The sequence below is a fragment of the Sphingomonas mucosissima genome, assembly GCF_002197665.1.
Classification (GTDB): domain Bacteria; phylum Pseudomonadota; class Alphaproteobacteria; order Sphingomonadales; family Sphingomonadaceae; genus Sphingomonas; species Sphingomonas mucosissima.
In genome coordinates this window covers 1-115343 of the sequence record NZ_NBBJ01000002.1, presented here as the reverse complement: position 1 = coordinate 115343, position 115343 = coordinate 1, and the positions used below count along the sequence as shown (strand labels likewise).

Sequence of the window (115343 nt, the reverse complement as noted above, 5' to 3'; positions counted from 1 at the left end):
ATCGCGAGTGCCAAAAAACAGTCACACCGCTCAAAAGAGGGTACAGCCATGAACTTCCGTCCGCTGCACGACCGCGTGCTCGTGCGCCGCGTCGAGGCCGAGGAAAAGACTGCCGGCGGGATCATCATTCCCGACACCGCCAAGGAAAAGCCGCAGGAGGGCGAGGTTGTCGCCGCTGGCTCCGGCACCAAGGCAGAAGACGGCAAGATCACGCCGCTCGACGTCAAGGCCGGTGACCGCATCCTGTTCGGCAAGTGGTCGGGCACCGAGGTCAAGGTGAACGGCGAAGACCTGCTCATCATGAAGGAATCGGACATTCTCGGCGTTCTCGCCTGAGATTGTCGTTCGATCGCCTCAACTTTCTCAACATTCGTTCATCTGAAAGGGTAGCCACATGGCAGCCAAGGACGTGAAATTCGGCCGTGACGCACGCGAGCGCATTCTGCGCGGCGTCGACATCCTCGCCGACGCAGTAAAGGTCACGCTGGGGCCGAAGGGCCGCAACGTCGTCATCGACAAGAGCTTCGGTGCACCGCGCATCACCAAGGACGGCGTCACCGTCGCCAAGGAAATCGAGCTCAAGGACAAGTTCGAGAACATGGGCGCCCAGATGGTGCGCGAAGTGGCCTCGAAGACCAACGACATCGCCGGTGACGGCACCACCACCGCAACCGTTCTCGCCCAGGCGATCGTTCGCGAGGGCATGAAGTCGGTTGCTGCCGGCATGAACCCGATGGATCTGAAGCGCGGCATCGGTATCGCCGTGACCAAGGTCGTCGAGGACGTGAAGGCCCGTTCGAAGCCAGTTGCCGGTTCGAGCGAGATCGCACAGGTCGGCATCATCTCCGCGAACGGCGACAAGGAAGTCGGCGAGAAGATCGCGGAAGCGATGGAGAAGGTCGGCAAGGAAGGCGTGATCACCGTCGAAGAGGCGAAGGGTCTCGAGTTCGAGCTCGACGTCGTCGAGGGCATGCAGTTCGACCGCGGCTATCTGTCGCCGTACTTCATCACCAACCCGGAAAAGATGTCGGTCGAGCTCAACGATCCGTACATCCTGATCCATGAGAAGAAGCTGTCGAACCTGCAGGCGATGCTCCCGATCCTGGAAGCCGTCGTTCAGTCGGGCCGTCCGCTCCTGATCATCGCCGAGGACATCGAAGGCGAGGCTCTGGCCACGCTCGTCGTGAACAAGCTGCGCGGCGGCCTGAAGGTCGCAGCGGTCAAGGCACCGGGCTTCGGCGATCGTCGCAAGGCGATGCTCGAGGACATCGCGATCCTCACCAAGGGCGAAGTCATCAGCGAGGATCTCGGCATCAAGCTCGAGACCGTCACGCTGGGCATGCTCGGCACCGCCAAGCGCGTGTCGATCGACAAGGACAACACCACCATCGTCGACGGTGCTGGTGAAGCCGATGCGATCAAGGGCCGCACCGAAGCGATCCGTCAGCAGATCGAGGTCACGACCTCGGACTATGACCGTGAGAAGCTGCAGGAGCGTCTCGCCAAGCTTGCTGGCGGCGTTGCCGTGATCAAGGTCGGCGGTGCGACCGAGGTCGAGGTGAAGGAGCGCAAGGATCGCGTCGACGACGCGCTGCACGCGACCCGCGCTGCGGTCGAAGAGGGCATCGTCCCGGGTGGCGGCACGGCTCTGCTGTATGCGACGAAGTCGCTGCAGGGCATGACCGGCGCTAACGAGGACCAGACGCGCGGCATCGACATCGTTCGCAAGTCGTTGACGGCACTCGTCCGCCAGATCGCCCAGAACGCCGGCCATGACGGCGCGGTCGTTTCGGGCAAGCTGCTCGACCAGGACGATACGTCGTTCGGCTTCAACGCTTCGACCGACGTGTACGAGAACCTGGTTGCGGCCGGCGTGATCGACCCGACCAAGGTCGTGCGCACCGCGCTTCAGAACGCCGCATCGGTGGCGGGTCTCCTCATCACCACCGAGGCGACCGTTTCCGAGCTGCCGGAAGACAAGCCTTCGATGCCGGCGATGCCGGGCGGCGGCATGGGCGGCATGGACTTCTGATTTCGGACCGGGGCAGCGAAAGCTGCCCCGGACACGAAATCGGATCGGCCAGCAGCGGCGTTGCCGCTACGCTTCACAGGAAGGGACCGGATGCGCCGTGCATCCGGTCCTTTTCTGCGTCAGGTCGGCTGAACTGACGCGCGCGGAGTAACGGCGCTTGGCGCATCGCCCCCGCGCCCCTATCTGCCGCCTCCATGGCTGCCCCAATCCTAGCATACGAAGACCTCGGCCTCATTCAGGGCGCCGGCTGGCTGTTCCGCCACTTGAACTTCTATGTCGGTCCGCGCGATCGATTGGCGCTGATCGGCCGGAACGGTGCGGGCAAGACAACGCTGCTGAAGCTGATCGCCGGCACGATCGATGCCGACGAAGGCCGGCGCACCATCGTGCCTGGGACGCGCGTGATCCTGCTGGAGCAGGACCCCAACCTCGCCGGCTTCGCCACCCTTGGCGATTACGTGATGTCAGGCAGCGATGCGCCGGAGCATTTCGAAGCCGACGCGATTGCCGATCAGCTTGGCATCGATCTTTCCCGTGATGCGGCCACTGCCTCCGGTGGCGAGCGGCGCCGTGCGGCGATCGTGCGCGCGCTCGCGCAGGATCCCGACGTGCTGCTGCTCGACGAGCCGACCAACCACCTCGACATTGGCGCGATTGAATGGCTCGAAGAATGGCTGGGACGCTTTCGCGGCGCGTTCGTGGTCATCAGCCACGATCGCACCTTCCTGACCCGCCTCACCAAGCAGACACTGTGGCTCGACCGCGGCAACATGCGTCGCGCCGAAGTTGGCTTCGGCGGGTTCGATTCGTGGACGGAACAGGTCTATGCGGAGGAGCAGCGCGCGGCCGAAAAGCTGGATGCCAAGCTGAAGATCGAGGAGCATTGGCTCCACCGCGGCGTCACCGGCCGCCGGCGCCGCAACCAGGGGCGACTCTCGAAGCTCAAGGAAATGCGCGCGGTACGTGCCGCCATGATCGGCCCGCAGGGCGCCGCAGCGCTGGCGATGGGCAGTGACGACAACAAGACAAAGGTCGTCATCGACATGGAGCACGTCACCAAAAGCTATGGTGACCGCACCATCATCCGCGATCTGACGTTCCGCGTTACGCGGGGCGACCGGATCGGGATCGTCGGGCGCAATGGCGCGGGCAAGACCACGTTGCTGCGCCTGCTGACCGGGGAACTTGCGCCCGACAGCGGCACGGTGAAGCTGGCCAAGACGCTGGATGGTATCGTGATCGACCAGCAGCGCAAGCTGATGGCGCCCGACAAGACCGTGCGCGACGTGCTGGCCGATGGCGGCGACTGGATCGATGTGCTGGGCGCGAAGAAGCACATCCACGGCTATCTCAAGGAGTTCCTGTTCGACCCGAGCCTTGCCGAGGCGAAGGTTGGCTCTCTTTCGGGCGGCGAGCGCTCGCGCCTGTTGCTGGCGCGTGAATTTGCTCGACATTCTAATCTCTTGGTCCTGGACGAGCCGACCAACGACCTTGATCTCGAGACCCTCGACCTCCTGCAGGAGGTCATAGCAGATTATGAGGGCACGGTCCTGATCGTCAGCCACGATCGCGATTTCCTCGACCGGACGGTGACCGTTACCTTGGGCCTGGACGGCTCCGGCAAGGTGGATGTCGTGGCCGGCGGATATGAGGATTGGGAGCGCAAGCGGGCGCCGGTTGTGGAACGGAAGGTAGCGAAGGCTGCCGCCGTGGCCCCTGCCCCGCCCGCGCAGGCGCGCACCAAGCTGACCTACAAGGACCAGCGCGACTTTGATCAATTGCCCAAGCGGATCGAAGAACTCGACGCCGCGATCGCGCGCGATGAGGCGCTGCTGGCGGATCCGGCGCTTTATGTCCGCGACCCCGCCCAGTTCGACCGGCTGATGAAAGCGATTGCCGCGGCGCGCGATGAGAAGGATTCGGCGGAGCTGCGCTGGCTCGAATTGGCCGAGATGGTTGAGACTTTGGGGTAGAGCCGGCCTGCGCGCGGCGCAGATCGGCCGCCTTACAAGCTTTTGCCGCCCCGGCCCGCCAGATCGACCACATATTGCCACGCGACCCGGCCCGAGCGGCTGCCGCGCTTGGCCGCCCAAAGCAGGGCATCCGACGGGTCGAACGCCAGACCGTAGCGATCGGCGTAGCCGCGGACGATGTCGAGATAGAGCGGCTGGTCGACGACGTGGAAGCCGAGACTGAGGCCGAAGCGATCGGCGAGCGCTAGGTGATCGTCGACGGCATCGCGCGGGTTGATCGCATTCTCCTGTTCATGGACATCGCGCGGGATCAGGTGGCGGCGGTTGGACGTGACCACCAGCCGTGCGTTGGCGGGCCGCGCCTCCGCACCGCCTTCCAGCAGCGATCGCAAGGTTCGCGCATCCGCCGCAGCGTCGAAGCCGAGATCGTCAAGGAACAGGACGAACGATCGCGCCACGCCGGCGATGGTGTCGAACAGCGCGGGGAGGCTGTCGAGGCGATCGGCCGTGACCTCGATCAGCGCCAGCCGGCCACCCGCCGCCTGGATCGCGCCGACACATGATTTGACGAGCGCCGACTTGCCCGTGCCGCGCGCGCCCCACAGCAACACGTCCTGCGCGGCATGGCCCGCCGACAGGCGCTCCAGGTCGGCCAGCAACGACGCCCGCTGCACCTCCACACCGCGCAGCAGGTCAAGCGGCAGCGGCGTGAAAGCCCGGGCAGCCACAAGCACGCCATCGCGCCAGACATAAGCGGGATGCGCCATCGCATCGGCCGATGGCGGCGGTGGCGGGGCCAAGCGCTCAAGCGCGGCGGCGATGCGGGCGAGATCGTCCATGGGCTGCTGCTAGGATCGTCGCGACGACGCTGCAACCGACCGGGTGCCGGTCCGAGCGGTGCACGTGTCGCCCCAACGGGCCGGTCAGGCGCCGATGAGCTTCAGCAATGCGGTGGCCGGCGCACGATCGGGGAAGGCCGGGTAGCGCAGCGCCTGTGCGATCTCCCGCCGTGCCTCAGCCGTGCGGCCGGCGTCGGCGAGCGCCTGCCCCAAATGCCAGCGGATGCCGGCGTGATCGGGGGCGAGCTTCGCCGCCTTTTCCAACAGCTGTAGCGCCGCGTCCGTCTTCCCCTGCTCGTATAGCGCCCAGCCATAAGCATCGCAGGCGGCCGGGTTCATCGGCGCGAGTTGATACGCGGCCCGGCCGTAGCCGAGGCCCGTCTCGGCATCGCCGGCGGCAGTATATGCATAAGCGAGCTGTGCCTGGATCAGGGCGTCGCGGTTGCCAGTACCCTCGTGCAGGCGCTCCAGCGTATCGACCGCGGCGGGCCAATCGCGCGCGCCGAGCTGAAGGTTGGCAAGCACGCGATGGGCGACGAGGCTTTGCGGGTTCTGGGAAAGATACAGCGACAGGGCTGCCGTCGCTTCTCGCGTGGCGCCCGTGCGGTTCGCCGCTTCGGCAAGCCGCAGCATGACTGGCGCATCGAAGCGCAGGTTCGCGGCCTGGCGATAGCGCGCCAGCGCTGCGCCGAAGCGGCGCTGCGTCGCCAGAACGTCGCCGGCGAGCAATTGCGCCTCGGGCGCGCCCGGTGATGCGGTGGCGATCGCCTCCGCGCGCTGTTCCGCCAAGTCGATCCGACCGCCATCAACAAGGCTGCGCGCATAAGCGACCGCAAGCGCCGGATCGCCGGGGGCACCGGCGACCGCCGCGGCGAGCGCACCGGGGCTGCCGTCTCCGGCGAATGGCTGAGGATCCGCAAGTGCCGGCCGGGCGGCGCGATCAAGGAAGCGGGCGGCCCAATCGCGCTCACCCGTCGCTTCAAAGGCGCGGCCGGCCAGCGCCAACGTATAGCTGTCCGCATCGGGGCGGACGGCAATCGGCCGAAGTATTTCGAGCGCCCCGCGCGCGTCGCCGGAGCGGAGGAGCGAGGCGCCGAGCAGCCGCCGCGCCACCAGGTTCATCGGCTGACGCCCGACCACCTCCCGGAAGCTGACCACCGCCTGCTCATAGCCGCCGTCAGCATAAGCGAGCATGCCGGCGAGCATGACGACGCCCGGCATGGTGAGCCCGGCGTCACCCGTACGGCCGAGCAACGTACGGGCAAGATCGCGATTGCCCGCGCGCGCGGCCATAACCGCGTGGAGATACAGCGCCTGTGGGCTGCTCGGCCGTGCCGCCAGCGCCCGGCGCGTCGCACTTAGCATCGCGGTATAGCGGCCGGCCTCCCCCGCCGTCGCGGCATATTGGATCAGGGCGGGAAGGTAATACGCGTCCTGTGACAGCGCTCGCTCGAACCAAGGCAGGGCGGCGACCAGACCGTAGCGGCTGCGCACCACCTCCCCCGCCAGCACGATGGCGTCGAGGTTCGCCGGGTCAAGCGCCATGGCACGGCGGGACGCGAGATCGGCCCCCAGCACGTCCCCCGCCGCCATGCGGATGCGGCCAAGAGCGCCAAAAGCGGCGGCATCGTTCGGCTGACGCGCGAGCACCTCCTCGAGCAAGGCCGTGGCGGAGGGAACCTCGCCCCTAGCCGCGAGGGCGCGGGCACGAACCCGGGCGGCATAAACGCCGTAGCGCGGGGCAGCGCGGGCGGCTTCCGCCAGCGCGCGCTCCGGGTCGCCCTGTGCGAGATAGGCGTCTGCGAACAGCTGATGAAGGCGCACGCGGGGCATTCCGGCGGCTACCGCACGGTTCAGCGCCCCTTCGGCGGCAGCGCCATCGCCGATTAGCAGATAAGTGCGGCCAAGCACCGCGTTGGCGGGTGCCGGATCCGGCCCCTCGCTCGCGGCAATGGCATGGTTGCGGGCGGCGCTGTAATTGCCGCGCTTCATGGCGGCGAGGCTGGCGACCAGCTCCTCCCGGGGACTAGGCCGAGCGGCGCGGCGTGCGACCAGCGCGATCCCCGCCAGCACCGTGGCGGTCAGCACCAGCATCGCGATGACGCGCGCCATGCGCCACGATCGCTTTCCCGCCCCGGTGTTCATGCGTCGCCTGCGCGCCCCCCGCCGCCGTCCGCGCAGCAGCGGATATCGCCTGCCCTCGTCAATCATGCAGTTCGTAGCTTTTCAGCAGATCGTACAACGTGGGACGGCTAACGCCGAGCAGCCGCGCGGTTTGCGAAATATTGCCATCCGCGCGGGCGAGCGCCTGGCGGATCGCTCGCCGATCGGCCGCTTCGCGGGCAGCGCGCAGGTTGACGGCGCTGTCCTGCAGGGCGGCGAGATCGAGATCCGCTGCCGTCACCGATTTGCCATCGGCCATGATGACGGCGCGCTTTACGCGGTTTTCCAGCTCGCGCACGTTGCCGGGCCAGTCATGCGCATCGATCGCAGCGCGCGCGTCGGAGGACAGGCCGGAAACCGCCGGGTTCATCGTTGCAGCGTATCGCGTGACGAAATGCTTCGCCAGCAGCGCCGCATCGCCCGGCCGCTCGGCCAGCGACGGGATGCGCACGACGATTTCGGCGAGACGATAGTAGAGATCCTCACGGAATGAGCCATCGGCGACCATCGCATCGATATCGCGGTGGGTGGCGCAGACGATGCGCGTGTCGACCGGGATCGGTCGCCGGCCGCCGATCCGCTCGATCACCCGCTCCTGAAGGAAGCGGAGCAGCTTCACCTGCAGGGGAAGCGGCACGTCGCCGATCTCGTCCAGGAACAGCGTGCCGCCGGCAGCCTGTTCGATCTTGCCCTCGGTGGTCTTCACCGCGCCGGTGAAGGCGCCCTTTTCATGCCCGAACAGCTCGCTTTCGAGCAACGTCTCGGGGATCGCCGCGCAGTTGATGGCGACGAAGGCGCCTTTCGCGCGGCGCGACGCCTCGTGCAGCCCGCGCGCCAGCAGCTCCTTGCCCGTGCCGCTCGCGCCCAGCAGCATCACCGAAACATCGGCCGGCGCCACCCGCTCGACCGTGCGCATGACCTTGATCATCTCGGGCGCGCCGGTGATCAACCCACCAAGCGCCGGCCCGCCGCCGCGCGCCGCAAGGCGACGATTTTCCGTCTCGAGATCGTGGACGTGAAAGGCGCGCGCGACGATATGGCCGAGCGCGTCGATGTCGATCGGCTTCTGATAGAAATCCCAGGCGCCGTCCGCGATCGCCTGCAGCGCGCTTTCGCGTGCACCATGGCCGGATGCGACGATTACCTTGGTTTCGGGCTTCAGCGAGAGGATGTCGGCAAGCGCGGCAAAGCCCTCGGTGGTGCCGTCGGGATCAGGGGGTAGGCCAAGATCCAGCGTGACCACGGCCGGCTCCTCCGCACGGATCACGTCGATCGCCCCCGCCCGATCGGCGGCGACCAGCACTTCATACCCATCATACGCCCAGCGCAACTGCCGCTGGAGCCCCAGATCGTCCTCGACGATCAGCAGCTTGCGCGTGCCCGTCATGCCGCCAATTCCGTTCTCCCCGAAGCAGCCGGCGCGACGGCAGGCGCCGCGGGCAGCGCCACGCGAAAGCTGGTCCCCACGCCTTCTCGGCTCGATACGCCGATCGCGCCGCACATCTCCTCGGCAAGCTGACGCGCCTCGAAGGCGCCAAGGCCGAAGCCGCCTGGCTTTCCCGACACGAATGGGCGGAACAGCTGGTCGCGGATAAAGGCGGGGCTCATGCCGCAACCGTGATCAACGACCGTGATGCTCGCCTCGCCATCAGCCGCCGCCACGGTCAGTTGCACCTCGGCCCCGGGCGCGCTGGCCTCGACCGCGTTCTGGACGAGATGCGAGAGCAGCGTCTCCAGGGCTACCGGATCGGCGAGCGCGATCGCCGCCGGATCGCCCGACGCACTGACCGGATGCTGCGCGCGGCGCCCGGCGGCGATCCGCTCGGCCAGTGCGAGCAGCGGCACGGGGCGGGCCTTTTCCGCGCGGCTGGCGTGATGCTGCGACAGCCGCGCGAGCAGGGCATTCATCCGGTTCGACGAATCGGCCAGGGTCGCCACCATGTCAGCGCGGAAGGCGGGGTTGTCAGCGTGGCGCTCGGCATTGCGGGCGACCAGCGTCAACTGGCTGACCAGGTTCTTCAGATCGTGCATGATGAAAGCGAAGCGGCGGTTGAACTCGTCGAAGCGCTGCACATCGGCGAGCGCGGCATGCGCGCGTGCCTCGGCGAGATAGCTCGCAGCCTGGCGGCCAGCCACGCCGAACAGGTCGAAATCCTCCCAATCGAGCGCACGGTTCATGATCGGCCGGGCAAGGACGATCGCGCCGGCAAGCTGGCCCAGATGGAGCAGCGGAACGACGACCCAGGCATGATCATCATCGCGCAGCCATGCCGAAACGCCGCGCTGGTCCCCCGGATCGGCGGTGCCGGCGCGAACGGCGTCTAGCTCAATGATCCGTGCCGTAGCAGCAAGATGAGCAAAGAGCCGCTCGTCCGGCCGATCAGCGGCGGGTGCGTCCGGCCAGTTCCACGCCGCGCCGATGCCGAGCCCTGCGCCCTCGGGCAGCAGCAGCAACCCGCCCGGCGCATCGGCCAGATCGGCCACTGCCTTGACCACGCGCACGTCGAGCGGCGCCGCCTCCGCACCGGGCGCGCCCAGCGTTTCGGTGAAGCGCAGCCATTCGGTGCGATAATCATAGCGGTGGCTGAACAGATGCTTGGAGACCAGCACCCGCGCCCAGGCCCGTACCCAGGGTGTCGACACCAGCGTCAGCAACGCGGCCGTGGTGCCGAAGATGAGCGCCGTCTGGACCAGCCGCGCGTAGCTGCCGCCGACGGAGCCGACGATCGCGGTCGCGAGCGCCGTGACTGCGATATACAGCGCCACCGCGACCATCGCGAGCGAGAGCAGCGCCAGCGTGCGCGAGGCCTGCATGGTGCGCTCCTCGCCGCGCTGCGCAGCAAGGCTGAACAGCGGCGTCAGCGCCACCATTACGCCGCCGCGCAGATCAATGAGGCCCACTGGCCAATCGCCCGTGAACCAAGCGCTGCCAAAGACCAGGAGATCGACGGCCCACATCACCCCCAGCGCGACAATCGCGAGGCGCGCGCCGCCCGGCTGCCGCCAGAAGCTGCCCTGCCGCAACCGATTGACCAGGATAAGCGCGCCGGTTGCGGCGAGCATCTGAAGCAGCAGGCGCGTACCGAGCAGGGTGGCGGCAGCTTGCCGGTCGCTCAGCGCCGACACGCCCACTGCCAGAACGCCGCAGGCCAGCATGACCAGCCCGACCACGACGTAAACCGCGCGCAGCGATTGCCACGCTGAGTCCTGCGAATCGCGGCGCGTAAGCGAATACATCAGCCACAGCCAAGCCAGATTCCGCACGCCCTCGGCGAGCCGCGTTGCGACATCGCCCGCGTCGAGCCCTGCCACGGCCAAGGCCCAGAGCGCCGTCGCGAACAACCCGGCCAGGAACGGCGTACGCGGTAACGCGCCGCCCTCGCGACGCTGGGTCAGCGCCAGCGTGCCGAACAGCAACGCCGCCAGCGCATGAGTCCACAAGGTGATCGTTGCCGCGCTCACCGCGCGCCCGAGGGCCAGAGCACGACGCGCAGCGTCTGCAGCAGGATCAGCAGATCGAGGAAGGGCGAATAATTCTTCGTGTAATAAAGATCATATTCAAGCTTGTGCCGCGCGTCTTCGATCGACGCGCCATACGGATAGTTGATCTGCGCCCAGCCGGTGATGCCCGGCTTCACCATGTGCCGTTCGGCGTAATACGGCAGCTGCTGTTCCAACTCCTCGACGAATTGCGGCCGCTCGGGCCGTGGGCCGACGAAGCTCATCTCCCCCTTCAGCACGCTCCAGCATTGCGGCAGTTCGTCGATCCGGACCTTGCGGATGAAGCGGCCGATGCGGGTAATGCGCGGATCGCGCTCCTGCGCCCAGACCGCTTCACCGCCGACCTCCGCATCCTGGCGCATTGAGCGCAACTTCAGGATGTCGAACGGCTCATTGTAAAGCCCGACGCGGCGCTGACGGTAAAAGGCCGGACCACGGCTTTCCAGCTTAATGGCCATGGCGGTGAGCATGATCACCGGCAGGACAAGCGCCAGAAGCAGGCCGCTGGCGGCGATGTCAAAGGCGCGCTTCACCATGCCCGACAACATTCGCCCCGACGCAAACCCATCCGAGAAGATCAGCCAGGACGGATTGACGCTCGCCAGATCGATGCGCCCCGTTTCGCGCTCCAGGAATGTCGAGAATTCGTTGACGTGAACGCCCGTCGTTTTGACGCGCAGGAGATCCTTCAGCGGCAGGGCATTGCGACGTTCCTCAATCGCCAGCACCACTTCGGTAGCGCCTAGCTCCACCACAAAAGCGGCAAGGTTCGGAATGTCAGCGCGCGGCACCGCCGCCGGCACCATCACGGCCGGTTCGCCCATCGCCACATAGCCAGCCACCACGAAGCTGGCGCCATTCGCCTGTTCCAACGCGCCGAGCCGCGCCGCGCGCGAACCCGCGCCCAAGACAACGACGCGGCGCCGAAAGCGCTCGCCCCCGAGCATCTTCCCGAACAGCAAACGTGCCGTCACCAGCCCGCCCATCGCGAACAGCATCGCGTAGAACAGGCTCGACCGCCACAAGGTGACCGTGGGCATGAAGAAGTAGAGCAGGCTGAGGAAGATCACGCCGAGGGAAACGGCGACCATCAGGCGCATCACCGCTTGGCGGACGGAAACCAGGACGTCCGCCTGATACGCGCCAACGGCGACCATGGCGACCGACAGCGGGAGAGCAAAGGCGGCGAGCTGCGGCAGCCGCGTGGCGATCGACTTCGGGATCATGTCCAGCTGCGCGGCCCGGACCAGCCAGCCACATTCCGCGGCCACCAGCAGGATGGCGAAGTCAATCACCCCCAGGAGGACGACCGCATTCGGCACGTAATGTTTGAAAACCCTGATCATCGCCCGCGCTCGTCCCTATGGTGTAAGGGAAACCGACACGAGCGCTGTTACAGGAATTGGCAAAGAAAGTTTGAACGAGCCGTTGGATCAAACGCTTTTGCAGTGCATTCAGCGACGGGGCATCTTCCACTTTCCTAGACGCGGGCCGCACCCTATGCGGGCGGTGCACATTACCTCAAGGAGCTTTCGCGCATGACGTCGATCGTCCCCGTGATCCTGTCCGGCGGATCAGGCACACGGCTATGGCCCATGTCGACGCCCGAGCGACCCAAGCAGATGCTGGCGCTGACCGCCGAGCAGACGATGCTTCAACTGACGGCGGCGCGCGCAGCAGGCGATCGGTTCGACGCGCCGATCGTGGTGGCGAATGCGCGGCACGCCGACATGATCGAGGAACAGCTGGCCGCGATCGGCTGTCGCCCGCAGGCGCTGATCCTGGAGCCGATCGGGCGGAATACGGCGCCGGCGATTGCGCTCGCCGCACTGTGCGCGCTGGAGCAGGATGCGCCGCTACTGGTCATGCCGTCGGATCACGTGATCGAAGACGTGGACGCGTTTCGTGCGGCGGTGCACACGGCCTTGCCGATGGTGGAACAGGGATGGCTGGTGACGTTTGGCATAACGCCGGACGCCCCTGAGACCGGCTATGGCTATATCAAGGTGGGTGAGGCGATCGAGCCGGGCGTGCACCGCGTCGATCGGTTTGTGGAAAAGCCCCCACGCGCGGTGGCCGAGGCGATGCTGGCCAGCGGCGACCACGCATGGAACGGCGGCATCTTCCTGTTCCGCGCCGACGCGTTCCTCCGCGCACTGGCGCAGCACGAGCCCGCAATGCTGGACGCAGTTCGCCGTTCGATCGCCGAGGGCGAACGCATGGGCACGCATATCCGGCCCTCCACCCTCGCCTTTTCCGAAGCACCGAACCAGTCGGTCGATTATGCGGTGATGGAGAAATCGGACAAGGTGGCGGTGGTGCCCGTTGCCATGGGATGGAACGATGTCGGCAGCTGGGATGCCCTTCATGCCATCAGCGTCTCCGACTCAGCGGGCAATGCGATCCGCGGCGAGGTGATTGCACTTGACACCAACAATTGCCTGGCGCGCAGCGATGGGGTCCGCATTGCCATGGTGGGCGTGAGTGACCTGATCGTGGTGGCTTCGGGCAAGGACGTGCTCGTATTGCCACGCGGGCGCAGCCAGGAAGTTAAAGCGCTGCTGGACGCAATGAAGAGCGCCGGCTCGTAGGGCCGCGATCCGAGAAGCTGGACGGCGTCGTCAGAGCCTGAGCGTCAGCGCCCCGTTGATCGCCACATCAGCCCATTGCTGCGACAGCGCGTCCAGCCGGGCACGGATCGCCGCAACATCGGATGGCAACACGGGGAGAGTCTCATGCCCGCGCGCGGCGCAAGCGTGTTCATAGGTGGCGATGAAATCGGACGCGGTGACGCGACCGCCCCACATTTCCGCCTGACATGTTTCCACCAGCCGCTCGATCGATTCCTCTTCTCCCGCGCCGCCAGTCCCATAGGTTGCGGATTGCCCTTCCGATACCAACGACAGGAATCCCCGCCCGGCAAGCACGCTTTCAACCGCATAATGAACCATGTCGTGCGGGATAATGCCTTGCTTCGGGCATTGGATCATCTCGCTGGTGCCATCGGCGCGCGCAATGGTGAGGTCGTCGAACTTGCCGCTGTGTAGCACAAAGGTGAGGTTCACCGGAGGATCCTTGCTCAAGCCTGCGGGGGCAGCGGCGAGCAAGCTTTACGCTGACTCGCGATCCAGCAACGCTGCTGTGTCGAGCCCAAGAAGATCGATATAGGCGCGGATGCGCGGCCATTGATGGCTGACGAAGGCGTCGCGCTCGGCGATACGAAGGCGCTCGGCGGCGCCGGCCAGCACGAACATGCCGACCCCCCGCCGCACCTCGACATAGCCTTCGTCCTGAAACGACTGATAGGCCTTTGCCACCGTGAGCGGGTTGGCGCCATGCTCTGCCGCAAGCGCGCGGACCGACGGCAACTGATCGCCCGCCCGGAAATCGCCACGCAGGATTCCGGCCGCGATTGTTCCGCGAAGCCTAATGTAGACCGGGCTGTCTTCGTTGCTCAGCGCTGTCATGCTGCTTTAATACAGCAAATAACAGCGGAGGCCAGCCCCGACGTACCAAGCGGGCCGCGGGGAAGCGGCCAAGCACCGAAGCGATCAGTCCAGAATGTGCATCCAGAGCGGCTCGCCCGCGAGGCTCTGTGAGCCGCGCAAGCGCTCCAGCGCGGCTCCGATATGCGACTCGGGCGCCTCGTGCGTGACGATGACGACGAGCGCGGTGCCATCTTCCGGTGCGGCGCGCTGGATCAGGCTTTCGATCGACACGCCTGCATCGCGCATCGCGGCCGCGATCTCTGCCAGCACGCCGACGCGATCGGCCACGGTGAAGCGCAGATAGGCGCGCCCGCGGCGATCACCGGCCGGCGCCGCGGACGCCTCGGCCAGCGCGGCCACCGGCATGGCATAAGCCGGACCATATTCGCCGCGGGCGATATCAATGAGGTCGGCAACGACAGCGCTGGCGGTCGGCCCGTCGCCGGCGCCGGCGCCCTGGAAGAGCAGGCGTCCGACGTAATTCCCCTCTGCCACCACAGCGTTGGTGGAGCCGGTGACATGCGCCAGCGGGTGATCGGCCGGCACAAGATGCGCGTGAACGCGCTGGAACAGGCCGTTTGCGCCAGCCTCGGCCACACCGACCAGCCGCACGCGATAGCCGAGCGCTGCCGCCTCCGCGATGTCCGCCGCGATCACGTGGCGGATCCCGCTGATCGCCACGCCGCCGAACGCCGGGCGAGTGCCGAAGGCGACGGAAGAGAGGATCGACAGCTTGTGCGCGGCGTCGACGCCGTCGATATCGAAGGACGGATCCGCTTCGGCATAACCGAGCGCCTGCGCCTCGGCGAGGACGTCGACGAAGTCGCGGCCCTCGCTCTCCATCTTGCTCAGGATGAAATTGCAGGTGCCGTTGAGGATGCCGTAGACCCGCCCGATCGCGTTGGCGGCAGCGCCTTCACGCAGGCCCTTGATCACGGGGATGCCGCCGGCAACCGCTGCCTCGAACTTCAGCGGCACCTTGGCGGTTTCGGCTGCCTCGGCCAGCTCCAGGCCATGGTGCGCGAGCATGGCCTTGTTGGCGGTGACGAAACCCTTGCCAGCCGCAAGCGTCGCGCGGGCGAGCGCCAGCGCTGGACCATCCGCGCCGCCGACGAGCTCGACCACCACGTCGGCGTCGCAGCGCGCCAAGGCGCTGGTGTCGTCCACCCACTGAAAGCCGCTGATGTCGACACCGCGATCCTTGGAGCGATCACGCGCAGAAACCGCGACGATGTCGATCGGCCGACCAGCGCGCCGCGTGATCAGCTCGCGGTTCGCCTCCAGCACGCGGATCACGCCCCCACCGACCGTTCCGAGCCCCGCCAGTGCCACCCGCAATGCTGTCGTCATCGTCACCCCCTGATCACCAGGGAGCGAGTAAGCGCTCGGCGCGGCGCTGTCGACACACGGATGAAACCGCGACGATCAGGTCCAAACAGGTTCCAGTTTTCGCCTCTCCCCCTTTCGGGGGATGGGCACGCCCGATCAAACCTGCCAACCATCAGGCGCGACCCAAGCCTGTGACTTCACAGGCTACCTGCCCGGCGCTTTCTCAACAAAGGCGCCGGGCGCATTGTTTCGGGGTTAGGCCGCCTGTGCGAGCACCTGCTGTTCGGGCTCATTGGCGACATTGGCCGCAGATCCCTCAGGCTGGCGCGCGATAGAGACAGTCGGCGTGGCACGGTTGCCGGGGAAGGCGAGCCGTGAAACCAGAACGACAATCCCGAGCGCCAGATAGCCGATCACAACACCAACGGGTTGAACAACAAAGGCGGCACCGAGCGCGAGGCGCAGCCACAGCGGGTTGAATCCGAAATCCTCGCCCACGGCGTGGCAAATACCGAGAAGATTGTCCTTCGACGAAGAGCGCGGCTTTACATTGGTCATGATTAGCTCCGGTCAACAACGGCAGCGGGCCGTTCGAATGACAAACGTTTTGCAGCTTCCGTGCCAAACCGAGCTGCACAATATTTCAATGGCTTAAGCGATTTTTGATCGGGTGCCGTCCCCCGGGGATCAGCACCTATCACTAGATAGTAGCGGATTTCGCCACGGCAACCATGCGCCGCCCGCACGGGTTCGCACGCGCGGCGAGGCACAAGGCCGATCGATGCGCCACCGCTCCGGCTAGCCGTGACCGACTGCGCGGCGCCTCATGCATATGGCGGCGGCCTCCCCGCCTCGCTTGTCACTGTGCCTCATCGGTGACGATCGTCGGCGAGAGTTCGGGGCGGTGGCCCTAGCTAGGCACGCGCCCGCACGGTCACATCAGCGCCAGCAGCTTGCTGATCTCCACGAACGCGAACCCGACCGAGCTATCGGCGATGCCATAGGGCATGAACAGCTTGTCACCCTGCCGCATCGCGCCGCAGGTATAGACCACGTTCGGAACATAGCCTTCCCGGTCCTGATCCGCCGCAGCGAGGATCGGTTCACGCGTGCGGCCAAGAACCTTTGACGGATCATTCTTGTCGAGCAGCGCCGCGCCGATCGAATATTTGCGCATCGGGCCGACGCCGTGCGTCAGCAGCAGCCAGCCCTCGTCCACTTCGATCGGCGGGCCGCAATTGCCGATCTGAACCAACTCCCATGGGAAGATCGGCGTCAGGATCAGTTCGCCATCGTCCCAGTGGTCAAGCCGATCCGAGCGCAGCAGGTAAAGGTTCTCGCCGTCCTGCCGGCCGATGGAGAGATATTCGCCGTTCACCGTGCGCGGAAACAGGGCGATGCCCTTGTTGCGGGCGGCAGAGCCGGTCATCGGCACCAGGTCGAAGGCGCGGAAGTCCCGGGTGCGCAACAGCTCTGATTGAATGCTGGCGCCGTTATACGCGGTATAGGTCCCGAGCCACTCCACAGACCCATCGTCGTGCATGAAGTGAACGAGGCGCAGGTCTTCAAGCCCCTTCGACTGGGCTTCGGTGATCGGGAAGATGACCGTGCCCGACAAGGTGGAGTCGCGGTGACGGTGTACGGTGACCGGCCCACGCGGCGTTTCCTTACCGTCGATGCCGTGCGCGTCCGCCGCAGTCGCAAAGGGGGGTTCGGGCGCCAGCGTCAGCTCGTCATCGTCGGTGATGATGCCTTCGCGGAAAGCGACGGAGGAGATATGGCCCTCCCCCACCGCGCGGAGGCTCATCAGAATGCGTTGCGCGCCCTCCGGCATGCCGGATTGGTCGGGATGCGGCACGGCGCTCGGGTTCATCAGCGCAGCGGCGGCATAGCTATATTCGTGACAGAAGTAGGCGCCGATCAACTGCCGCTTCTCGTCATCGATCGACGGGGTATCGAGGCCGTGGACCTCGGCGATCTCCGCGTAGCGAGTCATGAACACGCGACGAGTCTGCCAATGGCGCGCCTCGAAGTCCTTGAGCACCGTGGCAAGCTGGTCGCTTGCCTGTTGCGGTGTCATGGCGAGCACTTCGTCGATCATGCGCTGCGAACGGCTTTGCCCCTGTCCGTTGATCGCCGACTGGGCGATATGGAAGGGGCGCACCACGACACGGGACGGATCGGCATGAAGCCGGAGCCGGTGATTGAACAGGTCCAAGAAAAAGGCCTCGTATGATCTTCCGGAAATCGGCGCGCCGAGGCAAGCGGGGCTTACGCCACGGCGCGCCCTGTTCCTGCCACGCCCTGCGCGCCCTTTGAAAGCCTAGAAATCGCGCAATTCGACAATTGCAGCGCCAGAATGGACTCGGCGCCCTGATTCCGGTTCAGGCCGGTGGGCATCAAGCCATCGAAACAGCCGCCGTCCTGGACAGTGGCCAGCGGCAGATCGAGATCGTTCTGGCCGTAATACCAGCCATAGGCACGCTCTGCCTCCACCCGCCAACGCTCGTCGCGGGTAGCGGCGTAAGCGGCGCAGCAGGCCTCGACCGTCGCTTGCGCTTCGAGCGGCTGCTGATCGAACGGCAGCGGATCGGCATAGGGCCGACCAAAACTTTCGGTGCCGACCGCGCGGAACCGGCCCTCGGGGCTCTTCTGCTGTTCGATGATCCAGGCAAGCGTTTCGAGGCCGACGTCCACCACGTCGCGGCGGCCGATCGCCTGGCCGGCGCGGATCAGCGCCTCCGGCAGACGGGCATTGTCATAGGCCAGCACGATCTCGAACCACACCCAATTCGGCCGGCGCGCCTCGTCGAGCAGCGCCATATGCTCTTCGGGGAAGCGCGTGAGGATCGAATGTGCCAGCTGATGGCCGGGCGACGCCTCGAGCATGGCGGCCGCGCCGAGCATCGCAAAGGATTGCGCCCGCGGGCTGCCAAGCTCGAAGGCGAGGCTTGCCGTCATGTCGAACATCATGGTCGCCCAGTCGCGGTGCTTGCGGCTACGCGCGTCACGGGCCGTAACGCCCAGCGCCCACAAGGCGCGACCGTTTGAGTCCTCCGACCCTGCGTCCTCGCACCACGTCCGGTCGAAGTTCATGAAATTGCGGAAGCGGCGCTGCTCCGGGTTCCACGCATATTGAACAAAGGACGCGTAAACGGTGGTCCATTTGTCACGCACGGTCTCATCGAGATCATCCATCGCGCTCATCAGGATCAGCGCGCGGGCGTTGTCATCGATGCAATAGCCGTGGCGTCGGTCCGGCACCGAATAGATCGAGTGCTGGAGCATGCCAGTGGAATCGCTCATCCGCTCAACCGCGGAGAGATCCGGTGCGTGCGGCTTGATCGGGCCTGAAGAGGCGATGCGCTGGGGGCGCCCGTCGATCATGGTGGCAATCTCGTTCATCGCTCGCTCCGCCACCCGTGGCCATGTCATCGTCCGTCCGCGCTCATAGGCACGCGCTGACAGACGCGAACGATTACGCTCGCTGCCGAGAAGATTGTTGATCTCGCGGGCGAATGCCGCGGCGTCGCGGAAATCAACCAATACGCCATGCCCATCCGCCAGTATTTCGGTCGCGTGGACATAAGGCGTCGAGATCACCGCCTTGCCGACACCAACGGCATAGGAAAGCGTGCCGCTCGTGATCTGCGCGGGGTTCAGATACGGCGTGACGTAAATGTCCGCGGCCTGGAGATAGTCGATCAGCTCGTCTTGCTCGACGAACGAATCAACAAAGGCGACGTTGTTCTCGACGCCCAGCGTGCCCGCGAGCGCCTTTAGGCCATCGCGATATCTCTCGCCTTCATGCGCGACAAGATTGGGGTGCGTGGCGCCGAGCACGATGTACATCGCGTCAGGATGCTGCTCCACGACATCGGGCATCGCCTCGATCACCGTTCCGATGCCCTTGCCGGGTGCAAGCAAGCCAAAGGTGAGGATCACCTTGCGCCCGGACCAGCCGAAGCGCGGCTTCAACACGTCCGGATCGGCGAACAAGCGATCGGGAACACCGTGCGGAATGGTGACGATCTGGCGCGGATTGACACCATGCACGCGGGTCAGGATCTCGCGCCCGCGCTCGGCCATCACAATGATCTTCGCGGCCCGGCGAAGCAGGCCTTCCATCACTGCCCGTTCCTGCGCGCTCGGCTTTTCCAGAACGGTGTGCAGGGTGACGATCAGCGGGAGGTTGGTACGATCGAGCAGCGCCAGGATATGCTCGCCCGCGGCCCCACCAAAGATGCCATATTCGTGCTGCAGCCAGATCGCCTGCGCGCCCGATGCCTCGATGGTTCTGGCGGTGGCGACATAAGCGGCGCGATCATCCTGCGGGATCGTGCCGGTCACCGCCTCGGGATAATCATAGCGCCCGGGGTGATCGTCCATCGCATAAACATCGACGGCAAGATCAGGGTAGCGGGTCTTCAAGGCATTGTAGGTGTCGGTCGTAAAGGTGGCCAGGCCGCATTTGCGTGGCAGGAAGTTGCCGATCAGGGCAATGTGCTTGACGCTGTCGTTCGCGACCGCTTGGTTCATCCTCTTGTGCCTCTGCTACGGAAAACGCCGGTTCACCGGGCGTTCATCGTTACAACGAGATTGCCTCAGGTTAGTTTCTTATTCTGCTGCGATGCAGCGAATAAATCTCGAGTGGGGGCGATCAGCCGCGCCCGCGATACGATGGGACGCCCTGGTCAGGTACCCAAACGTCCGCCGGCGCAGGGCCCGTCTGCCAGAACACGTCGATCGGGATGCCGCCGCGCGGATACCAATAGCCCCCGATGCGAAGCCACACCGGCTGCATCTCATGAGCCAGCCGCTCGCCGATGCCGACCGTGCAATCCTCGTGAAAGGCGGCATGGTTGCGGAAGCTGCCGAGAAATAGCTTCAGCGATTTGGATTCCACGATCGTCTCTCCCGGCACGTAATCGATCACCAGATGCGCGAAATCTGGCTGACCGGTCACCGGGCAAAGCGAGGTGAATTCCGGCGACACGAAGCGTACCAGATACTGACGGCCCGGCCGCGGATTGGGAACGTAATCGAGCACCGCTTCGTCCGGGCTGACTGGGAGCGGGCTGTTCTTGCCGAGATGGAGTGTCATGCAGCGCCAGATAGGAGCGCCGCCGCGCGGATGCCAGTTCGCCCGTGGCATGACGCAGTTTCGACAAGCAGGGATTGGGCGCTAAGAGGGGCGAATGGATGCACTTGTCTCCGCCCAATGGCTCGCCGGCGAAATCGGCGCCCGTGATCTCCGCATCGCCGATTGCACCTGGTTCCTGCCTGGCGACGGGCGCGATGCACACGCCGAGTATCTGGCGGGGCATATACCAGGCGCGGTCTTCCTCGATCTTGCCGAAATCGCCGACGCCGCCACCAGCCTGCCGATGATGCTGCCGGCGCCGGAAAAGTTCGCCAGCCGGATGGGTCGGCTGGGCCTGGGCGATGGCACGCGGATCGTGCTGTACGACCAGTCACCGCATCACACCGCGGCGCGCGGCTGGGCGATGCTGCGCAGCTTCGGAATCAGCGACGTTGCCATTTTGGACGGGGGCCTTGAGGCGTGGCGAGCGTCGGGCGGCACGCTGGCGAGCGGCGAGGAGACGCCCAGGCCTCGCCACATCACCCCGCGCGCGCGCGGCCTCGGAACCCGCGATCTGGCGCAGATGAAGGCTGTACAGGCCAGCGGCGCAGAGCAGATCCTCGACGCCCGCTCACCTAGCCGCTTCGCCGGTGCGGAGCCGGAACCGCGCGCCGGCGTGATACCCGGGCACATGCCGGGATCGACCAACCTGCATTATGCCCGCTTCTTCCATCCGGACGGCACGTGGAAGCAGGTGGATGAACTGCGGGCGGTGTTCGCGGATGCGGGGGTCGATCTGGACCAGCCGATCGTGGCGACCTGCGGCTCGGGCGTGACGGCGGCCGTGATCGCCTTTGCTGCGCACCTGCTGGGCCGCGAGGTGCCGATCTATGACGGTAGCTGGGCGGAATGGGGCGGCGATCCCGCCACGCCAAAGGAGACCGGCGCATGAGCAAGGATCGGCCAATCGCCGATGCCACCCGCGTCGTTTCCGCCGGGCGCAGGGCGGAATGGACGCAGGGCATCGTCAACCCGCCGGTGTGGCGCGCGTCCACCCACCTATACGGCTCCGTCGCCGAACTGCGTGCCAATGGCGCGCGCGATACGCACCACCGCCTGTTCTACGGCCGACGCGGCAGCCCGACGCAGTGGAGCCTTGCCGAGGCGCTGACCGAGTTGGAGCCGGGCGCGGAAGCGACCTTCCTTTACCCCTCCGGGGTGGCGGCAATCGCCGCGGCGCTGCTCAGCGTGCTTTCGCCGGGCGACGAGCTGCTGGTGCCGGACACCGCGTATGATCCGACACGCGCGCTGGCGACGGGGCTGTTGAAGCGCTTCGGCATTGCCACGCGCTTCTATGATCCGCTGATCGGCGCCGGCATCGCAGATCTGATCGGCGAGCAGACGCGCGCCATCTTCATGGAAAGCCCGGGGAGCCTGACCTTCGAGGTGCAGGACGTGCCCGCCATCGTCGCGGCGGCCAAGGCACGCGGCGTCACGACGTTGCTCGACAATACCTGGGCGACGCCGCTGCGGTTTCGCGCGATCGAGAAGGGCGTGGACCTGACGATCCTCGCGTGCACCAAATATGTCGTCGGCCATTCGGACGTGATGCTGGGCAGTGTCACCGCGGCCCCGTCGCACTGGCGCAAGCTGCGCGAGGTCAGCTTTCAGCTGGGGCAAGTCGCCAGCCCGGACGATGCGTGGCTCGGTTCTCGCGGACTGCGCACCATGGCCGTACGGCTGGCGCAGCATGAGGCAAGCGCGCTCAAGATCGCGCGCTGGCTGGAGACGCGACCGGAGGTGGACCGGGTGCTTCATCCGGCCCTACCCTCCTGCCCGGGGCACGAGCATTTCGTGCGTGACTTCACTGGCGGGAGCGGGCTTTTCTCCTTTGTGCTGAAGGGCGGAGATGAAGCGGCGCGTGCTGCGCTGATCGACGGGCTCGATCATTTCGGCATTGGCTATTCCTGGGGCGGGTTCGAGAGCCTGGCGATCCCCGCCGACCCGCAACACCACCGCAGCGCCACCAAGCCGGCGTTCGCCGGGCCGCTGGTGCGATTGCAGATCGGGCTGGAAGACGCGGATGACCTGATTGCCGATCTTGCCCAGGGCCTCGGTCGCTTTAGCGACGCGCTGGAATGACATCGCTCGAGCAATGGCTGGCGTTGAACGGGCTGGCGCTGCCGTCCCGGCTCGACGCGCTCGAAATCGCGATCGCCGGGACGCTGATGGTGTTCGCGCTCGCGCTAGGCGTTCTGGCCGAGCGCAAAATAGGCGCGCAGGCCAGCCAATGGTGGAAGAGCCATGTCGCCCATCACGGCGAAGGGCTGTGGGAGCGGATGCCGGCCATCCTGCGCCACGGGGCCGCCGCGCTGGGGGCCGCCATCGTGATGGCCGCCTATCAATGGTCCGCTTGGGGTGGGCTGCCGATCGGGCTGGCGCTGGGCAGTGCCGCCGCGCTCGCCTCGCACCAGATCCTGCGCGGGCTCGGCATCCCGCGCTGGGCATCGTGGCTGGTATCGGCGATCCTGTGCGTGGCGCTTTTCAGCCGCGCCGTGGGCGGGCTGGACGCGATCACCACCACGCTGGACGGGGTGGGCGTGGACCTTGGCCGGCGGCGTTTGTCACTGCTGGCGATCACCAGCGCGCTGCTGGCGATCGTCATCATCGTCGCGGTGGTACGCCTTGCCAACCGGATCGTCGGCCACACCATTGCGCAGACGAAGACGCTTGATGCGACGCAGAAACTGCTCGGCCAGAAGCTCGCCACCATCGCCATCGTCATCGCGGCGTTTCTGTTTTCGATCGACCTGCTGGGCATCGATCTCACCGCCTTTGCGGTTTTTTCGGGCGCATTCGGCCTGGCGGTCGGCTTTGGCCTTCAGAAAACGGTCGGCAATTTGATCGCGGGGATCATCCTGCTCATGGATCGATCGATTAAGCCGGGCGACGTCATCGTGGTGGGCGACAGCTTTGGCTGGGTGAACAAGATCGGGGTGCGCGCCGTCAGCGTGATTACGCGTGACGGCAAGGAGCATCTGATCCCCAACGAGAACCTGATGACGCAGGAGGTGGAGAATTGGTCATTCTCGGACCGCAATGTGCGCGTCCGGATCCCTGTCAGCGTTTCCTATGACTGCGACTTGAAGCAGGCGCAGGATCTCATGCTCGCCGCGGCCAAGGAATCGCCGCGGGTGCTCAGCAGCCCGGCGCCCAACGTCTGGCTCACCAATTTCGGCAACGACGGCGTCGAACATGAGATCCTGGCGTGGATCAGCGACCCGGAAAGCGGGGTAGGCAACGTGAAGTCGGACGTGCTCAACCGGCTGTGGCGCAAGTTCAAGGACGCGGGTGTCTCGATCCCGTTTGCGCAGCGCGACATCTATGTGAAGAGCTGGCCGTCGCCGCCACCGGTGGCCTCACCAAGCACTCCAGCGGGCGAGAAGCGGAACGATTCGGCCGCGGCGTGAAGCTCAGCGGCCGCCCTGCGACCCCAATCGGCCTTGAAAAAAGCAGCGGTACGTTTCGGGGTCCGGCGCGCGGCAGCGCGGGCCGGATAACCCCGAAAAATCGCGTCAGCGCGGCGCGTTGGCGCGGGCTTCCTGGCCGTCGCCTTCGGGCGCGGCAATGATGTCGCGGGTGGTCTGGCCCTTGTCGATCACGTTGGTCTGCGGATCGCCGGCGGAAGAGCGGATGCCCCGATCGGCGGACTGATCGCCCGCGGCCTGCACCACGGCGGCTTCGCCTGCGCTACGCTGCGCGCTGCCGAACAGCGCCTCCAGCGTCTGCGCCTGCGAAGCGGTGGCCGACTGGACGCGCGCCGCGCCCGGCGTTGGCGGCACCAGCGCGAAATCGGGCGGGATGATCAGCGAGGGCTGGCGCGCCACCGCGAATTCGTCGGGACGATCGCGATTGAGGCCATTGCTCGCACACCCGGCCAGCAACACCGCAAGGCCTGCGCCCATGACGATCGACTTACGCATTCACATTCTCCGAAGCCATCTTGTCCGGCTTTGCCGCCGGCTTATCGCGGATCAGCAGCGCGCGCACCAGCAGAATGAGCACGCCAATGGTGATCGCCGCATCCGCGACGTTGAAGACGAGGAACGGCCGCCATTCGCCGAAGTGCAGATCGGCGAAATCGACGACATAGCCGAAGCGCACGCGGTCGACGATGTTGCCGATCGCGCCGCCCAGCACGAGGCCGAGCGCAAGCTTGTCCGTCGCCTTCTCCTCGCGCCACATCCAAAAGGTGACCGCCGCGGAGATCGCCGCCGTCATCGCCACCAATGCCCAGCGCGCCACGTCGCTCTCCGCGCGCAGCAGCCCGAGGCTGACACCCATGTTCTGCACGAAGCGAAGATCGAAGAAGGACACGATCTCACGCGACGCGCCGAGGAAGTTGATGCCGAGCGGTCCGGTGACCAGCCACTTCGTCAGCTGGTCGACGATGAACACGACCGCTGCCGCAGCGAGGCCGGCAACGGGAGCGGCACGCTTCACGCTGCCACCTCGCCGCCCACGACATCGGCGCAGCGGCCGCACAGCGCACTGTCTTCCGCCACTTCGGGCAGCAGGCGCCAGCAGCGCCCGCATTTGTGATAATCCGTCCGGCTCACCGTCACCTCATCGCCCGGCGATACCTTCGCCACGATGAACGCCTCTGCCAGCTGATCGACCGGCAGCGGCGTGTCGGTGACGGTCACGTCCGCTTCCAGGCTGGAGCGCACGATCTTTTCGCGGCGCAGCGGCTCGATTGCCTCGGTCACGCGCTCGCGAAGGCGGCGTACCTCGAGCCAGCGCGCGCTGACGTCCTCGCCCGCTTCCGCCGGCAGTTCCGGCCAGTCGAGGAAGTGCACCGAGCCGTCCTCATCGGGGAAGCGTGATTGCCACACCTCCTCGGCGGTGAAGACCAGTACCGGCGCGGCCCAGCGCACCATGGCGTGGAACAGCACGTCGAGCATCGTGCGATACGCCCGGCGCTTCACGTCGTCGGCCGCGTCGCAATAGAGCGAATCCTTGCGGATATCGAAGAAGAAGGCCGACAGGTCTTCGTTGGCAAAATCGCTCAGCAGGCGGACGTAGCCGTTGAAGTCGAAGTCCGCGATGGCCCGCTTCAACTGCTGGTCGAGCGCATGGACCAGATGGAGCATGTAGCGCTCCAGCTCGGGCCATTCGGCAACCGGCAGCTTCTCCCCCTCGTCGAACCCGTCGAGCGCGCCGAGCAGGTAGCGGAAGGTGTTGCGGAGCTTGCGATACTGGTCCGCCACGCCGGCCAGGATCTCCTTGCCGATGCGGTGATCCTCGGTGAAATCGACCGACAGCGCCCAGAGCCGCAGGATGTCCGCGCCATAATCGCGCATCAGATCAAGCGGGTTGATCGTGTTGCCGAGCGACTTGGACATCTTCATGCCCTTGGCGTCCATCGTGAAGCCGTGCGTCAGCACCGCATCATAGGGTGCCCGCCCGCGCGTGCCGCAGCTTTCCAGGAGCGACGATTGGAACCAGCCGCGATGCTGATCCGATCCTTCGAGGTACAGGTCCGCCGGCCAGCTAAGCTCCGGCCAGCGCCCGCTATCGAGCACAAAGGCGTGTGTGCAGCCCGAATCGAACCACACGTCGAGAATGTCGGTGACGCGCTCGTAATCCGCCGGATCGCGGCCGGCGCCGAGGAAGCCGGCGGTGGCCTCGTCGGTCCAGGCGTCCACCCCCTTGTCGCGGAAGGCGGCGACGATACGCGCGTTCACCTCCGGGTCGCCCAGCAGTTCGCCGGTCGCGCGGTGGACGAACAGCGCGATCGGCACGCCCCAGGCGCGCTGGCGGCTGATCACCCAATCCGGCCGCCCTTCGACCATCGCGCCAATACGGTTGCGGCCCTTCTCGGGCACGAAACGCGTCGCGGCGATGGCGGAGACTGCCTTCTGGCGCAGCGTGTCGCCACCCTCGATCGGCTTGTCGACGGCGATGAACCATTGCGGGGTGCAGCGGAAGATCACCTTGGCCTTGGAGCGCCAGGAGTGCGGATAGCTGTGCTTGAAATCGTCGCTTGCGGCGACAAGTGCGCCCGCCTCGCGCAGGTCGGCGCAGATCGGGCCGTCCGACGCAACGAACTTCTTGTTGATGACGCTGCCCTGCCCGCCGAGCCACGCCCAATCCGCGCGGTACATGCCGGCGGCATCGACCGCGAAGACCGGATCGATGCCATGCGCCTTGCACAGCTCGAAATCATCCTCGCCATGGTCGGGCGACATGTGGACGAGGCCGGTGCCGGCATCGGTGGTGACGAAATCGCCCGGCAGGAACGGGCGCGGTTTCGCGAAGAAACCGCCAAGCTCGTGCATTGGGTGGCGCGCGACGGCGCCCGCCAGCTTTTCACCGGTGAACATCGCCAGCGCGGTGACGGTGCCCGCCCCATCGCCCACCTTCATGATGACAGGGTGGCCGATGCGCGCGCCGAAGCTCTCAATGAGGTCACGCGCCACCAGCAAGGTGCGCGGCCCCTCCACCATGTCGTCAAAGCGAGCGAGGACGTATTCGACCTCCGGCCCATAAGCGAGCGCCTGGTTGACCGGGATGGTCCAAGGCGTCGTCGTCCAGATGACGGCGTGCGCGCCGACCAGCTCGGGCGCGTTCGGCGCCTCGGTGATCTCGAACGCGACGTCGATCTGCGTCGACACCACGTCCTCATATTCGACTTCGGCCTCGGCCAGCGCGGTCTTCTCGACCGGGCTCCACATCACCGGCTTGGCGCCGCGATACAGCTGGCCCGTCTCGGCGAACTTCATCAGCTCGGCGACGATCGTCGCTTCGGCCGCGAAGTCCATGGTGAGGTACGGCTTGTCCCAATCACCGTTGATGCCCAGCCGCTTCAGCTGCTCGCGCTGCGTATTCACCCACTTCTGGGCATAGGCGCGGCATTCGGCGCGGAACTCAGCCGGGGGCACCTCGTCCTTGTTCAGCTTCTTCTTGCGATACTCTTCCTCGACCTTCCATTCGATCGGCAGGCCGTGGCAATCCCAGCCGGGGACATAAGGCGCGTTCTTGCCCAGCAATGTCTGGGTGCGCACCACCATGTCCTTCAGGATATGGTTCAGCGCATGGCCGATGTGCATGTCCCCATTGGCGTAGGGCGGGCCATCGTGGAGGATGAATTTCTCGCGCGTCTCGCGCGCCTCACGCAGCCGCTGGTACAGGCCAAGGCGCTGCCACCGCTCCAGAATCGCGGGCTCCTTCTGCGGCAGGCCTGCCTTCATCGGGAAGTCGGTCTTCGGCAGGAAGACAGTGTCGCGCCAATCCTTCTGATCGGTCTCGCGGGCGGTGGTGTTTTCGTCGGCCATAGAGGCTCGCGCCCTTAGCGCGGCTGGTCGAGCAAAACAAACCGCCGTGGTGTCAGGCCCGGCGGCGGCTTCAGGAGGTCAGTCGGCGGCGAGGATTTGCCGCGCGCGGTCGCAATCGGCCGCCATTTGCGCCGTCAGCGCGTCCAACGTGTCGAACTTCGCCTCGGGACGCAGGAATTCCACCAGCGCGACGTCGATCACCTGTCCATAAAGGTCGCCGGAGAAATCGAACATATAGGGTTCGAGCAGCTCCTTGGGCGGATCGAAGCTCGGGCGGATGCCGAGATTCCCAGCGCCGCTGAACACCTGCCCGTCCTCCAGCGTGACCCGCACGGCATAGATGCCGTACGCGGGGCGCAGATAGTTGCCGAGATCGACATTGGCGGTGGGATAGCCGATCTCGCGGCCCAGCTTGTCACCGTGGCGCACGTCGCCGCGGATGGTGAAAGGGCGGGTCAGCAGGCGCGCCGCATCGCGCGGGCGCCCTTCGCGCAAGGCGGCGCGGATCCGGGTGGAGGATACGGTGTCGCCGTCCAGCGTCACCGCGCCCACCGTTTCGGCGGAGAAGCCATGCGCCTGCCCGAGCCCGGCGAGCATCGCCACATTGCCCGATCGCGCCTTGCCAAAGGTGAAGTCCGCGCCGGTGACCACGCCGGCGGCGCCGATCTGCTCCACCAGTTGCGACGTGACGAACGCCTCGGCGGACAGCGCCGCAAGCGCTGCGTCGAAGGTGAAGACCAGCATCGCGTCGACGCCCGCGGCCCGCATCAGCTCGGCGCGCTGCTCCAGCGTGGTGAGACGGAACCAGGGGCTGTCGGGCTTGAAGAACCGCATCGGATGCGGATCAAAGGTCGCGACCAGCGCGGGGCGCCCTTCCGCGCGCGCGCGCGCGACGGCGCGGCCGACCACCGCCTGATGCCCCAGGTGAAATCCGTCGAAATTGCCCAGCGCGACGATCCCGCCACGCAGCGCCTCCGGCAGCGCCTCGCCCTTGCCCAGCCGGATGATCCCATGCCGCTCCATCGCACGGGCGCATAGCGGCGCGCGCGTCAACGCACCAGTGTTACGAAACTATAGGCCGGGCGGTCTCCAGCGGCGGGATGATCCTCGCGCGCGATCTCGCGCCAATCGGTGAAGGGCGGCACGATCGTGTCGCCCTCCGGCGTGGCATGAACCTCCGTCAGCTCGACCCGGTCGGCAAGGTCCAAGAAGAGCGCGAATATGTCTGCGCCGCCGATCACCGCGCTGTTGTCGCCCGCAAGCGCCAGCGCCGCCGCGCGATCATGCGCGACCTCGGCCCCGGCGGCGGACCAATCGCGATCGCGGGTCAGCACGATGTGGCGACGGCCGGGCAGCGGCGCGGGGAAGCTTTGAAAGGTCTTGCGCCCCATGATCATCGGGCGGCCCATCGTCTGCGCCTGGAAGCGCTTCAGGTCCGCCGGCAGATGCCACGGCAAGCCGCCGTCGCGGCCGATCACGCCATTGCTGGCGCGCGCCAGATGGAGCGATACCGTCACTTGCCCTCAGCGGCAGAAAGCGGCGCGACCGTCACCGCGCAGGCCGGCGGACTGCCGATCTGCAGCAGCATCGCGGCTAGCGTGGCCGTTGCGATGGTGATCAGATAATCCCGCATGCCAGCCTCCCGTCCAACGACTACATCTGTAGTCAAAACAGCTGAACGGCGAGTGAACGGCAGGGTCATACGGCGACCGGCGCCTTGATGTGCGGCTGCGCGACGTAATCGTGGAGCACGAAATCCTCGAGCTCATAGGCGTCGATCGACGGCGGCTTGCGCAGGATCTCCAGCCGCGGGAGCGCGGTGGGCGTGCGGCCGAGCTGCTCGCGGGCCTGATCGAGGTGATTGGAATACAGGTGGCAATCGCCGCCGGTCCAGATGAACTCGCCCGGCTCCAGGCCGCATTGCTGCGCGAGCATATGGGTGAGCAGGGCATAGCTCGCGATGTTGAACGGCACGCCGAGGAAGATGTCGGCCGAGCGCTGGTACAATTGCAGCGAGAGCCGCCCGTTCGCGACATAGGTCTGGAACAGGCAATGGCAGGGCGCAAGCGCCATGGCGTGAAGGTCGCCGGGGTTCCAGGCTGTCACGATCTGGCGGCGCGACGCAGGGTTGGTGCGGATGTCCTCCACCAGCCCCTTAATCTGATCGATATGCCGGCCGTCCGCCGCCACCCAGTCACGCCACTGCTTTCCATACACCGGGCCCAGATCGCCCGCTTCGTCGGCCCATTCGTCCCATATGCTGACCTTGCGCTCCTGCAACCAGCGCACATTGGTGTCGCCGCGCAGAAACCAGAGCAATTCCACGATGATCGAGCGCAAATGCAGCTTCTTGGTGGTGAGCGCCGGAAAGCCGTCCGCCAGGTCGAACCGCATCTGGTGGCCGAACACGCTGAGCGTGCCGGTGCCGGTGCGATCCATCTGCTGCGCGCCCGAATCGAGCACCCGTGCCATGAGATCGAGATATTGCCGCATCGCGCGGACGCTACAGCCCACCCGCGCCGTCGCCAAGCCGTGGTGACCGGTCCGATACGGCGCAGATGCCTTGCGCGGTTGCTCAGAGGCCCTGAATCCGGACACCATGTATGGTTTCGATCCGGCAATCAGCGGGCACCTGGCCGCCATGGCGCGCGCCCTTACCGAATCGCTCGCCTTTGTCTTCCTGGACGAACGGGGAAGCACCGTGGGGCTGCACCATATCCTGTCGGCCAGCGCGTCCTCCGTGGATGTGCCGCTGCGCACCATCGTCGCGGTTGCGATGGCGCATGATTCGCGCGCCATCGTGATGGCGCACAATCATCCATCAGGGGATGCGGAGCCCTCGGCGGATGATCTGCGCACCACCCGGCGGGTGGCGCAGGCGCTCGACAGCCTAGGGATTCGGCTGGTCGACCATCTCGTGCTGGCGGGCGACACCATTGTCAGCTTTCGGGCGCGCGGGCTCTTGTGACTGATTGACGCGGCACGGACGGATCTTGGCCGGGTCCGGGCGCTCCCCGGCTGCACGGAAGGTCGCGAAATAGCCGCCGGCGGACGGCATCGGCGCCATGGTCACCAATTGATAGCCGACCGCCGCGAATTCGCAGCGCAGCAGGCCGGGCGGCGTGCCGTGATTGGCGGTGGTGCGATCCGCATCGACGACCACCACGAGGCCGTCGGGCCGTAGCGCGGGGCGCATCCGCCACAGGAACTCATAGGGTTGCTCGATCTCATGGTACATGTGGACCATGAAGATCCGGTCGAAACTCGCCTCGGGCAGCTTCGGATCGGCAGTCGCGCCCAGTTTCACGCTGACATTGTCCAACCGTCCGCGGGCGACCCGCTCGGCCAGCGCATCGCGCACCGCCGGGATCACGTCCTGCGCCAGCACCCGGCCGTCCTCGCCCACCTTCTGCGCCAGGCGCATGGTGTAATAGCCCTCGCCCGCGCCGATATCCGCAACCGTCATGCCGGGCGTGATCGCCGCGCGCTCCATTACCGCCGCCGCTTCGTTCAGACGATCACGCGCTTCCTCGTTGGACCAGCGCGAGGACACGATATGCGCGACCGGCCGGTCCGCGGCCGGGAACGGGCCCGGTTCCTTGGGCTCGTTGTTGAGCAACGGATCACCGCCTTCGCAGGCAGCGACCAGCAACAAAAGAGCCGCCGCCACGACCCGCCCGGTCGACCCGCGCCCGATCAGCGCCGCGCCGCCGCCGCCGCTATGCCAGCGCGCGCGCCGCTGGCGGCCACCACAGAAATCCAGTGAGCGGCGGCCCATCGTCAGTCGACGTCCTCCACCTCGACCGCTTCACCCGTCACGCGCTGCGCCAAGGCCGCTGCCATGAACTCGTCCAGGTCGCCGTCGAGCACGTCGCCCGGCGAAGTGGACGTGGCGCCGGTGCGCAGATCCTTCACCAGCTGATACGGCTGAAGCACATAGGAGCGGATCTGGTGGCCCCATCCAATGTCGGTCTTCGCCGCATTGATGGTATTCGCCTCTTCCTCGCGCTTGCGCAGTTCATGCTCGTACAGGCGGGCGCGCAGCTGGTTGTAGGCTTCCGCCTTGTTCTTGTGCTGCGAGCGCTGGTTCTGACAGGCAACGACGATGCCGGTCGGCAAGTGGGTGATACGTACCGCCGAATCGGTCGTGTTGATGTGCTGACCACCGGCGCCCGATGCGCGGTACGTGTCGATGCGCAGCTCGCTGTCGTTCACCTCGATGTCGATCGAGTCGTCGATCACCGGATAGACCCAGACGCTGGAGAAGCTCGTGTGGCGCCGCGCCGAGCTGTCATACGGGCTGATGCGGACCAGGCGATGCACGCCGCTTTCGACCTTGGCGTAGCCGTAGGCGTTCTCGCCCTTTACCAGCAAGGTCGCCGACTTGATGCCCGCCTGTTCGCCGGCGTGATAGTCGATCAGCTCTACCTTGTAGCCCTGCCGCTCGGCCCAGCGCGTGTACATGCGCTGGAGCATCTCGGCCCAGTCCTGGCTCTCGGTGCCGCCCGCGCCGGCGTTGATCTCGACATACGTGTCGTTGGCGTCGGCCTCGCCGGACAGCAGCGCCTTCACCTTGTCCTTCTGCGCGCGCTCGGCGAGCTCGGCCAAGGCCTTGGTACCGTCCGAGGCCATTTCCTCGTCGCCCTCGGCCTCTGCCATCTCGATCAGCTCGGCGGTGTCGCTCAGCTCGCGCTCGATCGTCCGGGTTGCGGTGATCGCCTCGTCCAGCCGGCGGCGTTCGCGCATCACGTCCTGCGCAGCCTTGGGATCATTCCACAGCGACGGATCCTCGACCCGCGCGTTGAGTTCGTCGAGCCGCCGCAGCGCACGATCCCAGTCGAGGCTGCGGCGCAGGAGCGCGAGCGCCTCGTTGATCGTGTCGGCATGGGCCTGCGCTTCGGCGCGCATCATCTTTCTCCACTTCTCACGGCATTCCAGCAATCGGGGCGCTTGTCCGGCCCGGGGATCATCGCCCGGCCGGATAAGCCAGCCTTGCGCTGGAACGACGGTATTTGGCTGGCGGACTTAGGACCAGAACGGCGGCAGGACAATGCCGCCGGCTGCGGCTTAGTAGATGCCGCCCTCTCGCTGCAGGAAGTCAGTGTCGCTCGCCTGCTTCCTGGCGGTCGTCGCGGTTGCCGCGGCGGTGGGCTGCGCCGTCGGCCGGCGGGGCGCGCGGCGCGCCTCCGCCTGCGGCTTGAACGCTTCCCAGATTACCGCCGGCTTTGGATCATTATCGTTCGGGAAAGTGCCGAACACCGGACGGCCGCTGTTCCGATCGACCCGGACCATGCGGATGCCGGCCGGCGCGCGGAACGGCAGCGGATCCATGCCTTCATAGGCCTTCACCGCCCATTGCTTGAAGATCGGCGCCGCCAGCGTCCCGCCCTGCGCATAGCCGCCAAGGTTCACGGGCGAATCGTACCCGATGTAAACGCCGGCCACCATTTGCGGCGTGCCGCCGATGAACCAGACGTCCTTTGGCCCCGAATTGGTGCCGGTCTTGCCGAAGATCGGACGATTGAGATCGCGCAGGATCGTCGCGGTGCCGCGCTGGATCACCCCTTCGGCGATGTGGACCATCTGATAGGCGGACATGGCATCCAGCACCTGGCGGCCGCGGCGCACCGGGCGGGGCATTGGCTTGCCATCCCATTCGGGCATGTTGCAGCGATCGCACGCGCGCCAATTCTCCGGCCAGATCACCTGCCCGCGGCGATCCTGGACGAAGTCGATCAGCGTCGGCGCGTGCCAGCGGCCCTGGTTCGCCAGCACGCCATAAGCGTTGACCATCTTCAGCACGGTCGTCTCGCCGGCGCCGAGCGCATAGGAGAGATACGGCTGATAGTCGCCGATCTCCATCGCCTTCATCAGCTTCACGACGTTGGCCATGCCGGTCTGCGCCGCGGCGCGCACCGTCATCAGGTTGCGCGATTGCTCCACGCCCCAGCGCATCGTGCGCGGGCCGGCGCCGCGCGAATTGCCGAAGTTGCGGAAGCACTTCTGGCCAAGCCGCCCGCCCTGATCGACGCAGAACGGCCCGTCGACGATGATCGAGGCCGGCGTCATGCCGTGTTCCAGCGCCGCTGCATACACGATCGGCTTGATCGTGGATCCGGGCTGGCGCATCGCCTGGCTGGCGCGATTGAAGGACTGGAGCGAAGCGTCAAAGCCGCCCTGCATCGCGAGGATCCGGCCCGAGCCGGGCTCCTGAACCACGAACCCGCCCGAAATCTTCGGCACGGAGCGCAGCGCGAATTGGCTGGCCGACGGCGCTACCGCGATCACGTCGCCCGGCTTCAGCGTGTTGAACGCCGGCGTGCTGCTGCCGCGGGCCGGCATTTGCGCGGCCGAGCGCGGCAGGGTGCCCTGCGTCCCATCGGCGAAGCCGATCTCCGCTTCGCTGGCGCCGCGGGAAATAACGATCGCCGGGCGCCAATCGGCATGATCCAGCGTGATATTGGTGTTGAGCAGCGCAACCTGCCAGCGATCCCCGTTGATCTCCACATGGCGGATCGGCCCGGAGAAGCCACGGCCGCGATCATAGCGCAGCAAGCCGTCGCGCAGCGCCTCCGCGGCAGCCGCCTGAACGCCCCGGTCGAGCGAGGTGCGCACCCACAGGCCGCCGGAGTAGACGCTGGTGGCGCTGTCGCGGGCTGTTTCGCCGAACCGGCTGATCAGTTCACGACGGACTTCTTCGACGAAATAACCGCCGACGCGCTCGAACTTGGGCACGCGCTGCACAACGGCGCCGATCGGCTGCGCTTGCGCCTCGGCGCGCTGTGCGGCGGTGATGAAGCCGTTCGACTCCATCGCGCCCAGCGCCCAGTTGCGCCGATCCAGCGCCCGCTCGGTATTGCGGAACGGCTCGTAATTCGCCGGGCCTTTCGGCAGAATCGCGAGATAGGCCATCTGCGCGAGGCTGAGCTCGTCCAGCTCCTTGTCGAAATAGGCGTGGCTCGCCGCTTCCACGCCATAGGCGTTCCGCCCGAGGAAGATCTGGTTGAGGTACAGCTCCAGGATCTGCTCCTTGGTGAGCGTATCCTCGATCCGCCACGCCAGGATCGCTTCCTTGATCTTGCGGGTGGGGGAATAAGCGTTGCCGATCAGCAGGTTCTTGGCGACCTGCTGCGTGATGGTGGAGCCACCCCGCGCGCGCTGGCCACTGCCGAGCTTGGAGACATAATCGAACACGGCGCCGGCGAGGCCCGGATAATCGACGCCGTGATGCTCGAAGAAGGTCTTGTCCTCGGCGGCCAGGAACGCCTGAACCAGGGTCTTGGGATATTCGGCGAACGACAATTCGACCCGGCGCTCGCGCGCATAGGAATAAATGGGGCCGCCATCGATGGCGCGCACGTTGGTCGGCAGCGGCGGCTCGTAGGTGCGTAATTGCTCCACCGACGGCAGGTCGCGGGTGATGAAAAACCAGCCGCCGCCCAGCAACAGCAGCCCAATGGCGGCCAGCGCCGCCAACGCCTTCACCCACCCGCGGCTCCACAGCCGTGACAAACGGTTGCCCAGCGCATGATGGCGCCGCTCTGGCTGGATCGGATCGGAAGGATTGGACGCCATACGCGACGCCGGTGTTTAGGGAGGGCCCGGGCGGCTGGCAACATCAAGCCCGCGCGCCCCGCCGCGGGCCCCGCCGCGGGCTCATGTACCCGGCGATCACCGCGAAGCGGTTTGCGTCATCCGGCGGGCGAAATAGATGTCCACCGCGCGGCGCACGCTTTGCGCGATCCGCTGCCGGCCTTCGCGGCTGTCCAGGAACGCGGCGTCCTGTGTGTTGGAAAGATAGCCGGTCTCGAACAGGATCGAGGGCATGTCCGGCGCCTTCAGCACCAGCAGCGAGGCCATACGGTGGAAATTGCTCTTCACCGGAATGAGCGGCTTCGCCTCGCGCCCCAGGAGGCGCGCAAAGCCGGCGGACGCATTCATGGTTTCACGCTGGGTGAGATCAATGAGGATGGAGGAGACGTCGTCGCTTTCGTCGAGGTTCACGCCGGCGATGATGTCCGCCTTGTTCTCCCGCGCCGCGAGCCGCGCCGCTTCCTTGTCCGACGCGATATCGGACAGCGTGTAGGCGGTGGCACCCGAGGCCTCGACGCTCCCCGCGCTGTCGCAATGGATCGAGATAAAGAGGTCGGCGCCAAGCTGCCGTGCCACGCCGAACCGCTCGCGGTGAAGGATGTAGCGATCGTCGTCACGCGTCAGCGCGACGCGGACGCGGCCTGATTCCAGCAATTCGTCCCGGATCGCGCGGGCGATCTTCAAGGTGAGGTCCTTTTCGCGCAGCCCCGTCTCGGGGTTGATCGCGCCGGGATCGTTGCCGCCATGGCCGGCGTCGATCACCACCAGCGGGCGGCTGTCGTCCCCCTGCACCCGGGGCAACACGCTCTTGCGCGCTGGCGGGACGGGCACCGTCACCTTGTAGCGGGGCTTCTCCTTGCCCCAACCGAAGGGCAGGAAGCTGAGCGGCGAGGCCGCGCTGGCGGCGGCGAAGCGCGGGCTGTCGACCGGCCGCAACGAAAGCTCCAGCGTGCGCCCGTCATCCTGGAACTCGCCCTTGGACACGATCATCGGCTGGGCGAGGTCCAGGACCACCCGGGCGCCGTCGGCGCCCCGCCAGCCCTGGCGCACCGCCGTCACCGGGCCGTCCGCGCCGCTCGCGCGGCCCGGGCGGGCGCCGTCAATATCCACGGCGATCCGTTGCGGCGCATTGAGAATGAAGCTGGACGCGCCGCGCACCGCTTCGTCGAAGCGGATGGTGATCCGCCCGTCATGCACATCCACCCGCTCCACCGTTGCGGCCCAGCCGGGCACGCCAGCAGTGAGGCCAGCCAAGAACGCGAGCAGCATCGACATGCGCGTTGCATGCCGTGCCGGCCGCCCGCTGGTCCAGCGAAAAGCCATGTTACGCAAACCCTTTTCCCCTGTCCGGCCTGGATTAGGGCTGCCCACGTCAAATCACCGTTGCGCAGCGCGGTTAACGCGGCGTTCGGCATTTTTTTGCCGGATAACCGGCAAAGACGTTCCGGTTGCTGAATGACAAACGACTTGCTAGTCACCATTGTGATCGGATTGCGGGCCCTTGCGCCCGCTCCCGACCCACCGCCCAACCGGCCGATCGCGCCGGCGCGGGCATTCAGGTTGACGTACGCATGTCGCATATTCCCCCACCGCAGTTCCGACCGGCTTTCGCCGGCGGTGCGGGCGCGGGGCTGATCCAGGGCGTGGCGCCCGGACATGCGCAGCGGACGAAGGCACAGTTCACCACCATCCGTCTGCCCGCCCGCGAGGGGCCGGCAACGCCTTTTTATCGCGTGACCCCGCCGTTCGGCGGCGCGAGTCGCGCGCGGAGACCATATAATGACCATGCGCATGCTGATCGACGCACGCCACCGGGAAGAAACCCGGGTGGCCGTCGTCAAAGGGAATCGTATCGAGGAATTTGATTTCGAGAGTGCCGAGCGCAAGCAGCTCAAAGGGAATATCTATCTTGCCAAGGTGACGCGCGTCGAGCCGTCACTGCAGGCCGCGTTCGTCGACTACGGCGGCAACCGCCACGGCTTTCTCGCTTTCTCGGAAATCCACCCGGATTATTATCAGATCCCCAAGGAGGATCGCGAAGCGCTGCTGCGCGAAGAGGCGGAGCATGCCGCCGAGGAAGCCAAGCTGCGCGCGGAGCAGGAAGCCGCCGAAGATGCCGGCTACGATGCGCCCGAGAGCGATGCCGATTTCGATGACGAAGACGAGGATGACGGCGATCTCGGCGACGAGAACGAAAGCGACGGCGAGAATGAGGACGCCCCCGCTCCCGCCACCGGCGTCAACGACGATCAGGTGGAGGCGCTGCGCCAGCGCCGCATGAACCTGCGCCGCCGCTACAAGATTCAGGACGTGATCCGCCGCCGCCAAGTGCTGCTGGTTCAGGTCGTGAAGGAAGAGCGCGGCAACAAGGGCGCGGCGCTGACCACGTATCTGTCGCTCGCCGGCCGTTACTGCGTGCTGATGCCCAATACGTCGCATGGCGGCGGGATCAGCCGCAAGATCAGCAACTCGGCCGATCGCAAGCGCCTGAAGTCGATCATGGCGGAAATGGAATTGCCGCCGTCGATGGGCTGCATCGTGCGCACCGCGGGGCTCAGCCGCACGCGCACCGAGATCAAGCGGGACTTCGATTATCTCGCGCGGCTGTGGGACGGCATTCGCGAAAAGACGCTGACCAGCGCGGCCCCAGCGCTCGTCTATGGTGACAGCGACCTCATCAAGCGGGCGATCCGCGATATCTACAACAAGGACATCGACGAGGTGATCGTCGAGGGTGACGAAGGCTATCGCCAGGCGAAGGACTTCATGCGCCTGCTGATGCCCAGCCACGCCAAGCGGGTGAAGCATTACAGCGATCCCATTCCGCTGTTCCAGCGCTGCCATGTCGAGGATCAACTCGCCGCGATGTACCATCCAGTGGTGCAGCTGAAGTCGGGCGGCTATCTCGTCATCAATCCGACCGAGGCGCTCGTCTCGATCGACATCAACTCCGGCCGTTCCACGCGCGAGCACAATATCGAGCAGACCGCGACGGCGACCAACCTTGAGGCTGCGCAGGAAATCGCGCGCCAGCTGCGCCTGCGCGACATGGCCGGCCTCGTCGTCATCGACTTCATCGACATGGACAACAATTCCAATGTCCGGAAGGTCGAGAAGGCGATGAAGGAGGCGCTGAAGAACGATCGCGCCCGCATCCAGGTGGGCCGCATCTCCAGCTTCGGCCTCATGGAAATGAGCCGGCAACGCCTGCGCACCGGCGTGCTCGAAGCGTCCACCCGTCCCTGCCCGCATTGCGAAGGCACCGGCCTTGTTCGCACCGCATCGTCCGCCGGCCTCAGCGCGCTTCGCTTGCTTGAGGACGAGGCGGCACGTGGCCGTGGCTCGCTGCTCACCCTGCATGCGAGCGCCGAAGCGGCGGTGTACGTGCTCAATCGCAAGCGTGCCGACATCGCCGAGATCGAGGATCGCTATGGCGTAGCCGTCGAGATCCTGCCGGACGGCGAGCACGAAGGCGCGCGCATGTCCGTCGAGGCATCAGGCCCGCCGCCTGCTTACGCGCCCAAGTTCGCGCCGCCGCTCGAGGAGATCGAGGACGACATCCCCGACGAGATCGAGGAGGAGGAAGAGGAAGAGGTCGCGGCCGACGACGAGGCGCCCCGCGCCGAGGAAGCCCGCAGCGACGAGCCGCGCGAAGGCGGTCGCAAGCGCCGTCGCCGTCGTGGACGTCGCGGTCGCCCCAATGGCGAGGGCGGTGAAACGCCGGCGTCCAACGCCGATCTCAGCGAAGGTGACGACGCCGAGGACGAGGACGAGGCGGTCGAAGCCGAGACCACCTCGACCGGCGAAGAGGACGAATCTGCGGCCGAAGGCGAAAGCGGCCGTCGCCGCCGCAACCGTCGTGGGCGTCGTCGGCGCCGTGAGAACGGCAGTGAGGGCGAGGCAAAGACGGTCGAGGCCGATGCAAGCGCCGAAGCCACGGCTACTGAGGCGCAGACAGCAGAGCCGGTAGCTGCGGAAGTGCCGGCTGCCGATCCGGCGGCGCAGGATGCTGATGCTGTCGAGGCGCCGGCCGAAGCGGCGCCGGAAGCGGAACAGCCCGCGCCCAAGACGCGTCGTCGTCCGCGTGCCAAGAAGGCTGTCGAGGCAGCACCGGAGGCAGCCGCAGCCGTCGAGGAGGCGCCCGCGCCGATCGAGACGCCTGGCATCGACGCGATCGCACCAGCGACCGAGGAAGGCGCCCCGGCCAAGCCGAAGCGGACCCGTCGCAAGAAGGCCGATGCGCCCGCAGCGGACGCCGCACCGGCAGCAGAAGCGGCGGCTCCGGCCGAGGCCGCGGATGCGCCGGCCAAGCCCAAGCGCACCCGCCGCAAAAAGGCGGATGCACCGGCAGCCGAAGCGGCCGATGCGCAACCGGCCGAAACTGCGCCGGAACCAGCCGCCCAGACGGCAGCGCCGGCCGGCGGAGACGCCGAAGCGGCCAGCGAGGCCAATGGCGAGGCCAGCGACGACGCGTCGGGGGCAACGCCGCGCCGCGGATGGTGGCAGCGCACCTTTGGCGCCTAAGCGACCAATGGCAGCGATCCGCAAGTGATCAACATGCGTCGGGCTTCAGCGGTGGTTCAGCCACCATCCTGCTGGGTCCGGCGCATGCCTGCCGTTTCTCGATCGTTCCCCCAGCGGCCGCGCCCGTGACGCGCCGCAATACTATTGTGCGCTTCGTTGCCGTCGCAGCGCTCGCCTGCGTGTCCATGAGCCCGGCCGCGCACGCGCAATCCATCCTTCGTGACGCCGAAACCGAAACGCTGCTGGCGGACATGACGGCACCGCTCGTCACGGCGGCGGGGCTGCGGCCGAGCGACGTGAAGGTCGTCCTGATCAACGACGATTCGATCAACGCCTTCGTCGCCGGCGGCCAGATCGTGTACGTCCATTCGGGCACGATCCAGGCGGCGAAGACCGCGAACGAAGTGCAAGGCGTCATCGCGCACGAGCTTGGCCACATCACCGGCGGGCACGTATCCCTGGCCGGGCGCGGCGCCCAGGAAGCGACCGGTATTTCCATCCTGTCGATGGTGCTCGGCCTCGCCGCCATGGCGGCCGGTGCGGGCGAAGCGGGAGCCGGCGTTCTTGCCGCGGGTCAGCAGGCGGCCATGACCAAATACCTGGCCTTTTCGCGCCAGCAGGAAGCGTCGACCGATGCCGCCGGCGCCAAATATCTCAACGCGGCCGGCATCACCGGCAAGGGATATCTCAACTTCTTCAAGACGATGCAGCAGCAGGAATATCGCTACGGCATCACGCGCAAGGTTGAGTATATGCTCAGCCACCCCGTGTCGTCGGAGCGCGTCGCGGCGATTTCGGAAACGCTGCAATCCGCGCCTGCCTGGAACAAGCCGTTGAACCAGGATTGGGAGGAGCGGTTCAAGCGCGTCCAGGCGAAGCTCGACGGCTATCTCCTGCCCCCGGCCCAGGCGCTCCAGAAATATCCGGAAGGTACCCAGACCGTCTACGCGCATTACGCGCGCGCCTACGCCTATCACCGCAGCGGTTATCCCCAGAAAGCGGAGGCGGAAACCGAGGCACTGGTCGCCAGCAAGCCCAGCGATCCCTACTTTCTTGAGATCAAGGGGCAGATCCTGCTCGAGGCAGGCAAGCCGCAGGAAGCGCTGGCGCCGCTGCGCGCCGCAACCGAGGGCTCGCGCAACAGCCCGCTGATCGCCACCACCTTCGGCCACGCGCTGATCGCAACGGAGAACAAGGCGAATTACGACGAGGCCAAGCGCGTGCTGCGGTCGGCCGTGGCGCGCGATGACCAGAATCCGTTCGCCTGGTATCAATTGGGCACCGTTTACGAGCGCACCGGCGATCCGGCCCGTGCTGCACTTGCCACGGCCGAACGCGCCAGCATGGTGGGGGACCATCGCACCGCTGCGGTCAGCGCCCGCTATGCCCTCGCCGGCATTCCACAAAATACGCCGGACTGGATCCGGGCACAGGATATCGCGATGACATCTGCCAATTCGATCGACGGCGACAAGCGCAAGCGCAAATGAGCCGCCTTACCCTGATGCTCGTCGTGCTGCTGGGCGCGGCCTTTGGCGCGGCCGGCATGTGGCTGGCGGAGCGTGCCGCGCCCGGCGATCTGGGATCATCCGACAAGGCGCGGATCGAACGGGTGGTGCATGACTATCTGCTCGCCAACCCCGAAGTGATCCCCCAGGCGATGCAGAGATTGCAGGAGCGCGAGAGCGGCCGGGCGGTGGCGGCCAGTCGCTCGCGCGTGGAAACGCCCTACCGCGGCGCCGTCATGGGCAATCCGCAAGGCGACGTCACGCTGGTCGAGTTCTTTGATTATAACTGCGGCTATTGCCGCGCCAGCCTGCCGACCATTGAACAATTGGTGAAAAGCGATCCGAAGCTGCGCGTCGTCTTTCGCGAGCTGCCGATCCTTGCCGAGGAAAGCCGCGATGCAGCCCGTGCTTCGCTCGCAGCGGCCGCACAGGGGCGCTTTGCAGCCTTCCACGAGGCACTTTACGCCGCCGGCCCAGTGAGCGCGCAATCGATTGCGGCTGTCGCGCGGCAGACCGGCGTCGACCTTTCCAAGATCCCCGACGATGCCGATACGGAGATCGCGGGCAATCTGGGGCTCGCAGCGAAGCTGGGCGTCAGTGGCACGCCCGCCTGGGTGGTAGGCGACAGGGTTCTCTCGGGCGCCCTGCCGCTGGACCGGCTGCAGGAGGCGATCGCCGAAACGCGCGCAGCGCGCAACTGAGCCGTTTCCGGGCCCGCGCCCGCCAGGGCGTTCCGCTGATGCCACAGGCGGTGCGACCTTCCGCTGGGCCGCAGCGTTCCCCATGCGGACGTATCTAAGCGCCGCAGGTGATCGTGCTCAGCTCTCTTCGTTGTTTCCTTCTTGCCCTTTGGCTCGCCACGCTCGCTGTAACACCCGCGTCCGCTCAGGAGGCGGAGTCGAACACCAGCGCGCCGGCCGTGGCGCCGGATCCCTTTGGTCGCGAAACTCCGCGTTCCGCGGTCAGCGGATTGATCGATGCGCTGGCAAAGCGCGACTATAATCGCGCGGCCAATTACTTCGATTTGCCGGTGCAGGACGATCCACAGGTGAAGGACGGCGCTTCCGAACTCGCCCGCCGCCTTCAGACGCTGCTCGACAGCGGCGGCACGTTATTGCCTTTCGCCAGGCTCTCCAACGAGCCTGCAGGGCGGATCGATGATGATCTTCCCGTCGATCGCGAGCTGGCAGGCGATCTGAAAGGCAGCGGGGGCGAAGCGCCGCTCCTTCTCACCCAACGATCGGTGGACGGTCGGTCGGTGTGGCGGATCTCGCACGAAACCATCAGGGAATTGATGGTGGCATCGGCGACGACCGCGGCTTCGGCGCCGTCCAAGGACATTGTCGGGATCGATGTTGCCGGTGCGCCGGCGGAAGACTGGGCCTTGCTGATCGGCCTCGCCGCCCTGAGCTTCGTTGTCCTGCGTCTCCTCGCCGCTGCGACGCTGGCGGTGGTCCGCCGCGGCATCTCTGATCCCGATGCGAATGGCGTCTACCGCTTCGTCCACGCCGCGCTTCCGCCGCTCAGCCTCTTCATCGCAGTCATGGCCTTCTACACCTGGGCCGAGCGGCTGCAGGTGGCGATCGTCGCACGGCAGACGCTGCTGCGATATGCCGGCGGCGTCGCGGCGATTGCCCTGGTGTGGTTTTGCCTGCGGCTCGTTGATGCGGTGGCGGATGTCGCCATCGCACGCATGCACCGCCGCGCGCGACGCCAGGCCGTGTCGGTCGTCACACTGCTGCGGCGTGCGGCCAAGATCCTGCTGCTGGTATTCAGCATCGTCGCCGTGCTGGATACGTTCGGGATCGATGTGACCACCGGCATCGCCGCGCTGGGTATCGGCGGTATCGCGCTGGCGCTTGGCGCGCAGAAGACGGTCGAGAACCTCGTCGGCAGCGTGACGGTGATCGCCGACCGCCCGGTGCAGGTCGGCGATTTCTGCCGCGTGGGCGATGTGGTCGGCACGGTCGAGGACGTGGGCATCCGCTCCACCCGGATCCGCACCAACGACCGGACCATTGTCACCATCCCCAATGGCGACTTCTCCTCGCGGCAGATCGAGAATTACGCCAAGCGCGACCGCTTCCTCTTCGCGCCCAAGATCGGCATCGAATATACCAGTCCGGCCAAGGTCCGCGAGGCGGTGTCGATCATCGAGGACGTGCTGCTTTCGCATGAAAAGGTGTCCAATGACGGGCCACGCGCCCGCTTCACCGACTTTGGCGAAAGTGCGCTGGAGATCGAGGTCTTCTCCTACATCACCGTCACCGATTTCGCGGAAAGCACCACCGTTCGGCAGGAGCTGCTGCTGTCCATCTACGAGCGGTTGAGCGCAGCCGAGATCGGCATCGCCTTCCCCACCCGAACGCTGTTCCTCGCCCGCAACCCGGGGGACGATCAGCCACGCCGGAGCGGCGCAGAGCCCGCCGCACCGGCTGACGACTCCTGACCTCCTTTTTACTGCAAGGGCCCAGACCATGAACGCAGCGGACGTGTTCAGAACGTTACCAATCGAGTTGAAACCGGACCCGTCCCGAACCGTGATCCGCCCGTTCAGCTTCGGCTATCCCGAGCCATTCGGGAAAGACCGGCCAACGCGCATGCAACAAGTGGCGGATCGGCTGCTGTCGCTCGACACGGCGATGCGGGAACGCATGCGCCGCCTGATCGAAGTGCCGATGCACGAACGCCACCCCAATGCGGACGCCACCTTTCTGCGCCGCTTCGACGATGTGGCAAAGGATCTTCAGCTACCCGCCGACCTGAGCGAAACCGATCGCCTGCTGCTGGGCGCCTATTTCAGCCAGGAATATGCGTTCGAAGCGGCTGCGCTGTTCAACCCCAGCATCATTCCGATGCCGGGGGCAGAGAACACCGATGGGTCGATCGCCTTTCTTCTTTCCCTGCGCGGGATCGGCGAAGGGCATGTCTCCTCCGTGACCTTCCGGACCGGAACATGGGACGGGCACGATCAGGTCGTCGTTCACCCAGCGAGCGAACAAGGCGTGCCGCCGCGCATCGAGGCGAAGAACGGCGAATGGATCCGGCTGCTGTGCGACGAGAGCGACGACGTATCGGAGACGGTGCTGTTTCCGGTGCTGCCCAGCCAGCGGTCGGGCATCGAGGATCTGCGGCTGGTGCAGTTCGCCGAGGAGGACGGCAGCCACAGCGTGATCGGAACCTATACCGCGTTCGACGGCGTCAACGCCCGGCAAGAGATGTTGCGCGGCGTTGACCTGCGCACGGTGGAGATGCGCGCGCTCACGGGCGCCATGGCGCCATACAAGGGCATGGCCCTGTTTCCGCGCAAGATCGCCGGTCAGTTCGTGATGCTGGGCCGGCAGGATAATGAGAACATCTGGCTGCTTCGGTCCGATCGGCTGGAGCATTGGGACACGGGCGAACGCATCCTGGGGCCGAAATACCCGTGGGAGTTCGTCCAGATGGGCAATTGCGGCTCCCCGACCGAGATTGACGAGGGATGGCTGGTCTTCACGCATGGCGTCGGCCTCGTTCGCGGCTATTGCGTGGGGGCTTGCCTGCTCAACAAGGAAGACCCCTCAAAGGTGCTGGCACGCACCCCCTCTCCCTTGTTGTTCCCCAGCGCGGAGCAGCGGGGCGGCTATGTGCCCAACGTGACCTATAGCTGCGGCGCGCTTGTTCACGGGCGGCGTATCCTGCTGCCGTATGCGATTGGTGACGAATTTAGCGCCTTTGCCGTCGGCAATGTCGATGATCTGCTGTCCGTGATAGCACCCGCCTGAATCACGGCGGCGGGCATCGCCCCGCCCGGGGGCGGCGAGGGAACTTTCAGCGGAGCGGATGACAGCGCCGCCGCCAACCCCCACATGAGACCCATGCGTCGCCAACCAAGCATCATCCGCGTCATCGATCTCGAGACCACCGGCAATGCCCCGCCCCAGCATGGCGTGTGCGAAATCGGGTGGCAGGATGTCGCGCTTGGGGCCGATGGGCGCTGGGAATTGTACGGCGAGGGCGGCAACCGGCTGGTCAATCCGGGCCGCTCGATGCCGCCGGTTACCCAGGCGATCCACCACATCCGGGACGAAGACGTGGCCGACGCCCCCTGGTGGCATGACGTGGCACGCGCCGTGCTGGATCCCTATCCGCGCCGCGTGGCGCTCGCCGCCCACCGCGCCGATTTCGAGCAGCAGTTCTGCACCTCTGCCATGACCCACGGTGCGCAGTGGATCTGCACCTGGAAGTGCGCGCTGCGACTGTGGCCCGATTCACCCAGCTTCTCCAACCAGGTACTGCGATATTGGCGCAAGCCCGACGGGCTGGATCACGAGCGCGGGCTGCCGGCGCATCGCGCCTTTCCGGACGCCTATGTCACCGCCCATCATCTGCGGGACCAGCTCAACGAAGCAAGCGTGGCGCAGCTGATCGAATGGTCGAACATTCCCGCGCTGCTGCCGCGCGTTCGCTTTGGCGTTGATCGCGGCAAGCCGTGGAACGAGATCGAGGAGGAGAGCCTGGTCAAGTTCCTGACCGATCGCGATCCCGACGTGCGCTTTACCGCCGAGACGGAACTCGCACGCCGCAAGGGTGGCGGGCTGGTCGGGCGTATGAGCGCGCAGGAACTGCTCCTGTAAACAAGGGCATGGCAGCACCTCTGGCGTTTTCGCCAAACCGCTTCTAGACGGTTGGCCGATGGCCGGGGAACAGGGGCAAAGCTTCGCTGCAGGCGAAGGCAGGATCGGGCGCGTGCTGATCGCCTTCATGGCCGTCGGCTTTCTCGCGCTGCTCGCCGCCGGCTTTGCCGCCGCATGGGTGACTGGCGAACTGGCGAAACACAGCCAGGCCGTGTCCCACACGTACGAGGTCGAACTCGCGATTGCGGATACCCGGCGCCTGATCGAACAGGGCGAGACGGCCCGTCGCGGATACCTCCTGTCGCCCGGCACACCGCGCTTTCTTGAGGCTTATAACGATGCGGCAAAGGCGCTGCCGCGTGCCGAAAAGAAGCTGCGGCAGCTGACGTACGACAATCCGCGGCAGCAGGCGCACATCCGCAAGCTGGAGCAACATCTCCGGGAATTGCAGACGCTGCGGGGGCAATCGGTTGAGTTGATCGTCGCAGGCAAGGTAGGCGAAGCGAGAGAGCTGTTCCAAACGGAGATGAGCAGCGCGCGATTTCGCGAGGTTCGCGCCGTTTTCGATCAGATGACTCGTGAAGAGCGCGCATTGCTGGCCATTCGCGATGCGCAACAGGAACGCAGCATCAGCCTGTTCTACACTGTGCTCGTAGTTGCCGGGCTGCTGCTGGCCGCCGTGGCAATTTCGGCGCTGCTGGTAGTGGTGCGTTACACGGGGGATCTGGCGCAATCGCGCGAGCAGTTGCAGCAATTGAACGAAAGCTTGGAAGCGATCGTGGTGGATCGCACGTCGGATCTGTCGCGGGCCAACGACGAAATCCAGCGATTTGCCTATATCGTCAGCCATGATCTCCGCTCGCCGCTGGTGAACGTGATGGGCTTCACCGCGGAACTGGAAGCCGCAACCGCGACGCTGCGTGAGTTGGTGGAGCAGGCGGAGCAGGACGCACCGGACATTCTGACCGATGACGCCCGCCTTGCCGCACAGGAAGATTTACCGGAGGCAATCGGCTTCATCCGCACCTCCACGCAGAAGATGGACCGGCTGATCAACGCGATCCTCGCGCTGTCTCGCCAGGGACGGCGTGTGCTTGCCCCTGAGACGCTCGATCTGATGCGCATGGTGAGCCAGATCCGTGACTCCATGGCTCATAGGCTCGACGAAACCGGCGCCCGGATTGATGTGGTCGGCAACCTCCCGGCGCTTGTCAGCGACCGTGTGGCGATCGAACAGATCCTGTCCAATCTGATCGAGAATGCGGTTAAATACCGCCATCCCGACCGCCCGGTCGAAGTGCAGGTTAGCGGCGCCGCAGGGGGCGACCGCGTCTGGATTGAAGTTTCGGATAATGGTCGCGGCATCGATCCGCGAGATCATGAGCGTGTGTTTGACCTGTTTCGCCGTTCGGGCACACAGGACCAGCCCGGCGAGGGGATCGGCCTCGCTCATGTGCGCGCCCTCGCCTATCGCCTGGGCGGCACAATTACCTTGCGCTCGGCACTTGGCGAAGGCGCAACCTTCCGCCTATCGCTGCCGTCGACGCTGAGCCTTCAGGAAAAATCTTGAGATGAACGCACACCAATCCGTCAGCATCGTGATGATCGAGGATGACGAAGGCCACGCCCGGCTGATCGAGAAGAACATCCGCCGCGCGGGCATTCTCAACGACATCAAGCATTTCCTGGATGGGACGAGCGCGCTCGACTATCTCTTCAACGCGCCCGATGGGCCGATGCTGAATGGCCCGGCGCTGGTGCTGCTGGATCTCAACCTTCCCGACATGAGCGGGACGGATATCCTGGCAAAGATCAAACAGTCCGATGGGCCGGTGAAGCGCACGCCGGTCGTGGTGCTGACCACCACCGACGACAGCCGCGAGATCCAGCGCTGCTACGATCTGGGCGCCAACGTCTACATCACCAAGCCTGTGAACTACGAAAGCTTCGCCCAGGCGATCCGGCAGCTTGGCCTGTTCCTGTCGGTGATCCAAGTTCCCGACATCGAGGAATGACGCACGGCGCGCGCCTTTTCGCCTCCCATCGTCAGCCGCCTCGCAGCGGCGATGCGGACGGCTGCGTGCGCTCGGCGATCTTCGCAGCCCTGCGCGCTCGCCGGGCCAGCGCCTGCGGCGACGCGGATGCGCTCGCCTGATGGATCGCATTCTCTACATCGATGATGACGAGGGCATCCGCCGCCTGGCCTCGCGCGCGCTTGCCCGTCGCGGCTGGGATGTGACCACGGCTGATGGCGGCGAACTCGGGGTGCGCATCGCCGCCGAACAACATTTCAATCTCGTCGCCGTTGATCATTATATGCCCGGCATCGACGGGCTGGAGACGCTGGCGCGCCTTCGCGAGCTGCCCGATCCCCCCAGCGTCGTCTATGTAACCGGCTCCGAAGAGCAGCGCGTCGCGGTCGCGGCGCTGCGCGCGGGTGCGTCCGATTATGTGGTGAAATCGGTTGGCGACGATTTCTTCGACCTGCTCGATGCATCGTTCCGCACCGTTGTCTCGCACGCTCAGCTGGAAAAGCAGAAAGCCGCTGCGGAGGAATCGCTGCGCGTCTCCAATGCTCGGCTCGAAGCGCTGCTGGCCGAGGTCAATCATCGCGTGGCCAATTCGCTCCAACTTGTGTCCGCGATGGTGCGGCTGCAGGCCGGCGCACTCAGCGATCCGGCCGCCCGCGCGGCGCTGGAGGATACACAACGCCGGATCAGCGCAATCGCGCAGGTGCACCGCCGGCTCTACACTGGCGGCGATGTCGAGCACGTCGACATGCGCGAATATCTGAGCACGCTGGTCGATGAGCTGGCGGAAACCTGGTCCACCATCGATCGCCCGCGCGCGCTCAGGCTCGCGGCCGATCCGATCCGGCTGCCGACCGACCGGGCGGTGTCGCTGGGCGTGATCGTAACCGAGCTGGTCAGCAACGCCTGCAAATATGCCTATCCCAGCGGCAGCGGCGAGGTGCGCATCGCGTTGCACCGCGAAGGGGACGACGTGTTCCTGCTGGCGGTGGAAGATGATGGGATCGGCATGTCCGAAGGCATCTCGCCCGGCGGCACTGGCGTTGGCACGAAGCTGATCCGCGCGATGGCGCAGAGCCTGCAATCAACCATCGAATATGATCCGGCGCACCGCGGCACGCGCGCCGTTCTGCGGGTGGCGCTCGCCTAACCCCTCGGTCGCGGCAACGGTCAGGTGCTGGAAATCCCCTGATTTCACCCTAGAAGGCGGGCGAGCCCAAGCAAGGAGCGCCCCAATGAAGACCCGTGCCGCCGTAGCGTTCGAGGCGAAGAAGCCGCTGGAGATCGTCGAACTCGACCTGGAAGGCCCGAAGGCCGGCGAGGTGCTGGTCGAGATCATGGCGACGGGCATTTGCCACACCGATGCCTACACGCTGGACGGGCTCGACTCCGAAGGCATCTTCCCGTCGATCCTCGGCCATGAGGGCTGCGGCATCGTGCGCGAAGTGGGCGCGGGCGTGACGAGCGTGGCGCCGGACGATCACGTCATCCCGCTCTACACGCCCGAATGCCGCCAGTGTAAGTCGTGCCTCAGCCAGAAGACGAACCTGTGCACTGCGATCCGCGCGACACAGGGCAAGGGCGTGATGCCGGACGGCACCAGCCGCTTCAGCTACAAGGGCCAGCAGATCTTCCATTACATGGGCTGCTCGACCTTCTCGAACTTCACCGTGCTGCCGGAGATCGCTCTTGCAAAGATCCGTACGGACGCGCCGTGCGATACCAGTTGCTACATTGGCTGCGGGGTGACGACCGGCGTGGGCGCGGTTGTCCACACGGCCAAGGTGGAGCCGGGCGCGACCGTTATCGTGTTCGGTCTGGGCGGCATTGGCCTCAACGTTATCCAGGGCGCCAAGTTCGCCGGCGCCGCGCGGATCGTGGGCGTAGACATCAACCCGGACCGCGAGGAATGGGGCCGCAAGTTCGGCATGACCGATTTCGTGAACCCGAAGGACGTCGGCGACATCGTCCAGCATCTGGTCGCGATGACCGACGGCGGCGGGGACTATACCTTTGATTGCACTGGAAACACGGTGGTGATGCGTCAGGCGCTGGAAAGCGCGCATCGCGGCTGGGGCGAGTCAATCGTCATCGGCGTGGCAGAGGCCGGCAAAGAGATCGCGACGCGCCCGTTTCAGCTCGTCACGGGTCGGGTTTGGAAGGGAACGGCCTTTGGCGGCGCACGCGGGCGCACCGACGTGCCCAAGATCGTCGACTGGTACATGAACGGCCTGATTCAGATCGATCCGATGATCACGCACCGGCTGACGCTCGACGAGATCAACAAGGGTTTCGACCTGATGCATGCGGGCGAAAGCATCCGCAGCGTGGTGGTGTATTGAGCCGCTGACGGGTGATGGCGGGGCGGCGGGTGAAATGGCGCCCGCCTCTCGACTCAGCCCCGGCTGATGGGCATGACTGCCTCCTCAATTAGGGGAGAGGACCAATGTTCAGCCACGTCATGGTTGGATCGAACGACATCGCGCGTTCGCGTAAATTCTACGATGCCCTGTTCGGCACGCTGGGTGGCAATCCGGCAATCGAGGACGACAAGGGCCGCCTGATATACATGAATAACGGCGGTCTGTTCCTGGTCTCCAAGCCGATCGACGGCGAGCCGGCGACGCATGCCAACGGCGGCACGATCGGCTTCACCGTGTCGGGGCCCGAGCAGGCGGACGCTTGGCACAAGGCCGGTGTCGAGAATGGCGGCGAGCCGATCGAGGATGCGCCGGGCGTACGGTCGGCCGCATTCGGCAATCTGTACCTTGCCTATCTGCGCGATCCAGACGGCAACAAGCTGTGTGCGATGCACCGGATGGCCGGCTGATACGACAGTAGACCGTGGGAAGCGCCCCGCCGCCGTGCAAGGCGGTGGGACGCTTCCCGCGCCTTGCCCACGAACCGCGGTTCAGGCCGTTCGCGTGACGCCGCTTAGCGCCAGTTGCGCATCGATTGCGGCGACGAGCCGATCGAGCGCGGCCTGATCCGCCGCTTCGGCGCGGGCCGTCAACATCGCCTGCGTATTGGACGCGCGTAGCAGCCACCAGCCGTCCTGTGTCGTCACCCGCGCGCCGTCGGTACGATCAACCTGCGCGCCGTCCGCAGCAAGCCGCTCCAGCACCTCCTGCACCACGGCTTCGCGCCGCGCCTCATCGACCGGAAACCGCAGTTCCGGCGTCGCCACCACGGCTGGCATGGCATCGCGCATTTCCGCGAGCGTGCCGCCGCTTGCGCCGATCGCCCGGACGAGCTGCACCGCCGCGTAGAGCGCGTCATCGTGCCCACCCAGTTCGCCGAAAAAGATATGGCCGCTCATCTCTCCGGCGAGTGGGGCACCGACCTCGTGCATCATGGTTTTGATGTTGCTGTGGCCACTTTTCCACATCATCGGCCGTCCGCCCAGTTCGGCGATCCGGTCGAACAAGGTGGCACTCGCCTTCACATCCGCGACGATCGCCGCGCCGGGCCGCTGGCGGAGGACAGGCTCCGCGAGAATGGAAAGCAGCTGATCGCCGGCGATCACGCGACCTTCGCCGTCGACCGCACCGATCCGGTCGCCATCTCCGTCAAAAGCCACACCAAAATCGAGCTTTTCCCGGGCGACCAGCGCCTTCAAATCGGCAAGGTTCGATTCTTCGGTAGGATCGGGGTGATGGTTGGGAAAGTTGCCGTCCACCTGGGTGAACAACAGGTGATGCTCACCCGGCAGCAGCTGAACGAGGCGCTCGACGGCGGGTCCGGCGGCACCGTTGCCCGCATCCCAGCCGATGCGCAGCGCCGCGAGGCTGTCACCCTCGACCAGCCTGGCGACGTACTCGATGAGCGTTTCGGCGTCGCTGACGCGCCCAGCGCCGCTCTCCACATCGCCCTTCTCCGAAAGCGCCGCCAGTGCCGTGATGTCTGATCCGAAGAACGGCCGATGGCCGAGCACCATCTTGAAGCCATTGTCATCGCGCGGATTATGGCTTCCCGTCACTTGGATGCCGCCATCCACGTCGAGGTGGCGCTCGGCATGGTAAAGCATGGGGGATGGGCCGACCCCGATCCGCACGACATCGATGCCCGCAGCACACAGGCCCTCGACCAGCGCCGCCTCAAGCGTCGGCGAGGAGAGGCGGCCGTCACGGCCAACGACGACCCGCCGGCCCCCGCCCCTTCGGACAATCGATCCAAAGGCCCGCCCGATCGCCGTTGCGTCCGCCGCGTCCAACGTTCGGCCGACAGTGCCGCGGATATCATATTCGCGCAGGATCGACGGGGGGAGACGGTGCCGCATCCCTCCTGCTTACGCGGCGGCCGCTGCCCTCGTCACCCCCGTTTCAGGCGTGACTGCCCGCAGCGCCCTTCTCCCCCGCGCTTATTCGTATCGCAGCGCCTTGATCGGATTGGCCCGTGCCACCTTGAAAGCGTGCCCAGCGATCGTGACAACGGCGATCGTCAGCGCCAACGCACCCGCCAGCAGGAATGGCACGGGTGTCAGCGCCATGCGGGTGTCGAAGCTGTTCAGCCAGTCACGCATCACCCACCAGGCGACTGGCCAGGCGAGGAGATTGGCGACCAGCACAGGCCGGCTGAACTGCCAGACCAGCAGCCGCACGATATCAAGCGTGCGGGCGCCAAGGACCTTCCGAATGCCGATCTCCTTGGTCCGCCGCTCCGCCGTGAAGGCAGCAAGGCCGAACAGGCCGAGGCAGGCGATCACGACGGCAAGGATCGCGAAACCGGCGAATATCTGCGCGCGGCGCTCCTCCGCCTTGTACAGATCCTCGACGATCGCGTCGCTGAACTGCGCTTCAAAGGGCACGTCGCTGACCGCCTGTTTCCAGACCCGTTCAACACCGGCGCGAACCGCAGCGGGATCGCCGTCGTAGCGGATCACCATGTGGGTCGTCCCTTCGCGGGTACCGAGGAACACGATCGGATCCAGCGGATCGCGTACCGAACGGAAGCGCGAATCCTTCACCACACCAACCACCGTGACCGGCATCGGTCCACTGTCAGCAGAAATGCCCAGCCCAAAGGTCTTGCCGATGATCTCTTGCGGGGTGCGGGCGCCCAGTTTACGCGCGGCGAATTCGTTGATCACGACGTTGGCCCCGCGGGCAACAAGCGCGCGGGTTTGCTCAGGAGTCTCGGGAAACGTGAGAGTCTGGTCGTCCATGGGACGGGCGGGGTCGAACCAGCGGCCGGCAACGACATCCAGCCCCATGGCATCGCGGAACCCTGTGTCCACGCGATAGCGGCCTAGCGTAACCGGCTCCGAACGGCCGGGTACCAGAACGCCCGTGTTGCTGTTGTTCGTCGTGGCGACGCCGATGTCCGTACGGCCCACTGCAACCACGCCCGGCACGCGCTTCATGCGCTCCACCAGCTGCTCACCGCGACCGATCAGCTGATAGCGGCTCAGATTTTCGACCTGAAGGATGTGATCACGCTTGTACCCGGGGTCGACCGACCGCGCGTACACCGTCTGGCCGTACACGATCGCTGTGCAGATGATGAGCGCGATCGAAATCGCGAACTGCCCGATGACCAGGATACTGCGCAACCGCCCGCTGCCCGGCGTCTCGGCAGAGGATTTGTTGGCCTTCAGCACGCTGGCCGGCTGGAACCGCGAGAGGAAGAAGGCGGGGTAGAGCCCGCCCAGCAAACCGACAATTACCACCAGCGCCAACGCCGGGAGGAGCATGCCGCTCTCGCCAAAATAGCCAAAGGTAAGATCGGCATCCAGGAAGGAGGCGAACGGCCGGATCAGCAGCTCCGACAAGGCGAGCGCGATCACTACCGCGATCAGCGCAACGAGCAAGGATTCACCGACGAACTGGCCGATGAGCTGCTTGCGCGTGGCGCCGAGCACCTTGCGCAGCGCCACCTCACGCGCGCGCTTGCCGGCACGCGCGGTGGCCAGGTTGGTGAAGTTCACCACCGCCATGCTGAGAATCAGGATCGCGATGACGGCAAAGGTTGCGATCGTCCCGCGATCGTTGCCGGGCGTCATTGCGCCCGCCTGCGCTTTTCCCAGGTGCACGTCAGCGATCGGCAGCAATTTCCAATCGGCTTCATCCCCTGCGTTGAAGCGGCCACCGCCAAAGTTTTCATCGGGGATGTTGCGCTTTTCCCAGGCGGGCATCTGCGCGTTGATGGCGTCGGCATTGCTGCCCGGCTTCAGCTTCACATAGACCCAGCCAGACTGGCAGCCCCAGCACGTCAGGAACTCCCGCTCCTGCGCGAAATAAGAGGGGAAATCGCGGCGCACGACGGCATTGATCTTCAGGTGCGAGTTTTTCGGCAGATCCGCGACAACTGCGTTGATGCGGTAATCGTAAGTCTTGCCCTTTTGAATGAGGCTCATGGTGCGGCCGACCACGTCGTCGGTGCCGAACTGCCGCACCGCTTCCGAGCGGGTCAGGATGGCGGTGTCCGGCGCATTGAGCGCCGTCTTCGACCCCCGCAGCACCGGCAGGTCGATGACCGACAGCAGATCGCCGTTGGCGACCAGATAATCCTTCGCCGTCGTGACCTGCCCGTCCTTGACGATCGTGGGGCTGCCCGCGAGCAAGTACACGGTGCTTTCGACCTGCGGGAAATCCTTCTTGATCCGCTCCTCGGCGACATAGCTCGCCATTTGCAGGAAAAATGGCGGTCCGTCCCGCGGGTTGGGGAAATAGGTTTGTAGCTGATAGGTGTTCTCGCCGCCCCGTACCCAGCGATCGAAGCTGGTTTCATAGCGGATGAAAGCCAGGATCAACAGGCAGGCGGCCATGCCGATCGCCAGGCCCAGCAAGTTGATGATCGAATAAACGCGGTTCTTGGCCAGAGCGTTGATCGAAACGGTAAGATAGTTTCGCCACATGGCAGGGCGCCTCCTAGGCGGGTCCGACAGGCTGGATGAGAGGAACGGGCGCCTTCAAGCAGCGCGACGACGTTCCTGGAGAATGCGACCGTCCAGCATGTTGACCACGCGGCTCGCGTAATCGGCATGCGCGGGCGAGTGGGTGACCATCACGATCGTGGAGCCTTCACCGTTCAACTGCTGGAGCATGCGCATCACTTCCTCACCATGATTGGTGTCGAGATTGCCGGTCGGCTCGTCCGCAAGGATCAGCTTGGGCGCCGCCACCAGGGCGCGGGCAACCGCGACCCGCTGCTGCTGACCGCCGGAAAGCTGGCTGGGGCGATGACGCGCGCGATGTGCGATGCCTACCCGGTCCATCACCTCGTCCGTTCGGGTGCGCCGCTCCTTCGCGGACACGTCGTGGTAGAGGAGCGCGAGCTCGATGTTGTCGCGGACGGTCAGTTCGTCGACGAGGTTGAAGCTCTGAAAGATGAAGCCAATGTTCGCCTTGCGAAATGCCGCGAGCTTCGCCTCGCCCAGCGCTGCGACCTCGGTGCCGTCGAAGACGTAAGAGCCGCTCGTCGGGCTATCGAGCAGGCCGACGACGTTCAGCAGGGTCGACTTGCCGCAGCCCGACGGGCCCATGATGGCGACGAACTCCCCGGAGGCGATGTCCAGGTCGATCCCGTCCAGCGCCACCGTCTCGACGCTGTCGGTGCGGTACAGCCGCGCCACGTCACGCATCCGGAGCATCAAACATCCTTTCCTTGGGTGAGATCGAGCGCGTCCTTGTCGGCGAACCCGGTGTAGGGTGAGGTGATCACGCGCTCACCGGCGGTGAGCCCGTCGAGCACCTCGACATGATCATTGTTGCGGCGGCCAAGCCGCACCTGCCGCTTCATCGCGGAGCGGCCATCGGGCGCGACCACGAAGACCCAGGCACCGCCAGTGTCGTTGTAGAAGGCACCATTGGGAATGAGCAGCGCCGGTGCCGGGTCGCTAAGCGTCAGCCGCGCCTGTACGGTCTGGCCGCGCTGCAACCGCTCGGGCTCGGCGCTTACGAACTGAAGCTCGATCTGGAACTGACCGTTCTGAACCTGCGGGAAGATCTTGGTGACGCGCGCCATATGGGTGCGATTGCCGGCATCGATCCGCGCCTTTTGGCCGACCTCGACACGGCCGAGGAAGAATTCATCCACGCCGGCTTGCAGCTTGTTGCGGCCGGGCGAGTCGATCTGGCCGATCCGCTCGCCACGCGACATGGATTGCCCGACCTGGATCGAAAAGCCCGATAGCTGCCCCGCGACCGGCGCGCGCAGGTTCAGCGCGTCGAGATTGGCGCGGGCCAGCTCCAGCCCGGCCTGAAGCGAGGCGGTGGAGGCACGCTGCTGCGCCAGCTGGCTGCGTTGCAGCTTATCATCCGTACTACGCCCTTGGCGCACCACGGCGAACCGCTGGCGCTCGTAGCGCAGCTGATCGCCGGTGTCCTCGAACTGACGGCCCGCCACAAAGCCGCGCGCGGCAAGCGGCGCCTCCCGGTTGAACTGCCGCTGCGCCTTTTCCAGTGCCAGCTGCGCCTCGAGCACGGCGCGATCGTTCAGCACGCGGGTCTGCGCCAATGACAATTCCTGAGAGCGCATGTTGTTGATCTGCTGCTCGACTTCGGTCTGACGAGCGAGCGTCGACAGTTGAAGCTCGGCGTTGGAAAGGAGGGCAATGGGCTGGCCCTTGGCCAACATGGCGCCATCCTCCACCAGCACCTTCTCGACCCGCCCGCCCTCGATCGCATCGATATAGACGGTGAGCAGCGGCGTGACGCGCGTGCGTAGCGGGATGTAATCCTCGAACGTGCCCCGCTGCACGGCGGCGATTGTCAGACGATCAGCGGCAATCGATTGCGTGCCCGGGCGCGGCGCCAGCCACCAGAACAGCAAAGCGGCGGCGACGAGCGCGGCGACGGCGCCGGCGATGACCCATGCCCGGGGGAGCCGCTTGCGCGCGACCACACGGTCCATCCCGCTCCCCGATACGGCGCGCGGCTCCGCCGCGTGATCCTGCGGCATGCGAAGAACGCTCATCGCGTCCACTTCCGAACAGGGATGTGCGAAATCGGACGGTTCACAACGCCACCGAGAAGCTGAAGTGCGGGGTAGCGAGCGACAGAGCGATCGTGGGCGTTGAAGCGTTATCCGGCGCCCTAACGAGGGCAACGCTGGCCAACGCGATGGCTATCAGGAGCATCAAACGGGCGAGGGGCGCTTGGGTCATGGCGGACTGTTTTGCAGGCTGCGTGCCAAATGCCGGCAACGCCGCTCCGACCTGCCTAAGTGGGCGCGACCGATGCGCCAGCGGCGCAGGCTTTGGCCCTGTCGGGCGCTGGAAAAAATACGAGCTTCAAGGCGCCGCCGCCAAGATTTAGGACGATGCACAGAGCCGATAAAACGGCGAAAACACACAAGACGTTGAAAAGCTGTCGATTGATAGAGCTGGCACGAGACTTGATTGTCCAAAGCCGAACGGTGACTGTACGAGAACGGACGGGATGGGGCCTGAATTCAATCGCTGCGTGATCGTCGACGATGACGACGATATCCTATTGGCGGCGCGCTTGCTGCTGCGCCCGCTATTCCGGGAGATCGTGACAGCGCGAAGCCCCGAGGAGGCATTGCCCGAGATCGAGGGCCGGACGCCGGACGTCGTGCTGCTGGATGCGAATTTCGCGCGCGGCGCCACCGATGCGAGCGAAGGGCTGGCCTGGCTAGACCGGCTGACCGCGATCGACCCGGAAATGGTGGTGGTGATGATTACCGCCCACGCGGGTGTTCACGTGGCGGTTGCGGCGATGAAGCGCGGGGCTACCGACTTCGTGCCCAAGCCTTGGTCGAACGACCGGTTGCTTGCCACCGTGCGCACGGCCGCTGCGCTGCGCCGATCGCGCACTGCCGCTGGCGCGCCGCGGCCCTCGCCCACCGCCAAGTCTCCATTGCTGGGCCATTCACCGGCAATGGCGCGGGTGCATTCGTTAATCGAGCGTGCGGCGCCGACCGATGCCAACGTCTTGATATTAGGCCAGAATGGGACCGGCAAGGAAGTCGTTGCGCGCGAGTTGCACGCCCGCTCACTGCGTGCTGCGAACGTGCTGCAGACGGTGGATCTGGGTGCGATCGCGACCGAACTGATCGACAGCGAACTGTTCGGCCATGTGAAAGGCGCATTCACCGATGCCAAGACGGACCGGGTCGGGCGCATCCAGGCGGCGGACGGGGGCACGCTGTTTCTCGACGAGATCGGCAACCTGCCGCTTCATCTGCAACCCAAGTTGCTGACCGCGCTGGAGCAGCGGCAAGTGACGCCGGTGGGGGCGAACAAGCCGGTAAAGGTCAACATTCGCGTGATCGCCGCGACCAACATGCCGCGCGAGCGGCTGATGGACGAGCGGGTATTCCGGCAGGATCTGCTCTATCGGCTCAACACGGTGGAGATCGCCCTGCCCCCGCTGGCCGAGCGACCGGAGGACGTGATTGAGCTCGCGGAGCATTTCCTGAGCCATTATGCCGCACGCTACGACCGCCCCTGCCCGTCGCTCAGCGATGCGGCGCGCGCCGCGCTGATCGCGCATAATTGGCCCGGCAACGTGCGCGCGCTGCGCCATGCGGTTGAGCGGGCCACCATTCTTTCGGCCCGCCAGATGCTTGAACCGGAAGACCTCGGCCTGGAGCCGGGCATGTTTCGGCCTGTTCCGCAACCTGCCCAGCCTGCACCCGATCTGAACCTTGATCGGGTTGAGCGGCGGCTGGTGGAAGAGGCGCTGCGCAAGCACGGCTACAACATCACGCTTGCCGCCAGCGAACTGGGCCTGTCGCGCGCCGCACTCTATCGTCGCATGGAAAAGCATGGGCTTTGACCGGCGCTTCACGCTTGGGCTGATCTTCCGCATATCGGTGCTGCTGCTGGCGCTGATGGCGGTGGTGTGGGCGTTCCGCACGCCATCTTTGGTGATGGTGCGGGTGGTGGCGATCGGCGTATCGGTGCTGGCCGCTGGAGCCCTGTGGCGGCATGTCGCGCGCACCAACTTCGAACTGGCGCGGTTCCTGGAGGCGGTGCGGCTCGGTGACTTTGCCGCGCACTTTCCCGAGTCCGGTGGCGCAGGGTTCGGCACGCTCGGCACCGCGCTGAACGAGACGATCCGGCGGCTGCGCGAACAGCGCGGGCAGACGGACGCCGAGCTGCGCTACAAGGACGCGCTGATCGACGACATGCCGATCGCGCTGCTGACCATCGATGGCGGCCGCGTGGAGCCGGGCAACAAGGCGGCGCGCGCCTTGTTCACGCGGCACGAAGGGGTACGGCCGGAGGATTTCGCCACCTACGGCGCGACCTTTGCCCGGCGGCTGGCCGAGGAGGACGCGGCGGGCGAGGAAATGCTGATCCTCAACCTCGACGGGCGCGCGAAGCGGACGCTCGTGCGCCAGGCGACGCTCAACCGCCTGGGGCGGCGGACGCGCGCGGTGGTCGTCCAGCCGGTGCAGGAAACGCTGGATGCGGTGGAGATGGCGGCGCAGACCGACATCATCCGCGTGCTGACCCATGAGATCCTGAACTCGCTCACCCCGGTCATGTCGCTGGCGCAAACAACCGCGACGCTGCTTTCGGACGACGCGGTGGATGCGGCGCGGATCGCCGACGCGCGCGAAGCGGCCATGACGCTGGCGCGGCGCACGCAGGGGCTGGGGCACTTCATCGACAGCTATCGCGTGGTCGCGCGCGAGCCGACGGTGGTGCAGCATGCCTTTGCCGCGGCTGAATTCGCCGAGGAGCACGCCCGCCTGTTCCGCGCCGAATGGCCGAACGTGACGCTGCACGTGAACACCGACGCGCTAACGATCCATGGCGACCGCGCGCTGTTGTCGCAATTGCTGCTCAATCTGCTGCGCAATGCCGCCCAGGCTGCCGGCGAGCATCGCCCGGACCCCGAAGTGACGCTGACCATCGCGGCGGCACGGCCGGGGATGATCGAAGTGGCCGACAACGGCCCCGGCGTGCCGGCCAAGTTGCGGCAGGAAGTGTTCCTGCCGTTCTTCACCACGCGGGCAAAGGGCACGGGCGTGGGGCTGAACCTGGCACGGCAGATCGCGGTGGCGCATGGCGGGACGCTGGAGGTGCACGACGCGCCGGGCGGCGGCGCGCTGTTCCGCCTGCTCCTCTAGTCAGCCGGGGCGCCGAACGTGTGACGCGGCGGGGCGCGATGCCCCGCCGCACCGTGCGCAGCTGCTATTTCAGCCATTCGAAGGCAGCCGCGAGCTGAGCCGTGCCCCGGCCGCGGAAGATGTCGCCATGCGCGAAGATCACCGTTTCGGGAGCGAGCGCCACCATCTTGTCCACCTCCAGGCGGACTGCATGGGCACGCGGGCGCAAGACGGACCGCAGGTGAACGCCCGTGGTGCCGGTGGTGGCAAGCGTCGCACGCATCACGGCGGCCGTGGCACGGCGCAGCTTCGCCGGATCGAGATTTTCGATCAGGTCGGTCAGCACCAGCGTGCGGCTCGGCCGATGGAAGAACCACGCCTCCTCGAAGCCGCCACCGCCGCGGACGAGCCCCTGCTGCAGCTCCGCGTCCCAGGCGGGCGGGCCGACCTCCACCAGATCGTTATCGATCCGCACGGCAGATTGCTGAACCTGCGCGCGCTGCCGCAGCGCCGGCACGGCCCAGACGGTCGCGTCGGGACAGGCGCGCTGCCATTCCTCCAGAAAGGTCCAATGCGCCAGCGTCGGCGCGACCAGATGGCGGATCGGCCCCAGCGCAGCGAGCGCTTTGGCCAAAGCAGGCGTATAGCGGGTGGGCGAATGCAGCCAGAGGCCCCCGTCCTGTAGCCGGATCACCGTCATGCGGATCGGCAGCTTCAGCCCGAAGGCGCTGATCGGGCCGCTGTCGACGATCCAAAGGTTCTCGGCGAGCGGCTTGGGCACGTCGAGCGGGTGATAGCCGATTTCTTCATCCCGGCGGGCAGCGCCGCGCGCGAGGTAGGCAGCCGCCGCGGCGAGACTGATCGCGGCAACGGCGGCGCCGATGCGCTTGCCGCGCCCACGGCCCTCCTCAGGCGTGGCGGCCCATTCTCCCGCCTCCGCCTTTGCCAAAAGCGGGATCTGTTCACCGGCAAGGGTGATCGGCTGCGGCGCTGGCACGGCCTCATCGGCTTGGGTGGGGTGCATGGCGATGAGTTCCTCCCTCAAAATCGGCTTCAGTGTCTTGCCGCTGGCGTTGCGCGGGAATTCCTCCGTGCGAACAACTATACGCACCGGCACCTTGAACGGTGCCAGATGGCGTGCGGCATGGGCGATCAGCTCCGCCTCGCTGAGAGAGGCGCCGGGACGCAACTGCACCAGTGCGCCGACTTCTTCGCCAAGGATCCGGTGCGGCAGGCCGACAACGGCGGCGTCCATCACGTCGGGATGGGCGACGAGAACGTCCTCGATCTCCACGCAATAGACGTTCTCGCCCCCGCGGATCAGCATGTCCTTGGCGCGATCGAGGAGGTAGACGAAGCCTTCCGCATCAATGCGGCAGATGTCGCCGGTGTGATACCAACCGTCGGTGAAACTCTGGCCGGTCGCGTCGGGGTTGTTCCAATAGCCGGCGACGACGTTGGGGCCGCGGATCCACAATTCGCCGGCCTGCCCGCGCGGCAGCTCGTTGCCCCCTTCATCCACCACCTTCACGTCGCAGACCGGGACCGGCAAGCCGACGCTGTCAGGGTGGCGCAGATAATCTTCCGCGCTGTTGGTGATCGAGACTGAGGAGGTTTCGGTCGCGCCGTAGCCCTGGCTCGGCTTGAACCACGGGAACAGCGCCGCGAACTTCAGCGTCAGTTCCGGCGCGATCGCGGCGCCGCCATAGCCATAGCTGTCGAGGCTGGAGAGGTCGCGGCGGGCGAAATCGAGCGATTCCAGCACCTGCCACACCATTGCCGGCACGCCCGTAGTGGAATTGACTCGTTCGCCCTCGACCAGCTCCAGGAAGCGTTCTGGATTCCATTTGTGCATCAGGATGAGCTTGGCCCCGGCGATCACCGTCGGGATCAGCATCGAATTCGTGCCGGTGACGTGGAATAAGGGCACCGGCAAAAGGTTCACCCGTTGCGGCGCCTCGGGATCGGGCACCGGCAGCGGATCGCCGCGGCGGATGGTCGCGCGCGCCGCGCCGAAGGCGATCGAGATCACGTTGGTGAGGACGTTGCGGTGCGTGCCGAGCGCACCCTTCGGCCGACCGGTTGTGCCGCTGGTGTAGAGGATCGTGGCGGGATCATCGGTGTGGAGGCCGGGGTCTGGCATCGGATCGTCGGGCAGATCGGCGTAGCGATCGCGCGGGCCGATCAGATCGTCGAGCGGGACCGCCGCCGTGCCGTAATCGTCCGTAGTGCGTACCGAGATGAGGCCGTCGAGCTTCAGATCATCGGCATAAGGCGCAAGCCGTTCCAGCCGTTCGCCGTCGACGATCGCCACCTTCGCGCCGGAATTGCTGATGCCATAAGCGAGCTCGTCACCGAGCCCCCACGCGTTAAGCGGGGTAACGACGGCGCCGATCGACATGCCCGCCCAGAAAGCGATCGACCATTCCGGCAGGTTGCGCATGGCGACCACCAGCCGATCGCCCCTGCGCACGCCGAAGCGATCGTGGAGCACCCGGCCGAGCTGCCCGGCCGCGCGGAAATGCGCGCCATAGGTCTGGCGTTCGCCCTCATAGATGATGAACTCGCGATCGCCCCAGCTGCGACCCAGGTCGAACACCTGGCGCAGATCGTTCATGGCGTTGACGTAGGTGCGCAAGCGAACGCCGCGGATCACCTCCTCGCGCGTTTCGAACGGCGCGCCGGGCGCGGTCAGGATGCGATAGGCCTCGGGCAGGTCGACCGCCGGCCAGGGGCGATTGTTCACGCTACCAGCGGGCTGCTGCTCCATGTCCTTATCCTCTCGCTGCGCCGGCTGTGCGGCCTTGCCGCGATGAGTGTTGAATGATTGACGCTAGGGCAAGGCCGAACTTGGATGATCCCTCCGCAAAGAAGGCGGGCGATCGGGGCTCTCCACCCGATCGCCCGCCTTCCATCTTCATCCCGCCGAGCGGCCGGTGGGATCAGAAGCGCACGCGGCCGGTGACGCCGTAGAGGCGCGGCTGGCCGAGGAACGCGCCATAGGTGCCCAGCTGCAGCGGCTGATCCACGATCACCTGATAGAATTGCGAGTTCGTCAGGTTCTGCGCCCAGATCTCCAGCGACCATGCCTCGCTTGCCGGCTCGATGCCGATGCGGGTGTTAAGGATCGCGAACGGCTCCTGCACCTTCAGCGGATCGAGGTTCGAACCAGTGTTGTAGCGCGACGACCATTTCAGCGAGGCGGATGCGCGCAGGTTCAAATCGTCGGTGATCGGCTGCTTGGAGGTGAAGCCGCCGGTGACGTTCCACTTCGCGGCATAGGGCAAGCGATTGCCGGACAGCCGCGTGAGGTTCGGCAGCGGCGGCGGGAAATCGCCAAAGGTGGTGTCCGCATAGGTGGCGCCGGCGTTCAGCGTCAGGCCCTGGATCCCGGTGTTGAACAACAGGTCGAGATCGACGCCCTTCGACGTGACCTTGGGGATCGACGTCACCACGAAGCTGACGCCGGTATAGGTGTTGAGCTGGAAATCGTCGAACGTCTGGTAGAAGCCAGCGATGTTCGCCAGCAAGCGGCGATTGAACAGCGTCGTCTTGGTGCCGAGCTCGTAGCTTTCCACCTTTTCCGTCGCGAACGACGTGTCGGGATTGAGCACACCAGGGGCAAGCCGCGCACGATCGAGGTTGAAGCCGCCCGACTTGAAGCCATTGGCGTAGGAGCCATAGGCCATGATTTCGGACGAGATGCGATATTGCAGCTTTGCCGAACCGGCCCAGCGGTTTTCCGGCCGGCGCTGCGAGATCGTCGCGTCGTTGAAGGCGGCGTCGGCGGTGGGCGTGCAAATTGCGCCAAGCGCAGCGGCCGGCAAACGGCGCGCGATTGCGGCGGCGCAGGCGTTACCCGGCGATGTGTTGGAATAACGCGAGGTCGCGTTCTTCACCTCGTCCGTGTAACGGATGCCCAGCGTCAGATCGAGACCTTCGGTGATGGTCAGCGTATTGTCCGTGAACACGGCGAAGGATTTGGCCCGGTGGCGATGGGTGTCCAGCTGGCCCGTGTTCGCCACGAAGTTCGTGCCAACGGGGAGTCCGGTGAGCGCCGATATGGCGTTGCCGTTGGTGCCGCCCGACAGCAGCAGCCCGAAGTACCGCTCGTAATCCGAACCAAAGAAGGTGTTCTGCCGGCTGACCAGCCGCTCATCGGCATAGAAGACGCCCAGGATCGATTTCAGCCGCTCGCCATTATAAGCCAGCCGGGCTTCCTGCGAGAAGACCTTGAACTGGTTCGAATTCTGGTCCGAACCACGGTACCACAGGTCGGCGGACGAATAATCGATGTCGACGCCGCTGTTCGACCGGTAGAAGCGATAGGCGGTGATCGAAGTCAGATCGAGGCTGTCGCTCAGTTCCCAATTCACCTCGCCCGACACGCCGCGATCGCGGATGCGGAAGTCGGTCGGGCGATTGGCATAGGTGACGCGGTCGAACGGATCGCCGTTGCGCACCGTGCCGGCATCCGGCGCGAGCGCGTCGATGAAAGCCGCCGTGGGACCGGCAATGCTGGGCGCGTTGACGCAGCAATCCTCGTCGCGTTCCGACCAGTCACCGATCAGCCGCACGTTGATCGCGTCGGTCGGGCGAATCAGCAGCTGGGCACGCACCGTCCAGTTGTTTTCATTGTCGGCGCGGTCGCTGGTCCGCGGGCCGGCACCGGTGCGGACTTTCCAAAACCCGTCGCGCTCGCGCTTCAGGGCAAAGATGCGGCCGGCGACCGTATCGCCGATCAGACCGCCCGTGGCTGCGCCCGAGATCGTCCACGCGTTATAATTGCCGTAGCTGCCGACGAACTCGGCCGACGGATTAAAGCTGGGCGCCGCGGTGACGACGTTGATGACGCCGGCCGACATGTTCTTCCCGAACAGGGTCGACTGCGGGCCTTTCAGCACCTCGACCCGCTCCATCTCACCGAGGTCGCCGAACGCGACGCCGCTGCGCGCGCGATAGACGCCGTCAACGATCGTGCCGACCGAGCTTTCCAGGCCGGGATTGTCGCCCACCGTGCCGACGCCGCGGATGCGGATCGAGGTCTGCGCCGGGCTGGTGGAGGACGTGACGTTCAGGCCGGGCGTGATCGTCTGCAGATCCTTGACGTCGCGAACGCCGGCGTCGTTGAGTTGCTGCTGATTGAGCACCGACACCACGATCGGCACGTCCTGCAGCCGCTGCTCGCGTTTTTGCGCGGTGACGATGATGTCACCGCTCCCTGCGCCTTCGGCCTGCGGGCTGCGCTCCGGCGCGGCGGCACTGGCGCTGGTTGCGCCATCCGATCCCAGCTCGGCCTGCGAGGGCGGCGTCGCTGACGCGGCATCCTGTGCCAGGGCCGCGCTGGCGGATAGCATTGCGACGGACAATGCGAACACGGACGCAGAATAACGCAACATAACTGTTTCTCCCCGGAGCGGACGTTGAACACGTCTCTCTCCCGGTCACCCAAAAGGGTGCCGGATAGCGCTCTCTACGGGGGGGCGGCGTGCTTGTAAGCTGCCACTTGTGTTAGGCAGCTACGCTCCGCCAGGCATCCAGCGCGGGCCGCTTTTTGCCGGATCGTCGAGCTCGATGGGGGACGGCAGGTGGACGAACTCGACCTGCATTCCCCAGGGGGTGACGCCGAACCAGCAGCGATTGCCCGGACCCTTTTCCTTGCCGCCAAGCTCGATCGGGCCTTCGCGCATCGTGCCACCGGCATCGCGGAAGCGCGCCGCCGCTTCGTCGAGATCGTCGACGTAAAGGGCGAAATGGTGGATGCCCATGTGGCTGGGCGCATCGGCGGTCGAGCCATGGCCCCCCTCCACCTCGAACAATTCGACATTCGCTCCGTCGGCGATCCGCATCATGCGCATGGCGACAATCCGCGTGCCCGGCTCCAGGCCGTTCTTGTCGCACATCTCGTCGCCTTCCTGCGACTTCCCGCCTTTCTCGATCAGCGCGTACAGCGTCTTGGCGTCAAACGCCCTTTGGAAGAAGCGTTCGGCCGCTTCGATCGATGGCACCGTGATGCCGACATGTTCGATGCCCTTGATCATACCCACATCCGTCTCCTGTATTCGCGGGAGAACGGCGGGAGTAGTCGCACGGTTGCTTGCCCGTAGAGGCACAACTTGAGTAGCAGGAAAAAACGCATATATACTGATTGTTATGGAATCGACGGCTCCACTGCCCGCAAAGGGCCGACCGCGCGAGTTCTGCGTTGATGAGGCGCTGAGCAAGGCGCTGGGCGTGTTCTGGGCGAAGGGTTATGAGGGCGCCTCCATGGCCGACCTCACCGACGCCATGGGCATCACCAAGCCGAGCCTCTACGCCGCGTTCGGCAACAAGGAAGCCTTGTTTCACAAGGCGCTGGACCTCTACGAGGCGGAGAAGCTCGCTTACACCCGCGAAGCGCTGAAGCAGCCGACGGCGCGCGGCGTGGCGGAGCATTTCATGCGCGGCGCGATCGAGGCGCAGACCAGCACCTGCGATCCCAAGGGGTGTCTCGGCGTGATCAGCGCGGCCGCGTGCGGCGCGGAAGCGGAGTCGATCAAGGCCGATGTGATCGCGCGGCGCGCGTCATCACAAGAGGCGCTGATCGAACGTTTTCGCCAAGCCAAACGGGACGGCGATCTGCCCGATCATGTCGAGCCCGAAAGCCTAACGCTTTACCTCTACGCCATTCTGCAAGGCATGGCGGTGCAATCGGGCTCGGGCGCGTCGCGCGCAGAACTCGAGCGGGTGGTGGAAACCAGCCTGATGATGTGGCCCACCGCCTGATTGGTGGGCCAAGCTGACGGTCCGGCGAACGCGCCGGCCTAATCAATAGGCCGGAGGATCGCTGGCGGGGAAGGATTCGTCCAAAGTCTCGTCAATGCGCGACCATTGCGCTGGCGGGTCCCTGACTTCTTCCAGGCCGGCGTTGCGCACCTGTACGAAGCTGCCCTCTTCGCCCGGCAGGCGCGTCAACGCGGCCGGTGCGTTGGTGGCTTCGGCAGACACCGCTTCGGCCCGGCGGCGACGGCTTTTCCCGACCAGATATCCGGTGACCACGGCCACCACGATCCAGGGCCACGGCGACGGCGCTTCGGGAGCAGGGGATCGATCGTCAATCGGATAGATCCGCGGCAAATCCGCGTGGATCGGCTGCACATTCGTCTGCACTGGCGCCGGATCGGCGAAGACCGGGGGCGCCTCGGCATGGATCGGGAGCAGATCCGCACCAGCCTGCGGCGCATTCGCATCCGCATCGGCCTGCGGCGCTTCTTCATGGCTCGGCGGCGTCACGGCGCCACTCGCCTCGGCGAAAGCAACGCCTGATTCTTCCTCAACCACGATGGTCGAGTGATCAGGTGTCGTCACCTCGCGACTATACTTCGTTTCGCGATCCGCCGCCCCCTCACCGCGCATGCCATTTTCTGCGGGTTCCTGGCGATTGGCGGAATCCGCCATGCCGTACAGGCGAGTATCGGGGTCTGCCATCAGCCTATCCTTCACTAATCGTACACCAAACAGACGGAGCGGCCGTGCGATCCCCAGGCGAGGGGCATAATCGCATGCCGCGCGCGTGCCGGCGTGACCCTGCGCGCCGGAGCCCCTTGCGCTGCCGAGACAAACCGTGTGCAAACAGCCGCCCGTCGCTGCTCGTACCCAGCGCCGATGCCTGCTCGCGTGGCGCGCATCCGCAAGGTCCAGGAGCATCAAGAGGACTCAAGGTTTGATCAGCATCGCGACCCAGCCCCCCCGCCCCCTGCGATCGCCGTGGTACAGCCACCTGTACGTTCAGGTGCTGATCGCGATCACCGCCGGCGTGCTGCTGGGCCATTTCGCCCCTGCAACGGGCGAGGCGATGAAGCCGATCGGCGACGCGTTCATCAAATTGGTGAAGATGATCATCGCGCCGGTGATCTTCCTGACCATCGTGACCGGCATCGCGGGGATGCGCGATCTTGGCGCCGTGGGGCGGGTCGCCGGCAAGGCCTTTGCCTATTTCCTGTTCTTCTCCACCCTGGCGCTGATCGTCGGGCTGATCGTCGCCAATGTCGTGCAGCCCGGCAGCGGCCTCAACATCGATCCGGCCACGCTCGATGCCAGCAAGGTGGCCGACTATTCCGCCAAGGCGCATGAATCCACGATCACCGGCTTCCTGACCGGGATCATCCCGGACACCTTCCTTTCCGCCCTGACCGAGGGGAACATCCTGCAGACGCTCTTCGCCGCCATCCTGTTCGGGATTGGGCTGGCGATGATCGGCGATCGCGGCGACCGTCTGCTCGCCGGGCTGAACGATCTGTCGCTCGCCTTCTTCAAAGTGGTGTCGATCCTGATGCGGGCAGCGCCGCTCGGCGCATTTGGCGCGATGGCCTTCACCATCGGCCGCTATGGCATCGACACGCTGGCGAACCTCGCCGCGCTGGTCGGCACTTTCTATCTGACATCGCTCCTGTTCGTGCTGGTGGTGCTGGGCACGGTTGCCCGGCTGTGTGGCTTTTCGATCCTGCGCCTCATCGCCTATCTGAAAGCGGAGCTGCTGCTGGTGCTGGGCACCTCTTCGTCCGAGAGCGCGCTGCCGTCGCTGATCGAGAAGATGGAGCGCGCGGGATGTGCCAAGTCGGTCGTCGGCCTGGTGGTGCCGACGGGTTATTCGTTCAACCTCGACGGCACCAACATCTACATGACGCTGGCGGCGCTGTTCATCGCGCAGGCGTGCAATGTGGATCTGACGCTGGGGCAGCAATTGCTGCTGCTCGGCGTTGCCATGCTGTCATCCAAGGGGGCGGCAGGCGTGACCGGCGCCGGCTTCATCACGCTGGCGGCGACGCTATCGATCGTGCCTGACGTGCCGATCGCCGGCATGGCGCTGATCCTGGGCATCGACCGCTTCATGTCCGAATGCCGCAGCCTGACGAACTTCATCGGCAATGCGGTGGCGACGATCGTGGTCGCGAGGTGGGAAGGGCAGCTGGACGAGGAGCAGCTTCGCCTCGCACTGTCCGGGCGCGCCGAGGAGGGATCGACGCTATTGGCTGATGCTGCACCCCCGTCTGAGCGGCACGCTTAGTGCAGCGGCCACGTCCACATCACGAGCGGCGTGCCGACCAGTACGATCAGCAATGACAAGGGGGCGCCCAAACGGGCGTAATCCCCGAACCGATAGCCGCCCGGCCCCAGCACCAGCGTGTTGCACTGGTGGCCGATCGGCGTGAGGAAATCGCTCCCCGCCCCGATCGCGGTGGCGATCAGGAAGGCCTCGGGCCGATAGCCCAGATCATGCGCGAACACTGCCGCGATCGGCGCCATGACGAGAACGGTCGCGGCGTTGTTGAGGAATGGCGTCACCGCCATTGCCACGACCATGATCAGCGCCACCGCACCATAGGGCGGAAGGCTCGTGGCGACGCTCGCAAGGCCCGTCGCGATGAGGTCCGACGCGCCGGTCGTTCGCAGCGTGTCGCTGACCGGGATCAGCGCACCCAGCATGATCAGGATCGGCCATTCAACGGCCTGATAAGCCTCCCGGGTGGGCAAGGCGCCCGTCGCGATGACGATCCCGGCAGCAGCGAAAAAGGCCACCGCCACCGGCACCAGTTCAAGCGCGGTCGCGGTCATCGCCACGGCGAGCACGATCAGGGGCAACCAGCTTCGGCCGTTACTGCCCAGCCGCAAGGTACGTTCGGCCAGTGGCAACACGCCGAGATCGTGCAGCCGATCGGGCAGCCGCCCGAGCGCGCCCTGAAGAACGACCACGTCGCCGGCGGCAAGCTTCGTCAGGCCAAGCCGGCGCGACAGGCGTTCGCCGGAACGCGACAGCGCGATCAGGTTCACGCCATAGCGCGTTTGCAGGCGCAGTCTCCCGGCGGTCTGGCCGACCAGCACCGAATTAGCACCGATCACGCCCTCGATCACGCCGATCTCATCGCCTTCCTCATCACCCGTGAGCTCGCGATGCTCACCCTCCAGCAGCAGGCTGTCGGCGGCGATGGCGCGTTCAAGCGCATCGGGCTCGCCCGCGAGGATCAGGATGTCGCCTTCGCGAAGCTCCACGTGGCGGGCAGGCACGGTTCGCATGCCGGCGCGCAGCAGATTGGCGACATTCACGTCGCGATCATGCCGTTGCAGGAATTCGCCAACGGTCTCGCCAACGGCCGGCGAGCCCGACGGGATGCTCGCCTCCGTGACATAGCCGCTGATATCCAGCGCATCGCCCATCGTCGCCGTTGCGCGGCGATCGCGCGGCAGCAGCCGATAGCCGAACCGCAGGAAGATCAGCCCGACGACCAGCAGGCCAAGGCCCGTGGGCAGATAATCGAACATGCCGAACGGCTGGCCGGTCATGTCCTGCCGCACGCGGCTGACGATGATGTTGGGCGACGTGCCCACCAGCGTCATCAGCCCGCCCAGCAAGGAGGCGAAGGCCATCGGCATCAGGAAGACGGACGGGCTCGTCTCGTTCTTCTTCGCCATCTGAAAGGCGGCGGGCATCAGCATCGCCAGTGCGCCGACATTCTTCACCAGGGCGGAGGCGACGCCCACCGACGCGGTCAGCAGAAGCAGTTGCGAGCGCACGCGCTTGATCCGGCGCGACACAAAGGCGAGCGCCCGTTCGATCAGGCCGGAGCGCTGCATCGCCGCCGACATCACCAGTGCCGATCCGACAATGATCACGATATCGTCGGAAAAGCCGGAAAAGGCATCCTCGGGCTTGACGATCCCGACCGCGAGCGCGGCCAGCAAGGCCAGGATCGCCGTAACGTCGTAGCGGAAGCGCCCCCAGATGAAGAGCGCCATCATGCCGGTGAGGACGCCAACCGACAGCCATTGCGGCGTGGTCATCCGCCGCGCTCTGTGCCGACGCCTACCCCCAAGACGCGCCAGCGGTGCGCGGTACCCGATTTCCCGATCATGCCGCCGTAACGCGCCATGCGGGGAAAGGGCGCATAAAAAACAGCGCTTTACGAGCCTTTTGCCAGCCAGGGGCGCGGCTGGCTTCCTTGAGCCGTGATCATCGGTTCAGAACCGGTAATCGACACCGGCAGTTATGCCGGTGAAACGCTGGGCCAGTGGGTCATATGGCTATGCCAAGGCAGAGCCGCCCCCAGCGGTGCGAGCGCGCGGATCGAACCGCGCGCCCGGGATCGCTCAGATCGCCGACGCGGTCCGGGGACGCGTGGCGCTGTGTCCGCCAGCGCGATACAGGATCTCGGCCGCCTGATCAGCCGCAACGCCGCCGCGGCCGGCGTCGACCGAGACGAACACGCCGCCATCGTTCACGCGCTTGCCGTAATAGCCGGCATCCTCATCGCTGACGCCGTGATCGGTCATCACCTTTTCGAGCCCGCCGGCCGCGCCGCCCAGTGCCGCGCCGGTTATCGCCATGCCTGGCACCGCAGACGAGGCAATCGCGCCCGCTGCCGCCAGCGGGCCAACGCCCGGGATGGCCAGTGCGGCAATGCCAAGGATGGTGCCGATGCCGGCACCGGCCGCAACCTTGCCGATGAATTCCTTGCTGCCGGCGCCGCTGCCCTCGTCCGCCGTGCTCTCACCCTCGTGCCGCGCGATGACGGAGATCGCATCATCAGTGACACCGTGCTGGCGAAGCTCGGTGACCGCGCGCTCGGCTTCTGCGTGGCTGTCGAATACTGCGGAAACAAGATTGGCGTTCATCATCCCTCCTATCGCGATCATCTCGCAAAGTCCGGGTATGAAGCCACTGACTAGGCGTAACGTTCCAGACAATCGCGGTTACCAGCGGGTTAACCAATTTCAAGCGAACTGGGGCAGTTCGTGGGGGAAGGAGGGCTTGCCGAAGAGGAGCCGCCCTATGCCAACCAGATCGCCAGAGGCATCGCCACAAGACTGACGAGCAGCGCCGATTTGAGCGCCCTCTCGAGCCCGCGCCGCTTTGCCGCGAACCAAGCAGCACCCAGGAGCGCGGCCATGCCGATCCAAAACACGGATGCTAGGGGCGTGTCGTTCCCGCTCGCCTGGCGCAGAACAAAGGTAACCGCCAGCATCAGCGGCGATCCCCATACCACCGCGTCCCAAAGCGCCCGCAAACGCGGCTCCTCGATGCCGCGGCGCTCGCGCTTGCCAAGCCAGATGTACGTGCCCGTCGCGCAGATCCCGGTCAGCACCAGGCCCAGGATGAAATAGGCCGCCTTCACCGGCAGTCCGCCAAAATTGCCGAAATGCAGCCGGTAATTGGAAGCCGCCGCCTGTTGGCCAAGCGTGCCGTTCGCCAGGCCCGCGATCTCGTGGAAGCGGCCGCTGGCGTCGAAGGTGTAATATTCACCGAAGATCAGCCGCCGCTTGTGTTCGCCCAGGATCTGGATGTGCTGCCCCGCCGTCCCCGGATCGTGCAGCGTCACATAGGTCACGTCGGCGTCCTTGTGGTGCGCGCGCATATAATCGAGCGCGGCAGCGACGTTGGGCGCGGGCGCGGGCGTCTTGTCAGGCTTCCCTTCTGCGCCAAAGATCGGCGCATAGACCGCTTCCAGGTCGCCGCCGTAGCTGGTGCTCGCAACGCCGAATGCGGTGACATAGGCCACCCCGATCAGCGCACCGGTAAAGGCGATCGCGAGGGTGAAGGGCAGCGTCCAGACGCTGAGCCGATTGTGCCAGTCCGCCAGCCCGACGCCGCCGCGGTCGCGCGCCCGCAGACGGAATGCATCGCGGAAGATGCGCGGATGCGCCACCACGCCGGAGAGGGCGAGCGCCAGCATCATCACGCCCAGGCCGCCGACGATGGTGAGCCCGACGACCGCCGGAAGGTTAAGCGTGTAATGGAGTTGCACGAGGTAGTCGGACCAGGCGATTTCCTCCGGGCCGGCGATCCGGCCGGATCGGTCGACATGCACCGCCTGCGTATCCGTCGTGATCGTGGTGCGCGGCAGCGGCTCGACCGGCAAGTGCACATAAAGGTGCGTGGTGAGCGGCTTGCCCTTTTCGGAGGCCATCACGGCTTCAACCGCGCGCTGCACCGCCGCAGGTTCGATCGCGGACATTTCCGGTGCGTCGCGCTGCTCGATCCGCTGCCATTCCTGGTAGAAAACGGCGATCGCGCCGGTAAGGCTGACCAGATACAGCAGGGCACCAGCGACAAGGCCGATCGCCGCATGAACGGACAGCGCGCGCTTCACCGTGGTGTTTTCAGGGGCGAGGCTCATGCGATCAGCTCCAGAATACACGCAGCGCCGCCAGCCACGGCCCAGGTGAGCAGCACTCGCCCTTGCGCCGCGTGCGCCTCCTTCATCAGCAAGACATAGCTCAGCACGGTCCACGCGAGCGGCATTGCAGCGAGCGCCGCCACATTGGCATCCGCCTCCGCCGCGCCGACCAGCAGCACCAGCGCGCGAACGCCGATCGCGACGGCGGTGGATATGAGCGCCGCGGCGACCGCGATCATCAGGAAGGTGACTAACCGCCGGCCAAGCTGGAGCGGCTCGCTGCCTTCCGGCAGCATCCTGACGCGGCGGTTCGACACCTTCGCGCCTGGGGAGGACGGCGACAGAAGGGCTGCGTGGGCGAGCCACAGGAGCGCCGCGGCCATGGCGAAGATGGCAGCGATCGAAATGCCCCAGGCGCCGGAATGCACGCCCGCGATGATGGAGGCGGCGAGGAGCATGGCCCAGCCGACGTTGTTGAGCGCGGTGGAGCGCCGTGGGCGCGACCAGGCGAGGCGCAGGACGCCGATCGCTACGATCGACGCTGCCGCTGCGCCTGCGAGGAGCATATCAGCCATGGAGCATCACGGATGACGTTGATGCCCGGGGCGATGATGCGTGCGCGAGTGAGCGCAGCAGCATGGGGTCAAAGCTCACGATCGTCCTTCGCCCTTGTCTTTGATGTTGCCGAGCCAGCAGCGGCGCGGGGCACGACTATAAAGGTTGTGAATGGTTCGCAATAGCACCGCTGGTGTTCTGGAACGGTATTTGGCGCTTGGGCCTGAAATCAGCGGCCGTCGCCATTATGCCGAAAGGTACGTTCCGGCCGGCCCCGGCGGGAGATCGGCCGCCTTGCCAACGGTCGTGGCGAATTCCGGCCTGTTTCGAGTGCCCGCGTCGTAATCGCGCAATTTCACGCCTTCGTTGAAGGCAGTGCGTATTCGTCGCGAGGCGCGCCACTCCATCCACGGCCCGCAGCTGACCGCTAAATTCCCTTCGCCGCGGAGACCTGCTGGAGGCGCCCCTTGCCGGCGCTTGCCTACCAGACGCGCTATCGCTCCGACGTCAGCACGCCCGCCGCGAGCCGCTCGCGCAGTATTTCGCGGCTGCGGCACAAGCGGCGACGACGATAACGGCGGACGGGCGGGTCGGGCGGCAGCGAGGCGCCGGCTGCGGGGACGCGACCGTTTGAACTTGCCGTTGCGCGCCCTTAGGCTCCGCTGCAGAAAAATAGGGGAGAGAGAAAGATGACGACCTGCACCGCCGCCGTCGCGCATGGGCCGCATGCGGATTTCGTGCTCGAAGAGCTGACCGTGCAGGAGCCGCAAGCCGGCGAAGTGCGCGTCAAGGTTGCCGGCGTCGGGCTGTGCCATACCGATCTCGTTTTCCGCGACCAGGTTACTTCCTATCCCTTCCCTGCCGTCTTCGGCCACGAAGGCGCCGGGGTGATCGACGCGATTGGCGAAGGGGTGGACGGCTTTGCGATCGGCGACCGGGTGATCGTCGGCTTTTCCAGTTGCGGCGCGTGCCCGCGCTGCGAGGAGGCGCTGCCGAGCTATTGCCGCAGCTTCGTTCCGCTCAACTATGCCGGGATGCGCGTGACCGACGGATCGCGCGCTTATGCCAAGGGCGACACACCGGTGGCGTCGCACTTCTTCGGGCAATCAACGTTCGCCACCCATGCGATCACGCGCGCGCGCAACTTGGTGAAGGTGGAGGATAGCGCCGCGCCGCTGGAGATGCTGGGCACGCTGGCCTGCGGGTTCCAGACCGGTGCGGGCGCGATCATGCGCACCTTTGCCTGCCCGGCGGGCTCCACCCTGGTGGTGTTCGGCGGCGGGCCGGTCGGATTGGCGGCGGTGATGGCAGCGAAGATCCGTGGGTGCAGCCGGATCATCCTGGTGGAGCCGATGGCCGGGCGGCGGGAGATCGGCCTGGAGCTGGGCGCCACCGACGTGATCGATCCGGCGACCGGCGACCTCGCAGCCGCGATCCGCAGCCTCGTGCCGGAGGGCGTCGACTTCGCTTTCGACACCACGGGCAATGTTTCGGTGATCGAGGCGGGGATGGCGTCGCTCGGCAGCCATGGGGCGATCGGGCTCGTCGGGGTGCCGCGCGATGCGGGAGCGTCGATCACGGTCAACATCAATGCACTGATGACGCCCGGCCACCGCATCTATGGCATCATCGAAGGCGACAGCGACCAGCAGGGCTTCATCCCCGAACTGATCGCGCACCATGCCGCCGGCCGCTTTCCCTTCGATCGGCTGGTGCGAACCTATCCCATGCGCGAGATCAACGAGGCAATCTCCGCGCAAGCGCAGGGGGAGTGCATCAAGGTGGTGCTGATCCCATAACTTCTGTTATGCAGCGCGCAAACAGATTTGGGAGAGCGACTCATGAACTTCGACAGTGACTATCGCATGCTGATCGGCGGCGAGCTGGTGACCGGCTCGGCAACGCTCGACGTAGTCAATCCGGCGAACGAGGAAGTCATCGCCAGCGTGCCGGACGCAACGCAGGACGATCTCGACAAGGCGATCGCAGCGGCGCGCACGGCGTTCCCCGCCTGGGCGGCGACACCGATCGCGGAGCGCAAGGCGAAGCTCGCCGCGCTGGGCCAAGCGATCATGGCCAATGCCGATCCGCTGATGCGCCTGCTCACCAAGGAGCAGGGCAAGCCGCATGCGGAATCGCAGGGCGAGGTGATGGGGGCGGGATATTGGTTGATGGCCGCCTCGCAGCTCGACCTGCCCGTCACCGTCAACGAGGATTCGGACGATCGCTACAGCGAGACGCGCCACGTGCCGCTGGGCGTCGTGGGTGCCATCGCGCCGTGGAATTTCCCGATGATCCTGGCGATGTTCAAGGTCGGCCCGGCGCTGCTGGCGGGCAATACGATGGTGCTGAAGCCGTCGCCCTTCACGCCGCTGTCGACACTCAAGTTCGGTGAGCTGGCAGCGCAGTTACTGCCGCCGGGTGTGCTCAACATCGTCACGGGCAGTGACGATCTGGGGCCGTGGATGACGAGCCATCCGGGCTTCGACAAGATCAGCTTCACCGGATCGACCGCGACCGGCAAGCGCGTGATGCAGTCCGCCGCGCCGACGCTGAAGCGCGTGACGCTGGAGCTGGGCGGCAACGACGCGGCGATCGTGATGCCGGACGTCGATGTGGAGAAGGTCGCGGAGGAATTGTTCTGGGCCGCGTTCCGCAACAACGGCCAGATCTGCATCGCGACCAAGCGTATGTACGTCCACAAGGACATCTACGACCAACTGCGCGATGCGCTGGTTGCTTATGCCAAGACGGTGAAGGTTGGCGACGGGTCCGAACAGGGCACGCATATCGGCCCGATCAACAACAAGCAGCAATATGCCCGCGTGCTGGAGCTGATCCAGGATGCCAAGGACAAGGGCTACAAGTTCCTGGTCGGCGGCGAGAAGGCCGACGTGCCGGGTTATTTCGTGCCGGTGACGATCCTCGACAATCCGCCCGAGGACGCGCGGATCGTGCAGGAGGAGCAGTTCGGCCCGGTGCTGCCGCTGCTGAAGTTCGACGATGTGGACGATGTGGTCGCGCGCGCTAATGCGACCGATTACGGCCTTGGCGGCTCGGTCTGGGGCAATGACGAGGACAAGGCGTTCGAGATCGCGCAGCGGATCGCCAGCGGCACCGTGTGGGTCAACGAGACGCAGCATCTGTCGCCGATGGCGGCGTTCGGCGGCATGAAGCAGTCGGGCGTCGGCGTCGAAGGCGGGGTCGAGGGCCTGCTGGAATATACCAACGCGCAGACGATCGTGCGCAAGAAGCGCAAGGAAGCGGTCGCGGCCTGATCGCCATGACGTGTGCGGGGCGGCGGCCGATGCGCCGCCCGCCTCGCCTGCGCTTGCGAGGAATGACGGAATGATCGATTTACTGGGCACCTGGACGCTCGTGTCGTGCGTCAGCGAGCGCGGCGAAATCGTAAGCAGGACGTTCGGCGATCCCCCGGGCGGCCAGCTGCAATATGCCGCCGACGGGCGCATGTCGGCATTCCTGATGGACCCGGCCTGGGCAGCGCGCGGCAATCCCGCGGCCGACAGCTTCACCGAGTTCTTCGCTTATGCCGGAACCTGGGAACACGACGGGGACCGCGTGACCCACGACATCCTGTTCGCCTCGCAACCCACCCGCGTGGGCACCAGCTTCGTGCGGCAGATCGTGCCCGTAGATGCCGACACGATCGAGCTGGTGACCGAGCCGGAAGTGTCGAAATCCGGCAAGACCTATGTCACGCGGCTGCGCTGGCGGCGGGTGGCAGCGGAGCAATGAGCATTATCCACTCTTGTCTGAAACCGCGCTAGCCGCGGCGCGGCAGCTTCTTCGCGGCCCCATGCTCCTTCGGCAGCGCCGGCACTGACTTTTCCGAAACGCCCTTATTTGTCGCATCGATATACAACGTTAACCATGCCGCGCGATGAGTGGCCCCCGCAACGGTCGCGGGCGGACATGACAACTGATCTTCTACGGATAGGTGGCGCAATCGCTGCTGGCCCAATGGCGGGATCGAGCGAGGCGGGGCAACGCGCACGGCCGCTCCTTCTCATCATTGCGTTCACCCTGTTGTATCGTTCCATCAGTTTCGGTGACCCCATGATCGCCTATGACGAGCAGCTGTATCTGCTCGTCGGCGACCGGATGCTTCAGGGGCAGCTACCCTATGTCGACCTGTGGGATCGCAAGCCGATCGGGCTTTTCCTGTTCTACGCCGGCGTTCGCCTGCTCGGTGGGGACGGCATCATCCAGTATCAGGTGGTCGCCGCGCTCTGTGTCGCCGCCACTGCTTGCCTGATCTGGACAGCCGCTCGTCGCAGTGCGAGCCCGGTCGCCGCACTGATTGTCGCTCTTTGCTACGTGGTTCTCCTTCCGCCGCTGCAAGGCGGGGGCGGTCAAGCACCGGTAATCTACAATGTCCTGACCATGATCGGCGCCTGGGCGTGCTTCCGGGCAAGCGACAAAGATCATCCGCGTCAAATCCTGCCGCTGGCGATGCTTGCCATGGCCACGAGCGGGATCGCCATTCAGTTCAAATATACGCCAGCCGTCGAAGGCGCGCTGTTCGGCTGCTACTTCCTGTGGTGTTTCCACCGCTGCGGAACGCCGCTGGCCCGTCTTGCCGGTATAGCTGCCGCCATGGTCCTGGTGGCGTTGATCCCCACCATCGCAGCCGTGGCATATTTCTGGTGGATCGGCGAGCTGAGCAGCTACGTGCAGGCGAATTTCGTCTCCGTCTTCCAGCGGAACCCATTTCCCGTCGAAACCCGTACTCTCCAGCGCTGGATCGTCCTGATCATCGGTGGCCCGCTCCTTCTCCTGGGAGTGCTTGCCGCATGGCAGCGACGGCCATCACGTACCCATCGCAACGACGGCGATTACCCCTTCGTTCTTGGGTGGAGCCTGTCCGCGATCGCTGGGTTCGGCCTGTTGGGCGACTTCTACGACTTCTACTTCATCACGGTTCTGCCGCCCGTGCTGGTGCTGGTCGCGCCATTGTTGCAGGCGCGAATACTTGGCTTGGCTGCGGGTATCGCCCTTCTCATCTGGCCGATGCTCCTTGCTCCGCTGCGCTACGAAGCCGCCGCGCACAACCGCGCCAGGATCGACCAACTCGTCACGGCGCTGCGGCCATTTTTGCAGACACGGTGCTTGTACGTCTATGACGGCCCTGCGGTTCTGTACCTGTTGACCAACGCCTGCGCACCGTCGCGGTATATCTATCCAGATCACCTCCAGAACCCCACGGAAGCGCCGGCGCTGGGCGTGGATCCGGTGACGGAAGTCCGCCGCATTCTGGCGAGCCGTCCCGGCGCGATCGTCACCGCGGACCGGCCCGTGATCCCGCGCTACAATCCGAATGTAAGAGCGGCGCTGAACAGGGCGCTGGCGCAGGATTACGTAACGGTGGCGCGCGTCAAACTTGATCGTGTCTATGAGGTGCACGCGCTGCGCCCGCTTGCTCGGCAGCAGCATGCGGGCCCGGCGCTTACCGCGGCACCCTTGTGACCGATCAGCATCGCGGGCCGCTGACCTGCTTCGACGGGAGGCGCGGCGGCTGCGCAACCGGCGACCGACACAAGCCGGATGGCGCACCAGCCGCATAGCTGCGGCGCTCCACGGCAATTGCTTCGAAAAACGTGCTCGCATGCACGCCTATATCCGCATGGCATGGCTCGCCCAACCGGCGTCATGGCTGCGGTTCGCTGTCGCATCGCTGTCACTGATCCCGTCTAGCCGCCGGCCTCGATCGCAAGGGGGTGATCGATGGCCTGGACCTGTGAACTCAACGCCGGTGCGTGCTTGCCCGAGGTCTGCCCGACCGCCGGCCTGCGAATGCAGGGCGACGCGGCTGGCTATGCGCGGCGGCTGTTCGCCGCCGGCTTCAGCGGCCAGTCCACCGGCCGCCCCTCTCTCGATCTCGCGGCGCGATCAACCAATCCGATCAACGACGACCAGGTGCGCTGAAGCGCCAGCGCATCATCCTCAGGGAGTAGCACAGTGACGATCAACGCCCACCGCGCGTCCTTCTACGCGCTCGCGCTCGCCATGCTGGCGGCGCCGAACCTTGCGCTCGCACAGGATCAATCACCCGAGCAGCAGCCGGAGCAGGCGGCGCCTGCCGCTGGCGGGCTCGATGAGATCGTCGTCACTGGCCGCGCGAGCGCCAGCGAGCTGCGCAAGGCGGAGGCGAGCTTCGCCATCACCACCCTCAACGATGCCACGCTGCGCATGAGCAACCCGATCTCCGCTGCGGAGACATTCAAACAAGTGCCCGGCTTCTGGGTGGAATCCTCCGGCGGCGAGGGATCGAACAACGTCCGCTCGCGCGGCATCCCCACCGACGGCTTTTCGTCGGTCGCGCTGCAGGAGAACAGCCTGTCGGTGCAATATGACGGCGGCCTCGGCTATATGTCTCCCGACCAGTCGTTCCGCTTCGACGAGACGATCGCGCGCGTCGAAGCGGTACGCGGTGGCCCGGCCTCGATTTTCGCGCCCAACGCGCCAGGCGGCGTGGTGAACTTCATCACGCGGCGCGGCACCGACAATCCGGGCGGTCTCGTGAAATACACCTGGGGCGATTACGGCCTGCATCGGGTGGACGCATATTACGGCACCAAGCTGGCAGACGATTGGGGCGTGTTCGTCGGCGGCTTCTATCGCCAGAGCAATGGCCTGCGCGACATGGGGTTCAAGGCGGAAAAGGGCGGGCAGATCCGCGCCACGCTGAATTACGAAGACGGACGCAATAGCTTCCTGCTCGATGTCAAGCACATCGACGACAAGACGCCTTTCTATCTGCCGACGCCCTTCACCTTCGACGGCGAGGGCAAGATCATCGACGTGCCCGGCTTCGACGGCCGCCGCGGCACGCTGGCCGGGCCGGAGAACCGGCGTGTCCCGATCAAGCTCGTCGGCCGCAGCTTCGAATTCGACCTGACCGAGGGCAGCCACACCGTTTCCACGCAATTGACGGTCGAGGGGAGCTTCGCCGCAAGCGATTCCGTCACCTTCGAAACACGCACCCGCTATCGCGACAGCGACATGCAGCGGAACGCCGTGTTTCCCACCGGCAGCGTCCAGACGCTGGCAGGATTCACCCAATCGATCCGAACCGCGGCGCTGGCGGCCTTTCCGGGCGCGACCAACCTGGTTGCCCGTTATGCCACGGATGGCGCGCCGTTCGACAGCAGCTCCAACGGCAACGGCCTGGTCGTGGGCGGCAACCTGCTGGCGGTGAGCATCCCGATCCGCGAGCTGATCACCGACAATCGCTTCACCACGCAGTTCGACGCCGCGGGAACGCACAGCCTGGCGATTGGCGGTACCTACGGCTGGTTCAGCTATGATTACGAGCGCGAGATGGGCACCACGCTGCTCGACATTCAGGACAATGCCCGGCGGCTCGACATCGTCGCGGTGAATGCGGCGGGGCAGACGGTGGGCCGCGTCACCGACAACGGTTTTCAGCGCTACGGCTCGTTGTTCGACGATGCGGCGATGTCGGTCCGCTCCTATGCCCTGTATGCGGGCGACGAGTGGCAGATCACGCCCGCGCTTCGCCTGGATTTCGCCGGCCGCTTCGAAAAGATCGACATCACCGGCCTTGTCGCCAAGAAGCGGACGGTAAACCTGGGCGATCCGACCACGCTGGCCGACGATCAGGTGATCACCGCCGCCACGGGCTTCGACCGGGTCGACCGAAGCTTCGATGATTGGGGCTGGACGGTTGGCGCCAATTACCAGTTCTCCAGCTATGCCGGCGTCTTCGCGCGCTACACCGACACGTTCCGCCTGCCGAGCGCCGGCGAGTATAACGGCAACCCCCTGCGCACCGACATGCGATCGGTGCCGATCAAGATGGCGGAGCTAGGCTTCAAATATGGCAGCCCGCTGCTGAACCTGTTCGTCACTGGCTTTCACACCAAGTTCGAAGGTGTGACCTTCACCGACAACGTCTTCAACAGCCAGACCAATCAGTTCGACCAACGCTTCGTCGTCGCCGACACCAAGACCCTGGGCCTGGAAGTGGAGGCGGTAATCCGGCCGGTGCGCTTCTTTGACCTGACGGTCGCGGCGACATGGCAGGACCCGCAGTACAAGGGCTTTGTCTATACCGAGATCGTCAACGGCCAGCCGGTGCTGCGCGATTTCGACGGCAATCAGCTGATGCGCGTTCCCAAGCTCGCCTTGCGCGCAGTGCCCGCGATCAACCTGTTCGACGGGCGTTTCCGCACCGAGCTGGAAGTGGAGCATTACACCAAGCGCTTCCCCGATGTGGCCAATTCGCAGGTGCTGCCCGCTTACACGGTGCTCAACCTCAACGCGCGGGCACAGCTGACCGAGCAGCTCGCGCTGAGCGCGAACGTGACCAACCTCACTAACGAAATCGGCCTGACCGAAGGCAATCCGCGCGCTGGCTCGTTCATCGGCGGTGACGCAGGCGCGCGCTATTTTCTCGCCCGCTCGATCTTCGGCCGGACGGTACGTGCCTCCGTGAGCTTCCGCTTCTGATGCTGGGCTGGTCCTTTCCCCGTCTGCTTGCCCTGTGGGCGGCGGCGGTCCTGCTGCACGCTGCCGCCGCGGCGCAGGTGCCCGCGCGCGAACCGGATCGTACCCTGACGGGGGCGATCACGGGGAAGGACCATCAACGGTATCTTCGCGTGCCCTTTGCGGTGCCGCCGGGCGTATCGCGGCTGGTGGTGGCGTTCGATCACGATCATCGAGCGGAGCGCACGGTGATCGATCTCGCGGTCGAGGATCAGGATGGCCTGCGCGGCGCGAGTGGCGGCAACAAGTCCGTAGTCACCATCGGCCGCAGCGATGCGACGCCGTCGTATCAGGCCGGGCCGATCCGCCCCGGCATCTGGCATCTCGCGCTCGCGATCCCGAACATTCGCCAGGGCGTGACGGCGCGCTGGACGGCGCGATTGTGGTTCCTGAAGGATCGGGAGGGCGAGGGATCGCCCTCCGCGGTGGTGGATCGCGGGCCGGGCTGGTACCGCGGCGACCTACACCTTCATACCGGGCATAGCGACGGGTCCTGCGCCAGCCAGGCGAACACGCGCGTCCCCTGCCCGCTGTTCCGGACGCTGGAGGCAGCCAGCGCGCGCGGGCTCGATTTCGTGATGCTGACGGAACACAATTCGATCAGCCATCACCAGCCGATCCGCGAAGCCCAGCCGTGGTTCGACAAGCTGCTGCTGATACCCGGACGGGAGATCACCACCTTCTACGGCCATTTCAACATATTCGGCGTGGTGGAGCCGATAGATTTCCGCATCGCGCCGGGTAGCCGCATCACTTTCAACACGATTGCCGATCGCGTGCATGAACTCGGCGGCTTGGTGGCGATCAACCACCCCGGCATGCCGTCCGGCGAGATGTGCATGGGCTGCGGCTGGACCATGCCGGGGGTCAATCCGGCCAAGGTCGACTTGGTCGAGGCGATCAACGGCAGTTCGATCTCCGGCAGTGACGGACAGGCCGAAGGGGCGCTCTCGGGTCTGCGGTTCTGGACCGAGTGGCTGGCGAAGGGGCAAGCGGCGGCGGCGATCGGCGCCAGCGACAATCACGATCCCGATCGCGCGCCGGACGCGCTTGGCGCGATCGGGCGACCGGCAACGGTGGTCCATGCCAGTGGGCTGACCACCGCCGCCATTCTCGACGGGCTGAAACGCGGCCGGGCATTCATCGACCTGACCGGGGATCCGTCCAACCGGATTGACGTGACGCTGCATGGCGGCGGGCGATCGGCGGCGATGGGTGGGACGTTGCCGCTCGAGACGGGCCAGCCGGTCGAGCTCGAGGTTGCTTATACGGCGCCGCCGGGTGCGACGATCGAAGTGTACGAGGGTGAGCTTGCCGCACCGATTGCGGTGCGCGCGTCCCCCGGTACCGGCGCGCAATCACTGCGCTTTCCCATCGGCTTTGCGCCGGGCAAGCGCGCGTTCCACATCCGCATTCGAAGCAGCGCCGGCGCCCTGCTGCTGCTGAGCAATGCGGTGCGGGTCGAACCTCGGATGGTGCCGCCACGATAGGGGCGTGGTGGAGCGGCGTGCGGTTCGGATAGGCGGCGCGCACCCTGCATGGCTTCTCGCACACGAGCGCAGCCGGCGTCGGATGCGGCGGCGCGGACTTGCTGCTCTCGCTCCTGCCTGAAACCCCCTCCTCACCGGCGCCCTTCGACAGGGATAAGCGAGCGCGCCTCCGCCGGGCGCTACCTAGTTGCCGATGCTAACGGCGTTGCCGCCAGCAAGGTCATCCGCCCCTATACGACCATCGAGCGCTGGACCGCGCTGCGCACACCGTTAGAGTGCTCGGACGCCGACGTTGCTGGGGTGAAAATGCAGTTCATCCGGTCGCTTGCGGTGGCGCGGGGCGTAGCACCAACGCCGTTCAGGCGCCGACCTGCCGGCGGGAGCAAGAACGGGAGAGACGCGGATGAGCAAAGGCACACATCGTCGGGACGTAATCGGCAGGCTGGCTGCAGGTGCAGCGCTCGCGTGCCTGCCCGGCATGGCGGGGGCACAGGCGCGCAAGCGACCGTTCGGCTATGCCGTGGTCGGGCTTGGCTCTTATGCCACGCGCCAGATCATGCCCAATTTCAAGAACTGCGACCATGCACGCCTTGTCGCGCTGGTCAGCGGTACGCCTGAAAAGCTGGACCGCTACGGCGCCGAATACAATATCCCGAAGACGCACCGCTACAGCTACGCCAATTTCGAGCGCATCCGGGACAATCCGGACATTGACGCGGTGTACATCATCCTGCCCAATTCGATGCACGCCGAATATACGATCCGCGCGGCCCGCGCCGGTAAGCATGTGATGTGCGAAAAGCCGATGGCTGTGTCGGCAGCGGAGTGCGAAGCGATGATCGCGGCATGCAAGCGTGCCGGTACCAAGCTGATGATCGGATATCGCAGTCGGTTCGAGCCGTACAACCAACTGGCGATCGAACTGGCACGCGGCGCCCATGTCGGGCGCACTCGGCTGATCACCGCCGAACACGGCTTCAACGCGCAACCGAACCAGTGGCGGCTCGACCGCAGGATGTCGGGCGGCGGGTCGCTGATGGACATCGGCATCTACAGCCTCAACGCCGCACGATATCTGACGGGCGAAGAACCCATCGAGGTGAGCGCGGTGGAAGCGACGGACCGATCAGATCCGCGCTTCCGAACGGTGGAGGACCGGATCAGCTTTCTGCTCCGCTTTCCCTCAGGGATCGAGGCGAACTGCGTCTCCAGCTACAGCTCGGGGCACAACGGCTACCGTGTCGTCAGCGCAGACGGGTGGATCGACCTCGAGCCCGCGACATCGTACGAGGGGCAGACCATGCGGATCCGGAAGGACGGCGTAACCATGCCCAGGGTCCTGCCTGCCCCGCGTCGCAACCAGTTCGCGGCACAGCTCGATCATCTTCCGGAGTGTGTCCGTGCCGGCAAGGAGCCCATCGTCTCGGGAGAGGAAGGGCTCGCCGATCTGCGCGTCATTGAGGCGATCTATCGCTCCGCGCGCGAGCGCCGGCATGTAAGCCTGTCGGCGTGATCGCGCGCCGGTCCCTCCTCGCGGGGCTCGCCGCCACCGCTTTCGCCGCGCAGCTCAGGGCCGAGCCCGTGCGTGCAGGAGTCACGAGGCTCGACCCCGAACTGGACGGGATCCTTGACGTGCGGGCTGTGCCGGAAGTGCTCGGCCGCGGATATCGCTGGGCGGAGGGGCCGGTCTGGGTCCCGCGCGGCAATTACCTGCTGTTCTCGGACGTCCCTGCTAACACTGTTTACCGCTGGTCGCGTGCGCGGGGTGTGGAGCGCTTTCTTCATCCGTCCGGATTGCAGGGGCCGGTGCCGGTGGGGGTGCGGGAGGCAGGCGCGAATGGGCTGGCGCTCGACGCAAGCGGCCGGCTCCTGATCGCGGACAGTGGCACGCGTGCGGTGGTGCGGGTCGATCTTGCAACCCGCAAGCGCACCGTCCTGGCCGGCCGGTTCGAGGGCAAGCGCTTCAACAGCGTCAACGATCTGGTCGTCGCGACCGACGGCGCGATCTACTTCACCGATCCACCGTACGGGCTGGAGGGCGGCGATGCCTCTCCGCTGCGCGAGCAAGCGGTGAACGGCGTGTATCGGCGAGCGCCCGACGGGCGGATCACCCTGGTTGATGGCAGCCACAAGCGGCCCAATGGCATCGGCCTGTCGCCAGACGGGCGTACGCTTTACCTGTCACTGTCGGATGAGGCACGGCCGGAAGTGCTTGCCTATGCTCTTGATACCGCTGGCATGCCGACCCCAAGCCGCGTGTTCCACGACATGCGGCCGCATTTCGCGCGCGGGTGGCCAGGCCTGCCCGACGGCATGGACGTGGCCCCGTCCGGTTATCTGTTCGCGACCGGTCCCGGCGGTGTGCACGTGCTCGCGCCCGACGGACGGCTGCTGGGCATCGTCTCGACGGGCAAGGTGGTGGCTAATGCCTGCATCGGGGAAGGCGGACGAAGCTTGTTCCTGACGTCCTCCGACGAGCTCTGCCGCATCGGCCTGCGTGGCTAGCAAGCGAGGTGGCCGGGGCCGCGGTGCTTCACCGCGGAGGGCCTCCCGCCCAGCCCCGCTCCCGCGCTAGCTGCGTCTTTTGCGAACCGATCGCCTTGCGCCGTCTCAGGGGAGCCTTTCACCTCGGAGAGGCTGCCCCCGTTCCGATCCGCACATGGTCTGAAAACTCCGCTGTTCTTGAGGTCTTTCACCTTTCAGGGACGAAGGCGGTAAATCGAATGATGACCAATGACGAACAACGTGCGCCCGTCGGCGCCGCCGAACAGAAGCTGGATCGGGCGTTCGGGCACGTCGATCCGACCAAGAGCCCGGCCATCCGCATCGTAAACAAAGATCTGGCCGTTCGCGATGAAGACACGGCCGTTCGGTTCCGCAGCCACGCTCTCTCCGCCCCGCTCGGCAAACTTCTGCAGCTGAGTTAGCGCGCCGCTGGGCCCGACCAAGGCGCTGTAGGTTCGTGCCTCGGAAGCGTTGCTGACGTAAACGCGGGTTCCGGGGCGTGCGGTGACGAAGCCATAAGTGTCGAGCGCATGCGAGAAGCGCCGTGCACGGAAATCTGCCGGACCTTGCTGGAACACGCGATAGGCAGGCAGAAGAAGGCTGCCGTCGGGCGAAACATGCACCTTTTCGGGCGCCGTCGCGACATCGCTGGCGAACAACTGCGCCAATGTCGTGAATTGATAAGTCGTCGTATTGAGCTGGTCCTTGAACTCGCCATTGTTCCACCAGTTACCGGGCAGGGCGATAGCGGCGCTTGGATGCCGTTGTGCCGGAACGGCAGGAACGAGCGTCAGTTCGGTTCCCGGAGCGCCGGGGCGGAAGCTGTACACCGTGCCGTTACGTCCTGCGGCGGACAGCACGAGCAGGTTGCCGGACCGATCCGCGGCGAGATTGACCGGATCGAGCGTGTTGTCGCGTTCGATCCCGAGCCCGCGCTTCTCGTCCCAGCGATAGATGCGCTGCTGGGTGCGATCGACAAAGAAGAGCGTCCCGTCCGGCGTCGTCGTCGCGCCGCCAAGCGCATCAAAGCCGGTCGCCAGCTTTTCCACTGCGGCCGTGCCGATGGTTTCCGGCTGGGGCCGCGGCGGGGTTGTGTCGCCCAGATCAAGGCGCGCGAACTCGCGTTCGCGCACCTGCAGGCCGCTCGTCATGTCGACAATGGCATTCTCATACGGGAATTTGTTGGCCCGCAGGAACGTCGCACATTCATTCTCGTCGCAAGTGCCCAGGCCGCTTTCAGCATTCACATGAACGTTGCGGAAGCGAATGTTGCGGCTGTTGTACAGCGTCACCGCGGCAGGCTTGGCCTTTTTCGTGCGGGTGACACGATAAGCGTGAAGGTTGGCGACGAGAATGTCATGCGAGTCGCGGATCTCCAGCGCGACGGCGTCCGGACTCTCGCCGCCTTCTTCTTCGGTCTGCGGCGCCAGCAATTCCCAGTTGGACACGCGATTGAGCGCAATCTCCACCCGACCATGATGCTCGGCGGACATCTGATACAGGTGGCCGGGCGTGCTGGTGTCGGAGACGTACAGCCCTGACTGCGCATAGGTATTGGGTGTCCAGATGTTGTTGAACGTTCCCCCGCCACCCTGCGTCACCCAAAGGCTGGGATATTGCGCGTCCCAGCGCTTTGCGGGATCAGCATCGCCGGTTGCAGTGGCATTGTAGGGATTGAAGCGGCTGCCATCGGCGAGGCCGGTGCCGTGCCCACCCTGGAACTTCACGTCATCCACCATGGAATTGGCGCCTGCCATCCAAAGAAGCGCCGTTGCCCGCGGGTTTATGCCGCCGGTGAACAGGCCTAGACCCGAGACGATCGCATCGCCGCCTCGCGCCGTTTCGATCAACGCCTTGGGTGCGCCCACACCTTGGAACGCGGGCGTCCCGTCCGGCAGAACGATCTGCGTAAGATCGGGATGGAGCGAGATCAGCACGCTATCGGGCCGCAGCCGAAGCGTGTCCGTCACGACATAGCGCCCGGCTGGGAAATAGACGACGCGATGGGTATCGATGGCGCGCTGGATAGCGGCGGTGTCGTCGGCGCTATTATCGCCTTTGGCGCCGCCCTGACGAACGTCGTGCCACTGCGTGGTAGGCGGCAGTGAGCGCAGCGCCGCGGGGCGACGGGTGGGCAAGGCTTGCAGCGGCGCTGCTTCCATCACGGTCTTGGAGACGCCCATTTGCCCCAGCGTGGGCACGGACAGCCCGTGGCTGAAGTCGGCGATCTGATAAGCAGCGCCCTTCCCTGCCACGGTTCGCCCGCTGTCACGGAAACGCGCAAAGACCGGCGTGCCGGCGGCAAGCGCGTTTTCGAAGCCGACCTGGGTATAAACGTTGTCTTCGTTCGAGATGATCACTGCGGCACGGCTGACGTTCTCGAAACGGACGTCCTTGCCCCACAGCCAATCGCCATAGCCCTTGTCGATATCGATGCCGACCGGCGTATCCTTGATGGCGACGTTCACCAACGTCAGCCCCGCCTCGTGCTCACGGATCGCAGCCTCGCGCTGCCCCTCGAACGTCGAATCGATCAGTGCGAACGGCCAGGCAGGAGAGGTCTTTTCCGCGAGAATGCCGTAGCGGCCGCCGCGGAAGTGAAGGTCCTGGCCCATGTTGCCGACCTGGTAGAGCCCGGCCAGCCCGGATCCGAGATCAAACCGCATGTGGCTCACGAAGGTGTGCTGTGCGGCATGGAACCGTATCGCGGTGGCCGCCGGATTTCCGGCACCGATCGCAATGTCCACGTTGCTTACGGCCGAGTAGAAGGTCCCCGAGTTGGCATCGGGGATGTTGCGATCAAACGGCACGCTGCCGGGCGGCGGAAACGGCACGCGCTGGCCTTCCGCTTCCCCCCGGCGCGCGCCAGCGAAGATGATCATGTTGGCCAGCCCGCGTTGGAAGCCGGGCGTGTTGTCGCCAAGCACGATCCGCGGCCGCTGTTCCCCGACGCCGAACAAGCGCACACCAGGCCAGATGTAGATCGTGCGGGTGATCCGATAGCTGCCTGCCGGCAGGAACACGATCCCGCCACCGCCACGATCCGCCGCGGCATCGATCGCCTGCTGGATGGCGGCACTGTCATCGGCTCGGCCGTCCGCAATCCCGCGCACGGTGATGGCCCGGGCGTCCGACGGCGCGGTGACGTAGGCCGAAACCTGTGCGGTCACTGGCGTCGCGGCGGCGAACATCACGATTGCTGCCGTCTGGCGCAGGAAACCTACGATCATCACGCATCTCCGAAGAAAAGCGTCCCGGCGGTAAGGCCGGGACGAAAGTGGCGCGCAGGGGGGGGCTGCGCGCAGGAACAAGGATCTAGAAACTGAAACGGACGCCCGCACGGAAGACGCGCCCGACGATATCATATAGCTGCGGATTGATGTCGATGCCGGTATTCGTCTGCGGCGATGGCGTGGGATCGCGATCAAAAAGATTATCGATCTTGAAGTACGCGCTTATCGCCTTTGAAATATTGTAGGTGCCGCCGACGTCGAAATAGAAGGCCCCCTTCATCGTGTTGGTGTCGATCGTCGGCGCATTGGCGGTAGAAACCGGGCAACTCGTCTGGCAGACGACATACTGGCCGCCGAACAGCCCGTCTGGGAACCAGCGCTGTTGAAGAAGGATGGAGAATTCGTCCTGCGCATAGGTCTGGGTCGTCAACCACTTCCAAGACGGCGTCGCACCCGAATTCACGCCGGCGGTGTCGATCGGCACCGTGCCGGGAAGCCCGAGATCGGTAACATAGCGCATCACATGCGTGGCAAGGCCGCGCACGGTGAACGAACCCTTCAACCCGAACGGCTGCCGATGCTGGTAGCTCGCCTCGATGTCGAGCCCCTCGGTCTCGATCGAGGCAAGGTTGAACGGCTGGACGTTGACGAAATTGCCTTGTCCGCCGACGCCATCGAGGAAGAAGGCGCCGCACAATTGCGTGACGCCCTGCTGGCAGTAATTCACCAATTGCTGTGGGGCGAGCGCCGAGATCACGTCCTTGATCTTGATGTTGTAGTAATCGACCGAGACGCTGAGCCCCGGCAGCCATTGCGGCCGTGACAGAACGATGCCCAATTCGGTGTTGCGTGCCGCTTCCGGCACCAGCGCCGGATTGCCGATCGTGTTCTGCGAAATGATCACGGCGGTGTTGTTGAACGGATTGGTGAAGTTCGGCACGTTTACGGAGATCGGCGCGGCGAACAGCTCCGATAGATTGGGCGCGCGCACATCGCGCGAGGTGACCGCGCGCAGCCGGACGCCGTCCAGCGGCGTATCCCAGGTGCCGCCCACCTTCCACGTATAGACGGTGCCGGACGTGCTGTAATTGGTAGCGCGGCCAGCCGCGTTGATGTTGGCAGTGCCAAGCCCATCGGGATCGTTGAGCACCGGAACGTTGAGCTCAAGATAGCTTTCGAGGACCGAATAGGCGCCGCGTCCGACGCGGTAATTGCCGGCATACCAATTGCCGCCGCCGTTATCGAACAGCGGATCGGCGGGATAGGCTTGGTTGTACGCCGTCGCGCCGGTCAGATTGCCATTGCCATAGGGGTCCGCGGTGACGTGATAGAATTCGTGCCGCCATTCGATGCCCGTGGCGATCGAGACGGGACCCGCCCAGGTCGAGAAGGGGTCGCCGGACAGGTTCGCGCTGGCGACATTCTGCGTCTGACGGGTGTGCTGGAACGGCCCGTTCGCCGGCTGGAGATAGGCGAGCGCCGCCGAGGAGGGCGTCGCTCCGCCGAAGATGTTGATCGGCTGGCATCCATTGGCGCGCGCCACCGGATCGCGGCAGACGATGGTGCCATTCGCATCACGCGTGGCATCGATCGCCCGCAGGTAACGCCGCGGCACGAGCATGTTGCGCACGTTGATGTCGGTGATGTTCTCGCCATGCTCAAAATAGGCATCGTAGCGCCAGTCGGTGCCGAACGCCTCCACCTTGCCGTTGGCGCCGCCGACGAAGCGATATTGCTTACGCGACGGGCGCACCTCGATGTTCGGGAGGATGGCGTTGCTGACGCCGTAACCAAAGGTGCCCGATGCAGGGCAGACCGCGGCGACGGAGCCGGGAAGGAACGGATTGTCACAGCGCATCGTCAGGCTGCTCTGCGCCGCACCCGGGTTCGGCTGATTGCTGGTATCGACCTGCGAAATGTTGACGGTGGCGTAGATCTCGTTGTCGGCGTCGAGGTCGAAGCCGATCCGCCCATAGCCGTTGTAGCGATCGAGCCGGGACTTCAGCGTGGTGCCGATCCCGACATTGCCCGACAGATCGCCGCCGATGCAGAAGCCGACATAGCAGCCGGTGACGTTGCCCGTATTGTTGCGGGTCGGCACCCCGTTCGAACCATAGTTGAAGTTGAACGGCTGGCCGTTCTGGTCAAACGCAATGCCTTGGAGCGGGCCGTTGTTGATGAGGCCGTACAGCGTGTACTGATAGGCCTGCGCATGCTCGCGATAGTTGAACTGCGGGCGGCCATCGTTGAAGATGCCGCGGTTCACGATGGTGGCGGTGGTGTACCAATCACGCCCCGCCGGCCCAGCCTCACCAAAGCCACCTGGGCCGATCCCGGCCTCGTGCGAATATTCACCGGACAAGATCACGTGCAGGCGATCGTTGGCGAATGACTTGCCCACGGCGAGCTGCGCCAGCACCGATTCATCGTCCCCATAGGTACTGATGCCGCCCTGAAGATTGCCTTTGATGCCGGTGAACCGCTTGTTTGTGATGAAGTTGACGACGCCACCAACTGCGTCGGAGCCATAAGAGGCCGATGCGCCGCCGGTGACCACGTCGACGCGCTCGATCAGCAATTGCGGAAACTGGCTGATGTCCGGCACGCCGGTAACGTTGGCGCCGACGACGCGTTGGCCATCGAGCAGCGTCAAGGTGCGGATCGTGCCCAGGCCGCGCAGCGAAAAGGAGCTCAGGCCCTGCGTGCCGCTCGACGTGCTGTTGGTACCCGTGGTGACGCCGGTTGAACCCTGCAATGACGGCAGCTGGGCAATAGTGGCGAAGATGTTGGGCTGCGCATTCTGCTGGATCTGCTCGACACCGATGACGGTAGTCGGGGTCGGGGCGCTGAAACCGCTCGACTGGATGCGCGATCCGGTAACGATGATGTCCGACGATGCGCCGCTTTCCGCCTGATCCACGGCATTCGCCTGCAATGACGTGCCTGGTGCCGCTGGCGTCTGATCTGATTGATTGGCAGGCGGACCGACGTCCTGAGCCATAGCCGGCACCGCCATTATTCCGGCCAGGATCGCGGCCACACTGGTGCCGAGCAGCGCCGTCCGGCGGCGAGAAAGCGGCAGATCGGCGTTGAGGTTGGTCACGAAGGTTCTCCCCTGTCTATTATGTTCTGCTTGTCTTGATTACGGGCGCGCGGCGTAGAGCGCGTGGTGGGTCAGGATGTACAAGGTGCGCCCGTCGGCGCCGCCGTACAGCAGCTGGAGCGGCCGATCGGGCACGTCGATGCGGCCCAGCGCACGGCCGTCGCGGGCGTAAGCAAAGACCTGACCGTTCGCGACGAAGACGCGGCCATCGGGGCCCTGTACCACGCTTTCGCCGCCACGGTCGGCGAAGGACTTGAGGTCAGTCAGCGTGCCGCCGGCGCCAACGACGCCGCTGTACGTCTTGTTCTCCGACGAGTTTGTCACGAACACCCGCTCGCCGATCTTGCCGGATACGAAACCGTGCGCCTGGAGCGTGTCCGACCAGCGCCAACCGGTCGGATCCGCCGGACCTTGCTGAAAGGTGCGGAAGGCGGGCAGCACCAGGCTGCCATCTGCCGAGACGTACTCGCGTTGCTTGGGTGCGGCGACGTCACGGGCGAACATCTCGCCCAAAGTGGTGAAGTGATCGCGCGCGGGATCATACTGGTCCCGGAACTCGCCATTGTTCCACCAATTGGCAGGCAGCAACACGCGCGCGTTGGCGCGCGGGGCTGTGGCGGTGGCGCTGACCCGTGACACCTCCAGATCAAGGCGGCGGGGATCGACTTGATAAACGCTGGCTTCGGGCCCGCCGCTCGACAGCACGAGCAGCTTGCCCGAGCCGTCCACAGCGAGGTTGACGGGATCGAGCGACTGGTCGCGGACGATCTCCAGCCCCTTGCCCTCGCTCCAACGGTAGATGCGGTGGAAGCGGCGCTCGACGAAATAGAGCGCTCCGGATGCATCGACCGCGCCGCCCGAGATCGACCAGAAGCCGTCCTCCAGCTTCTTCACCTCGCCCCCGAAACGCGACAGCGCAGGCGCGGCAGGCTTGGCGGGCACGTCCAATCGCGCGAACTCATGCTCGCGCACATCCAGCTTGTGCGTCATGTCGCGCAACGTGTTCTCGAACGGGAACTTGCTGGCGCGCAGGAACGTGCCGCAGCCATTGGCATCGCAGGTCGCAAAGCCGCTTTCAGCATTCACATGGACGTTGCGAAAGCGGATGTCGGACGAGTTGAACAGCTTCACCGCCATAGGCGCGGGGTGGTAGTTCCGCGTCACGCGATAGCCGTGGTAGTTCGCGAACAGCAGGTTCCTGGAATTGCGGATCTCGAGCGAGTTGGCGTCCATGCCCTCGCCCACTTCCTGTTCGGTTTGTGGTGCCAGCAGCTCCCAATTCTCGACGTTGTCGAACACGAATTCGTTGCGGACGTGGTGCTCGACCGACATTTCGTAGACAAAGCCGGGCACGCGCGTGTTGGACACGTAGAAGCCTGCGCTCGCGAACGTGTTGGGGCTCCAGATATCGGCAAAGGTGCCGCCGCCGCCGTCCACCCAGATGCTGGGATATTGCGCGTCCCAGCGGTTGGCCGCGATGAAGTCGCCCGTGTCGCCACGTCGCGCGCCCAGGCCCTGGCTATCGACTGTTGGGGTGCCCCCGCCGCCCATGATCTTGACGTCGTTCAGCAGGCTGTCGGCGCCCGAGCGCCACACGATGTTGGCGGCGCGCGGGTTGATGCGGCCGGTGAACAGGCCAAGACCTTGAACGATGTTTCGCCCGCCGAGCGGCGTTTCAAGGATCGGCACCACGCTGCCGACGCCGGCGTGGCGCGGGTTATCGTCGGGGATAACGAGCTGAGTCATCGCGGGGTGCATGCCGATCAGCACCGTGTCCGGCTTCAGCCGCAGCGTGTCGGAGACCATGTAGAACCCGGTCGGGAAGTAGAGCACCCGATGCGCCTCAATCGCGCGCTGGATGGCCGCGGTGTCATCGGCCTTGCCGTCTCCGCGTACGCCCAATGTCTTGACGTTGGCCCATTCCTCCATGGCCGGCAGCGGGCGGATCACCGGCGCTGTTGCTGCCGGGACCGTACGCAACGGCGCGATCTCGACATCGGTGGCGGTCTTGCCGACCGACTCCAATCCATCGACCTTCACACCATGGCTGAACGAGGCGACGCGGTAGGCGCCGGCACGTCCCGGGATCGTCCGGTCGCTACCGGCAAAGCGCACCAGCGTCGGGACGTTGCTCGCCACGGCATTGTCGAGGCCGATCTGAGTAAAAACGCTTTTCTCTTCGCCGATCACCAGCCCGGCACGCGTTACATTTTCCAGTCGGAGATTCTTAGCCCACAGACTATCGCCATAGCCTTGATCGATCTGCACCCCGACCGGCGTGTTCCGGATCGCGACATTGGCCATTGTCAGCCGCGCTTCATGCTCGCGGATCGCCGCATCGCGCTGACCGTCAAAGGTGGAATCAAGTAGCGTGAACTGCCAGGCGGGCGATGTTTTCTCGCTGACAATGCCGTAGCGGCCGCCACGGAAATGCACGTCTTCCATGACGTTGCCGGCCATGTAGACGCCGGCAAAGGCAGAACCGAGACGGAATTCCATGTGGCTGAGGAAACCGTGCTGCGCGACGCGGAAACGCACGCCCGCGGCGGCCGGATTGCCGTCGCCGATCTCGATGTCGACGTTGCTCATCGATGAATAGAAGGTCGCCGAGTTGGCGTCACGCACCACCTTGTCGCGCGGGACAACGGTGGGCACCGGCACCGGCACGTCGCCCACATTGTACTGGTCGCCGCCGGAAAAGACGACCATCGTGGATACGCCTTGCTGAAAGCCGGGCGTGTTGGGAGCCAAGAACAGCACTGGCCGCGTGGCCCCGGTGCCGAATACCCGCACACCGATCGGCACGATCAAGGTGCGCGTTATGCGGTACCGGCCGGATGGCAAGAAGACCAGTCCGTGGCCGGTCTTGTCGCGTGCATTGTCTAGCGCCTGCTGGATCGCTGCAGTATCGTCGGCGCGACCGTCACCCTTGGCCTTTACAATCACCGCCGCGGGATCTTGCGGGCGCACCGGAAATGTGGACGTCGGCGCCGCCAAGGCGGCAGGAGACACCGATGCTGCCAGCAACGCGGCCAATATGAGGCTCGTGCGCATTCCCTCTCCCATGTACACCCGTCACGGGCGATTACCGCGACTTGCCGCTGATACGCTCCGGCCGTGGGCTGATCACCCGCGACCATGGTCGTAGTTTCGCAGCGCCCCCCCGGTGCGTAGCGATGCGCTGAAATCGAGCCGGGCGAGCCCGGCGAGCCAAGGAGCTTCCGCGAGTGAACCGACCGGCGAACGCGCTAGACGGAGATGCATCCGCGCCCTTGGCGATCATCGTCATGGGGGTGAGCGGAAGCGGCAAGTCGACGCTCGGCGCGCTGCTGGCCGAGGCGCTCGCCTGCCTTTTTCTGGAAGGCGACGACTTCCACGATCCGGCTGCGGTGGAAAAGATGCGGCTGGGCCGGCCGCTGGAGGACGCGGATCGCTGGCCCTGGCTTGATCGGCTAGGCGGCGCGCTGCGCGAGGCTGCTGCGGCGGACGGCTGCGCGGTCGCGGCCTGCTCCGCGCTGCGCCGATGCTACCGCGATCGATTAGTCGCCGCCGCCGGCGTGCCGGTCCGCTTCATACTGCTTGACAACAATCGCGGGGAATTGCTGCGTCGATTGTCAAACCGCCAGGGGCACTACATGCCGCCTAGCCTGCTAGACAGCCAACTTGACACGCTTGAGCCGCCGGGCGCGGACGAACCGGTGCTGACACTGGACTCGCGCCAAACGCCGGCTCGCCTGTGCGCCGCCGCGCTGGACTGGCTGCGGTGACGTGACGTTCGAAGCGGAGCCTGTCCGTCATCTTCTGCATCGCAGATGGGAATGGCTCGGACGTGGCTGTCGCGGCAGAGAATCGCCTTCGGCGCGCCTCACCCGCTAGCAGCCCGCCCCGTTCCACGCCTCGCATGGCACCGTCTCATGCGGCGCTAACGACCCTTATGAGGACATCAGCCGCTTGCGGCCTTCCGAAAGGTGCCAGCGCATTGCGAGTGCCGCGCCATCGGCGTCCTTGGCCCGTATCGCGTCAACCACCATTTCATGCTCGCGCATCATCGCGCCGATCACCTCGGGCGGGCGTGAGCGGGAGATATCCACCCCTGCGCGCATGATCTTGTCGATGTCGGCGACCAGAGCGTCGAACGCGGTGAGGAAGGCCGGGTTGGCAGTTGCCAGAACGATACGGCGGTGGAGTTCCATGTCCTCATCATGAGCCGGCGCGCTGGACAGGAGCACGCTGCGCAGCCCCTCCAGCGCTTCCTCGATCCCGGCCATTTCTGCCGGGGAGCGACGCGCCGCCGCAAGCCGCGCCGCTTCCGCTTCAAGCACCAGGCGCACTTCGTACGTGCCAAGTGTCGCGGGCAGATCCGTCATTGGCATGAACGCGAGCATGCGGTCCGACGGGCGGCTCTTCACGAACGAGCCGGCGCCGCGCCGCGGCTCTGTAATCCCGTCGGAGGCGAGCCGCGCCAGCGCCTCGCGCACGATGGTGCGCGACATACCGAACATTTCGGCAAGCCGTGATTCCGACGGCAGGCGATCGCCCACATGCAGATCGTCGTCATTGATGATCTGCACGATGCCGGTGTACGCCCGGTCGGTCAGCCGTTCCTGGCTCATTCGCGGTCCCTGTTGCCCTGCTTCATGAGAGCACAGTGCTTGCGAGCAGCACCAGGAGCAATCCGATAACCGAAATGGCGGTTTCCAGCGCTGACCAAGTGCGGAACGTTCCGGGCGTGTCTGTGCCAAGATAACTCTTCACCAGCCAGAAACCCGGGTCGTTGACGTGGCTGAAGAATACCGAGCCGGCACCGATTGCCAGGACGACCCATTCCGGCGAGGCCCCGGTTGCGGCGACGACGCCTGGCATCATGCCAGCCGTGGTGATGGTCGCCACCGTCGCTGATCCGGTAGCGAGGCGGATGCAGACTGCGATGCCCCAAGCCAGCAGCAGCGGGGACAGGGCTGCGCCGGTCGACACGCGCACCAGAAGGTCGGACAGGCCGGCCGTTACCAGCACCTGTTTCAGCGCACCGCCCGCGCCAATCGCAAGCAGGATCGCACCAGCCGGCGCCACGGTCTCTGCCCAGATCGCGCTCTGAACCGGCGCACGCAAGGCTGCCCGGCCGAACAGCAGCGGCAAGGCGGCGAGGCAGGCGAGCAGCAAGGCGAGCACGGGATTGCTGGCTGCGGCGAGCCAGGCGACCTGCGGCGCGGCGGCGGGAGGCAGGAGCGCAGGCAGCTGCCCGGCGGCGATCAGCGCCACCGGCAGCAGAACCACCAGCAGCGCACGCCAGACCGGCGGCGCCGGCACCTCCACGCGCGCAGGCGCCAAGGTGGGTGCACCAAGCCGTACGCCTCGTGCAGTGAAACGCGCCAGCAGCGGGCCAGCCAGGATGGCCGTGGGAACAGCCACAATCAGGCCGTAGAGAATGGTAAGGCCAAGGTCAGCCCCCAGGGCCTCCACCGCCAACAGCGGTCCAGGATGCGGGGGCACCAGCGCATGAACGACGGAAAGGCCAGTCACCGCGGACAGCATGAGCCGCAGCTTTGCGCTATCTCCGGCACCCGGCAGCGCAGCAGCAGCGGAGGCGACGATCGGCAGGAGCAGGACCAATCCCGTTTCGAAAAACAACGGCAGGCCGATGACCAGCCCCGTCAACAACGCTGCCCAAGGAGCACCTTTCGCCCCGGACCAACGCAGCGCAGTACGCGCGATGCCTGCCGCCCCGTCGGACAATTGCAGCATGGCACCGAGGGCAAGCCCGAGCGCCACCACAAGTCCGGTGCCGCCAAGAATGTCGCCAGCGCCCTTCTGCACCGCGCCTGCGGTTGCGGCGATCGGCAGGCCGGCCAACAGTCCGACGGCGAAGGCGCCGCATAAAAGACCAACGAACGGGTGCAACCGCGCTTTGACGATAAGCATGATTGAGAGCGCAATGCCGGCCAACGCCGCGACGATGAGTTGCAGATCCGCAGCCGTCACGCCGCGCCGCTCTGCTTCGCGAGTCCAATCGACCGCTGAATCATGATTTCCTCCCCTTGCACCGGCGGGCGGCAGTCACCGCTGCGCTCCGTCCGGACGTACAATCTGTAGGACAGCATTATCGCGCATCAAGCATTTTCTTCTGAAATATGACGAAAACGTCTGCGGAAGACTTGAATCTGTCCAACCACTGCTTCTACACTGTACCAGTGATCCGATCGAGCAGGCCAAACCAGCCGTTCGGACTGACAGTGATTGGAGAGGGGAGCGGCGGGTGGCACAGCAGCAGACTATTGGCTTGCACGGAACGGTGGTGGCCTTTGCTCCACCCGCTGCGGCGCGGCTCACCCCCACCCAGCTCAAGGTGCTTGAAGGTGTATATTCGGGCTTGCTGAATAAGCAGATCGCTTATGATCTCGGCATCGCTGAGGCGACGGTGAAGGCACATATGACTGCGCTGATGCGGAAGCTGAACGTCCGCAACCGAACTCAGGTGGCGCTTGCCGCCCAGGCGATGGGCTTCGGCCAGCGCCTCGCCGGTTGATCGGCTCCCGAGCTTCGCTCAGCAAGTTCGTTGATCACCTCTATTGCCGTGGTGATGCCTCAGGTGATCGCTGCGATGATAGCATCAGACCCGGACGTTTGCGGCTTTTGCCAATGCCAAGCAACTCGTGAGGGTAGATCGTCGCTGGTGCCAGCGAGCGGGCCAATAGCTCAAACGGCCAGTTCCCCGGTGAGATCACGCACAACGCCTACCGGCTTTCGGTATACGCGACTTTCGTGGCCGGGCGGGTTGTTCGGCAGGATCTTTCCTTCACCATGTATGGGAGCGACGCTGCCTTAAGCATCAGGCCTTGGACCGCCTCCACTGCAGCGCGCCCTCCAGCATCGTCCCGCAACGAGCGGGCGGTGATCGAAACGCGATTGGCGGGTGGCATGTCGATGCTTCTTGTGCCGGTAGCGGCCATCCTGGTGGCGGGCATCCGGCTGACCTTTCTCGATACAGGTGCGCTGTTGCGGCGCCAGGGTGCCGGCAGGCACGCCTGCTGCGCCCCGCTACAGCGCGGGGAGGAGATGGGCTGGTTCGAGCACGGATCGACCATTCTCGTCTTTCTGCCGCCGATGCAGCATTGGCCGAACTGATCGAAGGCCGCCCGATCCGCGCGGGCGAACCCCTGGCGCACATCAACGGTGAGCCTGGAGGAAGCAGAACCGTCGGCCTCGGCGGTGAGCCGGATCGGACAGCTCATGCGCTGAGCTAAGAGATCTCCTAAATCCGGCCGCGGGCTTTGTGGTCGGTGAGAGCCATTGGTTAGGGGGGGGAGCGCGCCGAGGTACCCGCCGAAATGTTCTTATATGCAGGCTGGGGTCGGGCATCTACAGGCCTGCCGTTGATTCTGCCTGCCGCCTGAGGGCAGCAAAAAGCCCGCGAAGTCTTGCGACCTGCGGGCTTTGTGTACTGGTTGCGGGGACAGGATTTGACCACTGTAGAACGACTATAAAGCTGCCGTCGCTACGAAGTTCAGCAGCAACCAAGCACTGGATGGACCCTGGTGTGGACCGATGCGAACTTCTGTAGCGACTTTATGCGCCAGGCCGTTCCGCAACGCGGAGCTCGCCGCAAGCCTCGCCGTCTTGATCGAAAGCGGCTGATAGTCTCATTAGAAACTCTGCTGAGCGGCAAAGCCGCGGCGGTTCTTGATAACACTCCACGGCAGCTAGAACCCAGAACGTGACCTCGGCCGCGCCCTCAAGACAATACAGTTCCGGCCGTTCGTTCTTACTCCCTGTCGGCCAGTCAGCCTCGTCTTTCCATGGTCGGTTTACATCATTGGGGTACTCTTAACTGATTGAGCTGGCGTGATGGAGATGAGTGATGGGTCACTTGTCGATGGACCCTGCCTTCCACGAACTGCGGCCCTGCAACGAAGGTAGACTGATCGGTGCGAAGCGGGCGCTGAAACAGCAGCAGGTCTGGGCAATTCGCTTCTGGCTGGACCAGCATAGGCGATTGGGCGATCGAGCGCTGTTCGACTTCGCCATCGATAGCAAGCTGCGCGGCTGTGATGTGGTGAGGGTGCGAATTGGGGATGTGGTCTCCGGTGGCGGATCCTTGACCGCGCCATCGTCGTTCAGCAGAAGACCAAGCGACCGGTTCAGTTCGAGCTGATGGACACGGCCCGGAAAACAATGCGCGCGTGGCTGGAGCGTCGACGCGGCACCGTCAACGACTTCGTCTTTCCGAGCCGCAATGACTACATGGCCCACATGAGCACGCGACAGTAAATCCGCCTCGTGCACGAGTGGGTAGCCGGCATCGGCCTTCCGGCTCAGGAATACGGCACGCACTCGCTCCGGCGCACGAAGGCATTGATTATCTACAAGGCGACCGGTAATCTCCGTGCCGTTCAGATCCTCCTCGGCCATGCCAAGATTGACAGCAGGGTGCGCTACTTGGGTGTCGACGTGGAGGACGCTCTGGAACTGGCCGAACGCACGGAGGTCTGAACCGACCCACAACCGGGCGTTCAAGCGGGTACCCGCCGCTTCCAGAAGCGGTCGTTCGTTCAGCTTGGTCGAGCTAGGCTTCTCATAACCAGCATGCGAACCTCGGATGTGCGGCAAGCATTTTTAACGGCTAGCTCCCGTGCCTCAGCAAATCTCGCTGGGTCACCAACTGACACTACCTGCTCTCGGCGGCGACACGCGGCTGCGTGTCGCCGCCGCCTTGGCTCAGAAGATTGTCTCGATCGGCAGCAGGCTTTCACCGCGCTCAAAGGTTACCTGCGCAAGACTGTCGACGCCGAGCAGCGTCACGTCGCCGCCGAGCGCGAAGACCAGCTTGAGGTCGAGCTGACCGTCGCGATCGAAGTCACGCACTTCGTGGCGCGAAACGGCTGCACCGGTTTCGAGCCGGATGATATCGGTCCCAACCTCATAATCGGTGATCGTGTCGCTGCCGGAAAAGATCCCGAACGCGAAGCGGTCGATCCCTTCGCCGCCCGTCAGGGTGTCACGGCCGAGGCCGCCCGCCAGATAATCGTCGCCCGCGCCGCCCAGCAGCGTGTCGTTGCCGATACCACCGGCCATGCGATCGCTGCCGTTGCCGCCGTCGAGCAGATCGTTGCCGATCCCGCCCCACAGCGTGTCGCGCCCATCGAGGCCGTGGATCGTGTCGTTGCCGATCAGGCCGTAGATCGTGTCCTCGCCCGCGGTGCCCGTCAGCCTGTCGCTGAAGATCGTACCGATCCGCACGCGGCTGTCGTCGATCCCCGTGACCGTTACGGTCACGCTTGCCGTGCTTTCCAGCCCGCCCGCGTCACGTACGGTATAGGTGAAGCGATCGACGGCCTGCTCGCGATTGCGAAGCCCGTCGAACGCATCGGCATCGGCAACGTAGCGCAGGCTCTGCGTCGCGGCATCGAACACAACCGTCCCTTGCGTTTCCGACGTATCGACGCCAACGATGGTCAGCGCGCCTTCGTCGGTGTCGTTGCCGAGCAACGTCGGGACCAGATTGCCGGTCGCAGCGTCCTCGTTGACCGCTACGGTGTCGTCGGCGGCGACCGGTGCCGCGTTCGGGCGGGCGATGTGGAGCAATGCGACCTGCGGGTCATGATCGCTGGTTGAGTCCGTCTGGCCCGCATTGATGTGGACCGCGTCGTAGCGTGCGCCGCCCAGCAGCCCGCCGGTCACCAGAATGTTGTCGAGCAACTGGAAATTGCCCTCGAAGAGATAGCTGTAGCGCTCCTCCTCGGGCAGCAGCGTGGCAAGGTTGGTCAGCACGCCGTTCCGCGTCAGCTGTTGCTGCACTTCCTCAAAGTAAAAGCCGTTGAAGTCGCCGAGCACGGCGAAATTGGCGTCGGGATCGCCGGCCAACGCCTCGTTGACATAGGCGAGCACGCCGGCTGCCTGCGCCTCGCGTGCCGCCTCGCCAGCATTGGCGGGGGGCTGGTTGGCGCCGAACAGCGGGTCGCTGCCGCCGCGTGAGGCGAAGTGGACATTGATCGCGGTCACTGTCTCGCCGTTGAAGCTGAAATCGGCGACCAGCGGCTTGCGCGAGCCGTCATAGGCCGTCCCCTCGATCAGGCGGGCGCTGCCCTCGACATAATCGACGCGGTCGGTGCGATAGAAATACCCGTTGCGGATGTTGCCGCCCGGCTCGCCGCCGGTGGAACCCGGAGTGGCCGGCGCGACCTCGACATAGGCGTAGGAAGGCCCGCCCGCCGCGTCGATGGCGGCGATCAGCGTCTGCGCCGTCACCATGCCTGACAAGTCAGCGCCATTGCCTGCACCATCCGAGTCCTGGATTTCCTGCACGCCGATGATGTCGGGCGCGCGCAGGCTGTAGACGATATTCTGCGCGAGAAGGTTGAAGCTCGTGTCGGACGGATCGAGATTCTCGACGTTGAAGGTTGCGATCGTCAGGTGATCGGCGTCGCCGGCAAAGTCGGCGACCTCCTTCACCGGCGCCGGTGCATCCTCGACCACCGCAACTGCGTCGGTGACGATCACCTCATAGCTGTTGAAGGCATAGTTGACGATGCCCGTTACGTCACCGAGCCGGTCGCCCTGCGAATAGCTCGGGGTAAAGCCGGCAAACACCGCGGCATCGTCGTCGATCTGGATCCGCTCCGGGTTGTAGTCGCCCGCCGAGATCGTCATTCCGCCGCGGTCATTGAGCCCGGTGGCGCCGACGCCGTTGGAGGCGACCACCCAGGTCTCGCCAAACGAATTGGTCGCGTCGACGACGCGTGGCGCGTCGATCGTCACGCGCATCCCTTCCAGTGCCTCGTAGAAGTCGAGGCCGTCGGTCGTCGGATCAAAGCTTGTGAAGCTGTCGTCCTCGATCACCTTGGTCGGGGGCAGGAGACCGCCCTGACCGATGCGCACTGCCTCGGGCAGCGCATTGCCGCTGGAGATGACGCTGGCGGTGACGTTGGAAAGCTGCGTGATCGACAGGCCAGTCGCACCGGGCAGGAACTCACTTACGGCGCCGGTCAGGTCGAGCGCGTCACCGACGCGAACGGTTGGCGCACCGCCGGTGAAGACAAAGATGCCGTCCGAGGTCGCAGCATTCCCGTCGCCTGCGTCCTGGATGTAATAGCCGTTCGAATCGACCGCCGTGACGATGCCCGCGGTCCGCACCGTCTGGCCGACGAAAGCCGAGCTATGGCCGGCGCCCTGGATCGCACCAATCGTCAGTGTGACGAGATCGTCGTTGACGATCGTGCCCACCGCCGCGCCATCGGCGATGGCAATGTTGCCGAGGGGATTGGACAGGACTATCCGCAGGGTCTCGTTGCCCTCGCCCCGCGTGTCCCCGGCGATCGGAACCGTGATCGTCGCATCGGACTGGCCGGCGGCGAAGTTGATCGTGCCGGTCAGCACGGTCCCGGGCGCAAGATCGCTGGCATCGGCGCTGCCGTCGAGGACAACGGTATAGTCGACGCTCGCCGCCGTCGCGGTGCCGCCCGCGCGGCGGACGGTAAAGGCGAGCTCGGCCGTACCGGCATTTCCCTCCGCCACCTGTGCGTCGCGGATCGATACCTGGCCGGTCGCAGCCGCGCCGATGAAGCTCTGCCCATCATTAACTGCGCCGAAGCTGTCGTCACTCGCCGGCGCCCAAACGAAGTCTTCGTAGCCCGCACCGGTGCCCTTGAGCTGAAGCGACGTACCCTCAGGCACGCCCTCTTCGGCGACACCGATGTCGGTCGCGGTCATGCCCGCCGCTGGGCCGTTGGTGGCAAGCAGCGGCCCTTCATACGACAGGAACTGCACCACGCGGCCACCCGCATCGACCAGCGCGATGCCGTCGGGCGAGCCGTTCTGGATCCCCGGTGCCGCGACAGCGACAGTTCCGAAGCCGTTCGCCTGGTCGGCGATCCTGCCGGTCAGCGCGATCGTCGCATAGGTCGTGCCGCCATTGCCGTTGTAGAGCACCAGCGACCAGCCGGTCAGGTCGGTACCTGCCGCGCCGGCGATCTCCACCGCCTCACCGATGTCGGCGCCGGCATCGTCATAATGGATCTCGTTGATGAAGACGTTGGCCGGGTCGGCGGGGGCGGCTGCATCGTCATTGACGATGGTGCCGACTGCCTCGCCATCGGCGATCGTCGCGCCGCCGGTAGGGGCGGTCAGCGCAATGCCTAGCGTTTCGTCATCCTCGAAGCGGGTGTCGCCCGCCACCGCGATCTTGATCACCGCGCTGGTCGCGCCATCCGCGAAGGTCACGGTGCCGGTCAGCGGCGACCTGGCGAGGTCGTCGGCACCGGCCGTGCCCGACGTTACCGTCCAGATCGCCGATACCTCGCCCGCGCTGCCCCCCGCACGCGTCACGGTGAAGACGAGCGTCGCGGTGCCCGCATCGCCCTCGGCCACGCTGGCATCGGCGATCGACAGGGCGCCGGCCGCCGGCGGCGGCGCAAGCGACAGGCTGGTGACGCTGATGTCGTCGATGCCGATAAAGGCATCACTGCCCGCCGCATCGACCGTGATCACACGCACCTGCACCTGCGCCTGATCGTTGGCCGCTGCGGGCAGCGCCACGCTTAGCTGCGTGTCCTGGCCGACGTTGGCGTTGGCGACATAGCCACCCTCGACGTTGAGCCAGTTGCCGATGTCGCCGATGCGGTACTGCACCGCGATCTGCTGCACGGTGCTCGTCGCCCCGTCGATGTCGCGAAGGCGCGTCGAAAAGACGATGTCCTGCCGGCCGGTCGCGTCGAGGAAGAAGGCAAGATAAGGAGCGTCGGCAGTGCCCGACGCAGCTTTGGAACGTGCCTAAGGTTTAAGCCCTAGTGTCATGCGCCGTTCGCGGGGCGTCAGCAATTAACCCTGATGCAAAAGCGGTGACTCAGAATCCGGTCATTGAGCCAAGCTGGCGGCAACAGCGCTGACGGCAGCTTAGACCCACAGTCGGCCGTTCAATACACCTTGACCTCTCCCGAAAGTGACCGCTTATTCATCGCGGTTCGCGACGCAAACCATGGTCGGTCCGTTGCCCGCTGCGACGCTCGTCTGTTAGGTTTGGGGTATGGCGACGCAGCAACGCACAATCGATTTCTTACTTGAACAGGCGGCCGGGGCCGGCGCGGTGGCGGCCAAGCCGATGTTCGGTGAGTACGGCGTCTACATCGACGGCAAGATTATCGGCTCGGTCTGCGACGATCAGCTCTTCGTCAAGCCGACGATACTGGGCCGCGCCTATGCCAAACCCGTGTCGGAGGCGCCGCCGTATCCAGGTGCTAAACCGCAGATGCTCATCGAGGCCGATCGATGGGACGATGCCGAATGGCTCGGCGAGCTGCTGCGCGTGACGGCGGCCGAGCTGCCGACACCTAAGCCGCGGAAACCGAAGCGAGGCACGTAAGCACCCGCGGCGGAAGGGACCCACAAGCAGCCATTCGCGGCGCCCCGGCGCCATCCAGTTTCGGACGTCGGTTCAGGGTTGATTTGACCACTGGGTCCCAGCGTCAACCTCGTTCGTTCGGTGCTCACATGGCGAGCTGAGGCACATGCTAGAGATTGACGCTGTATCGCAGACCTATCCCGATGGAACCCGGGCGCTGGATTGCGTGACGCTGTCGATCAGCCGCGGGCTGTTCGGGCTGTTAGGGCCGAACGGCGCCGGCAAGTCCTCGCTGATGCGGGTCGCTGCGACGCTGCAGTTGCCTTCGTCGGGGCGGGTACGGTTCGACGCCATCGATGCGATCGCGGAGCCCAAGTCGCTGCGACGACGACTGGGCTACCTGCCGCAAGATTTCGGCGTTTACCCTGGCGTGTCGGCGGAAGCGCTGCTTGATCAGATCGCGGTCCTGAAAGGGGTTACGGGTCGGGGCGAGCGACGCGATGTCGGCGAGCAGCTGCTGCGGTTGGTCAATCTGTGGGACGCGCGGGATCGGGCGGTGTCCAGCTTCTCCGGCGGGATGCGCCAGCGGTGGGGCGTGGCACAGGCGTTGATCGGCGACCCGGACCTGCTGATCCTCGACGAACCGACAGCGGGCCTCGACCCGGCGGAGCGCAATCGTTTCCACGAACTGCTATTCGGCCTTGGTGAGAGCGCGACGGTCATCGTGTCGACTCACATCGTCGAGGACGTGGCCGATCTTTGCGCGCAGGTCGCTGTGCTCGCGGGCGGACGGGTGCTGGCCAAGGGCGCGCCCAGCGACCTTGCCACGGCGCTCGCGGGGCGCGTGTGGCGCGGACCGGTGGAGGCGTATGGCGGTGATGCCGCATTGCTGTCGCGGCGGTTGTCGGGCGGGCGGCGGGTCGCGCGCGTGATGGCCGACGAGAGCCCTGGACCGGCCTTCGAGCCCGTTCCCGCGACGCTAGAGGACGCGTATTTCGCGGCGCTTGCGCGCGAGGAAACGAACGCACGATGATGGCGCACCTCGCATGGCTCGAATTGCGCCAACAGGTCGGCGGGCGCGTCTTCGGGATCGTTTTCGCCATATCGGTGCTGATGGTGGTGGGCGGGATGGCCATCGATGAGCTGCGGGTCGGCATGGCCGACGAGGGTGCGCGGATCGGGGCGGCGGCGATCGTGCGGACGCACCTCGTTTGGAGCTTGTTCTTCCTATTCACCGCTGCGGCGTTGGTCGGCGAGGCGGTGCTGCGCGACGAGCTGACCGGATTTGCGAGCCTCGTCCGCGCGACGCCCGTCGCTGCGGGCAGCCATGCTCTTGGCCGTTTCATGGGCGCGTTCGGGGCGGTGCTGCTGTGCTTCGTATCGGTTCCCGTCGCGATGATCGCCGGGGGCGTGGCGCTCGGCTTGGGAAGCGGGCCCCTGGGAAGTCACCTGTTCGCGTTCTTCACGTTGGCGTTTCCCAACCTCCTCCTTGCCTGCGCGCTATTCTATGCACTGGCGGGGGTGACGCGATCGATGACGGGGTGCCTGCTCGGCGCGGCAGGGCTGTTGACGCTGTATGGGATTGCGGGCGAGAGCGGGAGCGCAGGTCTTGGCCTGATCGAGCCGTTCGGCTTTGCCGCCGTAACCGGCGCAACCCTGAGCTGCAGCGTCGCGCAGCGGGATGCGGGCTGGCCTCCGCTTGCCGGTGAGCTGCTGGCCAATCGCGCGCTGTGGCTCGGGGTCGCCGCAGCACTGGTGGGGCTCGGAACATGGCTGCAGACGCGCCGCGGCGCTCGCGATGATCGGCCGCGCCCAAGCGCGAGCAGCCTGAGCGGCGGCGCTGGACGATCAACTGGAGAGCGATCGTCGCCCGCCTCGCCGCGCTCAGAGCCTGGGGGGACCGTCATCGTGACGCAGATCGCGGCGCGGACCGCGTTCGAGGCGCGCCGGATCGTCCCGACCCCGACGTTTGCGGCGCTGCTTATGATGGGTCTGGCAGCTGCGGCGGCTGCGGCGTCGCGGGTGGATGGAACGCCAGCCACGGTCGCCGCGCTAGCCACCTCGTTCCGCCTCGTGCCGGTGGTGGTCGCCTTGTTCTTTGCAGGCGAGCTGTTCTGGGCCGAGCGCGAGCACAAGGTCGAGCCGATCATGACGGCGACCCCGGTTCGTGGAGCGGTGCTGGTTTTCGCCAAGTTCCTCGCACTGGCGCTGGTGCTGCTTTCGCTGGCGGCGGCGATCGCTGGAGCGGGAGCAGCGACCGAGCTCGCCATGGGGCGCTGGCCCGCTCCACGCGCGTACCTGATGTGGTACGTTCTTCCTCAGACATATGACTGGCTGCTGCTGGGCGCGCTTGCGATATTCCTCCAGTCGCTAGCGCCAAACAAGCTGGCAGGTTGGGGATATATGGTCTTCTACCTGATCGGCTCGCTCGCGCTGAACAAGCTCGGCTGGCAAGACCCGCACTACCGCTACGGCGGCTATCCCGGCGCGCCGCTGCCGCCGGCCTTGAGCGGGGCGCATGGCGTAGGCTGGTATCGCCTCGGCTGGGGAACGGCGGCTGCCGCGATGATCGCGCTGGCGTGCGGGCGTGGCCTTCCGCGGGCGCGTCCGGCGCGCTGACGTCCACCTTGGATCAAGCGACGAGCACGATCGCGGACTGGTGCCGATGCCGCAGAGACCACGACCAATGCCCTTGAGCGACCCCGGTCGGGTCGAGGCCTCCTAGCTGAGCGCAGAGCCGCAACGACCCACTTTCGGTCATTCAGCGCGGCTTAGCCAGTAGCTGAAACCAGCCGCTTGTTCATGGGAGTGAACCGACCTTTGCGGCGGGCCCGACCCGCGCCTGGAAGTACCCGGCTGTCACTTATCAAGCGAACCGTTGTCTCGCACAATTCATACTGGACGGATCAACAGCTCAGGCTGCGCGACGTCAGCAGGTTCGACCTCAGACATCGTCACTCCGCAGGCAGATGCAAAGTTCGAGTCGAGTTCCTCGGACGCCAAACGAAAGGTCCAGGCATTCTCGGCCAGTTGAGGTGTCCGGGAAGGTGATCATTGTCGATCGCGTGAACGCGTCGACGGATATGAGCTAGCTGCGCCATCAGAAGCGCCGCTCTTGAAGTCGGAGACGCCATGCTCCAAGCTGCGATGATGATGACAACACCCGACTGGGTCTCAATCTGCCGATCGCCCGTCATTTGGCGGTGCGGAGCAGAGGCGGGGTGATACCCGATCCGCTCGACTCGTTTCGCCGCGCCGCCGCTGGTGTGCTGGCCCGCATGGAACGTGCGTTCGTGGAGCGGGCGCTCGCCCTGCCCGGAGTGGTCCTCGGTAAGGCGGCCAACTCTGTGCGGGACGCCGTGGCCAGCGAAGCGCAGCAGGCGCTTGCCGCCGCGGAGATGCTGGCCCGACTCCCGCACCATCTCGCCGACATGCTTGCCGACAGCTGGCGCGGACGCGGGGCTCGACCGCTGACGCCGCGTGAGCGGCTGACGACAGCGGACGTGTTCGGCTACCGAGCGCGACCCGATCTGCTTCGCATCGTCAACGGCCCGGGTCTGTCCTCCATCCCTCGAGCGGCGTTCAGCAACCGCAACCCGGCAATCACCATCGGAAACACGATCTACCTCAATCCTGCGTCGAAGTGGCCTGCGCGGGACCTGACCACCTCGCGCGATGGCTCGGGCACCGAGCTGCTCATGCACGAGGTCATGCATACCATCCAGTATCGCGAACTGGGCTATTCGCGCTTCCTTGCGCGTTACGGTGCTGACATGGCCGCAGCGAAGGGCGATGCGAATGAGATGTACCGCTACCAGAAGCGCGGCCGCCCCTTCGACCGCGAGATGCTAGAGGGACAGGCGCAGATGGTCGGCAACTACCAGCGTCTTAAGGATAGCACAGATCCCAAGGATCAGACGAGGCGCGCCGATCTGCGGCGTCGGCTGAAGGGTACGGGCCTGCATGGTCTTTGACCGTTCCCTGATTGCCTTGGCGGTCCTGCTCGTCGCGTGCGTCCAGGGGCCCGAGCGCGTCGATGTATCCGGCACGCCTGGGGATCTTCGCTTCGTCGCCGTCGCGGCGGACGGTGCCGATCAGGTATGCGCGGACGCGCTGAGCGTCACGGCCGTCGTGCCGGAGGACGCAGATCCCCTGTGGCAAGTCTCGTCCTTGGGCACCGGCAAGTGCTTCCACTCACTCCGTTACGGCGAGTTGACCGCCGACATCACCCAGAAGGCGCCCGCCACCCCGCTCCGTTCGGACATGACATACCGCGTGCGCATCTCGGGCCCGGGCTTCAGCGCCGTTCGAGACTTCCGCCTCACACCCCAAGGTGTGACGGTGCAGGACTGAACGTAGGAGGCGGGTTCAATCGTCCGAGTGGGTTCCGCATGCGTGGGTCGCGCCGACATCGACGTTGGTAGCGGGCTGGAGGACAACGCCGCATTCGCTGCGAGCGGCAGCTATAAACTTCATCGAGCGCAGTTCTTCGCCTGCAAGTTGCGCACATCCTGCCGAGCAGCCTCGCAACCTCGAAAGACCCAAAGCCGGACGTTCAAGGCGGTCTGGGCGCCTCCCGATTGCCGACATTCGTTCACCTCAAATCGTGCGCATCGCCGCTCCCAGGTCGTAGACTGGAACCGATCCCGTTCGAGCGCTGCCTGTTTCGGGACTGCTCAGACGATCCGCACCCGATGCTCCCCGGCCGGCTGCTGCTCGAAGACGATCTGGCGGTCGAGGAACAGGGCGATGATATCGGCCGCGGTCCGGCTGTGCTGGCTCGGCTTGACGGTCGTGAAGCATCCCCCGCCGGCAAGCGCCATCGGCAGCAATAGCTGGTCGGCGAGGTAAGGGCCCGCGAAGGCGTTCGATTGCTCGTACCCGCGCATGCGATGCGCAGCGGTGTGCGCCAGCCGCTCGGCCGAGACGCCGAGCTTGCCGAAGCCGCTGACGATCTCGGTCACATGCTCATACTCGGCCTCGAGCATCAGAATCGTTCCCGGCCCCTGATCCTCGGGCAGTTCCCGGACGGCGAACGCATCCGCCGGCCAGTCGGACAGCGACGTACGCACCGCGCCGATGGCGCGATCGGCGATGTCGACGGGAAGCGCGGCGACGAGCGCCGCCCCCCGCCGCGCGACGAGCGCGCCGCGCGCGGTGGCGTCGATCTGCCGAAGCGACGCGGGCTCGATCTCCACTTCGATCCGGCCGCCGCCGCGCGGGAAGAAACCGTGCCGCAGCAGACGCGCCGTGACCCTCGGCCCCATCCGGTTGACGATCGGCAGGAACGATCGCTTGATAAAATCGAACGGCGGCGCGAGCAGGTTGTGCGTGCCGCCCTCCAGCAACAGGCGAGAGGAACCGTCCGCGAGGCAAAGCGGCATGAGCACCGTCTGCAGCACGAGGCCGGTACTGCCGGCCGTGCCGACGGAGAAGTGATATTCACCGGGCACGACCGCTCCCGGCGTGAAGGCGATCGCCGACGAACCGACGCTCAGCCCCTCGCACGACGCGCCGCCGATGCGGCACGCCGCCTCAATCGCGGTGACGTGCTGGCGCAGCAGGCCGGTCTTCTCGCGCCCGCCCCGGACATTGACGATGCGAAAGGGCCGGCCGGTGACGAGCGACAGCGCGCACGCATTGCGCACGACCTGTCCCCCGCCCTCACCCTCGGCTCCGTCGATGACGATCATGGTTCGATCACCCCTTCACGCACACGACCTGCTTCAGCGTATGGACGATCTCGACCAGATCGGCCTGGTGAGGAGATCGGCAACGCGCGGTCCGCCACCGGTGCGCCGCCCACCACCGGCTTCACCATGACCGCCGCGGATCGCGTCCGGATGGAAAGCGAGCGGCAGGCGCTGCTTGAACGGCTTGATCTTACCAGGATCGCCATTCCCGTGCTGGCAGTAAACGGCGACTATGATCGCCCCTTCGCCAAGACGCACCGGATGTGGCGCGAATTGCCCAATTTCACCAATCTGGTGCTGCCGGGCTACGGTCATCTGTCCGCCGTGATGCAGGATTTCGTGTCGCCGATCTACATCAAAACGTTGGGCGATTTCGTCCGGGCCAACAATCCGCCGCCCGCCGTTTAGCGCGCGACCGGCTTGATGCGATCACCAAGCGTGCTCCGTCGCAAGTCGCGGAGCACGCCCAACACGGATTCCGTTTCGATGGTCGGGTCGATCTGAACCTCGATCGCCATACCGCGCAGGGCATAGACGATCGCGCGAGATACCACCTGGTCACGCTCGTCCAGCAACAGCCCAGCGTCCGAGGCCCAGGCCTGCAGGCGGCGCGCCTGCTTCGGGCGCATCCGCTCCAGCACCTCCGGGTAGCGTTCCCTGACCAGCTCGTCGCTGCGTGCGCCGACCATAATCTCAGCCTGCGCCACGCCAGGGGGCTGCTTGGCCAAATCCCAGCGCGCATCAATAAGGGACAAGAAGCGCTGCAGCGGATCGGGAATTTCCATCAGCCGCTGCTGGAAAAATTCGTGGTTTAGATCGACGATGCGCTCCATCGTTCCCAGGATCAGATCGGCCTTGGTAGGAAAATGATGCAGCATCGCACCCCGGCTCAATCCTGCGATCTTCTGCACCATCAAGGTTGTGGTGGCACCGTAACCGTGTTGGGCGAGACTGGCGATCGTCGCGTCAAGGATGCGGGCTCGCATGGTCTCGGAACGCTCCGCCTGCGTGCGGGAAGACTTCGCTGCCATCACCTTCAAATATGGGAGGACGCCTTCGATGTCGATGCTGCGACTTACGAGCACCAACCGACAATGCAGCAGCCCGCTACCTGCCCCCCCCAAATGCGTCAAAGCGGGTGGGCAGGTTTCGCCCAGTCATAGGAGACACCGAACTGGCATCGGCAGCAGATGAACGGCCGATCGCTTTCTGGGAGCAGCGAAGGCGAGCTGAACGTCCACAACTGGGTCTAATTACCGCACCCGTTGCCATGTTGGCGTTAGAGATAGCCTCGTTGCCAAAAGGTGGTTAGTTCGTGGTTGGAGTGGAAGCCCAGAATCTCGGCAAATCCTTGGTTGACGAGTTCAGTCGGCTGTCCTGCCAAGGTGCGACGAACGAGCATGCGACTGCCGCCATGGCCACGTTCGAAGCGTGACATGGTGGAAGCACTCACGCCAGCTGCCCGGGCAACCTCCCACAAGCTAAGCTCACGTGCCTTGCGACGATCTCGCAGGAAGGTGGTCGAAGGGTAAAGAAGAGTCGCATCGGTTTCGTGCCAGTCGAGACTAAGCTCCGCCTTGTCGAGGCCCAGCGCGTCACAAAGCCGCGCGGCTGTTGCTCCCGAGGGCATGCGTCCTCGCTCAATCCGATAGATGCTCTCGCGCGCGACGCCGACGATCTGGGCGAGACGCGCCTGTGTCCATCCCCGCTCGCGGCGGGCGGCGGCAAGTTGTTGGCCGACGATCATGCCAAAATCATTCATGGAAGAAAAATGAGACGTTCTTTCAAGTTCTGCAAGCGGGTTGCGCTTGGCTATAGCTGTGAAGAGCACCGACGCATTGGCTGCCAGCACCTTTTCGGTGCCGATGCAGGGAGGCGAGCAACTGCTTGCTGGACGCGCAGTGCTGGTACGCCTGCTCGCCCGTCAGGCTGCGGCCGAGCACTTCGCAGCGTCCCGCGCGAGCGCGGAGCATCCGTGATATGATGTTTGGACAGACGCGCAACTTGAAGGCGGCGATCTACGCGCGCCACAGCAGTGACAAGCAGAATTCACGCTCGAGCGCCGACCAGGTTGTCTCGTGCGAGGCAGTCGTTGACCGGTTAGGCGGTACGGTCGTCGGCACCTATGCCGACCCTGAGATCTCAGGCTATCGTCGAGATCGTCCCGGACTGATGAGGCTGCTCGCCGACGTGCGCGCGGGCAAGATCGATATGAATGTGTCCGAAGCGCTCGACCGCATCGCGCGCGATGGCGAAGACATCAACTGGCTCGGTAAAAAATTGCGCTTCGACCACGTCAAACTCGTCACTGCGATCGAGGGCGAGATCGACGAGATCAAACTCGCGGTCGCGGGGCTACTCGGGTCGATGTTCCTGTCCAACCTGCGACACAAAACATTCCGTGGCATGCAGGCCGCCGTGCTCGCCGGCAGACTCGCCGGCGGGCGGGCTTACGGATATCGCAAGGTTGACGACCATACCGGTACGCGAGGGGTCATGGAGATTGACCCGGAACAGGCTGCCACAGTGCGATGGATCATGGAGCAGTTCGCCGGTGGTCGTTCGTCGGTGTCGCTCGCAACTGAGCTTAACCAGCGCGGCGTGCCAGTCCCGCGAGGGGGTCAATGGAACGCATCGACGATCCGAGGCGACCCGAGAAAGCAGGTCGGCATCCTCCACAACCCGCTTTATCGCGGTACCATCCTGTGGGGGCGGCGGGAGTGGCGCAAGGATCCGGACTCCGACCGGCGTGAGCGCCGCTACCGCCTGCGTGACCGCGCCGAGTGGATCGAAGTCGCAGTTCCCGACCTCGCCATCATCACGCCACCGCTGGCTGCTGCAGTCGACCGCAAGCTCGCAGCACGCAGTACACTTACGACACGCAACCAGGGCAACGGCAAGCGCGCTCAGCACCTTCTATCTGGTCTCATCAAATGCGGTGGATGCGGATCGAATTACACGATTTCGGGAAAGATTATTATCGCTGCCCGGGTGCGAAGGAACGCGGGACCTGTGGCGATCGCGCTTCGGTGCGTGCTGGACGTCTGGAGGGAAAGGTACTTGCGGCGCTTCAATCGCACCTGCTGACGGCCGACATGGCACAGGTGTTCGCGGACGAGTTCCAGCGCGAACTGAGCTGCCTCGAGCGGGAGAGCAGCGAACGTGACCGCCGAACCGCCGAGCGCATCCTCAAGATCGACAAGGAGCTGGCAGCCTTGTCGCAGAACCTGCTGGCAGGCGTGGTGGGCCCCACTATCGTGGCACTCATCAGCGCGCGTGAGGCAGAACGAGCAGAGCTGATGATCCAAGTTAGGCAACCACTGTCGTCCAGGAAAGCCGATGTGCTCCCTCACCCGATCTTGGTACGGCGCTTCGAGGAGAAGGTGGCGCGCTTGCGTGACGCGCTGAATGACGGAGCGCTACGAACGGAAGCAGTCACGGCCATCAGAAGCTTGCTGGAGCGTGTGACAATCTACCCAGACGCGCCAGGTGGCGCGGAGGCGGAGGTGGTTGCGAAAGTCGAAGATCTGGTGGGGTATGCCTCGAACGGCAACGCCGCCCGTGAGGGCGGCGTGTCGAGTTCTGTAGTACTGGTTGCGGGGACAGGATTTGAACCTGTGACCTTCAGGTTATGAGCCTGACGAGCTACCGGGCTGCTCCACCCCGCGACACTGTGTTGTCCGTTTGAGACACGAACGCCTCCGCGGTGAGGCG

Annotated in this window: 85 protein-coding genes, 1 tRNA gene and 1 pseudogene; 43 read left to right on the top strand and 44 right to left on the bottom strand. The window is 65.6% G+C overall.

Annotated elements, in window-relative coordinates; genetic code table 11:
* Positions 1 to 48: 48 nt before the first annotated feature.
* From groES to SPMU_RS07680, 3 genes are all read left to right on the top strand, one after another.
* Complete coding sequence (gene groES, locus SPMU_RS07690) at positions 49 to 336, top strand: co-chaperone GroES (protein ID WP_088333309.1); 288 nt, start codon at positions 49 to 51, stop codon at positions 334 to 336.
* A 58-nt stretch (positions 337 to 394) separates the two neighbouring features.
* A complete protein-coding gene (gene groL, locus SPMU_RS07685) occupies positions 395 to 2032 on the top strand; it encodes a chaperonin GroEL (RefSeq protein ID WP_088333308.1) in 1638 nt (545 codons plus the stop codon).
* Positions 2033 to 2226: 194 nt separating this feature from the next.
* A complete protein-coding gene (locus tag SPMU_RS07680) occupies positions 2227 to 4005 on the top strand; it encodes an ABC-F family ATP-binding cassette domain-containing protein (RefSeq protein WP_088333307.1) in 1779 nt (592 codons plus the stop codon).
* A 32-nt stretch (positions 4006 to 4037) separates the two neighbouring features.
* Here the strand turns inward: SPMU_RS07680 and SPMU_RS07675 are convergent, their stop codons facing one another.
* The 5 genes from SPMU_RS07675 to SPMU_RS07655 all read right to left on the bottom strand — a co-directional run bounded on the left by SPMU_RS07675 (position 4038) and on the right by SPMU_RS07655 (position 11854).
* On the bottom strand, positions 4038 to 4844 hold the full coding sequence (locus SPMU_RS07675; RefSeq protein WP_088333306.1) for an ATP-binding protein: 807 nt from the start codon (positions 4842 to 4844) through the stop codon (positions 4038 to 4040).
* Between the two features lie 84 nt (positions 4845 to 4928).
* A complete protein-coding gene (locus SPMU_RS07670; protein WP_169715656.1) occupies positions 4929 to 6956 on the bottom strand; it encodes a tetratricopeptide repeat protein in 2028 nt (675 codons plus the stop codon).
* Between the two features lie 91 nt (positions 6957 to 7047).
* On the bottom strand, positions 7048 to 8394 hold the full coding sequence (gene prsR / locus SPMU_RS07665) for a PEP-CTERM-box response regulator transcription factor (protein WP_088333304.1): 1347 nt from the start codon (positions 8392 to 8394) through the stop codon (positions 7048 to 7050).
* A complete protein-coding gene (gene prsK / locus SPMU_RS07660; RefSeq protein WP_088333303.1) occupies positions 8391 to 10469 on the bottom strand; it encodes an XrtA/PEP-CTERM system histidine kinase PrsK in 2079 nt (692 codons plus the stop codon). Before prsK ends, prsR begins: the two co-directional genes overlap by 4 nt.
* Complete coding sequence (locus SPMU_RS07655; RefSeq protein ID WP_088333302.1) at positions 10466 to 11854, bottom strand: TIGR03013 family XrtA/PEP-CTERM system glycosyltransferase; 1389 nt, start codon at positions 11852 to 11854, stop codon at positions 10466 to 10468. The genes prsK and SPMU_RS07655 overlap by 4 nt, the downstream gene beginning before the upstream one ends.
* Before the next feature lie 192 nt (positions 11855 to 12046).
* Between SPMU_RS07655 and SPMU_RS07650 the strand changes: the two genes are divergently transcribed.
* Entirely contained in the window at positions 12047 to 13099 is a 1053-nt protein-coding gene (locus SPMU_RS07650) for a mannose-1-phosphate guanylyltransferase/mannose-6-phosphate isomerase (protein ID WP_088333301.1), read from the top strand.
* Between the two features lie 30 nt (positions 13100 to 13129).
* On the opposite strand, the gene SPMU_RS07645 is transcribed toward SPMU_RS07650, so the two are convergent.
* From SPMU_RS07645 to queF, 7 genes are all read right to left on the bottom strand, one after another.
* Positions 13130 to 13573: a hypothetical protein gene (locus tag SPMU_RS07645; RefSeq protein ID WP_088333653.1), complete on the bottom strand. Its 444-nt coding sequence runs from the start codon at positions 13571 to 13573 to the stop codon at positions 13130 to 13132.
* Positions 13574 to 13618: 45 nt separating this feature from the next.
* Positions 13619 to 13975 carry a GntR family transcriptional regulator gene (locus SPMU_RS07640; protein ID WP_088333300.1) on the bottom strand — a complete coding sequence of 119 codons (357 nt, stop codon included), beginning with the start codon at positions 13973 to 13975 and terminating at the stop codon, positions 13619 to 13621.
* 84 nt (positions 13976 to 14059) lie between these two features.
* Positions 14060 to 15346 (bottom strand): homoserine dehydrogenase, encoded by a 1287-nt coding sequence (locus SPMU_RS07635; protein WP_088333299.1) that lies wholly within the window; start codon positions 15344 to 15346, stop codon positions 14060 to 14062.
* Positions 15347 to 15580: 234 nt separating this feature from the next.
* On the bottom strand, positions 15581 to 15883 hold the full coding sequence (locus SPMU_RS07630; protein ID WP_088333298.1) for a PspC domain-containing protein: 303 nt from the start codon (positions 15881 to 15883) through the stop codon (positions 15581 to 15583).
* Between the two features lie 376 nt (positions 15884 to 16259).
* Positions 16260 to 17543 carry a glycoside hydrolase family 130 protein gene (locus tag SPMU_RS07625; protein WP_088333297.1) on the bottom strand — a complete coding sequence of 428 codons (1284 nt, stop codon included), beginning with the start codon at positions 17541 to 17543 and terminating at the stop codon, positions 16260 to 16262.
* Positions 17544 to 17596: 53 nt separating this feature from the next.
* A complete protein-coding gene (locus SPMU_RS07620; RefSeq protein WP_088333296.1) occupies positions 17597 to 19864 on the bottom strand; it encodes a glycosyltransferase family 4 protein in 2268 nt (755 codons plus the stop codon).
* Between the two features lie 121 nt (positions 19865 to 19985).
* Complete coding sequence (queF, locus tag SPMU_RS07615) at positions 19986 to 20429, bottom strand: preQ(1) synthase (protein WP_088333295.1); 444 nt, start codon at positions 20427 to 20429, stop codon at positions 19986 to 19988.
* 94 nt (positions 20430 to 20523) lie between these two features.
* On the opposite strand from queF, the gene SPMU_RS07610 reads away from it, so the two are divergent.
* Genes SPMU_RS07610 through SPMU_RS07600 form a run of 3 tightly spaced genes read left to right on the top strand, consistent with a single transcriptional unit; the run spans position 20524 to position 23878 of the window.
* Positions 20524 to 21360: a sulfurtransferase gene (locus tag SPMU_RS07610; RefSeq protein WP_088333294.1), complete on the top strand. Its 837-nt coding sequence runs from the start codon at positions 20524 to 20526 to the stop codon at positions 21358 to 21360.
* Positions 21357 to 22550: a cystathionine beta-lyase gene (gene metC, locus SPMU_RS07605; RefSeq protein WP_245832895.1), complete on the top strand. Its 1194-nt coding sequence runs from the start codon at positions 21357 to 21359 to the stop codon at positions 22548 to 22550. Before SPMU_RS07610 ends, metC begins: the two co-directional genes overlap by 4 nt.
* Complete coding sequence (locus SPMU_RS07600; RefSeq protein ID WP_245832893.1) at positions 22547 to 23878, top strand: mechanosensitive ion channel family protein; 1332 nt, start codon at positions 22547 to 22549, stop codon at positions 23876 to 23878. Before metC ends, SPMU_RS07600 begins: the two co-directional genes overlap by 4 nt.
* A gap of 105 nt (positions 23879 to 23983) precedes the next feature.
* Here SPMU_RS07600 and SPMU_RS07595 read toward each other — a convergent pair whose 3' ends face one another.
* The 6 genes from SPMU_RS07595 to SPMU_RS07570 all read right to left on the bottom strand — a co-directional run bounded on the left by SPMU_RS07595 (position 23984) and on the right by SPMU_RS07570 (position 30238).
* Positions 23984 to 24391 (bottom strand): DUF3035 domain-containing protein, encoded by a 408-nt coding sequence (locus tag SPMU_RS07595; protein WP_088333292.1) that lies wholly within the window; start codon positions 24389 to 24391, stop codon positions 23984 to 23986.
* Positions 24384 to 24911: a signal peptidase II gene (lspA, locus tag SPMU_RS07590; protein ID WP_245832891.1), complete on the bottom strand. Its 528-nt coding sequence runs from the start codon at positions 24909 to 24911 to the stop codon at positions 24384 to 24386. Before lspA ends, SPMU_RS07595 begins: the two co-directional genes overlap by 8 nt.
* Positions 24908 to 27745, bottom strand: coding sequence for an isoleucine--tRNA ligase (gene ileS, locus SPMU_RS07585; RefSeq protein ID WP_088333290.1), 2838 nt, complete (start codon positions 27743 to 27745; stop codon positions 24908 to 24910). The genes lspA and ileS overlap by 4 nt, the downstream gene beginning before the upstream one ends.
* 78 nt (positions 27746 to 27823) lie before the next feature.
* Positions 27824 to 28753, bottom strand: coding sequence for a bifunctional riboflavin kinase/FAD synthetase (locus tag SPMU_RS07580; protein ID WP_425442164.1), 930 nt, complete (start codon positions 28751 to 28753; stop codon positions 27824 to 27826).
* Positions 28754 to 28794: 41 nt separating this feature from the next.
* Positions 28795 to 29262, bottom strand: coding sequence for a dihydrofolate reductase (locus SPMU_RS07575; RefSeq protein WP_088333288.1), 468 nt, complete (start codon positions 29260 to 29262; stop codon positions 28795 to 28797).
* A gap of 181 nt (positions 29263 to 29443) precedes the next feature.
* Positions 29444 to 30238, bottom strand: coding sequence for a thymidylate synthase (locus SPMU_RS07570; RefSeq protein WP_088333651.1), 795 nt, complete (start codon positions 30236 to 30238; stop codon positions 29444 to 29446).
* A 106-nt stretch (positions 30239 to 30344) separates the two neighbouring features.
* On the opposite strand from SPMU_RS07570, the gene SPMU_RS07565 reads away from it, so the two are divergent.
* Complete coding sequence (locus tag SPMU_RS07565; RefSeq protein WP_088333287.1) at positions 30345 to 30713, top strand: JAB domain-containing protein; 369 nt, start codon at positions 30345 to 30347, stop codon at positions 30711 to 30713.
* Here SPMU_RS07565 and SPMU_RS07560 read toward each other — a convergent pair.
* From SPMU_RS07560 to SPMU_RS07545, 4 genes are all read right to left on the bottom strand, one after another.
* Entirely contained in the window at positions 30636 to 31523 is an 888-nt protein-coding gene (locus SPMU_RS07560) for a class I SAM-dependent methyltransferase (RefSeq protein WP_088333286.1), read from the bottom strand. The two genes, SPMU_RS07565 and SPMU_RS07560, sit on opposite strands and share 78 nt — an antisense overlap.
* A 2-nt stretch (positions 31524 to 31525) precedes the next feature.
* Positions 31526 to 32653 carry a peptide chain release factor 2 gene (gene prfB, locus SPMU_RS07555; protein ID WP_088333650.1) on the bottom strand — a complete coding sequence of 376 codons (1128 nt, stop codon included), beginning with the start codon at positions 32651 to 32653 and terminating at the stop codon, positions 31526 to 31528.
* Between the two features lie 159 nt (positions 32654 to 32812).
* On the bottom strand, positions 32813 to 35320 hold the full coding sequence (locus tag SPMU_RS07550; protein ID WP_088333285.1) for a penicillin-binding protein 1A: 2508 nt from the start codon (positions 35318 to 35320) through the stop codon (positions 32813 to 32815).
* A 96-nt stretch (positions 35321 to 35416) separates the two neighbouring features.
* Positions 35417 to 36613, bottom strand: a complete 1197-nt coding sequence (locus tag SPMU_RS07545; RefSeq protein ID WP_088333649.1) for an N-acetylmuramoyl-L-alanine amidase — start codon at positions 36611 to 36613, stop codon at positions 35417 to 35419.
* A 516-nt stretch (positions 36614 to 37129) separates the two neighbouring features.
* Here SPMU_RS07545 and SPMU_RS07540 point away from each other — a divergent pair.
* From SPMU_RS07540 to SPMU_RS07490, 11 genes are all read left to right on the top strand, one after another.
* Positions 37130 to 39862: an Rne/Rng family ribonuclease gene (locus SPMU_RS07540; protein ID WP_088333648.1), complete on the top strand. Its 2733-nt coding sequence runs from the start codon at positions 37130 to 37132 to the stop codon at positions 39860 to 39862.
* Positions 39863 to 40047: 185 nt separating this feature from the next.
* The gene (locus tag SPMU_RS07535) at positions 40048 to 41352 is read left to right on the top strand and encodes a M48 family metalloprotease (RefSeq protein WP_088333647.1); all 1305 of its coding nucleotides are present in this window, start codon (positions 40048 to 40050) and stop codon (positions 41350 to 41352) included.
* Entirely contained in the window at positions 41349 to 42071 is a 723-nt protein-coding gene (locus SPMU_RS07530; RefSeq protein WP_088333284.1) for a DsbA family protein, read from the top strand. Before SPMU_RS07535 ends, SPMU_RS07530 begins: the two co-directional genes overlap by 4 nt.
* Positions 42072 to 42178: 107 nt before the next feature.
* Positions 42179 to 43819 carry a mechanosensitive ion channel family protein gene (locus SPMU_RS07525; RefSeq protein WP_088333283.1) on the top strand — a complete coding sequence of 547 codons (1641 nt, stop codon included), beginning with the start codon at positions 42179 to 42181 and terminating at the stop codon, positions 43817 to 43819.
* 28 nt (positions 43820 to 43847) lie between these two features.
* On the top strand, positions 43848 to 45134 hold the full coding sequence (locus SPMU_RS07520; RefSeq protein WP_088333282.1) for a glycoside hydrolase family 130 protein: 1287 nt from the start codon (positions 43848 to 43850) through the stop codon (positions 45132 to 45134).
* Between the two features lie 93 nt (positions 45135 to 45227).
* Positions 45228 to 45986 (top strand): exonuclease domain-containing protein, encoded by a 759-nt coding sequence (locus SPMU_RS07515; RefSeq protein ID WP_088333281.1) that lies wholly within the window; start codon positions 45228 to 45230, stop codon positions 45984 to 45986.
* Positions 45987 to 46044: 58 nt separating this feature from the next.
* The gene (locus SPMU_RS07510) at positions 46045 to 47556 is read left to right on the top strand and encodes a sensor histidine kinase (protein ID WP_088333280.1); all 1512 of its coding nucleotides are present in this window, start codon (positions 46045 to 46047) and stop codon (positions 47554 to 47556) included.
* 1 nt (position 47557) lies between these two features.
* Positions 47558 to 48001, top strand: coding sequence for a response regulator (locus SPMU_RS07505; protein ID WP_076744420.1), 444 nt, complete (start codon positions 47558 to 47560; stop codon positions 47999 to 48001).
* A 139-nt stretch (positions 48002 to 48140) separates the two neighbouring features.
* Positions 48141 to 49166: a sensor histidine kinase gene (locus SPMU_RS07500; RefSeq protein ID WP_088333279.1), complete on the top strand. Its 1026-nt coding sequence runs from the start codon at positions 48141 to 48143 to the stop codon at positions 49164 to 49166.
* Positions 49167 to 49251: 85 nt separating this feature from the next.
* Positions 49252 to 50358 carry an S-(hydroxymethyl)glutathione dehydrogenase/class III alcohol dehydrogenase gene (locus tag SPMU_RS07495; protein WP_088333278.1) on the top strand — a complete coding sequence of 369 codons (1107 nt, stop codon included), beginning with the start codon at positions 49252 to 49254 and terminating at the stop codon, positions 50356 to 50358.
* Between the two features lie 104 nt (positions 50359 to 50462).
* Positions 50463 to 50846 (top strand): VOC family protein, encoded by a 384-nt coding sequence (locus tag SPMU_RS07490; protein WP_088333277.1) that lies wholly within the window; start codon positions 50463 to 50465, stop codon positions 50844 to 50846.
* An 81-nt stretch (positions 50847 to 50927) separates the two neighbouring features.
* Here SPMU_RS07490 and pgmG read toward each other — a convergent pair whose 3' ends face one another.
* The 4 genes from pgmG to SPMU_RS07470 all read right to left on the bottom strand — a co-directional run bounded on the left by pgmG (position 50928) and on the right by SPMU_RS07470 (position 56932).
* Positions 50928 to 52295: a phosphoglucomutase/phosphomannomutase PgmG gene (pgmG, locus tag SPMU_RS07485; RefSeq protein ID WP_088333276.1), complete on the bottom strand. Its 1368-nt coding sequence runs from the start codon at positions 52293 to 52295 to the stop codon at positions 50928 to 50930.
* A gap of 81 nt (positions 52296 to 52376) precedes the next feature.
* Entirely contained in the window at positions 52377 to 54872 is a 2496-nt protein-coding gene (locus tag SPMU_RS07480) for an ABC transporter permease (protein WP_088333275.1), read from the bottom strand.
* 54 nt (positions 54873 to 54926) lie between these two features.
* Positions 54927 to 55607 carry an ABC transporter ATP-binding protein gene (locus SPMU_RS07475; protein WP_088333274.1) on the bottom strand — a complete coding sequence of 227 codons (681 nt, stop codon included), beginning with the start codon at positions 55605 to 55607 and terminating at the stop codon, positions 54927 to 54929.
* On the bottom strand, positions 55607 to 56932 hold the full coding sequence (locus SPMU_RS07470; protein WP_088333273.1) for an efflux RND transporter periplasmic adaptor subunit: 1326 nt from the start codon (positions 56930 to 56932) through the stop codon (positions 55607 to 55609). Before SPMU_RS07470 ends, SPMU_RS07475 begins: the two co-directional genes overlap by 1 nt.
* A 464-nt stretch (positions 56933 to 57396) precedes the next feature.
* Between SPMU_RS07470 and SPMU_RS07465 the strand changes: the two genes are divergently transcribed.
* Positions 57397 to 58758 (top strand): sigma-54-dependent transcriptional regulator, encoded by a 1362-nt coding sequence (locus tag SPMU_RS07465; protein WP_088333272.1) that lies wholly within the window; start codon positions 57397 to 57399, stop codon positions 58756 to 58758.
* The gene (locus SPMU_RS07460) at positions 58748 to 60061 is read left to right on the top strand and encodes a sensor histidine kinase (RefSeq protein ID WP_088333271.1); all 1314 of its coding nucleotides are present in this window, start codon (positions 58748 to 58750) and stop codon (positions 60059 to 60061) included. Before SPMU_RS07465 ends, SPMU_RS07460 begins: the two co-directional genes overlap by 11 nt.
* A gap of 64 nt (positions 60062 to 60125) precedes the next feature.
* On the opposite strand, the gene SPMU_RS16870 is transcribed toward SPMU_RS07460, so the two are convergent.
* From SPMU_RS16870 to SPMU_RS07445, 3 genes are all read right to left on the bottom strand, one after another.
* Positions 60126 to 62810, bottom strand: a complete 2685-nt coding sequence (locus tag SPMU_RS16870; protein ID WP_088333270.1) for an AMP-binding protein — start codon at positions 62808 to 62810, stop codon at positions 60126 to 60128.
* A gap of 172 nt (positions 62811 to 62982) precedes the next feature.
* Positions 62983 to 65439, bottom strand: a complete 2457-nt coding sequence (locus tag SPMU_RS07450; protein WP_088333269.1) for a TonB-dependent receptor — start codon at positions 65437 to 65439, stop codon at positions 62983 to 62985.
* Positions 65440 to 65559: 120 nt separating this feature from the next.
* Positions 65560 to 66081, bottom strand: coding sequence for a VOC family protein (locus SPMU_RS07445; RefSeq protein ID WP_088333268.1), 522 nt, complete (start codon positions 66079 to 66081; stop codon positions 65560 to 65562).
* A gap of 112 nt (positions 66082 to 66193) precedes the next feature.
* Between SPMU_RS07445 and SPMU_RS07440 the strand changes: the two genes are divergently transcribed.
* Positions 66194 to 66805 carry a TetR/AcrR family transcriptional regulator gene (locus SPMU_RS07440; protein ID WP_088333267.1) on the top strand — a complete coding sequence of 204 codons (612 nt, stop codon included), beginning with the start codon at positions 66194 to 66196 and terminating at the stop codon, positions 66803 to 66805.
* A gap of 42 nt (positions 66806 to 66847) precedes the next feature.
* On the opposite strand, the gene SPMU_RS07435 is transcribed toward SPMU_RS07440, so the two are convergent.
* Positions 66848 to 67507, bottom strand: a complete 660-nt coding sequence (locus tag SPMU_RS07435; protein ID WP_088333266.1) for a hypothetical protein — start codon at positions 67505 to 67507, stop codon at positions 66848 to 66850.
* A gap of 235 nt (positions 67508 to 67742) precedes the next feature.
* Here SPMU_RS07435 and SPMU_RS07430 point away from each other — a divergent pair, with 235 nt between their 5' ends.
* Positions 67743 to 69086, top strand: a complete 1344-nt coding sequence (locus SPMU_RS07430) for a dicarboxylate/amino acid:cation symporter (protein WP_425442145.1) — start codon at positions 67743 to 67745, stop codon at positions 69084 to 69086.
* On the opposite strand, the gene SPMU_RS07425 is transcribed toward SPMU_RS07430, so the two are convergent.
* From SPMU_RS07425 to SPMU_RS07410, 4 genes are all read right to left on the bottom strand, one after another.
* Positions 69083 to 70858 carry an SLC13 family permease gene (locus tag SPMU_RS07425; protein WP_088333265.1) on the bottom strand — a complete coding sequence of 592 codons (1776 nt, stop codon included), beginning with the start codon at positions 70856 to 70858 and terminating at the stop codon, positions 69083 to 69085. The two genes, SPMU_RS07430 and SPMU_RS07425, sit on opposite strands and share 4 nt — an antisense overlap.
* Before the next feature lie 306 nt (positions 70859 to 71164).
* A complete protein-coding gene (locus SPMU_RS07420) occupies positions 71165 to 71689 on the bottom strand; it encodes a hypothetical protein (RefSeq protein WP_140418426.1) in 525 nt (174 codons plus the stop codon).
* A 155-nt stretch (positions 71690 to 71844) separates the two neighbouring features.
* The gene (locus SPMU_RS07415) at positions 71845 to 73191 is read right to left on the bottom strand and encodes a PepSY-associated TM helix domain-containing protein (protein WP_088333263.1); all 1347 of its coding nucleotides are present in this window, start codon (positions 73189 to 73191) and stop codon (positions 71845 to 71847) included.
* On the bottom strand, positions 73188 to 73766 hold the full coding sequence (locus SPMU_RS07410) for a hypothetical protein (protein ID WP_088333262.1): 579 nt from the start codon (positions 73764 to 73766) through the stop codon (positions 73188 to 73190). The genes SPMU_RS07415 and SPMU_RS07410 overlap by 4 nt, the downstream gene beginning before the upstream one ends.
* Before the next feature lie 669 nt (positions 73767 to 74435).
* Here SPMU_RS07410 and SPMU_RS07405 point away from each other — a divergent pair.
* The 9 genes from SPMU_RS07405 (at position 74436) to SPMU_RS07365 (ending at position 86270) form a co-directional block, all read left to right on the top strand.
* Positions 74436 to 75545: an NAD(P)-dependent alcohol dehydrogenase gene (locus SPMU_RS07405; RefSeq protein ID WP_088333261.1), complete on the top strand. Its 1110-nt coding sequence runs from the start codon at positions 74436 to 74438 to the stop codon at positions 75543 to 75545.
* 42 nt (positions 75546 to 75587) lie between these two features.
* Entirely contained in the window at positions 75588 to 77024 is a 1437-nt protein-coding gene (locus SPMU_RS07400) for an aldehyde dehydrogenase family protein (RefSeq protein ID WP_088333260.1), read from the top strand.
* Between the two features lie 70 nt (positions 77025 to 77094).
* A complete protein-coding gene (locus tag SPMU_RS07395) occupies positions 77095 to 77502 on the top strand; it encodes a lipocalin-like domain-containing protein (RefSeq protein ID WP_140418425.1) in 408 nt (135 codons plus the stop codon).
* Positions 77503 to 77679: 177 nt separating this feature from the next.
* Complete coding sequence (locus tag SPMU_RS07390) at positions 77680 to 79233, top strand: ArnT family glycosyltransferase (RefSeq protein WP_245832889.1); 1554 nt, start codon at positions 77680 to 77682, stop codon at positions 79231 to 79233.
* A gap of 258 nt (positions 79234 to 79491) precedes the next feature.
* Positions 79492 to 79692, top strand: coding sequence for a hypothetical protein (locus SPMU_RS07385; protein WP_088333258.1), 201 nt, complete (start codon positions 79492 to 79494; stop codon positions 79690 to 79692).
* Between the two features lie 33 nt (positions 79693 to 79725).
* Complete coding sequence (locus tag SPMU_RS07380) at positions 79726 to 82239, top strand: TonB-dependent receptor (RefSeq protein ID WP_088333257.1); 2514 nt, start codon at positions 79726 to 79728, stop codon at positions 82237 to 82239.
* Complete coding sequence (locus SPMU_RS07375) at positions 82239 to 83765, top strand: CehA/McbA family metallohydrolase (protein WP_088333256.1); 1527 nt, start codon at positions 82239 to 82241, stop codon at positions 83763 to 83765. Before SPMU_RS07380 ends, SPMU_RS07375 begins: the two co-directional genes overlap by 1 nt.
* A 403-nt stretch (positions 83766 to 84168) precedes the next feature.
* Positions 84169 to 85278 (top strand): Gfo/Idh/MocA family protein, encoded by a 1110-nt coding sequence (locus SPMU_RS07370; RefSeq protein ID WP_088333255.1) that lies wholly within the window; start codon positions 84169 to 84171, stop codon positions 85276 to 85278.
* The gene (locus SPMU_RS07365; protein WP_088333254.1) at positions 85275 to 86270 is read left to right on the top strand and encodes an SMP-30/gluconolactonase/LRE family protein; all 996 of its coding nucleotides are present in this window, start codon (positions 85275 to 85277) and stop codon (positions 86268 to 86270) included. The genes SPMU_RS07370 and SPMU_RS07365 overlap by 4 nt, the downstream gene beginning before the upstream one ends.
* Before the next feature lie 194 nt (positions 86271 to 86464).
* On the opposite strand, the gene SPMU_RS07360 is transcribed toward SPMU_RS07365, so the two are convergent.
* The 3 genes from SPMU_RS07360 to SPMU_RS07350 all read right to left on the bottom strand — a co-directional run bounded on the left by SPMU_RS07360 (position 86465) and on the right by SPMU_RS07350 (position 95660).
* On the bottom strand, positions 86465 to 89500 hold the full coding sequence (locus SPMU_RS07360) for a glycosyl hydrolase family 28-related protein (RefSeq protein WP_088333253.1): 3036 nt from the start codon (positions 89498 to 89500) through the stop codon (positions 86465 to 86467).
* A gap of 85 nt (positions 89501 to 89585) precedes the next feature.
* The gene (locus SPMU_RS07355; RefSeq protein ID WP_425442144.1) at positions 89586 to 92606 is read right to left on the bottom strand and encodes a TonB-dependent receptor plug domain-containing protein; all 3021 of its coding nucleotides are present in this window, start codon (positions 92604 to 92606) and stop codon (positions 89586 to 89588) included.
* A 39-nt stretch (positions 92607 to 92645) separates the two neighbouring features.
* The gene (locus tag SPMU_RS07350; protein WP_088333252.1) at positions 92646 to 95660 is read right to left on the bottom strand and encodes a glycosyl hydrolase family 28-related protein; all 3015 of its coding nucleotides are present in this window, start codon (positions 95658 to 95660) and stop codon (positions 92646 to 92648) included.
* A 233-nt stretch (positions 95661 to 95893) separates the two neighbouring features.
* On the opposite strand from SPMU_RS07350, the gene SPMU_RS07345 reads away from it, so the two are divergent.
* The gene (locus SPMU_RS07345) at positions 95894 to 96373 is read left to right on the top strand and encodes a gluconokinase (RefSeq protein WP_088333643.1); all 480 of its coding nucleotides are present in this window, start codon (positions 95894 to 95896) and stop codon (positions 96371 to 96373) included.
* A 165-nt stretch (positions 96374 to 96538) separates the two neighbouring features.
* On the opposite strand, the gene SPMU_RS07340 is transcribed toward SPMU_RS07345, so the two are convergent.
* Positions 96539 to 97219, bottom strand: coding sequence for a FadR/GntR family transcriptional regulator (locus SPMU_RS07340; protein WP_088333251.1), 681 nt, complete (start codon positions 97217 to 97219; stop codon positions 96539 to 96541).
* Positions 97220 to 97241: 22 nt separating this feature from the next.
* Complete coding sequence (locus tag SPMU_RS07335) at positions 97242 to 98585, bottom strand: GntT/GntP/DsdX family permease (RefSeq protein ID WP_088333250.1); 1344 nt, start codon at positions 98583 to 98585, stop codon at positions 97242 to 97244.
* A 292-nt stretch (positions 98586 to 98877) separates the two neighbouring features.
* Between SPMU_RS07335 and SPMU_RS07330 the strand changes: the two genes are divergently transcribed.
* The 3 genes and pseudogenes from SPMU_RS07330 (at position 98878) to SPMU_RS07320 (ending at position 101093) form a co-directional block, all read left to right on the top strand.
* The gene (locus SPMU_RS07330) at positions 98878 to 99129 is read left to right on the top strand and encodes a response regulator transcription factor (RefSeq protein ID WP_088333642.1); all 252 of its coding nucleotides are present in this window, start codon (positions 98878 to 98880) and stop codon (positions 99127 to 99129) included.
* A 275-nt stretch (positions 99130 to 99404) separates the two neighbouring features.
* On the top strand, positions 99405 to 99728 hold the full coding sequence (locus SPMU_RS17465; protein WP_342746443.1) for a phosphatidylserine decarboxylase: 324 nt from the start codon (positions 99405 to 99407) through the stop codon (positions 99726 to 99728).
* 733 nt (positions 99729 to 100461) lie between these two features.
* Positions 100462 to 101093: pseudogene (locus SPMU_RS07320) on the top strand (tyrosine-type recombinase/integrase).
* A gap of 225 nt (positions 101094 to 101318) precedes the next feature.
* Here SPMU_RS07320 and SPMU_RS07315 read toward each other — a convergent pair.
* Complete coding sequence (locus tag SPMU_RS07315) at positions 101319 to 105242, bottom strand: Ig-like domain-containing protein (RefSeq protein WP_088333249.1); 3924 nt, start codon at positions 105240 to 105242, stop codon at positions 101319 to 101321.
* A 379-nt stretch (positions 105243 to 105621) separates the two neighbouring features.
* Between SPMU_RS07315 and SPMU_RS07310 the strand changes: the two genes are divergently transcribed.
* From SPMU_RS07310 to SPMU_RS07290, 5 genes are all read left to right on the top strand, one after another.
* On the top strand, positions 105622 to 105957 hold the full coding sequence (locus SPMU_RS07310; protein WP_088333248.1) for a TfoX/Sxy family protein: 336 nt from the start codon (positions 105622 to 105624) through the stop codon (positions 105955 to 105957).
* A gap of 145 nt (positions 105958 to 106102) precedes the next feature.
* The gene (locus SPMU_RS07305; RefSeq protein WP_088333247.1) at positions 106103 to 106969 is read left to right on the top strand and encodes an ABC transporter ATP-binding protein; all 867 of its coding nucleotides are present in this window, start codon (positions 106103 to 106105) and stop codon (positions 106967 to 106969) included.
* Positions 106966 to 108555, top strand: coding sequence for an ABC transporter permease (locus tag SPMU_RS07300; RefSeq protein WP_140418424.1), 1590 nt, complete (start codon positions 106966 to 106968; stop codon positions 108553 to 108555). The genes SPMU_RS07305 and SPMU_RS07300 overlap by 4 nt, the downstream gene beginning before the upstream one ends.
* A 602-nt stretch (positions 108556 to 109157) precedes the next feature.
* The gene (locus tag SPMU_RS07295) at positions 109158 to 109910 is read left to right on the top strand and encodes an eCIS core domain-containing protein (protein ID WP_088333245.1); all 753 of its coding nucleotides are present in this window, start codon (positions 109158 to 109160) and stop codon (positions 109908 to 109910) included.
* Positions 109900 to 110289 carry a hypothetical protein gene (locus SPMU_RS07290; RefSeq protein WP_088333244.1) on the top strand — a complete coding sequence of 130 codons (390 nt, stop codon included), beginning with the start codon at positions 109900 to 109902 and terminating at the stop codon, positions 110287 to 110289. The genes SPMU_RS07295 and SPMU_RS07290 overlap by 11 nt, the downstream gene beginning before the upstream one ends.
* Positions 110290 to 110612: 323 nt before the next feature.
* On the opposite strand, the gene rtcA is transcribed toward SPMU_RS07290, so the two are convergent.
* Positions 110613 to 111629, bottom strand: a complete 1017-nt coding sequence (gene rtcA / locus SPMU_RS07285) for an RNA 3'-terminal phosphate cyclase (RefSeq protein WP_088333243.1) — start codon at positions 111627 to 111629, stop codon at positions 110613 to 110615.
* 126 nt (positions 111630 to 111755) lie between these two features.
* Between rtcA and SPMU_RS07280 the strand changes: the two genes are divergently transcribed.
* Positions 111756 to 112037, top strand: coding sequence for an alpha/beta fold hydrolase (locus SPMU_RS07280; protein ID WP_088333242.1), 282 nt, complete (start codon positions 111756 to 111758; stop codon positions 112035 to 112037).
* Here SPMU_RS07280 and SPMU_RS07275 read toward each other — a convergent pair.
* Complete coding sequence (locus SPMU_RS07275) at positions 112034 to 112714, bottom strand: TetR/AcrR family transcriptional regulator (RefSeq protein WP_245832998.1); 681 nt, start codon at positions 112712 to 112714, stop codon at positions 112034 to 112036. The genes SPMU_RS07280 and SPMU_RS07275 overlap by 4 nt on opposite strands.
* A 194-nt stretch (positions 112715 to 112908) precedes the next feature.
* The gene (locus tag SPMU_RS16865) at positions 112909 to 113481 is read right to left on the bottom strand and encodes a helix-turn-helix domain-containing protein (protein ID WP_169715655.1); all 573 of its coding nucleotides are present in this window, start codon (positions 113479 to 113481) and stop codon (positions 112909 to 112911) included.
* Between the two features lie 152 nt (positions 113482 to 113633).
* On the opposite strand from SPMU_RS16865, the gene SPMU_RS07265 reads away from it, so the two are divergent.
* Positions 113634 to 114716, top strand: coding sequence for a recombinase family protein (locus SPMU_RS07265; RefSeq protein WP_169715654.1), 1083 nt, complete (start codon positions 113634 to 113636; stop codon positions 114714 to 114716).
* A gap of 504 nt (positions 114717 to 115220) precedes the next feature.
* Here the strand turns inward: SPMU_RS07265 and SPMU_RS07260 are convergent.
* Positions 115221 to 115297 (bottom strand) — tRNA-Met (locus SPMU_RS07260).
* Positions 115298 to 115343 lie beyond the last annotated feature (46 nt).

Bases quoted from the DNA above. Each gene is read 5' to 3' on its own strand.
- SPMU_RS07405 (WP_088333261.1), top strand. From the start codon at position 74,436: ATGACGACCTGCACCGCCGCCGTCGCGCATGGGCCGCATGCGGATTTC.
- SPMU_RS07300 (WP_140418424.1), top strand. From the start codon at position 106,966: ATGATGGCGCACCTCGCATGGCTCGAATTGCGCCAACAGGTCGGCGGG.
- SPMU_RS07290 (WP_088333244.1), top strand. From the start codon at position 109,900: ATGGTCTTTGACCGTTCCCTGATTGCCTTGGCGGTCCTGCTCGTCGCG.
- SPMU_RS07350 (WP_088333252.1), bottom strand. From the start codon at position 95,660: ATGCGCACGAGCCTCATATTGGCCGCGTTGCTGGCAGCATCGGTGTCT.
- SPMU_RS07395 (WP_140418425.1), top strand. From the start codon at position 77,095: ATGATCGATTTACTGGGCACCTGGACGCTCGTGTCGTGCGTCAGCGAG.
- SPMU_RS07545 (WP_088333649.1), bottom strand. From the start codon at position 36,613: ATGTCGATGCTGCTCGCGTTCTTGGCTGGCCTCACTGCTGGCGTGCCC.
- SPMU_RS07570 (WP_088333651.1), bottom strand. From the start codon at position 30,238: ATGCGGCAATATCTCGATCTCATGGCACGGGTGCTCGATTCGGGCGCG.
- SPMU_RS07310 (WP_088333248.1), top strand. From the start codon at position 105,622: ATGGCGACGCAGCAACGCACAATCGATTTCTTACTTGAACAGGCGGCC.
- SPMU_RS07675 (WP_088333306.1), bottom strand. From the start codon at position 4,844: ATGGACGATCTCGCCCGCATCGCCGCCGCGCTTGAGCGCTTGGCCCCG.
- SPMU_RS07370 (WP_088333255.1), top strand. From the start codon at position 84,169: ATGAGCAAAGGCACACATCGTCGGGACGTAATCGGCAGGCTGGCTGCA.
- SPMU_RS07610 (WP_088333294.1), top strand. From the start codon at position 20,524: ATGGATGCACTTGTCTCCGCCCAATGGCTCGCCGGCGAAATCGGCGCC.
- SPMU_RS07415 (WP_088333263.1), bottom strand. From the start codon at position 73,191: ATGAGCCTCGCCCCTGAAAACACCACGGTGAAGCGCGCGCTGTCCGTT.
- SPMU_RS07680 (WP_088333307.1), top strand. From the start codon at position 2,227: ATGGCTGCCCCAATCCTAGCATACGAAGACCTCGGCCTCATTCAGGGC.
- SPMU_RS07305 (WP_088333247.1), top strand. From the start codon at position 106,103: ATGCTAGAGATTGACGCTGTATCGCAGACCTATCCCGATGGAACCCGG.
- SPMU_RS07340 (WP_088333251.1), bottom strand. From the start codon at position 97,219: ATGAGCCAGGAACGGCTGACCGACCGGGCGTACACCGGCATCGTGCAG.
- SPMU_RS07410 (WP_088333262.1), bottom strand. From the start codon at position 73,766: ATGGCTGATATGCTCCTCGCAGGCGCAGCGGCAGCGTCGATCGTAGCG.
- SPMU_RS07470 (WP_088333273.1), bottom strand. From the start codon at position 56,932: ATGAGCGTTCTTCGCATGCCGCAGGATCACGCGGCGGAGCCGCGCGCC.
- prsR (WP_088333304.1), bottom strand. From the start codon at position 8,394: ATGACGGGCACGCGCAAGCTGCTGATCGTCGAGGACGATCTGGGGCTC.
- SPMU_RS07565 (WP_088333287.1), top strand. From the start codon at position 30,345: ATGTATGGTTTCGATCCGGCAATCAGCGGGCACCTGGCCGCCATGGCG.
- queF (WP_088333295.1), bottom strand. From the start codon at position 20,429: ATGACACTCCATCTCGGCAAGAACAGCCCGCTCCCAGTCAGCCCGGAC.
- SPMU_RS07480 (WP_088333275.1), bottom strand. From the start codon at position 54,872: ATGTGGCGAAACTATCTTACCGTTTCGATCAACGCTCTGGCCAAGAAC.
- SPMU_RS17465 (WP_342746443.1), top strand. From the start codon at position 99,405: ATGTATGGGAGCGACGCTGCCTTAAGCATCAGGCCTTGGACCGCCTCC.
- SPMU_RS07530 (WP_088333284.1), top strand. From the start codon at position 41,349: ATGAGCCGCCTTACCCTGATGCTCGTCGTGCTGCTGGGCGCGGCCTTT.
- SPMU_RS07435 (WP_088333266.1), bottom strand. From the start codon at position 67,507: ATGGCAGACCCCGATACTCGCCTGTACGGCATGGCGGATTCCGCCAAT.
- SPMU_RS07520 (WP_088333282.1), top strand. From the start codon at position 43,848: ATGAACGCAGCGGACGTGTTCAGAACGTTACCAATCGAGTTGAAACCG.
- SPMU_RS07650 (WP_088333301.1), top strand. From the start codon at position 12,047: ATGACGTCGATCGTCCCCGTGATCCTGTCCGGCGGATCAGGCACACGG.
- SPMU_RS07345 (WP_088333643.1), top strand. From the start codon at position 95,894: ATGGGGGTGAGCGGAAGCGGCAAGTCGACGCTCGGCGCGCTGCTGGCC.
- SPMU_RS07390 (WP_245832889.1), top strand. From the start codon at position 77,680: ATGACAACTGATCTTCTACGGATAGGTGGCGCAATCGCTGCTGGCCCA.
- prfB (WP_088333650.1), bottom strand. From the start codon at position 32,653: ATGCGCGCCGAAGCGCAGGCCCATGCCGACACGATCAACGAGGCGCTC.
- SPMU_RS07670 (WP_169715656.1), bottom strand. From the start codon at position 6,956: ATGGCGCGCGTCATCGCGATGCTGGTGCTGACCGCCACGGTGCTGGCG.
- SPMU_RS07490 (WP_088333277.1), top strand. From the start codon at position 50,463: ATGTTCAGCCACGTCATGGTTGGATCGAACGACATCGCGCGTTCGCGT.
- SPMU_RS07630 (WP_088333298.1), bottom strand. From the start codon at position 15,883: ATGACCAATGTAAAGCCGCGCTCTTCGTCGAAGGACAATCTTCTCGGT.
- SPMU_RS07595 (WP_088333292.1), bottom strand. From the start codon at position 24,391: ATGCGTAAGTCGATCGTCATGGGCGCAGGCCTTGCGGTGTTGCTGGCC.
- SPMU_RS16870 (WP_088333270.1), bottom strand. From the start codon at position 62,810: ATGGAGCAGCAGCCCGCTGGTAGCGTGAACAATCGCCCCTGGCCGGCG.
- groL (WP_088333308.1), top strand. From the start codon at position 395: ATGGCAGCCAAGGACGTGAAATTCGGCCGTGACGCACGCGAGCGCATT.
- SPMU_RS07550 (WP_088333285.1), bottom strand. From the start codon at position 35,320: ATGGCGTCCAATCCTTCCGATCCGATCCAGCCAGAGCGGCGCCATCAT.
- SPMU_RS07515 (WP_088333281.1), top strand. From the start codon at position 45,228: ATGCGTCGCCAACCAAGCATCATCCGCGTCATCGATCTCGAGACCACC.
- SPMU_RS07465 (WP_088333272.1), top strand. From the start codon at position 57,397: ATGGGGCCTGAATTCAATCGCTGCGTGATCGTCGACGATGACGACGAT.
- SPMU_RS07360 (WP_088333253.1), bottom strand. From the start codon at position 89,500: ATGATCGTAGGTTTCCTGCGCCAGACGGCAGCAATCGTGATGTTCGCC.
- SPMU_RS07385 (WP_088333258.1), top strand. From the start codon at position 79,492: ATGGCCTGGACCTGTGAACTCAACGCCGGTGCGTGCTTGCCCGAGGTC.
- SPMU_RS07445 (WP_088333268.1), bottom strand. From the start codon at position 66,081: ATGATCAAGGGCATCGAACATGTCGGCATCACGGTGCCATCGATCGAA.
- SPMU_RS07500 (WP_088333279.1), top strand. From the start codon at position 48,141: ATGGATCGCATTCTCTACATCGATGATGACGAGGGCATCCGCCGCCTG.
- SPMU_RS07440 (WP_088333267.1), top strand. From the start codon at position 66,194: ATGGAATCGACGGCTCCACTGCCCGCAAAGGGCCGACCGCGCGAGTTC.
- SPMU_RS07280 (WP_088333242.1), top strand. From the start codon at position 111,756: ATGACCGCCGCGGATCGCGTCCGGATGGAAAGCGAGCGGCAGGCGCTG.
- pgmG (WP_088333276.1), bottom strand. From the start codon at position 52,295: ATGCGGCACCGTCTCCCCCCGTCGATCCTGCGCGAATATGATATCCGC.
- metC (WP_245832895.1), top strand. From the start codon at position 21,357: ATGAGCAAGGATCGGCCAATCGCCGATGCCACCCGCGTCGTTTCCGCC.
- groES (WP_088333309.1), top strand. From the start codon at position 49: ATGAACTTCCGTCCGCTGCACGACCGCGTGCTCGTGCGCCGCGTCGAG.
- SPMU_RS07635 (WP_088333299.1), bottom strand. From the start codon at position 15,346: ATGACGACAGCATTGCGGGTGGCACTGGCGGGGCTCGGAACGGTCGGT.
- SPMU_RS07560 (WP_088333286.1), bottom strand. From the start codon at position 31,523: ATGGGCCGCCGCTCACTGGATTTCTGTGGTGGCCGCCAGCGGCGCGCG.
- SPMU_RS07600 (WP_245832893.1), top strand. From the start codon at position 22,547: ATGACATCGCTCGAGCAATGGCTGGCGTTGAACGGGCTGGCGCTGCCG.
- SPMU_RS07425 (WP_088333265.1), bottom strand. From the start codon at position 70,858: ATGACCACGCCGCAATGGCTGTCGGTTGGCGTCCTCACCGGCATGATG.
- ileS (WP_088333290.1), bottom strand. From the start codon at position 27,745: ATGGCCGACGAAAACACCACCGCCCGCGAGACCGATCAGAAGGATTGG.
- SPMU_RS07495 (WP_088333278.1), top strand. From the start codon at position 49,252: ATGAAGACCCGTGCCGCCGTAGCGTTCGAGGCGAAGAAGCCGCTGGAG.
- SPMU_RS07475 (WP_088333274.1), bottom strand. From the start codon at position 55,607: ATGCTCCGGATGCGTGACGTGGCGCGGCTGTACCGCACCGACAGCGTC.
- SPMU_RS07535 (WP_088333647.1), top strand. From the start codon at position 40,048: ATGAGCCCGGCCGCGCACGCGCAATCCATCCTTCGTGACGCCGAAACC.
- SPMU_RS07420 (WP_140418426.1), bottom strand. From the start codon at position 71,689: ATGAACGCCAATCTTGTTTCCGCAGTATTCGACAGCCACGCAGAAGCC.
- SPMU_RS07460 (WP_088333271.1), top strand. From the start codon at position 58,748: ATGGGCTTTGACCGGCGCTTCACGCTTGGGCTGATCTTCCGCATATCG.
- SPMU_RS07505 (WP_076744420.1), top strand. From the start codon at position 47,558: ATGAACGCACACCAATCCGTCAGCATCGTGATGATCGAGGATGACGAA.
- rtcA (WP_088333243.1), bottom strand. From the start codon at position 111,629: ATGATCGTCATCGACGGAGCCGAGGGTGAGGGCGGGGGACAGGTCGTG.
- SPMU_RS07620 (WP_088333296.1), bottom strand. From the start codon at position 19,864: ATGAACCAAGCGGTCGCGAACGACAGCGTCAAGCACATTGCCCTGATC.
- SPMU_RS07375 (WP_088333256.1), top strand. From the start codon at position 82,239: ATGCTGGGCTGGTCCTTTCCCCGTCTGCTTGCCCTGTGGGCGGCGGCG.
- SPMU_RS07400 (WP_088333260.1), top strand. From the start codon at position 75,588: ATGAACTTCGACAGTGACTATCGCATGCTGATCGGCGGCGAGCTGGTG.
- SPMU_RS07655 (WP_088333302.1), bottom strand. From the start codon at position 11,854: ATGATCAGGGTTTTCAAACATTACGTGCCGAATGCGGTCGTCCTCCTG.
- SPMU_RS07510 (WP_088333280.1), top strand. From the start codon at position 46,045: ATGGCCGGGGAACAGGGGCAAAGCTTCGCTGCAGGCGAAGGCAGGATC.
- SPMU_RS07450 (WP_088333269.1), bottom strand. From the start codon at position 65,439: ATGTTGCGTTATTCTGCGTCCGTGTTCGCATTGTCCGTCGCAATGCTA.
- SPMU_RS07540 (WP_088333648.1), top strand. From the start codon at position 37,130: ATGCTGATCGACGCACGCCACCGGGAAGAAACCCGGGTGGCCGTCGTC.
- SPMU_RS07640 (WP_088333300.1), bottom strand. From the start codon at position 13,975: ATGACAGCGCTGAGCAACGAAGACAGCCCGGTCTACATTAGGCTTCGC.